The sequence below is a fragment of the Dyella sp. BiH032 genome, from assembly GCF_031954525.1.
Lineage (GTDB): Bacteria > Pseudomonadota > Gammaproteobacteria > Xanthomonadales > Rhodanobacteraceae > Dyella_D.
Window position 1 is genome coordinate 285539 of record NZ_CP134867.1, and the last position, 115343, is coordinate 400881.

A 115343-nucleotide genomic window follows, 5' to 3' on the forward strand; every position below is an offset into this window, starting at 1 on the left:
GGCTCACCGCGCCGGGCGGCCCGCGCGACTTCGCCGGCGTGATGCTTGCGCAGGAGCGCCTGGAACAGCGTGTCGCCCGCGCCTGGGCGCCGGTAGGCCATCTGCACTCGGTCGCCGACAGCGAAGCCCTGCGCGAAGCCTACGGTCCGGCCGAGGAAAAGCTCACCGAACACGCGATCGAACTGGGCCAGAACCGCGAGCTGTACCAAGTGGTGCAGGCACTGGCCGACGCGCCAGGCTTCGCCGACCTGTCGCGGGCGGAGCGCGCGCTGGTCGAGCACGCGCTGCGCGACTTCCGCCTTTCCGGCGTCGCGCTGGAAGAGCCGGCGCGCTCGCGCTACCGGGCCATCGGCGTGGAGCTGAGCAAGCTGTCGACCGAATTCTCCAACGCGGTACTCGACGCCACCGATGCGTGGCACCAGCACGTCACCGACGAGCGCGACCTGGCTGGCATCCCCGAATCCGGCCGCGCCGTGCTGCGCCAGTACGCGCGCGAGCAGAAGCTCGACGGCTACCTGGTCACGCTCAAGCAGCCCAGCGTGCAGGCCGTGCTCACCTATGCCGACAACCGCAGCCTGCGCGAGCGCGTGTACTGGGCCTACCAGACCCGCGCCTCCGACCAGGGGCCGCAGGCCGGCCAGTTCGACAATGGCCCGCGCATCGACAAGATCATGGCGCTGCGCCACGAGGCCGCCCAGCTGCTCGGCTTCGCCAATGCCGCGGAAGAATCGCTGGCGACCAAGATGGCGTCGTCGCCCACCGAAGTGATGGAGTTCCTGCATGACCTGGCCGAGCGCGCCCGCCCGGTCGCGCGCAAGGAACTGGCCACGCTGCGCGAGTTCGCCGCGAAAGAGCTGAAACTGGACAATCTCGAATCGTGGGACGTCGCGTACGCATCCGAGAAGCTGCGCCAGAAGAACTACGACCTCGACGAGGAACAGCTCAAGCCGTATTTCCCGCTGCCGTCGGTCATCGATGGCCTGTTCGGCCTGGTGAACCGGCTTTATGGCGTCACCCTCACCCCGCGCGACGGCGTCGACGTGTGGCATCCGGACGTGCGCTATTACGACATGCGCGACGCCGACGGCCGCATCTTCGCCGGCGCGTACGTCGACCTTTACGCCCGCGCCGGCAAGCGGGGCGGCGCATGGATGGACGTGTGCCGCGCGCGCTTCCGCGACGATGGCACGGCCGACGGGAGCGGCGAACAGTTGCCGGTCGCCTTCCTCACCTGCAATTTCGCGCCGCCGACCGAAGGCCGCCCCGCCCTGCTCACGCATGACGATGTGCTGACCCTGTTCCACGAATTCGGTCACGGTCTGCATCATCTGCTCACCGAGATCGCGTTGCCGTCCATTGGTGGCATCGACGGCGTCGAGTGGGATGCGGTGGAATTGCCGAGCCAGTTCATGGAGAACTTCGGCTGGAACCGCCAGGCGCTGGATCTATTCGCACGCCATTGGCAGACCGGCGAAAAGCTGCCGGAAGAACTGTTCCAGCGCATGCTGGCGGCGCGTCACTTCCATGCCGGCCTGTTCCTGGTGCGGCAGCTGGAATTCGCCATGTTCGACTTTCGCCTGCACCTGGAGTACGACCCGGCGCAGGGCGCGCGCCCGATGAAAGTGCTGGAAGAAGTGCGGCGCGAAGTGGCCGTGCTGCACCCACCGATCTGGCAGCGCTTCCCCAACAGCTTCACGCACATCTTCGCGGGCGGCTATGCGGCCGGCTACTACAGCTACCTGTGGGCGGAACTGCTGAGCGCGGACGCGTTCGGCGCGTTCGAGGAGCGCGCGAACGCGGGCGGCAGCGTGATCGACCGCGACATGGGCGACCGCTTCCGTCGCGAGGTGCTCGCGGTCGGCGCGAGCCGCCCGGCGCTGGAAAGTTTCGTCGCTTTCCGCGGCCGCAAACCCGAGCCGGAAGCCTTGCTGCGCAGCCACGGTCTGCTCTGACGTTTCGCGGGTCGTCCGTCTGCATGACGTGACGACCCGCACCCAGGTCAGCGGATTCCTACATCGAAAGGCCGGTCGCTGCAGCGACCGCCGCGGAGCGTGCGCGTGCGTGCCGCTTCCGCGCTCATTGCACACATGGCGGGTGCGATTGCACCCATGCCTCGTACCGCTGACAGCGCGTGTCGGCGTTCGCCTACGGCCTTGGCACTAAGGCTGCTAAGCAGTTGGTTTTAGCGCATTTGCCGAATGGTTTGGCGCGGCGCAGATGACTACGAATAGCCGGCCTGATCGCCCTGTCGATCAGCGACCGCGTGCGCCGCACGCGTCCTGTTACCGCCCATTCGGAGTCCTTGTGTCATGGCCAGAACCGACAACCCGACCGCCACGCTTCGTGTCGCCGCCGATTTCCTGCAGGCGAAGAGCGAAGACAAGCGTCCCGCCGTCGCCGCCTACGCCTTCAGCGACGGCGGCCGTCTGCTCGCCTATGCGCCCCTCGGCGCGCAAGGCGACACCAAACTCGAACTTCCGGCCACGCGCGCGCCGTTCGCCGCGCGCGTGCTGCTGGGGCCTGCGCCCGAGGAGAAGGAGGTTCCCGCGCTGGACGAGCTGCTGCGCCGCGGCGCCATCGAGCGGCATGTGACGCTGCGTCCGGGCGAGGCCGTGCCGGACCTGCGCATTCCCGTCTTTCCGGACATCTGGCGCTACTGGCTGCTCGGCCTGTGCCTGGTGAAGGGCACGGTGCTCAAGCGCGTCACGCGCGACGGCGTGGCCATGGACTTCCCGGTATGCCACGCCACGGTCGAGATCTACGAGGTCGATCCGCTGTGGATCCTGCTGCCGAAGTTGCCGCCGTATGTCGTGGCCCATCTGCGCGACATCCTCGCGGGCAAGATCCCGCCGCGCCCGCTGCCCGGACCTGGGCCGGTCGAAAGCACCGAATCGCACCAGGTGGACGAAGCCTCGCTGGAAGCGCTGCATGCCGCGGCCGGCAATCAGGCGCTGCGGTATGCCGCGATGAGCGGCAGCAACCAGATGTTCCAGCAAGCCCTGGTGAACCATGCCACGTTGATCCGACCGATCCTGTGCTGGCTGTATCCGCGGTTCGTGACCATGCAGCTGATCGGCACCGTTGCCACCGATGACTGCGGTCATTTTGCGCGCTTCATCTTCAAGGGCTACCGCAATCCGGACCAGCCGGACCTGTACTTCAAGGTGAAGCAGCGCATCTTCGGCTTCTTCGAAGCGACGCTCTACGCGCCCACGCCCATCGCCTGCCACACCTGGTGGGATTACCGCTGCGGCACCGAGGTCACGCTGCACGTCACCAACCCGCTGGCCATCACCTGCACGCCTTGTGCGCCGGTGATCGCGGGTGAGAATTGGGTGCTGTTCAACGCTATCGGCAACCATGCGCTCAGCGACATCCGCGGCAGCGCGTCCTCGCTTTCCGGCACGACCGACGCCAGCAACGTGGGCCTCACCGGCGGCGGCGCGCCCTGGGGCGGCGTGCTGATGCCGCGCCTGGATTTCGACAACTCGCTGCGCGACACGCTGGGCGTGAAGTACTACCGGTTGTCGTGGAAGCGCGACGGCGAGCCGGACACGCAGTACAAGCCGCTGAATGCGGCGATCAGCCGGCATTACGCGCAGATGATCGGGACCGACCTGGTCCTGACCGCTTATCCCCTCGGCCCGCAGGTCGCCGGCAGCGAGGGCAACCTGTTCGAGATTCCCCCGTCGGTGCCGCCGGCCGGCCAGTGGAGCATTGCCAACGCGGTGGAGGACACCATCAACGGCAAGTTCGACACCACCACGGCGCTCGGCGGCCTGCCGATCCTGGATGGGCTGGTGCAGATCCGGCTGGAGCTCTTCGACGCGGCAGGACATGCCGTAGACACCGCGGCGCAGCACATCGACTACTACGTGCCCTCCTCGATCGATGGCGGCGGGAACATCCACACCATCCTCGCCAAGGACCACCAGCTGGGCCTCGGCGCCGGCCTGGTGCAAGGCAGCGCGATGGTGCTGACCCTGCACGTCAATAACGAGCCGTGCAATGCGAGCATCGGTGCACCGCTGGTCGGAGGCATCGGCGCAGACGACTGCTGCGGCGTGCTGGGCTATCACAGCGACGCCGACAACGTGGTCATGCCGTACCAGGCCAGCCATCCGCATGGCTTCGCCACCTACGACTTCCTGGTGAAACGGGGCGCCCGCGACGTACTGGACGCCGGCGGTCCGGTGGGCGGCGGGAGCTTCAGCGAAACGCGCACGGTCGGTTATCTGATGACCAACAATCCGGCGCCTGGCTGCGCCGGTGGTTGCACGGTGGCGGGTTTCACCGAGGTCCTGAACGTCCGTGCCACGGCCACCAATGGCTGGGGCACGCTGACCGGCTATGACGACAGCGACGCGCGTGCGTTCGTGCTGAAACACCACTGATCCGGGCCTGTTCCGGAAGGCGAGCGGGAGGCCGGTCGCAAACCGGCCTCCCGCTCGCGCCACCGAGTGCCGAAGCGGCGGCATGCCCCTACAATGCCGCCCATGAAGATCGCCTCCTGGAACGTCAACTCGCTCAAGGTCCGCCTGCCGCAGCTCACGGAATGGGCCGCCGAGGCAAAGCCCGATGTCATCGCGCTGCAGGAAACCAAGCTCGAAGACGCCAAGTTCCCCGTCGACGAACTCGCTGCGGCCGGCTACCGGGCGGTGTACTCGGGGCAGAAGACTTACAACGGCGTGGCCATCCTTGCGCGCGAGGAACCGACCGACGTGGTCACGGATATTCCGCGGCTGGATGATCCGCAGCGGCGCATCCTCGCCGCCACGGTCGGCGGCGTGCGCGTAGTGGACCTGTACGTCGTCAACGGCAAGGCGGTGGGCGACGAGAAGTACGCCTACAAGCTCGACTGGCTGGCGAAGGTGCGCGATTTCCTCGAAGACGAACTGCGGCGCCATCCGAAGCTGGTCGTGCTGGGCGATTTCAACATCGCTCCCGACGACCGCGACGTCTACGACCCGGTGGCCTGGGGCGGCGAAGTGCTGTGTTCGCCACCCGAGCGCGAGGCGCTCAAAGCCATCACCGATCTGGGACTGCACGACAGCTTCCGCCTGTTCGAGCAGGAGGCCGGACATTTCAGTTGGTGGGACTACCGCCAGGCGGCGTTCCGGCGCAACATGGGCCTGCGCATCGACCTGATCCTGATCGGCGATGCGCTGAAATCCGCCGCCAAGGCAGCCGCCATCGATCGCACGCCACGCCGCTGGGAGCGGCCTTCGGACCACACGCCGGTGACGCTGGATCTGGACATCTGATGAATACGACGAACCCCGACTGGCCCAGCTCGCTCACCGACGAAGAGCTCGACGAACTGGACCGCTACCTGCGGGCGCACTCCGGCGATGGCGACCTGCTGCTGGATGGCGTGCACGGCATGCTTTCCGCGTTGACGGTCGGCCCCGTGAAGGTGCTGCCCGAGGAGTGGCTGCCGGAAGTGCTGCATGAGCCCTTCGCCGACGAGGACGAAGGCAACCGCGTGCTGGCGCTGCTGGCCAAGCTCAATGACTCGATCGGTGCCGAGCTGGAAGTGGACGCCTACGAGCCCATCCTCGGCGAGATCGACACCGAGACCGGCCCGGTGCTCTCGGCTGCCGGCTGGTGCGAAGGCTTCAGCCGCGCCATCGATTTGCGCGCCGGTCTGTGGGAGAAGCGCCTGGCCGATGACTCCTCGCTCATGGAACTGCTGGGGCCGATCATGGCCCTGGCGGTGGACGAGGGCATCCTCAGCGCGGAAGCCGAGTTCGAGAAGCTCAGCGACGAGGAATACGACGAATGCCTGGCCCAGTTGCCGGCGGTGCTGGTCGCCGTCGCGCAGTACTGGGAGCAGCACCCGGTGCCCCAGGAAGAGATCGATGCCCTGGCGCGGACCGGCCATGGCGGCGACGATCCCGGCCCCGCCCCGCCGCGGCACCGCAGCGGGCACTGGCTGCACTGACGGAACGCCGCGCGGACGCCGGTCCGTTCGCGGAGGAAACAATCCGTTCGCGCCGCGCCGCTTGGACACCTGTGGCCGCGCAACCATCATGGGGCGCATGCCTCTTAAGGAGCCCACCATGAGCGAACGCAGCATCCTCCGCCGCATCCGCGGCACCGATACGTCCGACGGCGCAGGCGTCCGGCTCAAGCGCATCATCGGCCAGCCCGGCCTGGACATGGTCGACCCGTTCCTGCTGCTGGACGAGTTCCGCTCCGACGCGGTCGACGACTACATCGCCGGCTTTCCCGAGCACCCGCACCGCGGTTTCGAGACGGTGACCTACATGCTCGCCGGCCACATGCGCCACGGCGACAACCATGGCAACCAGGGCGATCTGGGGCCCGGCAGCGTGCAGTGGATGACCGCCGGCCGCGGCATCCTGCACTCGGAGATGCCGCAGCAGGAGAACGGCCTGATGTGGGGCTTCCAGCTGTGGGTGAATCTTCCGGCAAAGGACAAGATGACCGCGCCGCGCTATCAGGACATCGGGCCGGAGCGCATTCCTGTGGCGCGGCCGCAGGACGGCGTGGAGGTGAAGGTGATCGCGGGTGAGCTGTTCGGCGTCGCCGGTCCGGTGGCGGGCATCGCCACGCAGCCGGTGTATCTGGACATCGCCGTGCAGCCCGGCGCGCAGCTGGACGTTCCGCTGCCGGAAGGGCACAGCGGCTTCGCTTACGTGTTCGACGGCGATGACGCCCAGGTCGCTGGCGACGTGCTGCAACGTAGCGAGTTGGCCGTGCTGTCGAAGGGCGGTTCAGTGCGCATCGGCGGCCGCGAGAAACCGGCGCGCGTGCTGGTGGTGGCCGGCAAGCCGCTGGGCGAAAGCGTGGCCAGGTATGGACCGTTCGTGATGAATACGCCTGAGGAGATTCATCAGGCGATCGCGGATTTCCGCGCTGGGAAGTTCTGACCCCGAGCCCTCTCTCACACAGGGAGAGGGCCAGTCCGCCGCCCTGGCAAAGACCCTGGGAGTTTTTGCTCGCGCCGACGCCAAGACTGCGCTCGCGGGCATCGCCTATGGACCGACGCCGACGCTCACGCTCGCTGGCAGATTCCGGATCACCAGTTCGCCGTCGCGCCATACCGTCGGCTGGCCGTTCACCAGGGCATTGCCCTTCGGCACATCGGGATAAGGCCATGGCAGCACCAGTCCGCCGGGCGGGAGCTGGACGCCCGGCTCCACCCGCAGGTCGAGCTGGCCGTCGTGCTCCCGCAACGCATAGCTCAGTTCGCCATACGGCGTGCGCAGCCGCCGGATGCCGACGCCCTCGCCCTTGAGCCACGGAACGGGAATGCCCGCCGCGAGCACCAGCGCCTGATCGCTCGGGCGTTCGTAAGCGAACAGGTCGTAGACGGAGCGCAGGTAGTCCGACGCGATCCAGGCGTGCGGCATGTCGCCGACGAAACGCGGCTTGCGCGGATCGCGGCCGACCACCTCCGCCCATTGGTTCCACGCTGCCGGGCGCCGGTCGGTGAAGAAGAACGCCAGCAGCGGGCCGATGCGCTCGCGCCAGCCCAGCCGCACGAAGCTCGCTACCGTGCGCAGTTCGTAAGGCGTGTAGTCCTCCCAGGCGCGCCGGCCGTCGCGCCGTGCGAGGAATTCCTGCCAGTAGCGCTCGAACGTGTTCGACACCAGCGCGGGCGGCAGCCACGTCTGGCCGTCGCCGGGCGAGAGCGCGATGGTGGTGGAGGTGGCGTCGAAGTCGCCCAATTCGGCGGCGCCTGGCAGATAGTCGATGTGATGCTGCCGCACCGCGCTGTCGATGGACGCCTTGATGTCGCCGCGGAACACGTCGCGCGCGTTGGCAATCTTCGACGCGGCTTCGTCATTGCCCAGGGCCTTGGCGAGCGTCACCGCGTCGTCATAACCCTTGAGCGCCCAGAAGTCGTCCCAGTACGAATGCATGGGCTTGGCCGAATAGCCCTCATGGCTGATCGATGCCGGCATCAGGCCGTACAGGGCCCGGCGTTCGGACGTCTGATGGGCGGGGCCGCGCTCGCTTTCGCGCAGCTTGTCCATGTAGGCGATCGCGCGTTCCACGGCGGGCCACTGCCGTTCCAGCGCATCGCGATCGTGCGTGTAGCGCCATAACTCGGCGATGGCGAAGATCAGTTCGCCATGACTGTCGTTCTCCGGCACCGGATCCGAGCCCCGTGCATCGACGCAGCACGGCACCTTGCCGCCGCTGAACTGGTGCGGCGCATACCAGCGCACGAAGGCGGCGGCGACGTCAGCGTGCCCGCTGCGCACGAGGCCTTCGGTCATCATGGCGCCGTCCCGGATCCAGCTGCGCGCATAAGAACGGGTGCCCGGCTGCAGGGCTGGGCCGTCGCGCGACATCAACATCTGCGCCAGTGCGCTGCGCGCGGTATCGGCGACGGCCCGCTGCGCAGCGGGTACCTGCAGCGCAACGCGGTTGAGCTTCTCGCGCCAGGTGGCGGCAACGCGATGCAGTTCATGGCCGAGCCAGGCCGGTGCATCGTGCGGCACGGTCGCGGCCTCGCCGTGCGACGGAACCATCAGTCCTAGCGTGCGGCTGCCGTGCGCAGGCAGATCGAGCGTGTAAAGCAAGGCGCCCTGCAGAAAGCCGCTGTCGCTGTGCAAGGAGGTCACCTCCGGACGCTCGCCCTGCGCGAGGCGTTCCGGCAGCGAACCGGACTCGTAGGTGCTGGCGACGAAGGCCTCGGTCTTCTGCAGCGGCACCACGCGCGCTTCACCGTTCACCCTCACCGCCTTGCCGTCCCACGCCAGGTCGTGGATGCGATGGAAACCGCCCGGCGTATTGAGGAACTGCGTCGGCGGATTCACCTGGAACGGCCGCGTCAGCAAGGCCAGCGTCACGCGTTGCGGTTGCGAAGTGCGGTTGGCGAGGGTGTAGCGCAGGAGCAGCCGCGAACGTTCCTCGTCGCCAGCGGCGAACGCGGTGATGTCGAGCGCGAGGCCCTTCGCCGCCCAGCGCACGGTGGGGATCGGCAGGTAACCCTCCAGCAGACTCTGCGAGCTGCGCACGCTGGCCCAGTCGATCACCTCGCGCCCGACGAACAGCATCGGTTCGATCGACCAGCCGCCCTTGCCTACTTCGACGGCGCCGTCTTCGGAGATCAGCGCCGAGTGGCGCGCGCCGCCGTCCACGCCTACCAGCGTCCAATAGCTCTGCTCGCCCGAGAACCCGCGCGGATACATCCCGCGCGGCGCCAGTTTCGCCTGCTCCTGGAAGAACACGTTGGGCGTTGCGCCCCAGGCCCGGTCCTTCACCTCCAGCCCAGCCAGACCATAGGCCTTGCCCGGGCCGCCCAGCAGCCGAAGCCGCAGCCAGCGCGCCTGCGCGTCCGGCAGGAACAGTGCGTCGTCGCCGCCGTTGCCGCCATCGACGTGGGCAGTCGAATGCCATTGGATGCCGTCATCCGACGTCTCCACGTCGTAGCGTGAAGCCTGCAGGCCCGGTAGCCAGCGCAGCAGCAACCCGCCGAACTCCCGCGACACGCCCAGATCCAGCGTGACCGACTGCTCGCCCGAGACGCCAGGATCGCTGCGCCATGCGCCCTTGCCTTCCGCCATACCTTGTACGTCGTCGCCCTTCAGGCTGGACGTGGCCGTGGCGCGCGGTGTCGGAAAGCCGGCCGGCTCCGGCGGCAGGCCGCGCAAGCGCAGGTTGCTGAGGCACAGCTCGCCGCGGCCGCCCTGGCCCGCGTAGACGGTGAATTCGAGCGTGGTCGTGCGCCGCAACGCGTGGTCCTTCGTGGGTCCCCAGGCGAACTCCACTTGTTTGCGGCGGAACGTAATGGTCTGCCAGTCCGCGTCCGGCTGGAATGCTTCGCGTCGGTACCACCACACGTTGTCGCCGCTGGCGTCGGCCAGCTTCACCTGCAGGTCGTTCGGCGGCATGTGGCCGCGCACGTCGAAGGACAGCGCGAAGTTGTCGGGCCAGTCCATCGGCAGTTCACGCCTGAGCGTCGCTGCGCCGGAGACGCCGCGGAAGTCGAACACGAGGCAAGCGGCCTTGCCGTCCTTGCCCTGAGCCGCTTGCAGTCGCGTGCCGATGTCGTCAGTGCCTTCGGCCTTCCACGCCGATGGGCGACTGAAATCGTCGAGCACGCGCGAAACCTCGTCCGCGTGGGCTGGCAATGCGACCAGCGGCGCGAGCGAGAACAGCATGGCGAGCAACGCGCGCTTCATCGGTCAACCTTTCACGCTGCCCAGCAGAAGGCCTTGCAGGTAGTAGCGCTGCAGCGCCAGGAACAGCACCAATACCGGCAACACCGTGACCACGGAACCGGCCATCATCAGTTCCGAGTCCTGCACGTGCTCGCGCGACAGCGAGGCCAGCGCGATCGGCAGCGTGTAATGCTCCTGCCCGGTCAGCGCGATCAACGGCCACATGAAGTCGTTCCACGCGGTGAGGAAGGTAAAGATCGCCAGCGTCACCATGATCGGCTTGAGCAGCGGGAGCACGATCTGCACGAAGATGCGCAGCTCGCCCGCGCCATCGATGCGCGCGGCTTCGAGCAAATCGTCCGGAATGCCGCGCGCGTACTGGCGCACCAGGAAGATGCCGAAGATGGTCGCCATCGCGGGCATCACCACTCCCGCGTAACTATTCACCAGGCCGAGGTACTTCAGCAGCAGGAACAGCGGCAGCATCGCCACCTGCGCTGGAACCACCAAGCCCCCGAGCAGCGCTTGGAACAGCCGCTCGCGCCCGGTGAAGCGCAACTTGGCGAAGGCGTAGCCCGCCATCAGGTTGAAGGCCAGCGACAACAGCGTGATCGCAGCGGACAGCCCCAGGCTATTGAGCAGGTAGCGCCCCATGCCGGCGCGCTCGAACAGCTCGCGATAGTTGGCGAGCGTGGCATGCGACGGCAGCAGCGGCGGCGGCAGCGAGCTGGCTTCGCCGGGCCGCATGAACGACACCGCGAGCATCCACAGCAGCGGGAACACGGCCACGGCGGTCCCGCCGATCAGCAGGCCGTTGATCAGCGCCTTGGCCAGGCGCGGGCTCATGCCGCGGCTCCCCGGCGCGCCACGCGCATCATCGCCGCCGTCACCGCGAACATGATCAGGAACAGAAGGAAGGCCACGGCGGAGGCGGAGCCGAGGTTCCACCATTTGAAGCCTTCCTCGTACATCAGGTACAGCACGCTCGTGGTGCTCTGCAGCGGGCCGCCTTCGGTCATCACGAACGGCTCGGCGAACAGCTGGAAGTAGCCGGACACGGTGAGGATGCTCACCATCAGCAGCGTGGGGCCGAGCATCGGCAGCGTGATGTGGCGGAACTGCCTCAGCGGCGAGGCGCCGTCGATGCGCGCAGCTTCGTAGAGGTCGGCGGGAATGGCCTGCAGCGCGGCCAGGAAGATGATCATGTTGTAGCCGAAGTTCTTCCACACCGCGAACAGGATGATCGTCGGCATCGCCCAGTGGGGGTCCCCCAGCCAATCCACCGGGTCGACCCCGAGCGCGCCGAGCGCGTAGTTCGCCAGCCCGTACTTCGTGTTGAACAGATAGCGCCAGATCACCGCCACCGCCACGACCGTGGTCACCACTGGCGCGAACAGCGCCGTGCGGAAGAACGGCTTGCAACGCGCCAGTGGCGAGTTGAGCAGCAGCGCGGCGCCGAGCGACGTGGCCATGGACAACGGCACGCCCACGGCCACGAAGTAAAGCGTGTGGCCAAGCGCGGACCAGAACAGCGGGCGATGCAGCAGTTCCCAGTAGTTACCCAGCGCGACGAAGCGCAGGTGGCGGATGTCCGCCAGGGCATACAGGTCGTAATCGGTCAGGCTGAGCGCCAGCGCGGCGATCACCGGCAGCAGGAAGAACAAGCCCAGCACCAGCAGGGCGGGGGCGAGGAAGAGCCAGGCGGCGCGTGGCGGATTCATGCACGGTCTCCGGCGGTCAGGGCGCGGCCTTGGTGCGGTCGAGCACCCAGCGGCGCTTTTCCAGGATCAGGTCGGCTCGGCGGTCGATCTCGGCGGCGGCCTGGTCGATGGTGAGGTCGCCATGCACCGCCTGGGCCGCGACCAGCTGCATCTCGGTGACGATACGCTCCCATTCCGGAACCGGAGGTGTCGGCCGGACCCGTTCGAGCTGCTCGCGGAAGGCGAGGGCTTTCGGATCGTCGCGCAAGGCGCCGCCCAGCCAGGAAGAGCGTCGCGGCGGCATGTCGCCGAGCAGATCGTAGAAGCGCTGCTGGATATCCGGGCGGGACAGGTACTCGATCAGCTGCCACGCCGCTTCCTTGTGCGTCGAGCGCCGGAAGATCACCAGGCTCGATCCTCCGGCGTTGGACGCGCCCGGGCCGTGTTCGCCGGGCAGCGGCGCGGTGTCCCAGTCGTCCTGTTGCGATACGGGCAGGCGTTTGCGGAACTCGCCGATGTTCCAGGGGCCGGACAGGTAGAACGCATACACGCCGCGGCCGAACTCGGTCCACGGGTTGCCTGCTTCAACATTGGTGATCGCGGGCGCCTGGCGCTGGCGAAAGGTTTCTACGTAGAACGCCAGCGCGCGCTTGAAGCCTTCGCTGCGGAAGTTGCCGTAGCGGTTGCCGTCGCGCAGCAAGGGTCCGTCCTGCTGGAGCGCGAGCACGAGCAACTGTTCGAATTCGTTGGTCGGCAGCAGAATGCCGTAAGTGCCCTGCGCAGGATGACTGAGCGCCGCGAGCATGCGGCGCCATTCGTCCCAGTCGCGCGGCGGGGCGTCGAAGCCGGCGCGCTTGAGCAGGTCGCGCCGGTAGAACAGGAGGCGCGTGTCGACGTACCACGGCACGCCGTACAGCGCCTCGCCGATGCGGTTGGTGGCCCAGACATTGGCGAAGTAGTCGTCCTGGCGGATGACTTTCGAAGACGCGACGCGAGCCTGCAGCGGTTCGAGCGCATCCAGCGCGGCCAGTTCCGGGATCCACGTGTTGCCGAGCTGCGTGAGGTCGGGCGTCGAACCGCCGGCGATCGCGGTGAGCAATTTCTGGTGCGCCGCAGTGAGCGGCAACTGCTGCACTTTCACCTGCAGGCCGGGATGTTCGCGCTCGAAATCGGGCAGCAACTTGGCGACTGCTTCGCCTTCGCGGCCGATGGTCCATAGCGTGAGCACGCGGCCGTCGTCCTTCGGCTGGCAGCCGGCGCTCGCCGCCGCGGCGATGCCGACGCAGGCCCAGGCGAGCGTATGCCGCAGCAGGCGCCGCATGGCCGCGATGCGCTGGCGCGGACCGCGGCGACTCATGGCTCGGCGCGGGCCCCGTCCAGCCAGCCACCGGTGAAGCCGGCGCGCTGCAGGCCCTTGCGGATGTAGGGGTTCTTCTTCATCACATTCCATACGAAGCCGCTGCGCCAGTTCTCGGCCATCAGCAGGATCGGGCCTTGGTCGATGCCCAGGTGCACGGTATCGACCCAGCCCAGCTCCGGCACCAGTTTGCCGGTGCGAAGATCGGTCTTGGTGTGGAAGCTCGGATTGAACGCATCGACGAAGCCGTACTTGGTGTAGATGTGCTTGCCGTACTTGCGCTTCATTTCTTCCAGCGCGGGCACCACGATTTCCGGCGCGAACGCGATGGAGCCGCCAGCCGCCGTGGGCACAATCGTGCCGTCGTCGCTGATGTAATCCAGGCCGGCGCCACGCGCCGTATAGCCTTGGAAGGTGCGCTCGGTGTCGCCGCTCTTCACCACCAGCCCGCCGGGGCCGTTGCTTGCGGTGAGGCCCCACACGTTCTCGCCGTAGCCGGTCCAGCCGCCGGGATTGGCGATGGCATACGCGCGTTGCGAGTAGGTGGCGCGGCGGCTGTTCTCGAAGTAGTCCAGGCCCTTTTCGCGGTTCCACGCATCGCGGATGCCGCGGAAGTCCACCCACACGTGGCTGTACTGGTGGCCGAACAGCGGCGCGAAGTTGAGGAACGTCTGGCCGCGGAATTCGCCCCAGGTGCGGTCATAGGTGGAGGTCCATGCTTTCCACGCGTCCTCGCCCACCGCGTGCGTGGGTGAACCCATCGCCAGGATGTAGACCAGCATGCCTTCGTTGTAACCCTGCCAGTCGTGCGGAATGAACTTGCCGCCCGGCGTCCAGCCCATGGTGATGAGCGGCTTGCGCGCCTGCACCCACGTCCAGTCGACGCGGCGGTAGATCTCGTCGGCGAGCTGGCGGATCTCGCGTTCCTGCGGCGTGTCGCGGTCGTAGTACGACTGTGCGAACAGTACGCCGCCGAGCAGCAGCGTGGTGTCTACCGTTGACAGCTCGACCCAGCGCGAGAAGCGCTTGCCGGTGTCCATGTCGAGGAAGTGATAGAAGAACCCGTGGTAGCCGGTGGCGTCGTCTTCGCTGTCGTTCTGCGGCGCATCGTGGAAGAAACGCAGCGTAGCGAGCGTGCGTTCGACCGCCTGCTCGCGCGTGATGTAGCCGCGCTCCGCGCCGACGCCGTAGGCGGTGAGGCCGAAGCCGACGGCCGCGATGCTGGCAAAGGACTTGGTCGGATAGTGATCCGGCACCAATCCGTTCTGCGGGTTTGCGCTATCCCAGAACCAGTCGAAGGTGCGGCGCTCGAGGTCGTCGACCATCGGGGGGATGCGCGCGCGCTCATGGGACTCCGATGTCTGCTTGGATGCTTGCGCCGCCATGGCGCTGGCCGTGCATGCGAACGCCAGGGAAAGCACGACGGCGAAGCGGGGCAAGATATTCATGCGCATGGTGTTGCCTTTAAGACTCATCAGGAACGGCGGCATGGACGTCCATCATGTAGCCATGTAGCCGTTGAAGAAACCGTACGACGTAAACGTTTACGTCTCTCTATCAAAAAAAGAGCCGCATGGGCTCCCGACAAACCCTGGCGCGCGGTGCTTTTCGCGCGCCAGGGTCGGCATGGTCAGAACTTGATACCGGCCGTCAGCTTCAGCGTACGCGGTACGTCGACGATGTTGCCGATGGGGTTGTAGGTCACCGGGTTGCGGCTGAGCACACCGTTGGAACCGTAGTTGGTCAGATAGTCGTCGTAGTTCTTCCAGTTGAAGACATTGAGCACATCCAGGCGCACGTAAGCGTTTACGTTGTCCCACACTTTAAAGTTCTTGGTGATCTGCAGATCCAGGTCCCGATAGCCGAACACCTTGCCGCCGACCAGAAACTTGCCGGTACCGGGTGGCACGAACGTCATCGGGGCGCAGCCGTTCGGCGAATCGACGATGCCGTAGCACGCATTGCTGGCATACGCGGTCGGCGTCGCCAGCGTGAGCTTGGCGGCGACCAGCAGGCCCCAGGGGCCATCGACGGTGCCCGTAGTGACAAGGCGGTGCTTGGCCGTGGGGCCGGCGATGAATGGATAGTCGTGGATCGACGCAAAATCGAACGCGTACTGGTCAGTCAGATCTTGCTGGTCGTGATTGAAGCGGCTCTTCGTGTAGGTGTACGCCACCGTCATGCCCCAGTGCGATTCCGGCGTGTACGGCTTCTCGGCGGAGACCAGGACCTGGGTAGTCTTCGTCTTCAGGCCGTTGTCCGCGATGATCAGGGCGCCATAACCGGGAATCGGATAACCCCACGGCTGGCTGCCGTTCTGCCAGAACGAGCCATTCGGATAGCGATTGCCGAGCTGGAAGATCAGGCCATCGAAGCTTTTGATGCTCTGTACGGTGACGTCGGTGTTCCACTCGCCGATCTTGTTGCGCATGCCCAGGCTGATCTGGTCGGAGTATGGCGTCTTGAGGTTATTGGTGATCATGTCGACCTCCTTGCCCGTGCTGGTGCCCGCGATCAGCGACTGCAGCGTGCCCAGGCCGGTCAGGTAAACCGGGTCCCACGGAATGCACGTCGGGCCAGGGGTGCAAGGATGGTTGGCGTTGATGAAGTTCAGCGTCGGCTGCGACAGCACCGACTTGGTCTGTTCCAATTGCAGGATCTGATAAAGGTCGCGGTCGTACGAACGGCCGGCGCCGCCATGGATCACATGCGCTTCATCGCCGTTGATATCGTAGGCAAAGCCGAAACGCGGCTGGAAGTTGTAGCGCGGCGGATGGCGGTTATGGCCGTTGCTGATGTAGTTGTTGATGTTGACGCCGCCCAGCGCGAGCGACTGCGCGTAAGTCTGGCCTGCCGGAGCGGACGGGTCCTGCGAATTGATGGCAGCGACGATATCCGGCGGCGTGACGTAGTCGTGGTACGAGGGCGTGACTTCGTAATCCCAGCGCACGCCGAGGTTCAGCGTGAGGTGGTCGTCGATCTTCCAGTCGTCCTGGATGTACGCGCCGATCTGGCGGTCCACCGTGCTCGCCACCGGATTCATGCCCGGCGTGGGCGATGGGAACTGCACCTTGTAGGGCACGTCCGAAGTGCCGTCCGGCGTAGTGTCGTAGAAGAACTGCGGATTGAACTCGCCCGCATCGCGCGCCGTCAGCCGCACCCACTTGATCTTGGCGCCCATCTTGATGACGTGGTCGCCATGCCATTCGATATTGTTGAAGGTGAAGTCGTCCTGCAGCGCCGGGCCCTTCTGGCCCTTGTTCTGCGAGGCAAGCGGAGATGCGGCGCCTGTGCTGAGGATTGCCTGGTTGTCCGAACCCAGCGCGGTGTAGACCGCACCGTTGCCGATGTTCGATGCCGCCGGCGTGTAGAACGCATTTTCGTACGTCGCTTGCAGGCGATTGAACCAGCTGTCGGTGCTGTGATCCCAGCGGATGACGTAGCGCTTGTCGGTGTTCTTGGTGCTATAGGACGCGGAGGCCGCCGTACCGGTGCCAATGCCACTGATCGCGGTTTCGTCGCGGTACTTGCCGCTGATCTCGATGCGGTCGCGATCGGTGGGTTCCCAATCTACCTTGGCGAAGTACAGGTCTTCTTTGAACGGCTGGTTGGCGGCGCCCAGCTGCGCGCGGGCGGATGCAGGCAGGCCGTTCACGTAGGCCGCCGGGCCGCCCGGGATCACGCTGATCGGCTGGTCGAATTCCTTGCCCTCGTACGTGGCGAAGAAGTGCGCCTTGTCCTGGATGATCGGGCCGCCCAGGGCGAAGCCGTATTCCTTGTTGTGCGAAGGGATCTTCTTGCCGCTGTCGTTTTCCGCTGGCGTGCGGGCGCGGACGGATTGATTGGTGTAGTTGCCGAACACCTCGCCGTGGAACTCGTTGGTGCCGGACTTGGTTTCGGCGGTGACCGCCGCGCTCGAGATCTGGTCGTATTCGGCCTTGTAGTTGGATGTGATGACCTTGTACTCGCTGATGGCCAGCTGCGGGAATGGGTTGCCCTGAGTGTTGGTCTGGCCGGAGATGCCGGATGGCAGGATGTAGTTCTTCTGGCCCACGCCGTCGATATAGACATTCATGGCGCCGGAGTTCTGTCCGCCGGCTTGTAGGTTGGTCTTGCCGTTCTTCACCGTGAACACCATGCCGGGCACGATGTCGGCGAACTCCAGGAAGTTGCGCGTGATCTGCGGCACGGTGGCGATCTGGTGCTGCGAGACCGAGGTGCCGACTTCGGAGGTGGTGACCTCGGCCAGTGTGGTGGCATTGACGGTGACGGCACCGAGGCTCTGCGCGTTGGCGGCGGCGGCCGGCGCAGCGGCCGGCTCGTTGAAGTTCAGCGTGCCGACCGAAGCCACGGTGAGCGTCACGGTCTTCTGGTTGCCACCGACATCAACCATGTATGTGCCCGGTTGCAGGCCGACGAGCGCATAGCTGCCGTCCTTGTCGGTGCGCGTGCGCCGCGTGGAGCCGGTGGCCACGTTCTTGGCGACGACTTCGGCATCGGCCGGACCGCGGCCGCGCAGGGTCGCGTCTGATGTCTGCGACCAAGCGATGGTTGGCATGAATGCCGCAGTAGCGACCAGACCCGCTAGGGCCAGTGAGATCTGCAGCGAAAGTGCGTGTTTGCGTGCCATGGCTGGGGCACCCTCCCTCAAGGGTTTAATGACGGCTGTGTTGTTGTCGATGCGCCGCCGGCGTGTTCCCACGCCGGCCGGCGTAGAACCGGCCTTCATGGCCGGCCCCCTGGTGTTCTGGCGACGTCAGTCCCGGGTCGCCGGTTTTTCCGTGTCGTTGCCTTTCGTACGCGCGCTGGATGCGCGCACCACCAATTCGGCCGGGATGCGCACGTGCGCACGCGGCACATCGGTTGCGCTGCCGTCGAGTTGCACGGCCAGCTGCTCCAGCGCTGCCTTGCCCAATTCGGCGATACGTACGCCGGCGGTGGTCAGGGCGGGGCTGACGTAGCGCGCCATCGGCACGTCGTCGAAGCCGGCGACGGCGATGTCTTCGGGGATGCGCAAACCCGCTTCGCGGATCGCCGCCATGCAGCCAATGGCCATCATGTCGTTGGCCGCGAACACGGCATCGGGGCGCGGCTGCATCGCGGCCAGGCGCTGGCCGGCGCGATAGCCGGAGGCTTCGTCAAATTCGCCCGGCTGCACGACCGGCTCGGCACCGGGCAGGCGTTCGGCCAGCACTTCGCGGTAGGCCCGCTCGCGCTCGGCCACGTCGTGATTGCCCGCCGGGCCTTGGATGAAAGCGACGCGGCGATAACCCGCATCGATCAGGTGTTCCACCACCATCCGTGCGCCGCCCGCGTTGTCGACGGAGAGCGCGGGATAGTCGTCGCGCTCCAGCTCGGTGTTCATCAGTACCGTCGGCAGCCCCACCGGAAGGTTCTGACGCAGGAAAGCGGCGTCTGCATGAGGGGACATGACCAGCAGGCCATCGACGCGGCCCTGCATGGCACGCAGCGCGGCGGCGGCTTCGGCGGCGCCGTCGTGCGAGCTGGAAACGAGCAGTTGCAGGCCATGTGTGCGTGCGGCGAGGTCGATGCCGCGGATCAGCTCCGAGAAAAATTCACCGTAAAGGTCCGGCAGGAGCGCGCCGATAGTGTGGGTACGGCGGGTGATCAGGCTGCGGGCCGCGCCGTGGGGGATGTAGCGCAGACGGGACGCCACCTCGCGGATGCGCTCCAGGGTCTCGGCGGTCACACCGCCATGGCCGTTGAGCGCACGGGAGACGGAAGCCACCGACACCTGGGCCTCGCGTGCCACGTCTTTGATCGTCACTCCCACGTCTGCCCGCTCCAGATGCGCTCGGAAGTTCGCTGGAACTGGAACGTAAACGTTTTCATCGACCCTTGTAAAGCTTTTGCAAATCAAGGACTTTGCTGCAACGCAAAAATTATCGGCCGTAAGGCCTAGTGATTTGTCGGGGTCACGGTAAGGGAAAGCCAGCGGTAGAAAGCCAGCGGACGGGAACGTCGCCGGCTACCGCAACGCAGCACGGGACTGCCAGGCGGATGCCATGGAACGAGGCTTGCAGCGCTCGTCCGGCGGAAATAGGAGGTTTAGGGGATTGTAAGAATCCATAAGACCGCAGTTAAATCACGGTTAATCCCCATAGGGTCCGGTGGATGTAACATGTATCTATCGAACATCTTAAATAGAGCGCATAACTCTTTGAAGTAAAAAGCTATGACTGTCTTGCTTGCGATCACATTGGTCCTGTTCGGACTCTCAGCCACCGCCATCAGGCGTGTTCCCGCCGGTCAGGTGATCAGCGTGTATCGACACGGCAAGCCGCGGCGGCTGTTGCAGGCGGGGACGCACATTCTGGTGCCGGGCCTCGATCGCATCGGCCATCGGATCGACCTGGGCGGGCAGGTGCTGCGTTTCCAGGAACCGATGCCCGACGCGCACGACGTGCGCGGCACCGTGTATTGGCAGGTATTGGAGCCCGAGCGCGCCGATGCGGTGATCGAAGAGGCGGACCAGCTGATCCGCGGCGGCGCCCTGGCGGCGTTGCGCGAGGAGCCGGCCGTGGTCGAAGCCGACCGGCGCGACCTCGGCGCGCGCCTCAAGCAGGCCATGAACAAGGCCCTGCGCGAGCGCGGGGTGATGGTGACCCGCGTGGAACTGGAAGTCGCCTGAGCCGACCATTCGCGAGGCTGCCTTAAGAGCGCCCGCGCAAAAGGGGACTTGAGACTCTTGAAACCCGCTTCGGCGGGTTTTTCTTTGGCGCGAAGCTGGCGCAATGCGAGCCGCGCCCGGATACTGCCGCCCTTTTCGCTTTTCCGGGACGATCGCCATGGCCGACCGCGCCGCCTTGCAGGCCCAACTCGAACAGGGCATCGCCGCGCTCGGCCTCCGCCTGCCTGAGGGCGCGGTGGAGCGGTTGCTGGATTACCAGGCCCTGCTGGAGCGCTGGAATGCCACCTACAACCTCACCGCCATCCGCGACCCGGCGGAGATGGTGACCCGGCATCTGCTCGATTCGCTGGCGATCCTCCCTTACGTGCGCGGGCAGACCCTCGCCGACCTGGGCACCGGGCCGGGGCTTCCCGGCATTCCCCTGGCCATCGCGGCGCCTGGGCGGCAGATCCTGCTGGTGGATTCCAACGGCAAGAAGGTCCGCTTTCTGCGCGAGGCGATCCGCGCGTTGAAACTGGAAGGCGTGCGCGCCGTGCAATCGCGGGTGGAAGAGGTGGAAGGCCAGTTCGACTGCATCACCGCCCGGGCTTTCGCCAGCCTGGCGGACATGCTGGGCTGGGGCGGCCATCTGCTCGCTCCCGGCGGGGTGTGGCTGGCGATGAAGGGCAAGCGGCCCGACGAGGAATTCCCAGGCATTCCCGCAGGTTTCGCCCTGCGCGGCACGCATGTACTCAATGTGCCCGGTTTGGACGCGGAGCGTCACCTCGTCGAACTCGGCCGGGCGTGAAGAGCGGGGCCGCCGGAGCCTGTCCGGGCCGGGTTCCGATGGTAACCTAGCGCCCTTTTCCCACGCTCACGGCATCGACGACACCATGGCACGCATCATCGCTGTCGCCAACCAGAAGGGCGGCGTCGGCAAGACCACCACCGCCGTCAATCTCGCCGCGGCGCTCGCCGCTGCGAAGCGCAAGGTGTTGCTGGTGGACCTGGACCCGCAGGGCAACGCCACCATGGCGTCCGGCGTGGACAAGCGCGTGGCCAAGCCCAACGGCTGCGAGGTGCTGCTGGACGAGGCTCCGATCGAGCGCGCCATCGTCACCACCGAGGCGCATTACGACCTGCTGCCCGGCAACGGCGACCTCACCGCCGCCGAGCTGAAGCTGATGGATGCGATCGCACGCGAGATGCGCTTGAAGGAACAGCTCGCCAAGATCGCGGACAAGTACCACACCATCCTGATCGACTGCCCGCCCACCCTGCATCTGCTCACGCTCAACGCGCTTGCCGCAGCGGACGGGCTACTGATTCCCGTGCAGTGCGAATACTTCGCGCTGGAAGGGCTTTCCAGCCTGCTCGACACCGTGAAGGCCGTACGCCAGCGGCTGAATCCCCACCTCGAAATCGAGGGGTTGCTGCGCACCATGTACGACGTGCGCAACAATCTCGGCAACGAGGTTTCCGCGCAGCTGACCACGCATTTCGGCGACAAGGTGCTGCGCTCGATCATCCCGCGCAACGTGCGCCTGGCCGAGGCCCCCAGCCACGGCCAGCCCATCCATCTCTACGACCGCAGCTCGCGCGGCGCCATCGCCTACATCGGCCTGGCGGGCGAGATCATCCGCCGCGAACGAGGGCTCGCCGCAGGCGCGGCCGACGTGGCGCCGCCGCACGACGACAGCGAAGTGGCGGTGGACGCCGCCGCCGACATTCATCAGGAGTAAGCATGGCCGCAGCGAAGAAACGAGGCCTCGGACGCGGGCTCGATGCCCTGCTCGGCGGCGGCGACGACGGTGCGCCCTCGGTGATCGAGCAGGAAGGGGAGCTGCGCACGCTGCCCATCCAGTACATCCAGCCGGGCAAATACCAGCCGCGCCGGCACTGGAACGACGAGGCGCTCGACGAGCTGGCGGCTTCGATCAAGGCTCAGGGCTTGATCCAGCCTGTGGTGGTACGTGCCCTGGGCAAGAACAGCTACGAGTTGATTGCCGGCGAACGCCGCTGGCGCGCTGCGCAGCGCGCCCAGCTCAGCGAAATGCCCGCCCTGGTCAAGGACGTTCCCGAGATCGCCGTGCCGGCGATGGCGCTGATCGAGAACATCCAGCGCCAGGACCTGACGCCACTGGAAGAGGCTGACGCGCTCAAGCGGCTGATCGACGATTTCGCGCTTACCCACCAGCAGGCCGCCGAGGCCGTCGGCCGCTCACGCGCCGCGGTGTCGAACCTGCTGCGCCTCACCGAGCTGCCGCCCTCCATCAAGAAACTGCTCGACGAAGGCAAGCTGGAGATGGGCCATGCCCGTTGCCTGCTGACGTTGCCCGAGCGGGACGCCGAGGGCCTGGCCCTCGAGGCCGCCCGCCACGGCTGGAGCGTGCGCGAGCTGGAGGAAGCCGCCCGCCGCGCCCAGACCGCGCCCAAGGGCAAGGCCAAGCACACCCCGGCGCGCGACCCGAACGTCGATGCGCTGGAGCGCGAGCTGGCCGAACGCTTCGCCACCCGCGTCGAGGTGGCCCATGGCCGCGGCGGGCGCGGCAAGCTCGTCATCCACTATCACAGCAACGACGAGCTGGAAGGCATCCTCGGCAAGATCCGCTGAGGTCGCGCGGGGCCCCGCCCCGCCCGCTCCCCAGCGGCTCGCCGGGGAATCCCCTACGCACTAGAATGCGCCCCCAAGCGCTGCGCGCCTCCCGTTCCGCAAGTAAAGGCTGCCCCTCATGCCGCAATTGTCCGTGGTCGTGCCGGTTTTCAACGAGCGCGACAACATCCCGCCGCTGCTTGCCGAGATCGCCGCCGCGCTGCGCGGCAAGGTCGAGTTCGAGATCGTCTACGTGGATGACGATTCCAGCGACGACAGCGTGGCAGTGCTGGCGGGAGAGAAGCCCAACTACCCCGAGCTGCGCATCGTGCGGCACCTGAGCCGCAGCGGGCAGAGCACCGCGGTGTGGAACGGCGTGCGCGCCGCCCGCTCGCCATGGATCGCCACGCTCGACGGCGACGGCCAGAACGACCCGGCCGACATCCCCAAGCTATTGGCCGCGCGCGACGAAGCGCCGGAAGACGTGCGCCTGCTAGCCGGCTGGCGCACCACGCGCCGCGATAGCTTCAACAAGCGCATTTCCTCCAAGATCGCCAATGCGGTGCGTTCGCGCATGCTCAGGGACGACACGCCGGACACCGGCTGCGGCCTGAAGTTGTTCGAGCGCGAGGTCTTCCTGCGCCTCCCCTATTTCGACCACATGCACCGTTATCTGCCGGCGCTGGTCAAGCGCGCGGGCTTCCAGAGCCGCAGCGTGCCGGTCGGCCACCGGCCGCGCACCGCGGGCAGTTCCAAGTACGGCATGCTCGACCGCCTTTGGGTGGGCGTCGCCGACCTGCGTGGCGTGGCCTGGCTGATGCGCCGTGCCAAGGTCACCCGCGTCGAGGAACTCTGAGCCGTCCAAGCACGGCTCCGAAACGCCGAGGCCCGGGCACCCGCCCGGGCCTTTTTCATGCCCTGCACGGCGGTTGGGCGTATGCTCGGCGGCCGGTTCCTTTGATCGCAGGCAACCGCCATGAGCATCGCCATCAAGCGCATCTACGACGCCCCCGGCAAGAACGACGGCAAGCGTGTGCTGGTGGATCGCTTATGGCCGCGCGGCCTGAAGAAGGACGAGGCCGTGCTGGACCTGTGGGCCAAGGAACTGGCGCCTTCCGCGACGCTGCGCCGCTGGTTCGGCCACGATCCTTCCCGCTGGGACACCTTTCGCCATCGCTATGCCAGCGAACTGGACGCCAAGGCCGAGCACTGGCGCGCGCTGGCGCAGGAGGGCGCGCGACATCGCGTCACGCTGCTCTACGGGGCGAAGGACGAAGAACACAATAACGCCGTCGCGCTGAAGGCCTATCTGGAAGCCTGGCTCAAGGACCACGGTCCCCATTGAAAGGGTGATGATGGTGGTGCGCCGGCTTCCAGTCGGCGAGCACCAGCCTCGCGCGTTCGCGCCCCAGTTCGATCAGCTCGCGTGCGCGATAGAACTCGTAAGCCATGGAGATATTGCGCGGCAGCTGGATCAACAGGTCCGGCGCATAGGCCGCCAGGCGCAGCCGCGCGAGATTGGCCTGCATCAGATCCATGGACTGCGCCAGCAGGTCCAGCATGCCGGGCTCGCGTGCGCGCGGCGGTTCCATCGTTTTCCCTTCCGCGGCTTTCGGTTCGCCGTGCGGCATCAGCCTGCCGATGAACTCGCCGATCCGGCGCCGGTATCTGCTATCCGCCTCAATGGCATGATCGTTGGCGATCTCCGGCTTGGCCGCCTCGATCGCGCCGTCGACGCTGATGGCGAACAGGTAATCGGCATGTTCGCGGATCAGTGGCGTCACCGGCACGGGATTGAGCAGGCCACCATCGACCAGCCGCCGGCCGTCGATGGTCTGCGGCCGGAATACCGTGGGGATGGCGATCGAGGCGCGGATCGCATCGAACAACGGTCCCCGTGTGAGCCAGACTTCGCGCTCGCGGTCGAGATCCGTGGCGACCGCCGTGTAGGCCATGGGCAGGTCCTCGATCCGCGCGTCGCCGATCAGCTCGCGTAGCGTTCCGATGATGCGCTCGCCCTTGATTAGGCCGCCGCCGGAAAAGGTCCAGTCGACCAGCCGGAGCACATCCATCTTGGCCAAGGCGGAAACCCAGTCGCGGTAGGCGCCCAGCTTGCCCATCGCATAGATGCCGCCGATCAGCGCGCCCATCGACGTGCCGGCGATGGCGACGACTTCGTAGCCCTGCCGCTCGATCTCCTCGATGGCGCCAATGTGCGCCAGCCCCTTCGCGCCGCCGGCACCGAGGGCAAGGGCGACCGTGGGCTTGCGTGCGGCCGGTGCGGCCGCCGGGTCGACCGGAAGCGAGCTGCTCATGCGGACGCGGCCCTGGCGCGCATGCCGGCGCCGCTCAGCGCGGCGCCTGCTGGTAGCCGCCCAGGGCCAGCTGCAGCTGGATCTTCATTTCCTCGCGCAGGGAGAGCGGCGCGACCACCTCGGCGTCCGGGCCGTACTTGAGCACGTCCATCAGCAGCTCCTTGGAGTTGGAATACGGCACCTGCAATTCGTAGCGCCCGTCCGGAAGCCAGATGCCTTTCTGCTGCGAGTGCCAGTGCTCGTCGGCCACCCAGCGCGCGGCGTGCTGGGAAAAGCGGATGGTGGCCCAGGCCTTGGGCTTGCCCGCGAAGATGCCGTAGCTGGAGGCCAGCATGTCGTTGAGTTCGTTCTCGGCGACATCCCGCGCCGGCGCGTCCAGCGCCTGCGGTTCCGCGATGCGGTCCACCGCGAAGCTGCGCAGCGCCTCGCGGTCGTGGTCCCACACGTCGAGATACCAGTTGTCGCGGTAATGCGTCAGGCGCTGCGGCGAGACCGTGCGCTTGCTGTCGGCGTTGGTGGTGCGCGCGCGATAGCGGAAGCGCAACTGGCGGCGTTCCAGCACGGCGCCGGCGACGATGCGGAACACCTGCTGGTCAAGCTTGCGCTCGCCCCAGGCGATGACACGGATGCGCTCGATCGGCAGGGCCTTGCCGCTGCCCTGGTCGGACAGCAGGTGCTCGATGCGCGCCTTGAACGGCGCGAGCGCGCCGGCCAGCACGCCGGGGCCGCTGCGGCCGATCAGCTCGTTCAGCGCCAGCAGCGCCGCCAGCTCGTCGGAAGTCAGCCATAGGCCGGGCAGCTCGAAGCGCTCGCCTTCTCCCGCCGCATAGCGGAAGGCCGCGTGCTCTCCGCCCGCGCTTTCGATGGGGGCGCCCAGGGCGTCGCGCAGGAAGGCCACGTCGCGATACAGCGTCGCGCGCGAGCACTCCAGCTCGTCCATCAGCCGGGGGAGCGGTACCGGATAGTGCGCCGACTTCAGCAGCCGGTGCAGGGTGAGAATACGCTCGTAACGGTCCATGGCATCCAGTGCTGCATAGCTTCGCGTAGCATGCGGATCGCCCGTGGCGGTCGCAAGTACGCAAAGTCTGGCACGCGCGGCGCCCATCGCGGCGTGAAATCCCCTAGACTCCGAAGGCTCTCTGACCGGTCCTTAGGATACAGAGCGAGCCGAGATGCCCGGCGCCCCCCCGCCCCACGATCACATCGACGTTTCCCACCCCGCCCGGAACCTGCTCGCCAGCGTCCTGCGCGTGCTGGCGAACAGCGGTTACGGCCTGTGGCTGCTGCTGGGCCTGACGCTCGCGCTCGGCGTGTATCCCGCAGGCCGGGGCGAAGCGCTGGTACCGCTCGCGCTCGGCGCCCTGCTGGTCAGCCTGAGTCCGCTGGCGGCTTCGCTACGCCTCTCGGCAGGGGACTGGCTCGGCTGGCGGTTCGGCCGCGGCAGCCGGCCGAACCGCCGGGCCATGCTCGCCATGGTGACCTACCTGCCCATGCTCGGCGTGGCCGGGCTGGTCCGCGGAGACAATCTGTTTTGGGCGACGCGGGTGTCAGCCGCAGCGCTGGCGCTGTGCAGTCTGCTGTGCCTGATCTATGCCATGCCGGGCGAAGCCGGCCGACGCGAGGGCTGGACGCGGCGGCTGGCCCGCGTCGTTTCCGCCGGATACGCGGGAGGGTTATGGCTATGGCTGTGCCTGGCCGCGCAGGAGAGCGCCCATCTGCGTGCGATCTATTCGGTGGCCTGGATCCTCGCCCTGCAGCTGCTGGCCCTGTTGTTCTGGCTGGCTTCGGGGCGAGGCCGCCCCCGGTCGCCGGGCGGCCGCCTGGTTTTCCTGGCGCTGGTGTACCTGATCCCATGCGCGATCGTGTTGCTGGCCCAGGTGAATGGCTCTCAGGAATGGCTGATCGCCCTGGCGGCTGTCAGCTGCGTGGTCGGCAAGAGCGTTGAACCGCGCCTGTGCGGCCAGGGCGTGGCGCACGGCAGCTGACGTGCTGGGCCGTGTTCACAACGAGTTCAAGCCGGCCCCTTAAGGTGCCAACATCACAATTGTTTAACGAAAACGTGGAATTCCCGATGAGAAAAGCCCTTATTACGAGCGCCTTGCTGGCCAGTTTCGCCAGCTTCACCGCCCTCGCCGACGACGTGGCCTCCCCGGCCGCCGACCCGGCCAGCAACCCCGCGACCAATGGCGGCTGGAGCGGCACCGGTGAATTTGGCTTCGCTTCCGCGCGCGGCAATTCCCGTACGGAGAACGTCAATGCGAAGCTGGGCCTGAACCAGGAGAACGAGCTGTGGAAGAACAATTTCTTCCTCAACGGCATGCGTTCGAAAGGCGAAGTGCAGGTGCAGGACTCCCAGGGCAACACCATCGATAAGTTCAGCACCACCGCCAACCGCTACGACACCGGCGCCTCCGTGGGCTACAAGCTCGATCCCCGCAGCTACATCGTCGGCGCGCTGCGCTACGAGCACGACGATTTCGGCTCGAACATCTGGCAGGGCATCGTCTCGATCGGCTACGGCTACATCGCGCTGAAGAACGATCGCACCGAACTCTCCTTCGAAGCCGGCCCCGGTTACAAGCGCTACCGCCCGGCCGACCGCACCGTGCAGGTCGATGGCGTGGACGTGAAGCAGCGCCAGGAAACGCAGAGCGAGGCGGTCGGCCGCGGCCTGGTCAACTACAAGTACCGCCTCACCGCCAATACGGCGCTGGAAGACACGCTGCTGCTCGAAGCCGGTTCGAAGAACCAGTACTACCAGAACGACATCGGCCTCTCGGTCAGCATGACCAAGAAGATGGCGCTGAAGGTCGGTTACCAGGTCCGCTACAACAGCGACGTGCAGCCGGGTACCAAGAACACCGACACGCTGATGACCACCAACTTGGTCTACAACTTCTGAGGCGTGCGCTCCGGCGCACCGCGATCACGGCCCCGCCAATGCGGGGCCGTTTCGTTTCAGTGACCGAGAAACTGCGCCGCACCCTGGTCGAACAAGGCCTTGGCGACACGCAGGCCCAGCGCTTCGGCTTCGTCGCTGCCGGCTGCCGCTTCGGCGCGCAGCAGGCGCCCGCTGGCGACGTCGCCCACCATGCCGCTCAGGTGCAGGCCGCGTTCGGTCACCACACACCAGGCTCCCACCGGCACCGTGCAGCTGCCACCGAGCGCCTGGTTCATCGCGCGCTCCGCGGTCACCGCGAGGCGTGTATGCGCGTCATCGAGCGCGGCGAGCCATTGGAGTACCGCCGGCTGGTCGCTGCGGGCTTCGATGGCGATGGCGGCCTGGCCCGGTGCCGGCAGCCAGTCCGGCGCGTCGAGCCTGCCGCGGATGCGATCGGCCAGACCCAGGCGTTCGAGGCCGGCGCAGGCGAGCAGGATCGCGTCGTAATGGCCGGCGTCCAGCTTGCCCAGGCGCGTACCGACGTTGCCCCGCAGATCGAGCAGGGTCAGGTCGGGCCGCAGCGCGCGCAGCTGTGCCTGTCGACGCAGGGACGACGTACCCACGCGCGCGCCGTGCGGCAGTGCGGCCAGGTCGGCGTAGTCGTTGCTGATGAATGCGTCCGCGGCGTCGGCGCGCGGCAACACGGCCGGAAGCGCGAAGCCGGGCTCGAGCTCGGAAGGCACATCCTTGAGCGAATGCACGGCCAGGTCGGCGCGGCCTTCCTGCATGGCTACTTCCAGTTCCTTGAGAAACAGCCCCTTGCCGCCGATCGTGGCCAGCGACTTATCGAGAATCTCGTCGCCGCGCGTGCTCATCGGCACCAGCTCGACCGTCAGGCCGGGATGCGTCGCACGCAGTTCCGCGGCCACATGCTCGGCCTGCCACAGTGCCAGGGCGCTCTTGCGGGTGGCGATGCGCAGGATGGGTGGCGTCATGACGGCTCGGATCGGCGGAAACGGGCGGCCATTGTCGCGTAAACGGCGGCGGAGGCGCAGGCGTGCCGGCCGCGCGCATCGACGCACCCGGCGCCTTCAGCTCATGCGCAGCAGCTTGCGCACCGCCGGCAGGTTGCGCCGGCTCACTTCCGGCATCAGCTCCGTGCCGCCCAGCCGGGCGAGGACTCGCCCGTCCGTGAGTGTTTTCAGGCCGAGCAGGCGTTGCGGCGGTACGAGGCAGTTGCGGTGAAGGCGGATCAGCTGGTCCGGGTAGGCCTCCTCCAGCTGGCGCAGCGACTCCTCGACCAGCAGCTGTCCGCCGCGGTGCTGCACCACCACGTACTTTTCCTCGGCCGTGAGGCAGACCACTTCGTCCAGCGCGATGCGCACCTGTTCGCCGCGCAGCCGGCCAAACAGATAGCTCGGCTCGCGCGGACTCGACGACAACCGCTGGTGCGCGCGGCGCAGGGCTTCGCGCAGGCGTTCGAGCCGGACCGGTTTGAGCAGGTAATCCACGGCGCCCAGTTCGAAAGCGTGCAGGGCGTGGTTTTCGTAGGCCGTGCAGAACACGACCTGCGGCCGTTCCTTGCCGGCCAGACGCCGCGCGAGCGCGGTGCCGTCGAGCCCGGGCATGTTGATGTCCAGCAGCAGCACGTCCGGACTGGTCTGCGCGATCGCCTCCAGCGCGGCGTCGCCGTCGCCCACGCTTCCGGCCACTTCCACGGTCTCGCCGCACTCGTCGAGCAGCGCAGCGAGGCGGGAACGGGCCAGGGGTTCGTCGTCAACGATCAATACGCGCATGCGCTTCTTCCGGAAGATGCAGGCGCACTACGAAACGCCCTTCGCGCGGCCCCGCCTGCACGTCGGCACGAGGGCCGTAGCGGTAGGCGATGCGCTGGCGCACGTTGTCCAGCCCGTGTCCATTGCCGCCGCTGGCCGGGGTCCCGGACAGCGGGTTGTCGATCTCGATCTCGATGCCGTCGGCCAGGCGCCGGCCGCGCAGGATCACTTCCCCCCCTTCGCGCAGCGGCTGGATCCCGTGACGCACGGCATTCTCCACCAGCGGCTGCAGCAGCAGGTGGGGTAGCGGAAACGCGCCAGGCAAGCTATCGAGTTCGCGCCGTACGCGCAGGCGGGGGCCGAGCCGCAGCTGTTCGATCGCGAGGTAGCGTTCGAGCAGGGCGAGTTCTTCTTCCAGCGTGCCGTCGCCCGCGTCGTGCCGGCCGAGCGCGGCGCGGAACAGTTCCGAGAGGTCTTCAACGGTGCGCTCCGCCGCGACCGGGTCGACACGGATCAACGCGGCCACCGTGTTCATGCTGTTGAACAGGAAATGCGGACGGATCCGCGCCTGCAGCGCCTCGACCTGGGCACGGGCCACCGCCGCGAGGCGCGCCTGCCATTGGGCCAGCACGTAGAAGTAACGCAGCATCGCTGCGCCGAGCAGCGCGGCGATGGTGGTGTTGTCGCGCACGAAGTCGAAAGCTTCGCCGCGGATCAGTTCCATCTGCAGCGCTTGATCCATCCACGCGGCCAGCACGCTGGTCAAGGCCACGATCGCCAGCATGATCAGCCAGATGGCCGCATACGGCAGCCGGCCTGGCAGCGCGGAAAGCGTCGGGCGCAGCTTGCACAGCGCGACCCCGATGAGCATGGCCATCCATTCGGCGAACAACATGCCGACGCTGTAGCCGCGCCAGCCCCGGCTGCTTTCCGGAGCGAGCAGCATGATCGTGACGGTGAGCGCGGCGACGACCAGCAGGGCGAACAGCACCGGTGCGCTGCAGAAATCGGGCAGCGGGCTCTGTTCGGCGGCGGAAGCGGTCGGGCGGCGCATGGGGGCACAGTATGCCCAAGAGGCCCGCGCACGATCTGCCGCGTGTCCGGCAAGAACGGAGGCGTAGCACCGGGTTTCGCCGGACGGGCGCGCCCGTCCGGCGGCTTTCCGGCGTGCTGCGGCTTACTCGGCGAAGCGCCGCCCCAGCCAGTCGCGCAGGTCCGCGATCTCTTCGGCGCACACGGAATGGGGCATGGCATAGGTGTGCCATTCCACCGGATAGCCATGCTCCTGCAGCACATCGCGCGATTGGACGCCGCGGGTCAGCGGCACGATCGGGTCGGCGGTGCCGTGACCCCAGAAGATCGGCGTGGCGGCATTGGCCGCATGGCGTTCGGCCTCGAACGAGGACTGCATCGGCAGGTAGGTGGACAGCGCCACGATGCCGCCCAGCCGGCGCGGATGGCGCAAGCCGCCGGCCAGCGCGATGGCGCCGCCCTGCGAGAAGCCCGCCAGCACGATGCGCTCGTCGGGTACGCCGCGCTCGTTCTCGCGGGCGATCAGCTTTTCCACCGCTTCGATGGATGCGCGCATGCCGGTTTCATCCTGGCGCGAGGTGAGATCGACGCCGACGATGTCATACCAGGCACGCATCGCCATACCGCCGTTCAATGTCACCGGCCGCACCGGCGCATGCGGGAACACGAAACGCAGGCCGGGCCAGTCCTGGGCCACCAGTTCCGGCACGATCGGCTCGAAATCGTGGCCATCGGCGCCCAGGCCGTGGAGCCAGATCACGCTATGGGTGAGATGAGTGGCGGTTTCGTGCTCGACGGTAGGCAGGGGCATGCTGGGGACTTGCGAATGGGGGAGGGAAAAGGCCGGCGCGCGGCCGTAAGGCCATCGAACGCACGATGCGCCCGTTCGCTTACGCGAAACGGACAGCGGATTTACTTGAGCCGCAGAGGGCGGCGACTGTCCGAGGGGGCGGTGGGGATCGGACGGAACGGCTGGCGCATGGGGCCTCCTGGCGACGCGGTCAGACTCGATCTTGCAGCCTAGTTGCGTCGGTCACTGCCGGATACAGGACCCATGGCGCTTGCAGGGACGGCCGTCTTGGTTATGCTCCGGCGTTTTTGATCGCGGAGCACTCCCCATGCGCCGAATGATGCTCGCCGGCCTGGTCGCACTCGCCACCAGCCCCACCCTCCTGGCCGACACGCCCGCCGGAGCGCTGGATCTGGAGACGATCATGGCCAGCCCCGACTGGATCGGCGCGGCCGTGGAATCGCCCTACTGGAGCGTCGATGGGCACAGCCTGTACTACTCGCTCAAGCAGGACGGCAGCAAGGTCCGCGATCGTTATCGCGTCGACGTCGCCAGCGGACGCAGCGAAAAGCTGGCGCCCGAAGCCATCGCGCTGGCCGAAGGCCCGGCCGTATTCGACCGCCGCCACCGGTTGGCCGCCTTTGTCCTGCACGGCGACGTCTTCATGATCGATCTGGGCACGTCCCGGCGCACTCAGATCACACGCACGCCGGAGACGGAAACCTCGCCGCGTTTCTCCAGCGATGGCCGCACGCTCCAGTACCGCCAGGGCAACCAGTGGTTCGCCTACGACATCGCCGCAGGCGTTTCCGCGCCGGCGGCACTGCTGAGTACCGGTAACGACCCGCAGGACAAGCAGCCCGACGCGCTGGGCCGCGACCAGCTGCGCCTGTTCAAGTCGCTGCGCACGGTCAAGGCGGAAAAGGATGCCGCTCGCGCCAATGAGGAGGCCCTGTCCGCCGCCGACCCTGCGCGCGCGCCGCGGCCGATCTGGCTGGGCGACGTGGGCGACGTGGTCGGCACCGAGCTGTCGCCCGACGGACGATGGATGGTGGTGGTCACCCAGCCGAAGGACTACAAGGCCGGCAAGGCGCCGGAGGTCACTCACTACGTGACCGAGTCCGGCTACTCCGAGCAACAACCGACGCGCGTCTACGTGGGCAGGCGCGATCCCGCGCCACAGTCGCTGCTGCTGGTCGACGTGCGCGCGCGCAAGACCTATCCGCTGGACATCGGCGTCCTGCCCGGCATCAAGGACGACCCGCTCAAGACGCTGCGCGCGAAGGCCATCGCGACGCTGGAAAAGGCGGGGCATGCCGACGACGCCAAAGCGCTCAAGGCGCCGGACCAGCGTGCCGTGCGCATCATTTCCGATGCCGACGACGGCGGTGGTGGCGGCATCGCCTGGAGTGACGATGGCGCCAATGTGGCCGTCCAGATGCGCGCGATCGACAACAAGGATCGCTGGATCGCCACCGTCGATCTCGACCGGCACGCACTGGTGAACCAGCACCGCCTCACCGACAACGCCTGGATCAACTGGAACTTCAACGATTTCGGCTGGCTCAGGGATGGCCGCACCCTCTGGTACCTCAGCGAGGAGACCGGCTGGTCGCAGCTCTACGCCATGCAGCCCGGCGGCAAGGCCCGGGCGCTCACTGCGGGGCGGTTCGAAGTCAGCCATCCGGTGCTGAGCGAGGACGGCCAGTGGTTCTACTTCCGCAGCAACCAGGCCGCGCCCTACAGCTATGACGTCTACCGCGTATCCGCGCAGGGCGGCGAGGCGACGCGGCTGACCCGGTACGAGGGCATGAACGACTTCGTGCTTTCGCCCGACGGCCGCCAGCTGGCCGTGCTGCATTCGTCACCCTACGTGTTGCCGCAGCTGGCCGTGCAGGACGCGGCCGGCGGCACGCCGCGCGAACTGACCCGGACCATGAAGCCGGCCTTCGCGCAGCGGACGTGGATCGCCCCGAAGATCGTGGCCGTACCTTCCGCGCATGGGGCGGGCACCATCTGGGCGAAGTACTACGGCCCGGCGGACGAGGTCCCCGGTTCGCGGCCCGCGGTGATCTTCGTGCACGGCGCGGGTTATCTGCAGAACGTCACGCTCGGCTGGTCCAATTACTTCCGCGAGCAGATGTTCCACAACCTGCTGGTGCAGCAGGGCTATGTGGTGCTCGACATGGACTACCGCGCCTCGGAAGGCTACGGCCGGGACTGGCGCACGGCGATCTACAGGCAGATGGGGCATCCGGAGCTGGAAGACCTGCTCGACGGCAAGGCCTGGCTGGTGCGCCAGCACAGCGTCGATCCGCGTCGTGTAGGTATTTACGGCGGCAGCTACGGCGGCTTCATGACCCTGATGGCGCTGCTGCGCGCGCCGGGAGAGTTCGCGGCCGGCTCCGCATTGCGTCCGGTGACGGACTGGACCAGCTACAACCACGAATACACGTCCAACATCCTCAACGATCCGCAACTGGACCCGGAGGCCTACCTGGCCAGTTCGCCGATCGAATACGCGGACAAGCTGCAAGACGCCCTGCTGATCCAGCATGGCTTGATCGACGACAACGTGCTGGCCGGCGATTCCATCCGGCTGTATCAGCGCTTCATCGAGCTGCACAAGAAGAACTTCTGGATGTCGCTCTATCCGATGGAGCGGCACGGCTTCGTCCAGCCGGACTCCTGGTATGACGAATACCGCCGGATCGAAGAACTTTTCGACACCTACGTCAAGCCGGCCCGGGCTCAGGAGGGCGGCTGAGCGGGCATTTAAGTGGCAGTTGGCCCGGACCCTGTTTTGAGCGTATCCCCTCACATCTTCATCACGGATTTCGCTGATAGAGTGCCGCGGTTCGCGTCAAGGACACCGACAGGAAGGCCGATATGTTGAGCGCGCGTAGTGTTGTCGGGGTGGCTCTGTGCGCCGCCCTAGCGGTTTCCACCAGCGTCATGGCCCGCCAGTTCCCGGCCACCGGCCTGGGCCAGTCCTGGCCCAACGCATCGGACGTCAGCTCCAGCCCGCGCTGGCACGTCTACGTCTTTGTGAAGGACGGCGTGCGCTACATCCAGGTCAACGATCTCAATGGTCGCGTCCGCAGCGCTTTCGCGACGGCCAACGGGCAGTTCCTGGTATTGCCGATCGGCACGGATGCGGAGCGCGCATCGGCCGGCGCGAACGCGTCGGCATTGACCACGGCCGCCACCGGCACGTCCGGGGAAACCATCTACCGTGATGGTGAGGTGCGGATCACCGCCAACTTCCTGGCCAACGGCGCCACGAGGTTCGACGCCGACTCGACCACCTGCACCGACCCGGTGGAATGCAGCACGCATATCCAGAGCCGAACCCGGTAACGCATACCCCAGACAAACAAAAAGGGCGCGTCCGTCGGCGCGCCCTTTTTTGTGTCCGTCCCTTACTCCGGGTTATGCAGGATCAGGCTGATCCGCGTGCCGTGCGCCGTCCGGCGCTCGCGCAGCTGGCCTTGGAATAGCGCGACTTGGTCGCGGATCGCTTCCAGGCCGGACCCCGCCGTGGCGAGACCCTGCATCAGCTCGCCCCAGCGCACGGTGCGAGCGGCGGAAGCATCGCGGTGACCGTCGATGCGCATCACCACCCAACGGCGGCCATCGAACGCACCGCCGCGCAGCCGCACGTGGATCCGGCCCACGTCTCGATCGCCGCACAGGCTGCCGGCGATTTCGCCGATGGTCCGGTACAACACCAGGTGGATGCCCGGCGATAGCTGGCTCAGGCCGCGTCCCTCGATGTCGCAGGTGTAGGTCACCCCGGCGGCCTCCAGCGTCCTGGCCACGGCGCCTTCGCGCAGCGCGGCCGGCAAGCCGCGCTGGCGCCAGCTCACCGGATGGAGGTTGTCGGCCAGGCGAAACAGCTGCTCCTGGTTCACCGCGGTCTGCAGCCGGTACTGCCGTTCTTCCTGGCTCGGGACGAGGAGACGCAGGCGATCCAGCATCAGATTGTTGGTCTGCTGGATGCTGCCGCGCACCTGTTCGATCGCCATCGCCGTCTGGCGCATGCGCAGTTCGCCCAGGAACAGCGTGCGCTGCGCGAGGGCCAGGGTCTGGCGCGCATCCAGGCGCTCCTGCTGGTCGCGCCGGTTGAGCACCGAGATGCGCGCGCCGAACATCATCATGGTGGAGATAGTGAAGGCGATCAGCACCTCGGCCTGCATCGTGCCGGGATCGAACGCGGCCGGCATAGTGAACACCACCGCCGTGCTCGCCATCGTCCCGCCGATCGCCACGCCGTACCAGCCATGGCGCAGCGCGAGGAACACTACCGGGATGAACATGGACATGCGCGCCACCTGGCGCGCCTGCTCGCCCATGCCACCGCCGCCGATCCACGCCAGCAGCATGAGCACCGGCAGCAGGCCCAGCGCGCTTTCGAGGAACAGGCGGCTGTCCATCAGGCGCGTCCAGCGTTCCTGCGCGGGCGTGAGCTGCCATACCTCGCGCACCATCAGCGCCAGCGGCGCCACGGTGAGCACGCCCAGGTAATTGCCCACCAGCCAGCGGCCGGCGAGCAAGGTGTAATCCAGCGGCGGATAGCCCGGCGGCTTGATCGACACCGAGACGGCGGCGAGGTTGGCGAACGTCCACACCAGCGAACAAGCCAGGGCACACAGCAGCAGCACGCTGATGCGCACATGATGGCGAGTCTGGAACAGCTGCCAGCGTTCGCGGCTTGCGTGCACGATGGGCATCGCCAGCGCGATCGGCGGCACCAGCATCACGGTGGACCACAGCCAGCCGAATTCGGGCAGGCAGCGCACCGCGGTGAAGGCGAGTGGGCCCAGTTCGCCGACGGCGAGCGCGGGCCAGTAGCGACGCGGCACCAGCAGCAGCACGGTCAGGCGATAACCCGCAAACAGGACCCAATAGGAAAACGAGACCTGCCGGAGCAACACGAATCCCAAGGCGTACAGCAGCGCTACCGCTCCATGGCGCAGCAACGGGTTCCCCACAGCTCTCGATTGCATCCCGGCTCCCCTGAGCTTGTTTGGACGACGGACCGCAGAAAACACGGGTTCCGCCACCTGTGGATACAGCAAATTGTCGAATGGGACAGCGGATGCCGTGAAACCACAGTGAAGGATTGGCAGCCCGCCGCTGCGGTTTTCGGCGCCGGCATGTCTCTCGCTCCCGATCCTGTTCCCGGCGCTCCCGACGCCTACAGCGTACTCCGCCCGATCGGTCCCGGCCGGCGGAGGGTAACGTTAACCCGCGTGTGCGCTTTCGCACCTTCTCCCCAGGCTCGCGGGCCGCAAAGCCGCTCCCTCAAGCGGACGCTAGTTTTAGCAGCCGGCCGGCTGGCGATATCGCGGAACTCGTCGCAATTGGGGAGCGCCGTGCGGACTTGATCAGGACATGGCCTTCACCAATGTGAAGCCTTCCGATCGGACGCCGGCCGCTGGCCTGTTCCGCGCGAACGGCGACGCTAAGCTACGCTCGCGGCCGGCCGGTCGCTTCGATGTGGATGCGACGCCCATGTCCGATGCACGTCATCTGCAACTGCTCATCCGCTACAGCGTCTGGGGTAACGAACAGCTATTCGATGCACTGGCGCGCCTGCCCGAGGCCGAACTGCTCGCCGACCGTGAAATCGTATTCGGCAACATTCTGCGCACCTTGAATCATGTCTACGCGATGGACCACGTCTGGCGCTGCCATCTGACCGGCGTGTCGCACGGCTTGAGTACGCGCAATCCGCCGGACTGTCCGCCGTTTGCCCAGCTGCGCGCCGCGCAGGAGGAGATGGACCGCTGGTACCTCGGCTATGTGGACGCGCTGGAGCCCTCGCGCATGGCGGAAGTGGTGGAGTTCGCGTTCATCGACGGCGACCGCGGCGCGATGACGCGCGAGGAAATCCTCCTCCACGTGGCCAACCACCGGACCTACCACCGCGGGCACGTCGCCGCGCTGATGTACCAGGTGCCGGTGTTCCCGCCGACCACCGACCTGCCCGTGTTCGTCCGGAGCCTTGGCCCGGCGGGCTGAAGCTCGTGCGACAATCCGCTACCCGGCCGATACGCCTCCGCTTTTCATGACCATTCCCAAAGACGCATTCCGGCGCTTCCAGGAAGAGCTCGCCGAACTCGAACGCAAGAAGGACGCGGACGCAGGCCAGCCCACCGGGGCCACCCGGATGGCGCGGGCGAAGGAGGAGTTCCTGGATCTGCGCAAGCGCTACGGCCTGACCGTGGCCGACGTGGTCGCGTTCTTCCCGGAAGAGGAAGGCATCGGCTATATCCAGTCGCTGATCGCTGCCAGCGAGGCCAAGCCTCGCCGGGGACGCAAGCCGAAGGCCTCCTGAGCGCGATTCAGGCGAGCACCGCCTGGGTGTCGAAGTAGCGTCCCGGGGACAGGCCGAAACTGCGCCGGAACATCGCGACGAAGGCGCTCACGCTGGCGTAGCCCAGCGCATCGGCGACGCCAGCCACGGACTCGCCGGCCGCCAGTCGTTCCAGCGCCCGGGCCAGCCGCGCCTGCTGGCGCCATTGCGCGAAGCTGCTGCCGGTCTCCTGGCGAAACAGCCGCGTGACCGTGCGGGGCGACAGGCCGGCCCAGGCGGCCCATTCCTCCAGCGTGCGCACGTCGTCGGGGTGTTCCAGCACCGCGTGCGCGATGCGCAGCAGGCGGCGGTCGTTGGGTAGGACCAGATGGAGCGGCTCTTCCGGCGCCCGCCGCATCTCGTCCATCAGCACCGCGAGCACGCGCTCCTGTTCCTCGGTGAGCGCCTCCAGGGTCGACCAAGTGGCCGCGCGCAGCACCAGCGCCCGCATCAGCTCGTTGCCGTTGAGTACGCAGCTCCGTTCCGGCAGGTCGGCGGAAGCGCACGGCGCCACGTAGACACCCCAGCCCTGAGTAGCTTCGGAGAAGCGCACCGTGTGCAGTTCGCCCGGCGGCAACCAGCCGATCCGGTGCGGCGGCAGCGTCCATGCGCCATGACTCGTGCGCACGCTGAGCAGTCCCTTTTCCAGATAGAAGAACTGCCCACGTACGTGGCTGTGCCAGTCCGATTCCACGGTGTGGAAAGCCCGGTTCTCCTCGGTGCCGTCCAGCACATAGGCGACGAGTGCAGGGCCGTCTGCACTCTCCAGCCAGCGGAAACGTTCGGGTGAGCCGTGTTGAGTCTGTCCCATGGCGATATATCGAGTGACGAGTTTTAGATATAAATTGTCCAACTGACGATATCAGGCCACCACCGCCTGCGCCTAGGCTTATGAGCCGCGCCCATCCCCCGGGCGCCTTCCGGGCAGCCACGCGCGGTCACGCCGAAGCCACCGCGGACGTCCTTACTGCATCTTTCCGAAGGAGACCGGCATGTCAGCTACCGACTCGCCGTCCACGTCCATGGACGCCGCCGAAGCCCTGACCCGTTTCGTGGTCAGCGCCCAACTGATGCTCGATCCGCTCACCCCCGAATCCGTGCGTCGCCAGGTGGAGCCCCGTCTGATCAGCGCCCTGCCGGCCTTGCAGGCACTGGGCGTCTTCGATCTTTTCGCTATCCGGGACCCGGCCCTGGCTGTCCTGGTCGTGGACGAGCTGGCCGCGCGCCGGGCCCCGCCGGTGCCCAAGCCGCGTGCCGTTGCCTGAATATTGCCAGAGCAGAATATGCGCAACACATATTTGCCTTGACAAATATTAGAGCGGCAATAGAATGCGCGTCTATGAATTCCTCCCCCACTATGCAGGAAAGCATCGGCGTCCTGCTCGCCGCGGTTCGCACCGAGATCGTCCGGGCCATGGAAGCCGAGCTGGCTGCCAAGGGGCTGGAACTTCGCTACACCCAGTTCCTGATCCTCAAGCGCCTGTCGGTGCTGGGTCCGATGACCGCCGGCGAGCTGGCGCGGGCGGTCGAGCTGGACGGCGGCGCTATGACCCGCCAGCTCGATCAGCTCGAACGCAAGGGTTACCTGCGCCGCCGGCCACATGAACAGGACCGCCGCGCGCTGCGGATCGAGCTGACCGAGCAGGGCCGGGCACTGACGCAGGAACTGATGAACTGCAACGACCGCGTGCTCAAGGCGGCCCAGCGCTCCTTGAACGAAGCCGAGCAGCAACAGTTGCGCGACTACCTCGCACGCGTGCTGCACGCATTGCGCGACCGAACCTGATCCACCACTTCACTTTCTGGAATACGACCATGCGTCTGCACACTATGGCGGCGGCGATCGGACTGACCCTGACGTTGGCCGGCTGCGTCAGCAGCGGCGGCCTGCATCCGTCCGGCACGCTGACCGAAGCAACCTCCCTCAAGAGCGAGCGCAGCCTGCAAGGCATCGAGATCTCGCCCGCGGCCTGGCCGCAGCAGGACTGGTGGACCGCCCTGGGCGACCGCCAGCTCGGCGCGCTGATCGACGAGGCGCTGCGCGACAACCCCGGTCTGGCCGCTGCGGATGCGCGTGCGCAGCAGGCCCAGGCCGCTGCCGGCGTCGCGGACGCAGCGCGCGGCCCGACGGTGAACGCGGGTGCCAGCATCGCTGGCGCCCGTCCGCCGGATGGACTGCTCGGCGAGAAGGGAAGCTTCGCCTGGGCCAAGTACGGCTATGCCAGCTTCAACTGGGGCCTGGATCCGTGGGGCGGCAAGCGTGCCGCCTGGGAAGCGGCGCTCGGTGCGGCCCGCGCGGCCGAGATCGACCGCCAGGCCGCCCGCATCGAACTGTCGACCAATGTTGCTCGCGCCTACACCCAGCTTGGCTACGCCTACGCCCAGCAGGACGTCGCCAACGCGGAGCTGGAGCGCGCCAGCCGCGCGCGCGATCTCACTCGCCAGCGCGTCAGTGCCGGTATCGACAACCAGCTCCAGCTCAAGCAGGCCGACACGGAAGTCGCCACCGCCGAACAGCAGCTGGCCGCCGCCAACCGCTCCATCGATGCGGCGCGCTCCGCGTTGTCGGTGCTGCTGGGCAAAGGACCGGATCGCGGCCTGGACATCGATCGTCCGCAGGCGTTGAAGCCTTCCGCGCTGATGGTGCCCGGCAATCTGCCGGTCGACTTGATTGGCCATCGCGCCGACCTGGTCGCCGCGCGCTGGCGCGTCGAAGCGGCGAGCAAGGACATCAAGGCCGCCAAGACCGAATTCATGCCGAACGTGAGCATCGGCGCCATGGCCGGCCTGCTCAACCTGGGCGGCGGCAACCTTTTCAGCCTGCGCAACCGCTTCTACGAGCTGGCGCCGTCGGTAAGCCTGCCCATCTTCGACGGCGGCCGCCTGCGTGCGAACCTCGCCGGCAAGGATGCGCAATACGACCTGGCCGTCGCGCAGTACAACCAGACGCTGGTCGCCGCCACCAACGAAGTGGCCGACGACTACAACGCCCTGCAGTCGGCGCAGCAGCAGATCGACGCGCAGCAGCGCGCGCTCGACGCGGCTACGCAGGCCTGGCAACTGTCCGAGCAGCGCTACAAGGCCGGCATCGGCAATTACCTCGAAGCGCTGATCGTGCGCCAGCAGCTGCTGCAGGCCCAGCAGCGCATGGCGGCACTGCAGTCGCAGCAGGTCGACCTTTCGGTGCAATTGATCCAGGCGCTCGGTGGCGGCTTCCGTCCGCAGGGCGATACGCATGCGCTGGCCGACGCGCCCGCCTCTTCTTCTTCCGTCTCCACACGTTCTCTCTGAAGGCTTTTCGCCATGTCTAGCCAAACCCCGCTCGCGGCCGACAGCGCCGCTCCCCAGCCGCCGAAGAATCGCCGCGGCTTCATGCTCCGACTGCTCGGCGTGGTGGTGATCCTCGCCGCCGCCGGCTGGACCGCGTGGTACTTCCTCGACGGCCGCTGGTACGAAGGCACCGACGACGCCTACGTCAACGGCAACGTGGTGCAGATCACCCCGCAGGTGCCGGGCACCGTGGTCACCATCGGCGCCGACGATGGCGACCTGGTGCACGCCGGCGACGTACTGGTGAAGCTCGACCCGAGCAACACCGAAGTGGCCCTGGCCGAAGCCAAGGCCAGCCTGGCCGGCACCGTCCGTCGCGTGCGCGGCCTGTACAGCAATGTATCGGGCGCACAGGCCGACGTCGCCGCGCGCAAGGTCGCGGTGGACAAGGCGCGTGCGGACTACAACCGCCGCCGCGATCTCGCCAAGTCCGGTGCGATCTCCGCCGAAGAGCTTTCGCACGCACAGGACACCCTGACCGCGGCCGAGAGCGCGTTGATCGCCTCGCAGCAGCAGTACGAGACCAGCAAGGTGCTGGTCGACGACACCGTGGTCGCCTCGCACCCGGACGTGCAGGCCGCCGCCGCCAAGCTGCGCGCCGCGTACCTGGACAACTTGCGCACCACGATCGTCGCGCCGGTCGACGGCTACGTCGCCAAGCGCTCGGTGCAGCTGGGCCAGCGCGTCGCCACCGGCGCACCGCTGATGGCCGTGGTGCCGCTGCACCAGGTGTGGATCGACGCGAACTTCAAGGAAACGCAGCTCACCCACATGCGCATCGGGCAGCCGGTGGAGATCCGCGCCGACGTCTATGGCGGCAAAGTGACCTACAAGGGCCACGTGCAGAGCCTGGGCGTGGGCACGGGCAGCGCTTTCTCGCTGCTGCCGGCGCAGAACGCCACCGGCAACTGGATCAAGATCGTGCAGCGCGTACCCGTTCGCGTGTTCTTCGACGACCTCAAGCAGCTCGACGAACACCCGCTGCGCATCGGCCTGTCCACCGACGTGGAGGTGAGCCTGCACGACCAGAGCGGCCCGATGCTGGCCAGGCAGGCCCCAAGCCAGCCGGCCTTCAATACCGACGTCTACGCCAAACAATTGGCCGCGGCGGACAGTGCCATCAGCCAGATCATCCACGCCAACATGGCCGGCCAGAAGTAAGCGGGAAGCCGCAAGCGGCGGGCCTCCGGGCTCGCCGCCTCCTTTCCCCACTCTGCCGGCGCGCACACCATGAATACTCAATTCCGTCCCCCCAACATGGCGCTGACCACGGTCGGCCTCTCGTTGGCGACTTTCATGCAGGTGCTGGACACCACCATCGCCAACGTGTCGCTGCCGACCATCGCCGGCAACCTCGGCGTGAGCGTGAACCAGAGCACCTGGGTCATCACCTCGTTCGCGGTGAGCATGGCCATCTCGTTGCCGCTTACCGGCTTTCTCACCCGCCGCTTCGGCGAGGTGAAGATGTTCATCTGGTCCACCCTGCTGTTCTCGCTCGCCTCGTTCCTGTGCGGCATCTCGCAGAGCATGGGCATGCTGATCCTGTTCCGCGCCATCCAGGGCGCGGTGGCCGGCCCGATGTATCCGGTCACGCAGGCGCTGCTTATCTCCATCTATCCACCCGCCAAGCGCGGCATGGCGCTCGCGCTGCTGGCCATGGTGACCGTGGTGGCGCCGATCGCCGGCCCGATCCTGGGCGGCTGGATCACGGACAACTACTCGTGGCCGTGGATCTTCTTCATCAACGTGCCGATCGGCGTGTTCGCCAGCATGGTCATCGGCGCGCAGATGAAGGAGCGCAAGGACGTCACCTCGCGTCCGAAGATGGACTATGTCGGGCTCATCACGCTGATCGTCGGCGTGGGCGCCCTGCAGATCGTGCTGGACAAGGGCAACGACGAAGACTGGTTCAACTCCGCCTTCATCGTGGCCACCAGCATCATCGCGGTGCTGGGCCTTGCGGTGTTCCTGATCTGGGAGCTCACCGACAAGGAGCCGATCGTCGACCTGCGCCTGTTCCGCCACCGCAATTTCCGCATGGGCACGCTCTCGCTGGTGCTGGCTTACGCGGCGTTCTTCGCGATCGGCCTGCTGGTGCCGCAGTGGATGCAGCGCAACCTCGGCTACACCTCCACCTGGGCAGGTTTCGCGAGCGCGCCGCTGGGCATCCTGCCGGTGCTGCTGACCTTCGTGGTGGGCAAGTACTCGACCAAGTTCGACCTGCGCCTGATCGCATCGCTGTCGTTCCTGGTGATGGGCGGGACGAGCTTCCTGCGCTCGGAATTCTTCCTGGACATCGACTTCATGCACATCGCCGGCGTGCAGCTGCTGCAGGGCCTGGGCGTGGCGCTGTTCTTCATGCCGGTGACCACCATCCTGCTGTCGGATCTGCAGCCGCACGAGATCGCGGCGGGCGGCGGCCTGGCGACGTTCCTGCGTACGCTGGGCGCCAGCTTCTCGGCCTCGCTGACCACCTTCATGTGGGACCACCGCGCAATCGTGCACCACGCGCACCTGACCGAGCGCATCACGCCCTACGACCCGACCGCGACCCAGGCGTTGAGCACGCTGGGCGGCGGCGATCCGCAGGCCGCGGCGGCGGTGGTGAACCAGATGATCACGCAGCAGGGCTACCAGATCTCGTTCAACGAGGTGTTCCACGTGTTGGGCTGGATCTTCGTCAGCCTTGTCGTGGTGGTCTGGATGACTCGTCCGCCATTTACCGCCAAGGCCGGTCCGGCGGCGGGCGGCGGGCATTGAGCGGGACGCAAAACGACAACGGCCCCTTGCGGGGCCGTTGCCACATTCGGCGCTGTCGCGCGTTTCAGAACTCGAAGCCCACGCCGACCAGGGCCATGGTCTCGCCGCGATTGGGGCCGTGCGTGCCGCCGTTGGAAATGTGCCGGACCTGGAAGCTGAGGTACTTGCCTTGCCAGCCCACCGTATTGACGAACTCACCCACGCTGCTCAGCGCCATCGTGCGGCCTTTCTGCACGGCGCCTTGCAGGCTGTAGAAGAAGCCGTGGTACCAGTCGCTGTCGGTGCCGTAGCGGAAGCGCGCGCCGCCAGCGACCAGCCACACATCGTCGCCGGTGTCGTAGCGGTTGCCGCTGTAGCGCTTCAGGGACCGGCCGTCGATCCAGCCGGCAGATACATCCGGCGCCCAGGTAAAGCGGGAGCTGCCGATGGGATGCTCGTCGAACACGGCTTCGACGAAGGCGGCGTTAGTGCCATGGGAGTCGGTATAGCTGCGGCCGCCCTGGACTTCGAGACGGGTTGCCGCGGTGGCGGCGGAAGTTGCGCCGGCCAGGGCCAGCGCCAGGACGCCAAGACAAAGTTTCTGGGAACGCATGGGGTGCCTTTTGGGGGACAGTTCTTTTATGAACTATATGGTTCAATAAGTGTCGTCGATCCAGGGTGAACTCGTAAATCCTACCTTCGTTCGACTCACTGTTTCCAAAAGTGCACCAATGATTTACCCGGATGGTTATTGAATCCATTCTGCAACCCGGATAAAACCTTCTCCCACCCCACCCCCACATTTTCTCCGGATCAAACGTCATGCACCCCAGTCAGAGCCAGAGCTGCACCGCCTTTGATGGCCATCGCCTGATCGCCTCGGGTTCGCTACGCGACGTGGCGCTCGCCACCAAGCACGCGATCGATGCCGGCGCCAAGGGTCCCGTGCTCGTATTCGACGACCAGACCAGCCTGCCCGTCGAGATCGATTTCCGCGGTACCCCGGAAGACGTCCTGTCCCGCCTCGGCCTCGCCGCGCCCGAAGCGGCGCCGCGCGGCCCCGGCCGGCCACGCCTCGGCGTGGTGGCACGCGAAGTTACCTTGCTGCCGCGCCATTGGGAATGGCTCGCAGCGCAACCCGGCGGCGCGTCCGCGACGCTGCGCCGCCTCGTGGAAGAAGCCCGCCGTGGCGGCGCCGACCGCGCACGCCGCTCCGGCGAAGCGCTGGACCGCTTCATGCAGGCCATGGCCGGCGACCTGCCGCACTACGAAGAGGCCTCGCGCGCCTATTGGCGCGGCGAACGGGACCATTTCGATCACCTGATCGAGGCATGGCCGGCCGATGTGCGCGATCATGCGCGCCGCCTCGCGGCGGTCGCGTGGGACGACGCCAGCGTCGTCGCCTGACCACGCGATCGTCTCCACTCCACGCTCCGGGCCTCCATGTCGCCACCCGCACGCCAGCCATCGCTCACCGAAGGGCCCATCGCCCGCACCCTGCTGCTGTTCGCGCTGCCCATCCTGGGCAGCACGGTGCTGCAGTCGCTCAACGCGTCCGTCAATGCGATGTGGATCGGTCATTTCCTGGGCGAGTCCGCGCTGAGCGCGATCAGCAACGCCAGCCTCATCGTGTTCCTGCTGCTCACCGCCGTGTTCGGGGTGAGCATGGCCAGCACCATCCTGGTCGGGCAGAGCCTGGGCGCGCGCAACATGGTGGAAGCCAAGCGCGTGGTCGGCACCGGCGTGAGCTTCTTCGTGGCGCTGTCGACGCTGGTGTCCGTGCTCGGCTTCTTCAACACCGCGTGGATGCTGGAGCAGCTGGGCACGCCGGCGGACGCGATGCCCTTCGCCGTGCCCTACCTGCGCATGGTCTTCATCGCCATGCCGTCGATGTACTTCTACAACTTCCTGATGATGACGCTGCGCGGCGCGGGCGACGCACGCACACCCTTCGTCTTCATGGGCATGTCGGTGCTGCTGGACATCGCGCTCAACCCGCTCTTCATGTTCGGGTGGGGCCCGGTGCCGGCCATGGGCACGGCCGGTTCCGGCTTTGCCACGCTGATCTCGCAGAGCGTGGCGCTGGTCGCGCTGCTGGCCACCCTGTATCGCCGCAAGCACTTCCTGCGCCTGACCGGCGACGAACTGGCTTACCTCCGGCCGGACCCGGCGATCCTGCGCGCGCTGATCTTCAAGGGCCTGCCGATGGGCCTGCAGATGATCGTTATCTCGTCCTCGGCCATGCTGATGATGCGCCTGGTCAATGGCTTCGGTTCGCAGACCACGGCCGCGTACGGCGCCGCCACTCAGCTATGGACCTACGTGCAGATGCCGGCCATGGCGATCGGCGCGGCGGTCTCGTCCATGGCGGCGCAGAACGTGGGCGCACGCCTGTGGGACCGCGTGCACCGCATCGCACGGGTGGGCGTGGCATACAACTTCCTGCTCGGCGGTTCGCTGATCGGGTTGATCTACCTGTTCAACCGCGGCGCCCTGCACCTGTTCCTGCCCGGCGACGGCGAGGCGCTGGCCCTGGCGCAGCATCTGAACATGATCGCGGTGTGGTCGTTCCTGTTCTTCGGCGTCACCTTCGTGCTGTTCGGCGTGGTGCGTTCCACCGGCGCGGTATGGCCGCCGCTGATCGTGCTGTTCATTTCCATGTGGCTGATCCGTCCGCCATTCGCTTTCGCGCTGATGCCGCGCCTCGGCGCCGACGCCATCTGGTGGAGCTTCCCGCTCGGCTCGCTGGCGTCGATGCTGATGGCGCTGGGCTATTACCGCTGGGGCGGCTGGCATCGCGCGCACATGCTCGCCGAACCCGCCGGCACGCCCGCGCCCAAGCCCGCCCAGGTGCCGCAGGCAGCCGCGGAACTGGCCGAGTAAGCGCCGGCTGCCACGCGGCTGTCATGCCGCGTGCCTAACGTGCGGCGGATGACGGGTCTCATTCCACGCAGCCGCCGGCGCGCATGAAGTCCTCGCGACGCCGTTTCCTGCTCGGTGCGGGCAGCCTGCTCGCCTATCCGCTGCTGGGCGACGCGCCACGCGCATCGCCGGCCATGTCGATGCCGGAAGGGCGCATGGCGCCGCAGCTCGCCGAACCTTCCAAGCCGCTAGTGAATCCGGCCACGCTGGCGCGCTTCGTCGATGCGCTGCCGATTCCGCCGGTGGCACGCGCGGACACGCACCGTACGCACCCGGCTTATCCCGGCCGTCAGTTGCCCTGCTATCGCATGGACATGCGCGCCTTCGCCACGCGCCTGCACCGCGACCTGCCGCCGACGACGCTCTGGGGTTACCAGGGTTCGTTCCCCGGTCCCACGCTGGAAGCCATGCGCGGCGAGCCCTTCCTGGTGGAATGGGCCAATGCCTTGCCGTCCCGTCACTTGCTGCCGGTCGACCATACGATCCACGGGGCGGAGAAGCATCAGCCGGAAGTCCGCACCATCACCCATGTGCATGGCGCGCGCGTTCCCGCGGACAGCGACGGTTGGCCGGAGGACGCCTACCCGCCCGGTCGCTCGCTGCTTTGCCACTATCCCAATGCGCAGGACGCGGCGACGCTCTGGTATCACGACCACGCCATGGGCATCACTCGCCTGAATATCTATGCGGGATTGCTCGGGGCCTATCTGTTGCGCGATCCGGAAGAACGGTCGCTCGGCCTGCCCGCGGGCGCGCTGGAGCTGCCGCTGATCCTGTGCGATCGCCTGATCGCGCGCGACGGCCAGCTCTATTACCCCGTCTCGGACGATCCCGCCGCACCGTGGGTATCGGAGGCCTACGGCAATGCCACGCTGTGCAACGGCAAGCTCTACCCGTACGTGGAGGTCGAGCCGCGCCGCTATCGCCTGCGCCTGATCAATGCCGCGAACGCGCGCCACTTCGAGCTGAGCCTCTCCAGCCGGCGGCCCTTCCTGCAGATCGGCAGCGACCAGGGCCTGCTCTCCGCGCCGCTCGAACGCATGCGCGTGGAGCTGTATCCGGCCGAGCGCGCCGATGTGCTGGTGGATTTCGCGGGATTGGACGGCCAGTCGGTCGAACTGCGCCAGCCGGGCGAGCCCATCCTGCAGTTCCGCGTGCGCAATGGCGGACGCCGCGATGCCGGGGCGCCACCCATTCCCTCGACGCTGCGCAAAGTGCCGCGCATCGATCTGGCGAATGCCGTGCGCGAACGCATTCTCACCGTCGGTGAAATGGACGATGCCAACGGCAATGCCATGATGATGACGCTGGGCGGCCATCACTGGTCCGATCCGATCACCGAGGATCCGATGCAGGACAGCACCGAGATCTGGAGCCTGGTCAACCTCACCGGCGACGCGCATCCCATCCACCTTCATCTGGTGCGCTTCCAGATCATCGAGCGCCGCCCCTTCGACCTGTTCGCCTGGAACGAGCGCAAGGAACTCAAGTACACCGGCCCCGGTCAGCCGCCGCCTCCGCACGAGGCCGGCTGGAAGGACACCGTGCGCGCGGACCCCGACATGGTCACTCGCATCATCATGCGTTTCGAGGGCGAGCCCGGCAAATACGTGTGGCATTGCCATCTGCTCGAGCATGAAGACAACGAAATGATGCGGCCTTTCAAGCTGTTGCCGCGCGCCTGAAAAACACGCATTTTTCTGCGTTGACGCAAGGACTTGCGTTGTCTTGCGGGTGTCATCTGCACGGCCTTCGCTGTCGTTTTGCTGCCAACGCACCGTCATCGGCGAGGGCCATGCTCCGCGCCGGTCGATGCGACGCAATGCGCTCGCGCCGACTGCATCAGGGGGACCACGCGATTGCAGTCATGCAAGCTGCAGGAGTCCAAGTCATGCCCATGCTTCACGGCCGTATGCGCCACTTGCCGTTGGTGTCCGCCGCGCTCGCCACTCTGTTGGCCGGCGCCGCGGGCGCGCAGACCACAGCGCCCGACCAGGACGCCACATTCCGCCACGGCGTTCCAGGCGTCGGCACCAGTCCGCGGCCCGGCGTTCCGGGCGGCATCGTCACGCTGCACCGCCCTTCGGATCCGGACGACCGCAGCGGCCGCACGCGCACGCCCATCAAGCACGTGATCCTGCTGATCGGCGAGAACCGCACGTTCGACCACGTGTACGCCACGTATACGCCGCCCAAGGGGCAGAGCATCCGCAACCTGTTGTCGGAAGGCATCGTGAATGCCGATGGCACGCCGGGCCCCCATGCCGCGCTCGCCAAGCAATGGCGCGCCACGGACACCGGCAAATTTGCTCTCGCGCCGACACGCACCGAGCCCTACGCGATGCTGCCGGCGATGAACACCGGCGGTGCGCCCACACAGCCGTACTTCGCGTCGGCTTCGCAAGCCCAGGCGGTCGAGCCTGGCCTGCCCGACGATGCCTACGGCCAGCTCGCCAACGGCGGCACGGGCCTGCCGCAACACGTGGTCGACACGCGCTTCCCCACGCAGTTGCCCAACGCGCCGGTCGATATGAGCGCGTCTCTGAGCTACGACGACTACGCCAACAGCCCGGTGCATCGTTTCTTCCAGATGTGGCAGCAGCTGGACTGCTCCACGGCCGCCGCCACGCCGGCGAATCCGAGCGGTTGCCGCAACGACCTGTTCCCCTGGGTGGAGACCAGCGTAGGCGCAGGCAGCAACGGCAAGGCCAAGCCCGTCAACTTCGACGAGCAGACTACCGGCGAAGGCTCGACCGCCATGCAGTTCCTCAACATGGCCAAGGGCGACGCGCCGTACTTTGCGGAACTGGCGCGCGACTACACGCTCAGCGACAACTTCCACCAGTCGGTGATGGGCGGCACCGGCGCCAACCACATCATGCTCGGCTACGGCAGCCTCATCTATTACGCCGACGCACAGGGTCGCCCGGTCGCGCCGCCGGCCAATCAGATCGAGAACCCCGACCCGATGCCAGGCACCGACAACTGGTACACCCAGGACGGCTACGGCGGCGGCTCCTATGTGAACTGCGCGGATGAAAGCCAGCCCGGCGTGGCCTCGGTGAAGGACTATCTGCGCAGCCTGCCGTACCGCACGTTCCGCGGTGGCGATTGCCAGCACGGCGCCTATTACCTGGTGAACAACTACAACCCCGGCTACCTCGGCGACGGCACGCCCGCGCCGCTCGGGGCCGACCAGTTCACCATCCCGCCGACGCGGCAGGAGAACCTCGCCCTGTTGCTCAGCCGCCATCACGTGAGCTGGAAGTACTACGGCGAAGGCTGGGGCGACGGCAAGGAGAACGGCGAAGCCGGCACGTTCTGCAACATCTGCGACCCTTTCCTCTACTCCACCCAGGTGATGACCGACCCCAAGCTGCGCGCCAACAACCAGGACATCAACGACCTCTACCGCGACATCCAGAACAATACGCTGCCTGCGGTGGCCATCGCCAAACCGGACGCGCTCCTGGATGGCCATCCGGCTTCCTCGAAGCTGGGTCTCTTCGAAGGCTACGTGAAGAAGATCGTGGACATGGCGAAGGCCAACCCCGAGGTGTGGAAGGACACGGCGATCGTCGTGACCTTCGATGAGGGCGGCGGCTACTGGGATTCGGGCTACATCCAGCCGATCGACTTCTTCGGCGACGGCACGCGCATCCCGATGCTGGTGATCTCGCGCTTCTCCACCGGCGGCCGCGTGGTGCACACGTACTACGACCACGTCTCCTTCGACAAATTCGTCGAGGCCAACTGGCGCCTGCATGAAACCATCTCGCCGCGCGGACGCGACAACCTGCCCAACCCGCGTACGCGCCCCGGCGATCCTTACGTACCCGTCAACGCGCCTGCGCTCGGCAACATGATGGACATGTTCGACTTCGGCAGCTTTGTGGCGCGCCATGACGAGGATGAGGACGCCGACGCCCTGCAGGACTGAGGCCCGAGCCCACCCGTCCCGTGCCATGGGGCACGGGACCGCCGTGCCGGCGTCGCAGGGAGGCGGCGCCGGCTGAGTGCCGACCTGACGGACGAACCGATGCCATTCGCTCATTTCCTGGCGCGGCTGGGCCGCGCCTTATGCGTCACCCTCCTGCTGTCGTCCTTCATCGCCCCGCATGTCCACGCCGATGCCGGGGATTTCCAGGCCATGCCGGGCCTGTGGAAGGTCGTCACGCGTACCATCGGCCCGGCCGGTCGCGAAACGGTCGCGTGGCATTGCGTGGACGAAGACGCCGATCCCTGGCAGTCGTTTGCGACGTTGTCGCCGCCGGGCAGCTCCTCATGCGAGCGCGCCGACGCGCACCGCAGCCGTACCTCGCTGACCTGGGATCTGCGCTGCGCTGCGCCCGGCGTCCTGCACGGCAGGATCGCTTTCGATTCACCGGAGCACTACGAAGGCGCGCTCGTCGTGGATGGCGGCAGACCGTCGCTCCAGGTGGAAGGCCGCCGTTACGCTGCCTGCACCAGCCCCAACGATTGAGTGAGCGTCAGGTATTGAGCAGCGTAGTGGTCGCGGACGTTCCGGCTTCGCGCTGCGCGAAGTAGTGGCGCGTCCGCCGGCTGAAGACCGCCCAGCCCGCGTAGCACAGCGGGAACGCGGGCAGGAGCAGGGACATCAAGCCGCCTTTGCCGGTGAGAAGCATGCCCAGCTGCATGAGCGCCAGCGGACCCAGCGGTAGCGCCAGCAGTGCGAAAAGCACGAAGCGCGCGCGTCGTTTCTTCCGCAAGGTGGCAAGGGCCGCCCAGCCGAGCAACAGGCCGACGACCAGCAGCCCGACCGGCGCGGCGAGCGGGATGCCCATCTTCGCCAGCGCATCGGGTTTGACCACATGCACGATCGGCAGGGCCAGCGACAGGAGCAGCAGGGCGCACGCCGCGGCGATGCTGACACCAGCCGTCCATTGCAGGCGTCCGGGCATGAGTCCCTTCGCATGGCGGGCCAGGCGATCGTGGTTCCACAGATAGATCGCCGGCGTGCTCAGCAGCGTGAGCAGCTGCGATACCAGCAGACCGCCGACGATCGCCACGCCCAGCGGCTGGCGCATCTCCGAGCCCACGCCGAAGCCGATCGCCAATGGCAGCGCCGCACCCATCGCCACCAGCGTGGTCATGGTGATCGGGCGGAAACGCACCAGGGCTGCCTCGCGGATTGCCGCGGGCGGTGCCAAGCCACGTTCCCGTTGCGCGACCAGGGCAAAGTCGACCATCAGGATGGCGTTCTTCTTCACGATGCCGATCAGCATCAGGATGGCGATGATCGCCATCAGGGTCAGCTGCATCTGCGTCACCAGCATGGCCAGGAACGCACCGGCGCCCGCCGCGGGCAGCGTGGAAAGAATGGTCAGCGGATGGCCTAGGCTCTCGTACAGAATGCCGAGCACGATGTACATGGCGAGTACCGAGGCGAGCAGCAGCACCATGCCGTTCGACTTGGCCTGTTGCAGGCGCTGGTTCTCGCCGGCGAACTCCACGCGCACGCCGGCTGGCAAGCCCACCGCGATCGCCGCCTGGTTGACCAGGGCGATGCCGCGATCCTGCTGCACCTTGTCTGCCAGGTTGTAGCGGATAGTGGACGCTTCCAGCTGGTTGTGGTGGCGGATGCGCAGCGGCGCCACGTTGGGTGCGATGTGCGCCACTGCCGACAGCGGAATCATCACGCCCTGCGTGTTGCGCACGCGGATATTGAGCAGCGCTTCCGGACTCAGCGATTCAGCCGCCGCCGAGGTCAGCACCACCCAGTACTGGTTGATGTCCGAGTAAATCACCGAGACCTGGCGCTGGCCGAACGAGTTGTAAAGGGCCGAATCGATGGTGCCCAGGCCCAGGTGCAGGCGGCCCGCCGCTTCCCGGTCGACTTTCAGCAACTGCTGCTTGCCGGTGAGGTCGAAGTTGCTGGTCACATCGCGAAGGTCCTTCAGCGTGCGCATGTAACGCACCATCTTCAGGGTCCAGGGCTGCAGGTCTTCACCGTTGGTGCCGATCAGCTGGAACTCGTACTTGCCGCCGCCGTCGCCGCTGCCGCCGCCAAGGAACTGCACCAGACTCAGGGAGACCTTCACGTCGGGCAGCACGTCGTACTGCTTGGAAAGTCGTTCCATGACCTTCTTGGCGCTCTCGTGCCGGTCGTTCGGCCCATCGCCGCGGGGCTTGAGGTCCACGAACATGCTGCCGGCGTTGCCGACGCCACCGGTGCCGTCGTTGGCACCCAGCGTGGTCAGCACGTCCAGCACCGCCGGGTCCTTCCGCATGATCTCGGCGGCCTTCTTCGCGCGCTCCGCCATCAGCGTGGGCGAGATGTTCGCGTCGGCCCGGATGTCGCCCTGGATCATGCCGATGTCTTCCTCGGGCATGAAGTTGCCGCCCGCGGTGGCCACCACGGCAGCGCCGAGCAGGAAGGTGCAGAGCAGGAGGATGGCCGGCTGCCAGCGCATCAGGCGGCGATGGCGCATCGCGAAGTCCAGCGCGCGCTCGTAGACGTGGTGGATTCGCCGGTCGAACCGTTCCAGCGCACGCTCCAGGCGCCCGGGCGGACGTGCGCCTTCCTCGTCGTGCCGCTTGAGGAAATAGCCGCACAGCGCCGGGGTCAGGGTGAGCGAAACCAGGGCGGAAATGATCACCGCCACCGCCAGCGTCACCGAGAACTCGCGCAGGAGCGCGATGATCATGTTGTTGCCGAACAGCAGGGGCGCGAACACCGCTACCAGCGACAGCGTGATGGAAATCACCGTGAAACCGATCTCGCGCACGCCGATCAGCGCCGCGGGAAGCGGCGCCTCGCCGTGCTCCATGTGGCGAACGATGTTCTCGATCACCACGATGGCGTCGTCGACCACGAAGCCGATGCATAGCACCAGCGCGACCAGCGACAAGGTATTGAGGGTGTAGCCGAGGGCCCACATGGCCACGAAGGCGCCGGCCAGCGAGAGCGGCACGCTCAGCGTCGCGATCAGGGTCGGCCGCAGCTGGCGCAGGAATACCAGCATCACCAGCACCACCATCACGATACTGATCAGCAGCGCTACCTGTACCTCGTGCAGCGCCGATTTGGTGGTCTGGGTGAGGTCGAAGATCGGCGTGATCTGTACGTCCGCCGGCATCCACTGGCGGAACTCGGGCAGGCGCTTGCGGATTTCCTCCACCGTGGCCACGGCATTGGCTTCGGCGCGCTTGCTGATCTGCATCGCCACCGTGTTCTGATCGTTGAACCAGGCCGCCTGATAGATGTCCTGCTGGCCGCTGGTGACCCTCGCCACGTCGGACAGGCGCACGGGCGTGCCGTTCTTCACCGAGATCAGCAGCTGGCCGAATTCCTCCGGCGAGTGCAGCGAGTCGTTGGCGATCAGCGTGGTCTGGGTGCGCCCGTCGCTCAGGATGCCTTGCGGCGCGGTCACGTTCGCGGCGATCAGCGCGTTGCTGACGTCGTCCGCGCTGAGCTTCTTCGCCGCCAGCGCATTGGTATCCAGCTCCACGCGCACCGCATGGGGCGTGCCGCCGAAGACCTGCACCTGCGCTACCCCGGGAATCTGCGCGACGGCCGGCTTGAGCAGCGTGTCGGTGAGGTCGTAGAGCTTGTCCGACGGCAGGCTGGTGGAGGTCAGCGAGACCAGCAGGATCGGAATCTGCGATGTGTCGAACTTGAAGTATTGGGGTGGTGAAGGCATGCCCGAGGGCAGATCGACCTGGGCTGCATTGATCGCCGCCTGCACGTCTCGCGCGGCTTTGTCGGCGGTACGCCCAAAGTTGAAGCGAACCTGCACCGTTGCCGAGCCTTCGCTGGCATTGCCGTACATCTCCTCGACCCCCGGGATCCGCCCCAGGTGCCGCTCCAGCGGAGCCAGCACGGTGTTGGCCATGGTCTGTGCGCTGGCGCCGGGCATGGAGGCCACCACGAACACGCCGGGGAACTCGAGGGACGGCAGCGCCGCGACGCCGAGCAGGCGATAGGCGAACAGGCCCGCGAGCAGCAGGCCCAGCCCGAGCAGCGACGTACCGACAGGGCGGCGAATCAGCGGCGCAAAGATATTCACTTGGCTTCCGTACCGAAAATTCGTAACGCGCGTCCGCCTGCAGGGCATCGCGGCGCGCGCTGGGGGAAACCGGCGCGCAGGGCGCCGGAGGTGGAGGCAATCATATCGGCTATATGCCCACGCCAGCCCGCCTCACGGATGTGCCTTAAGTCCGGCCCTGTCGAAAGGCACGGGGCGGCCGCCGAGGCGGCCGGAACCGTCAGGCTGTCTGACCAGTCGCCTTGAGGGCACGCTTGGCCTCGCGCCGGGCCTTGCGCGCCGCCTTCCGTTCCTTGCGGTCGTGGTTCCACAGGTAGATCGCCGGCGTACTCAGCAGCGTGAGCAGCTGCGACACCAGCAGGCCGCCCACGATCGCCACGCCCAGCGGTTGGCGCGTCTCCGCGCCGATGCCGAAGCCGATCGCCAGCGGCAGCGCGGCGCCGATCGCCACCAGGGTGGTCATGGTGATCGGGCGGAAGCGCACCAGGGCCGCCTCGCGGATCGCCTCCGGCGCCGGCAGGCCGTGCTCGCGCTGGCGCACCAGGGCGAAGTCCACCATCAGGATCGCGTTCTTCTTCACGATGCCGATCAGCATCAGGATCGCGATCACGCCGATCAGCGACATCGGCGTATGCGTCACTAGCATCGCCAGGAATGCACCGGCACCTGCGGCCGGCAGCGTGGAAAGGATCGTCAGCGGCTGACCGAGGCTCTCGTAGAGAATGCCCAGCACGATATACATCGCTAGGATCGAGCCGATCAGCAGCAGCAACGAGTTGTCCTTGCTCTCTTGCAGCTGCTGGTTCTCGCCGGTGTAGCCGATCTTCACGCCGGCCGGGAGGCGGGCGTCGGCCACGAGCTGATCGATCAGCTGCATGCCCTTGTCACGCGGGAAATTGGGCGGAAGGTTGTAGTAGATCTGCACCGCTTCCATCTGGTTGTAGTGGTTGACGATGGACGGCGTGACGTTCGGTTCGATCTTCGCCACCGCCGACAACGGCACCATGCCGCCGCGTGCGTTGCGCACGTAGGTGTTGAGCAGCGTGTCGGGCGTGAGCGTGTGTTCGGCACTCGATGTCAGCACCACCCAGTACTGGTTGATGTCCGAATAGATGATCGATACCTGGTTCTGGCCGAAGGCGTTGTACAGCGCCGCGTCGACCATGCCCATGCTCACGTTCAGGCGGCTGGCTGCCTGGCGGTCCACCCTGAGCATCTGCTGCTTATCGATGTTGTCGTAGTCGCTGCTGACGTCGCGGAACTCCGGGCGCGCCTTCATCAGCTTGGTCACCTTGTAGACCCACGGCTGCAGATCGATGGTGCTGGCGCTGACCAGCTGGAAGCTCTCGGCGCCCTGCCCGCCGCCACCGCCGCCGCCGTTGAAGAAACTCAGCGAGCTGAGCGATACCTGCACTTCCGGCAGTACCTCGTATTGCTTGCGCAGGCGCTCGACGACCTTGTCGATGTGTTCCGGGCGCTCGCCCGGGCCGTTGCCCTTCGGCTTGAGGTCGACGTACATCACCGACTGGTTGCCCACCGCACCGCCCGCGTTGTCGGCACCCAGGAAGGTGGTGACGTCGAGCACCGCCGGGTCCTTCAGCATGATTTCGGCGGCCTTCTGCGCACGCAGCGCCATCAGCGAGGGGGAGATATTGGTATCGGCGCGCACCATGGCGCGGATCAGGCCGATGTCTTCCTTCGGCATGAAGTTGAAGCCCGCCGTCTTGACCACCGCCATTGCCAGCGCCACGGTCAGCCCCAGCAGGATCAGCGGTTGCCAGCGCATCAGCCGGCGATGGTGCATCGCCCAGTCCAGCGCGCGCTCATAGACCCGCTGCATGCCGCGGTCGAAGCGTTCGACCGCGCGCTCGATCCGGCCGGGCTCGCGTGGCCCGTTATCCTGCTTGAGCATCCAGCCGCACAGCGCGGGCGTCACGGTCAGCGAGATCACCGCCGAGATGACTACCGCGGCGGTGAGCGTCACCGAGAACTCGCGCATGATCACCGTGAACTGGCTGTTGCCGAACAGCAGCGGCACGAACACCGCGACCAGCGAAAGGGTGATCGAAACCACGGTGAAGCCGATCTCGCGCACGCCCAGCAATGAAGCCGGCAAAGCCTGCTCGCCGTGTTCCATGTGCCGCACGATGTTTTCGATCACCACAATGGCATCATCGACCACGAAGCCGATGCACAGCACCAGCGCCACCAGCGACAGCGTGTTGAGGGTATAGCCGAGCGACCACATCACCACGAAGGCGCCGGCCAGCGACAGGGGCACGCTGATCATGGCGATCAGCATCGGTCGCACCCGGCGCAGGAACACCAGCATCACCACCGCCACCAGCAGGATGCTGAGCAACAGGGCGATTTCCACCTCGTGCAGGGCCGAGCGCGTGGTCTGGGTGAGATCGAAGATGGGGGTGATCTGCAGGTCCGCCGGCAGCCAGGAGCGCATTTCCGGCAACTTGGCGCGCACGGCGTCGGCGGTCGCCACCGCATTGGCCTCCGGGCGCTTGCTCACGCGGATGGTCACCGAGCGCATGCCGTTGAACCAGGCGGCCTGGTACTCGTCCTGCTGGCCGCTGTAGACCTTGGCGACATCCGACAGCCGCACCGGCGTGCCATTGCGCATGGCGATCAGCAGCTGGCCGAATTCCTTCGGGTCGTGCAACGCGTCGGTAGCGGTCACCGTCATCTGCGTCAGGCCGTCGGTCAGCGTGCCCTGCGGCGAGGTCACATTGGCCGCGCGCAGGGCATTGCGCACGTCGTTGCCCGAGAGACCCATCGCCGCCAACTGCGCGTTGTTGAGCTCGACACGCACGGCTTTCGGTCGCCCGCCCATGATCCGCACCTGGGCGACGCCCGGCACCTGCGACAGGACCGGCTTGATCAGCGTGTCGGCCATGTCGAAGAGCTTGTCCGGAGTCTGCGTGCGCGAGGTCATCGACAGCAGCAGCACCGGCATCTGCGAATTGTTGAATTTGAAGTAGCGCGGCGGGATGGTCATGCTCGACGGCAGGTCGACCTGGGCCGCATTGATCGCCGCCTGCACGTCGCGCGCCAGCTTGTCGGTGGACTTGCCCGGCTCGAATAGCAGGATTACGGAGCTCGAGCCGTCGTTGCTCTCCGAGCTCATCTCCTTGATGCCCGGGATCCTGCCCAAATGCCGCTCGAGCGGTGCGGCCACGGTGGACGCCATGGTCTGGGCGCTGGCGCCGGGTACTTCCGCATACACCGACATGCCCGGGAATTCGAGCGCGGGCAGGGCCGCCACGCCGATCAGGATGTAGGTCCAGATACCGGCCAGCGCCAATCCCAGCGCGAGCAGCGACGTGCCCACCGGGCGGCGGATCATTGGAGCGAAGATGTTCACGAGTTCCCCGGGCCGCGCCTCCTGGCGCGCTCCGGGGCGGACTGTATGCCGGGAGCCGGCATTTGGGATGTGCCTGAAGTTCGGCCCGTCCTTAGGCCTTGGGTTGGGATGAGCCGAAGGCGGATCCCAATATCGTCATTTTCGTCTGCCCGGCAGCGTCGGGGTTCGCTTGCGCTCACCCCAGCCTGCACCGCGCGGTTCAGCGTGCCGGGCTGTAGCGCACGGTCAGGTACGCCGTGCGGCCCAGCTGGTTGTAGAAGCGGACGGTCTCGTAGCGATGGTCGAACACATTGGCCACGCGCCCCTGCAAGGTCCAGCCCGGCAGGAAGTTCCAGCTGGCGCGCAGGTCCACCGTGGCATAGCCGCCCAGGCGCTGCAGGTTGGCCGCGTCGTCGTAGCGATAGCCCTGGCCATTGACCGTGCCGCCGACGCTGAAGGCGCCGAGGTCGCGGTCCAGGTCGATGCGTGCGATGCGCTCGGGGCGGCGCGCCAGCAGGTTGCCACGCTCGGCGTCGTCGCCGCGGTTCTCCGGCTGCTGGAAGGTCAGGTAGCCGCGCAGGTGCCAGCCGTCCAGGTCGGCGCCGAGCTGGCCTTCGATGCCGCGGATGCGGGCCTTGGCGACGTTGATCGGCACGAAGAAGGCGTCGTAGCCGATCAGGTCGTCGATCTTCGTCTGGTAGGCATTGACCGCCCAGTTCCACGCGCCGGGGCGCGCCGAGACGCCAATCTCCGCGGTCCGCGATTTCTCCGGCTTGAGGTCCGGGTTGGCGGTGGCGAAGCCGAATACCGGCGGGAAATACAGATCGTTGAACGTCGGCGCATGGAACGCGGTGCCATACGAGGCGGTGAGCTTCACACCGTTGTCGAAGCCGTAACCATAGGCTGCCGCGCCGGTGTTGTGATTGCCAAACTGCTGGTTGTGATCGTGGCGTGCGGAGAGCTGCAGTTCGTGCGGACCGAACTGGCCCTGGTAGAGCGCGAACACGCCGGTGTTGTCGCGCTTGGTGCGCACGTAGCCGGTGTCGCTGTCCACGTGCTCCTGCTGGTAATCCACGCCGGCACTGAGCAGCTGGCCGGGGGCGAGCGTCACCTCGTTCTGCCAGGAAGCCTGGTTGCGGCGCGAATAGAGGTTGCCTTCGCGCAGCATGTCCGCGCCCAGGTCCGCTCGATTCAGGTAGTTGTCGGCGCGGTCGAGGTTCTGGCCGGCGCTCAGGCTCATCTTCCACGCCTCCAGCACGGCGAAGCGCAGATTCACGCCGGCGACCTGCTGCGAGCGACGGGTGTAGTTCTGGAAATCGCCGTCGTACTCGATGTCGCCCTTGCTCTTGAGCAGGCTGGCCGACAGTTCGGTGCCGTTATCCCAGCGATAACCGCCGCTGAGAGCGCCGTTGTAAGTGCGGTAGCCGTCGTCATCGGGCTCGTTCGTGAAGCAGCCGCCCACGCCGGCCGCCGCCGCGCGGCAGGCATTGATGCCGCGCGTGTACTGGCCGCCTACGCTGGCGTTGAACCAGGCATGGCGCGATCCGCCGGAAAGGCCGAACTGTCCATCCGCCAGGCGATGGCTGCCCACGCCCAGGGTCACGGACGGCGTGAGGCTTTCGCCGGGCTGGCCGTGGCGGGTGAAGATCTGGATGACACCGCCGATCGCGTCGGAGCCGTACAGGCTGGAACGCGGCCCGCGCACGATCTCGATACGATCGATCTGTTCCACTGGCAGCTGCTCGAATGCCGGAATGCCCGCACCCACGGTGCCGATGCGCACGCCATCGACCAGTACCAGCGTGTGCGAGGAATTCGTTCCACGCATGAACAGCGACGTCTGCTGGCCCAGGCCGCCGGCATTGCCGAAAGCCACGCCCGGCAGGCCCGACAGCAAGTCCTGCACGGATTGCGGCTGCAGGCGTTCGATGTCGGCGCGCGTGATCACGGTGACCGGCGCAAGCGTCTCGTCGATGGGCGTGGCAGTGCGCGTGGCGGTGACCACCACGGTGGGCAGTTGGCCCGCGTCGTTCTGGTCGGCGGCGTGGGCCGCGGCCATGCAGGACAGCAGGGACATGGCCAGCAGGTGCTTCTTCATGGATCGCTTTTCCCCGGCCGCGCCACTCGCACGGCCCTAGAGTTCATAAGCCCGGCAAGACAGGGAGGAAAAGGAACGACGGCAGGCGAACGGGCGCCGACACGTGGTCCGGCTTCGCCCTCCGCGAGCCACCAGGTAGATATTCGGGCCGGTCTCCGGGCTGGCGAGTGCGCGTGGACCGCGCGATCCCCGGTGGCCTTCCCATGCCCGAAGGCACAGTGGCGCGTCACCGCGGTTGGAACGCTCGCTTACCGTTGCGGGGGCAGCGCCGGCCTTGCCTGAAGGCGCACCGGCTTCCCGTTTCATCCCTTGGCCTGACGGCGGTGGGACACCCGAACGAACGCAACTTTAACGTGGAGGGCTTTGCACTGGCAATGCGGAACGCTGCGCGGCGCGTTGATTCACGCTCGAACGGTGCGGTCTTTATGCAGTGCTGTGTAATTCCAGCGAGTCGCGCGAGGCACTTCGGGATGCCCGAGAAATGCGATGTTCGAGCGCGGGGGCATAGCTGATGGCCATCCCGGTGGAAAGTCGTGTTGCCATCGATCCTGGCCGCTTCGACATGATGGGGTTTAACGATCGCGATTTGCCGCGCGCTTACCATCCCATGGTCCGGATATACGTATCCGGGCGCGGTACTGAGTTGCCACATTCATCACAAGGAGTGTTTGCCATGAGATACCTCGCCGTTTCAGCCTCCATATGTTTCTCCGTATTGGCCAGTGCATTTTCTGGTCAGGCGTCCGCCGAGTACGACTGCAACGCCTGCATGCGGAATTATTTGAGCTGCCTTAGCCAGGGCCCGGGCAATCCGGCGCAGCAGGCTATCTGCGATCATGAATACGCGGGTTGTCTGGCCCAATGCGATGGCCTCGGCGCAGCCCAGCCGAAGAAACCTTTCAAGCATGAAGACGGCTATCAGCTGAATCGCGGCGTGGCCCAGACCATGAGCTGGGTTGATCACGGGACCTGATACATCTGTCCAGGCCATCCTCGCCGATCGAAGGCGAGGATGGTTCATCTAGACATCCCTGCCATCGCGTATGCAAAAGCAGCGGGCTTGGATGGGACATCGTCTGATCGCGAACGAAGGGTGCGGCGACATGCGGCAGCCGCTCGACATCGGCCCAAGACCGCTCGCTAGTTATCGAAAGGGTTGCGCAGTGACGCCCTGGATCGATGACCGCTCCCATGCAGAAGGGCTTCATCAAGACAGCTCGTGGCGGCTACGCCACGGTAAAGAATGAAGGCGGTCGAGCGCCGAGCATTGTTCACGGGACGGTTGAAAACGCAGGAAATAACGACATAAACAGACGTTCAGACGTCCGCTCGTAAGGTTCGTTACAGTTATTCGACAGCTTCGCGCAAGCTCCTGTTTTGCTGCCTAAGCTACTGTTTCCACAGACGATATCTGTCCGTCTTCACGTCGTAAAAAATCTGTTGACGACGCATCGGCGCGCGCTTAAGTTCGGCCGCGAATCGCTGAAACTTGCGGTAAGAGTACGGGCTTGGGGAAGCCTTCCGCGTTCTTGCGATTCGATCTTCGGCGCGCGATGCGCCTGTCGGCCTGAAGGCCTTTTTGGGGAGAACACAGATGATCAAGTTCCAGCACGCTGGTCGCGCGCCGCTGTGGCGTCGGACTGCCATCGCCGCTGCGTTGAGCATGAGCCTTGCCGGGGTGGCGATGGCTCAGTCGAACGCGTCGGGCACTATCTTCGGCCGCGCTGACGAGGCCGGTGCCACCGTCCACATCGAGAACGTCGATACGGGCCTGACCCGCGACATCGCGTTGGATTCGAGCGGCCGCTATCGCGCTGCTTCGCTGCCGGTCGGCCGCTATCGGGTGAGCCTGCAGAAGAACGGCCAGACCATCAACACGCGCGACAACGTGCAGGTGGTGGTCAGCACCGGTACCGAAATTTCTTTCAACGCAGCCACCGCGGCGACCGGCGCCAAGAATCTCGAAGGCATCCAGGTCGTGGCCAATGCGCTGCCGGCGATCGACGTGTCCTCGGTCGACTCGCGTACCGTACTGACCTCCGAGCAGCTGCAGAAGCTGCCGATCCTCAATAACGTCAATGCGGCCGCGCTGCTGGCGCCCGGCACCACCGGCGGCGACAGCCGCTACGGCAACGCCATCTCGATGGGCGGCTCCTCCGCCGCCGAGAACCAGTACTACATCAATGGTTTCCCGGTCACCAACCCGCTCACCGGCCTGGGCTTCACCAGCCTGCCGTTCGACGCGATCGACCAGGAACAGGTGTTCACCGGCGGCTACGGCGCCGAGTACGGTCGTTCCACCGGCGGCGTGGTGAACATCATCACCAAGCGCGGCACCAACACCTGGAAGGCCGGCGCTGAAGTGCTGTGGAGCCCGGCCAAGCTGGCCGCCACCCAGCGTTACATCTACTACCCCGTCGGCAGCCACCGCGTCACCGACGGCAAGGTGCTGTTCCGTCCGAACGACAAGCTGACCCAGACCCAGGTCGGCGCGTACGTCGGCGGTCCGCTGATCAAGGACAAGCTGTTCTTCTACGGCACCGGCGAGTTCATCAAGAACACCGGCCGCGTGCAGTACGGCACCAACAACGGCACCACCGGCGCCAGCACCAAGACCAAGGACGACAGCAACAAGATCACGCGTTGGATGGCCAAGGTGGACTGGAACATCACCGACAACCACATCCTGGAATTCACCGGCATTGGTGAAGATTCCATCCAGGACACGGTGATCTACAACTACAACTACAACACTGGCCTGCAGGGCACGCTCAGGGGCACGGAACACCAGAAGAACACCGGTGTAGCCAACTCCACGCCGGGCGGCCAGCTCTATGTGGGCAAGTACACTGGCTACATCACCGACAGCCTGACGATCAACGCGCTGTATGGCCGCAGCACCGCGGACCATGTCGATAGCGTGGCCGGCGCTTCCGGTGGCGTGTGCCCGAACATTACGGACAACCGCAGCAACCCCAGCCGCATCAGCTGCGCGCCGGTCGGCGGCAACCTGCTGGTGCCGGGCGCGAACGACAAGACCCACGCCTGGCGCTTCGATGTGGAATATCACCTCGGCTCGCACACGCTGCGCGGCGGTCTGGACAACCAGACACTGGAGTCCTTCTCCGGCCGTGCCACGCAGGGCGGCGCGTTGTGGACCTACTTCGATGCAACCGACGACTTCTCCACCGTGCCGGGCATGAACATCCCGCCGGGCGCGACCGAAGTCGCCCAGCGCACCATCTTCAGCGCCGCGGGCAAGGTGAAGGTGGAGCAGCAAGCGCAGTACATCGAAGACCACTGGCAGATCAATGATCGCTGGCTTGCCTACCTCGGCCTGCGTAACGAGCAGTTCAAGAACTTCAACACCGACGGCGTGGTGTTCCTGAAGCAGCGCCACCAGCTCGCTCCGCGCCTGGGTCTGACCTGGGACGTCAATGGCGATTCCAGCTTCAAGATCTACGCCAACGCTGGCCGCTACCACCTGGCCGTGCCCTCGAACGTGGCCATTCGCGGCGCCGGCCCGCAGCGCTTCGAGAATCAGTACTTCGTCTACACCGGCGTGGATCCGGTGACGAATGCGCCGATCAACCCGACGCCCATCAGCTCCGTGTTCTTCGCCAACGGCGCCAACGGCCAGGCGCCGAATCCGGTGACACTGGCCAAGAAGGGCATCAGCGCGTACTACCAGGACGAATACATCCTGGGCTTCGACAAGGAGATCGCGCCGAACTACACGGTGGGCGCCAAGGCGATCTACCGCAATCTGAAGAGCATCATCGACGACTTCTGCGATGCCCGCCCGTTCCTCGCGCATGAAGCCGCCGCCGGCACGCCGATCACCAATCCGGCCTTCACCGAGTGGGAGACCAACGGCGCGCCCTGCTTGCTGTTCAATCCGGGTCGCGGCGCGACGTTCACCATCGATCACGACGGTCTGGGCACGCTCAAGAACGTGACGCTTTCGAAGGAAGAGCTCGGCTATCCGGATCTGAAGCGCAAGTACCTCGCGTTGAACCTCTACCTCGAGCACCAGTTCGATCAGAAGTGGTACGGCAAGGTCGAGTACGTGTGGTCGCACAACTTTGGCAATTCCGAAGGCCTGCTCCTGTCTGACATCGGCCAGCAGGATCCGTCCGTGACCCAGGCCTGGGACTTCCCGGAACTGATGATCGGCTCCAGCGGCAACCTGCCGAACGATCGCCGCCACCAGTTGAAGGCCTACGGCTTCTACCAGATCACGCCGGAATGGCTGATTGGCAGCAGCCTGCTGGTCGCCTCGGGCCGCCCGAAGAACTGCCTGGGCATCCCGCCGACGGACCCCTATCAGTACGGCTCGTCGTACTTCTACTGCAAAGGCCAGGTCGCGCCACGCGGCAGCCAGGGCAATATGCCGTGGACTTACACGCTGAACCTGAGCAGCGAATGGCGGCCGGCCTGGGCCGACCACAAGCTGGCCTTCTCGATGGACATCTTCAACGTGTTCAACCAGCAGAAGGCACAGAACCGCGTGGAGACCTATCAGCTGGGCAGCGGCGCGGTCAGCGGTACCTACGGGCGCATCCTGAGCTACAGCGCGCCACGCACGGTCCGTCTGGGCGCCCGCTACGACTTCTCGCTGTAAACAAGAAACCAGCGCCGGGGCCGACCCGGCGCGATCTCCCCTATGGCCGCCGGAAGCACTCCGGCGGCATTTTTTTGCGCAAAGCTTGCGCCAAGGTGTCGTTAAGCTTGCATTCACGCTTTTTCTCGCCGGGGGAATCTGCGCATACCACTGAAAATCAACGAATTGCGCGCCCAGGGACCAAAAGCTTCGGCATAGGAAAAAGTCTTAACTTTTTGTTGACTCTCGTTCCGACCCGCCTCTAAGGTCGGCATGCGACCCGTGAGAAGTTGCGAAGTCTGCCGGACGAGGGGTCGTCCCGCGACTTTCGCAGACCCGCTTTCTAAGAGTCTGCCGCGATTTCCCACGCCGCTTTGGGGCGACGTTTTCGCCCGTCCTTTTTGGATTTCTCGGGGAGATCAGCAATGCAGACGTTCCGTCATCCACGCTATGCGGTCGCGTGCCGCCGTACCGCGCTCGCCGCCGCCCTGGCCATGGGCCTCGCCGGCACGGCCATGGCGCAGTCCAATGCATCGGGCGTGATCTTCGGCCGCACCGCCGAAGCCGGTAGCAGCATCCACATCGAAAACCTCGACACCGGCTTTGCGCGAGACATCGCGGTGGACGCCGATGGCCGCTACCGCGCCGGCTCGCTGCCGGTCGGCCGCTACAAGGTGACCTTGCAGAAGGACGGCAAGACGCTGGAAAGCCGCGACAACGTACAAGTTGCGCTGGGCTCGGGTGTGGACGTTTCATTCGCCGGCGCCGTGGCCTCTTCCGCGGGCAACGCGCAGACGCTGGAAGGCATCCAGGTCGTCGGCAACGCACTACCGGCGATCGATGTGTCCTCCGTCGACTCGCGCACCGTGCTCACCTCCGAGCAGCTGCAGAAGCTGCCGTTGGCGCGCAATGTCACCGCGGCGGCGCTGCTGGCGCCTGGCGTGGTGTCCGGCGACTCGCGCTACGGCAATGTGGCCTCCTTCGGCGGCGCGTCGGCTTCGGAAAACCAGTACTACATCAACGGCTATGCGGTGACGAACGCGCTTACCGGCCTGGGCTTCACCAGCTTGCCGTATGACGCCATCGACCAGCAGCAGATCTACACCGGCGGCTATGGCGCCGAATACGGCCGCTCCACCGGCGGCGTGATCAACGTGGTCACCAAGCGTGGCGGCAATACCTGGAAGGGTGGCGTGGGCATGTACGTCATCCCGCAGTACTTCCGCGATTCGCCGCGCAGCATCTATCGCACCAATGGCACGCTGTACCAGTACAACGGTGACAGCAAGTTCTCGTCCGTGCAGTACACCGGCTACGTGAGCGGTCCGCTGATCAAGGACAAGCTGTTCCTCTACGCTGCGGGCGACTTCACCAGTTCCAGCGGCCACAACGTGTTGCCGGTCACCACGCCGCAGCGCACGAACGAGGACAGCAAGGCCACCAAGTGGCTGGCCAAGATCGACTGGAACATCACCGACAACCACCTGCTCGAACTGACCGGCCTATCGGACAAGAACAACACGACCAAGCAGGTCTACGCGTACGACTACAACACGTTCCAGGCCACGCGCTACCTGGGTTCGGACAAGACGAAGAACTTCGACTCCGGCCCGGGTTCGCAGCCGGGCGGCGACGTGTACATCGGCAAGTACACCGGCTACATCACCGACAACCTGACGGTGAACGCGCTGTACGGCCGCAGCAAGACCGAGCACGTGCGCGATCTGTCGTATGCATCCAATCCGAACTGCCCGTGGGTGCTGGACAACCGTAACGCGCCGCCCAGCACGATCATCGGCTGCGGTCTCGTCAACGGTACCGTGCTCGGCAAGGGCGCGCAGGACAAGACGCACGGCTGGCGTCTGGACGTGGAGTACCGCCTGGGTTCGCACGATCTGCGCGCGGGCGTGGACAACCAGACGCTCGAGTCCTTCGCCGGTAACGTCTACGAAGGCGGTTATCGCTGGGTCTACCGCGACGCCGGTCCGGTCACTGGCCGTCCGGACATCGTGCCCCCGCCGGGCACCGACTACGTGGTCGAGAAGCGCTTGTTCCAGACTGGCGCAAGCGTCAAGGTGGAGCAGGAAGCGCAGTTCATCGAAGACCGCTGGCAGGCGACCGACCGCTGGCTGATCTACCTGGGCCTGCGCAATGAGCAGTTCAAGAATCTCAACGGTGCGGGCGACGTCTACGTCAAGCAGCGTCACCAGCTGGCGCCGCGCCTGGGCGTGACCTGGGACGTGTTCGGCGATTCCAGCTTCAAGGTCTACGCCAATGCGGGCCGCTACCACCTGGCGATTCCGTCGAACGTGGCGATCCGCGGCGCCTCGGCGTCGACGTACTACAGCGAGTACTACACCTACACCGGCGTGGCGCCGAACGGCGAGCCGACCGGCCTGACCCAGCTGGGCTCGCGCGGGTATCTCAATGGCGAAGACGGCACCACGCCGGATCCACGCAGCGTGGCGGCGCAGAACATCAAGGCTTACTACCAGGACGAGTACATCCTCGGTTTCGACAAGAGCCTGGGCAACGACTGGACCTTCGGCGCCAAGGCGACCTTGCGCAAGCTGAAGAGCTCGATCGACGACTTCTGCGATTCGCGTCCGTTCGAGAAGTACGCCGCGCGCAACAACATCGACATCAGCAACGCCAGCATCGCGGGTTGCTATCTGTTCAACCCCGGCCAGAGCAACACCTTCATGGTCGACGTCAACGGTCAGGGTAACTTCGTGCCATTCAGGCTGACGAAGGAGGATTTCACGTCGCCGGAGGGCGTCGCGTTCCCTGACTTGAAGCGCAAGTACTACTCGCTGGACCTCTACCTGGAACACCAGTTCAGCAACCAGTGGTACGGCCGCGTGGACTACACCTTCTCACGCAGCTACGGCAACTCGGAAGGCCAGCTCAAGTCCGACATCGGCCAGCTCGATCCGTCGGTGACGCAGGACTGGGACGCGCCGGAGATCATGCAGTTCACCAACGGCCCGCTGCCGAACGACCGCACGCATCAGCTCAAGGCGTATGGCTACTTCCAGGCCACCAACGAGTGGCTGTTCGGCGCCAACCTCGCGGTGGCGTCGGGTCGCCCGAAGAATTGCATCGGCTTCGATCCGGTCGACGCGATTCAGTACGGCGCTTCGTACTTCGAGTGCAACTTCCAGCCCAGCCCGCGCGGTTCCAAGGGCCGCCTGCCCTGGACCTGGACCATGGACCTGAACATGGAATACCGGCCGACCTGGGCCGGCGCCAACCAGCCGCTGGCGTTCACCGCCAACGTGTTCAACCTGTTCTCGAAGAAGAAGGAAGTCGCGGTGATCGAAGTGGGCGAGAGCTCGATCAGCAAGACCACCGGCCTGCCGGTGCGCAGCGTGAATTACCTGCGCCCGGTGGCGTTCCAGACGCCGCGCTACTTCCAGTTCGGCGTACGCTACGACTTCTCGATGTAAGAACGACGGGCGCCGGCAGTGGCCGGCGCCTTCTTCCGCAGTCGCCGGCCTTGCCGGCGATTTTTTTTCGCCCTGCGCCGAGAGTGCAGCGATCAGTCCGTATGCAACTCCGCCACGAAGTCGTAGATATCGCCCCGATACCACGACACCGTGAACTCCACCACGCGCCCGTCGTCGAGAAAGCTGCGGCGCTCGATGTTGAGACCGGCGCTGCCGGTGGGTACGTGCAGTAGCCGTGCCTGCTGGGCGCCTAGCGAAACCGCGCGCAGGCGCTGCAAGGCGCGGCGGGGACGGCAGCCCAGGTTTTCCAGTACTTCATAGAGCGAATCGTGCACGATCAGCGGGTCGGGCAGGATGCTGGCTGGCACTACCGAACGCTCGATCGCCAGCGGTTCTTCTCGCGCATAGCGCACGCGATGAAGGCGGGCGACCTGCACGCCGGGCGACAAATTCATCGCCATCGACTCTTCCGGCGTCACCTCGCCGATGCTGCGCTCGAAGAACTCCGAGCGCGGATTCAAGCCGCGCGCACGCAAGTCCTCGGTGAAGCTCGTGAGGCGCGACATCGGCTTGATGATGCGTTCCGCGACGAAGGTGCCGGCGCCATGGCGCTGCGTGAGAATGCCTTCCTCGACGAGCCCGGCGATGGCTTTGCGCACGGTGACGCGCGAGAGGCTGAGTGCCCGCGAAAGGTCGCGCTCGCTTGGCAGCGCCTGTCCGGGTTCAATGTCGCGGTGTTCCACCACGTTGCGGATGGCGCGGCGCAGCCGCAGGTAGGCCAGCGGCTGGTGCGTGGCGGCGTCGCGGCTGAGGCGGAAGTATTCGTTGACCAATGCGGTTTCCATGGCGGCCAACATACCAATGACCATACCAATTCCACAAGCACCGGTTAAAACAGGGCCCTGGCGGGGTTACCAGTTCGCCACCCAAAGGGCCGGGAGCGCCGTGGGACAGGCGTTCCCGCGAAGTGGTGTTGTCTGGTATTTCACTGGTACGTTAGGATGCACCGACCGGCTAGGATTCCTCCCTGGCCTCCCCTCACGCCACACCCCGAGGTGATCGAAGTGACGGTTTCTGCTCCCCTGGTCGAGCCGTTCGACCTGGTGATTTTCGGCGGCACGGGCGACCTCGCCCTGCGCAAGCTCCTGCCCGCTCTGTTCCACCGTTTTCTCGACGGCCAGATCCCGGCCAGCAGTCGCATCATCGGCATCGCCCGCGAGGCGCTGGACGACGAAGGTTATCGCGCCAGCCTGCGCACCGCGCTGATCGAGGCCCGCGGTGCCAAGGACAAGGTGGACGAATTCCTGCGCCAGGTCGGCTACCGGCCCCTGGATGCGCGCAAGGACGAAGGCTGGGACGCGTTCGCCGCGATGATGGGCGAGCAGCCGGACCACGTGCGCGTGTTCTATCTGTCGACGTCGCCGGAACTGTTCGTCGACATCTGCAACCGCCTGGGTCACTACGGCCTTAACCGCGGCAAGTCGCGCGTGGTGCTGGAAAAGCCGATCGGCCGCGACCTGGCCAGCGCCAACCAGATCAACGACGCCGTGGGCCGCGTCTTCGACGAATCGCAGACCTTCCGCATCGACCATTACCTGGGCAAGGAGACGGTGCAGAACCTGCTGGCGCTGCGCTTCGGCAATGCCTTGTTCGAGCCGCTGTGGAACGCCGGACACATCGACCACGTGCAGATTACCGTGGCCGAAACCCTGGGTGTCGGCCGCCGCGGCGCGTACTACGACCGCGCCGGCGCGCTGCGCGACATGGTGCAGAACCACATCCTGCAGCTGCTCTGCATGGTGGCGATGGAGCCGCCTGCGTCGCTGTCGCCGGACGCGGTGCGTGACGAGAAGCTCAAGGTGTTGCGCGCGCTCAGGCCGATCGACGAAGCCAATGCTGCGCAGCTGACCGTGCGCGGCCAGTATCGCGCCGGCGCCGCGGAAGGGCAGAGCGTGCCCGGCTACCAGGAAGAGCTCGACGGAAAGAAATCCAACACCGAAACCTTCGTCGCGCTGAAGACGGAGATCGAGAACTGGCGTTGGGCTGGCGTGCCGTTCTACCTGCGTACCGGCAAGCGCCTGCCTGCACGAGTGTCCGAGATCGTGGTGGCGTTCAAGTCCGTGCCGCACTCCATCTTCGATGCTTCGGCCGGCCCGCTGGTGCACAACCGCCTGGTGCTGCGCCTGCAGCCGGACGAAGGCGTGAAGCTGTGGCTGACCATCAAGCACCCCGGGCCCGGCGGCCTGCGCCTGCGTCACGTGCCGCTGGACATGACGTTCGCCGAAGCCTTCGGCGTGCAGCAGCCCGATGCGTACGAGCGCCTGCTGCTTGACGTCGTGCGAGGCAACCCCACCTTGTTCATGCGCCGCGACGAAGTGGAAGCAGCGTGGCGCTGGGCCGATCCGATCCTGGCAGCCTGGGCGTCCAGCGGCGAATCGCCGCGGCCGTACACCGCCGGCACCTGGGGGCCTAGCGCTGCCGTGGCGCTGATCGAGCGCGATGGCCGTACCTGGAACGAGGACAGCGAGTGATGTTCCGCGCGAGGCCGCGGCTGTCCGTTTCACTGCCGCGTCGCGCGCCGATCGCCATACTCGATGCCTCCGACGGCGTCTCTGCATTCTTCGCTCAACTTTCTTGCCATGCCTGACCACGTCGACGTCACCACGCACAGCTTCACCGATTGCCACGCGCTGGCGCGCGCACTGGCCGAACGCATCGCCGAGCGCCTGCGCGCCGCCATCGCCACGCGCGGCCAGGGGCTGATCGCCGTTTCCGGCGGGAGCACACCGGTGCATTTCTTCCGCCAGCTTTCCCGTGCGGAGCTGGATTGGTCGAAGGTGCAGGTCGTACTGGTCGACGAACGGTGGGTGCCGGAAATGCATGAGCGTTCCAATGCGCGCATGGTGAAGGCCGAGCTGTTGCAGCACGCCGCCTCCGCGGCGCACTTCGTACCGCTCTACGCCGACGCGCCCACGCCGGAAGCCGGCATGACCGCGGTGCGGGCGCGCGTGGCGGCCTTGCCGTATCCCTTCGATGCCGTGGTTCTGGGCATGGGAACGGATGGGCATACCGCCTCGTTCTTTCCCGGCGGCGATCGCCTCGCCGAAGCCTTGGATCTGAAAGGCACGGCGCGCGTGCTGCCGATGCGCGCCGCCGGGGCCGGGGAGCCGCGGATCACCTTCACTTTGCCCGCTCTGCTCGATACGCAGGCGCTGTACCTGCATATCGAAGGCGAGCCCAAGCGCCAGCTGTTGGCCGATGCGCGGCTCGGCCTCGGCGCGGGCAGGGATTACCCGGTACGCAGCGTGCTGACGCAGACGGACGTACCGGTCGCCGTGTACTGGTGCCCCTGAGCACCGGACGCCAGGAGCGGGAGACGGGCGGCCCTCAACGCCCGTTTCCCGCTTCTCCCCTTTTTTGCGGAATTGAAGCATGAGCATTGCATTGCACCCCGTCATCGCCGAAGTCACCGAACGCCTGCGCCAGCGCAGCCGCGACACGCGCGCCGCCTACCTGGCGCGGATCGATGCCGCCGGCGCCGCGGGCACGCACCGCGAACGTCTTTCCTGCGGAAACCTTGCCCACGGTTTCGCCGCTTGTGCTCCGCATGACAAAGCCATGCTGCGGGAAGGCCATACGCCGAACCTCGGCATCGTCACGTCCTACAACGACATGCTGTCGGCGCATCAGCCGTACGAGCGCTATCCCTCGCTGATCCGCGAGGTCGCGCGCCAGGCCGGCGTCACCGCGCAGGTCGCCGGCGGCGTACCGGCGATGTGCGACGGTGTGACCCAGGGGCGCGCCGGCATGGAGCTGTCATTGTTCTCGCGCGACCTGATCGCCATGGCCACCGCCGTGTCGCTCTCGCACGACATGTTCGATGGCGTCCTGTACCTGGGCATCTGCGACAAGATCGTTCCCGGGCTGCTGATCGGCGCGTTGAGCTTCGGCCACCTGCCCGGCATCTTCGTGCCCGGCGGCCCGATGCCCAGCGGCATCACCAACGAGCAGAAGTCCAAGGTTCGCCAGGCCTACGCCGAAGGCAAGGCCACCCGCGCCGAGCTGCTCGAGGCGGAAGCCGCGGCGTATCACGCCCCGGGCACTTGCACTTTCTACGGCACGGCCAATTCCAATCAGATGCTGATGGAGATCATGGGCCTGCATCTGCCGGGTGCGAGCTTCGTGGCACCGGACACGCCGCTGCGCGATGCGCTTACGGCGGAGGCGGTACGCCGCGTAGCCGCATTGAGCGAACACGGCGACGCGCACCTGCCGCTCGGCTACATCATCGACGAGCGCGCCATCGTCAACGGCGTGGTCGGCCTGCATGCCACCGGTGGTTCCACCAACCACCTGCTGCATCTGGTGGCGATCGCGCGCGCGGCCGGTATCCAGCTGCGCTGGGACGACTTCGACGCGCTGTCCTCCGTGGTGCCGTTGCTGGCGCGCGTATATCCCAACGGCTACGCCGACGTGAACCAGTTCCACGAAGCCGGCGGCATGGGCTTCCTCATCGACCAGCTGCTGGGCGCGGGCCTGCTGCACGGCGACGTGCGCACCGTGTTCGGCACCGGCCTGGACGGTTATGCGCAGACGCCCGTGCTGGGCGAGGACGGCACCCTGCGCTGGGAACCGGTGGCGAAGGAAAGCGGCAATCGCGGCGTGCTGCGCGGCGCGGCCGAACCGTTCCGCGCGGATGGCGGTCTGCGCATGCTGTCCGGCAATCTCGGCCGCGCGGTGATCAAGGTGTCGTCCGTGCCGGAAGATCGCCAGGTGATCGAAGCCCCGGCCGTGGTATTCCACGACCAGGACGACGTGCGCAAGGCGTTCGAGCGCGGCGAGCTGAATCGCGACTTCGTCGCCGTGGTGCGCTTCCAGGGACCCCGCGCCATGGGCATGCCGGAACTGCACAAGCTGACCCCGACGCTCGGCGTGCTGCAGGATCGCGGCTACCGCATCGCCCTGTTGACCGACGGCCGCATGTCCGGTGCGTCCGGCCGAGTGCCGGCGGCCATCCATGTGACACCCGAAGCCGAGGCGCAGGGGCCGATCGCCAAGATCCGCGACGGCGACGTCATTCGTCTCGATGCGACCAACGGCACGCTCGAGGTGCTGGTCGATGCCGCCGAATTCGCTGCGCGTGCGCCGGCCACCGCCGATCTCTCCGCGCACCACAGCGGCATGGGCCGCGAGCTGTTCGGCCTGTTCCGCCAAGCGGCAGTCGAGGCCGATCTCGGCGCCGGCGTGCTTTGACTTCTCTCCCGTACCAGGACCTTCCATGAGCAGCATCGAAACCAAGCAGCAGCAAGTCGAAGCCACCCTGCGCCTCGCGCCCGTGGTGCCGGTGGTGATCATCGACGACGCGAAAGCCGCCGTGCCGATGGCCCGTGCCCTGGTGGCCGGCGGCATTCCCGCGATCGAAGTCACGCTGCGTACGCCGGCCGCGCTGGAAGCGATCCGCGCCATCGCCGCCGAGGTGGAAGGTGCGGTTATTGGCGTAGGTACGGTGCTGACGCCGCAGGATCTGGAGAACGCGCGCCAGGCCGGCGCCCGCTTTGCCGTATCGCCGGGCGTGTCGCCGAAATTGCTGGCGGCCGCGGACGACAGCGAGCTGCCGTTGTTGCCCGGCGTGGCCACGGCCTCCGAAGCGATGAGCTTGCTGGAGCGCGGCTATCGCCACCTGAAGTTCTTCCCGGCCGTGCCGGCCGGTGGCCACAAGCTGCTGGGCGCATGGGCCAGCCCGCTGCCGCAGATTCGATTCTGCCCGACCGGCGGGATCAGCCTGGCCAGCGCGCCGGATTTCCTCTCGTTGCCGAACGTGGTCTGTGTGGGCGGATCGTGGCTGACGCCGGCCGACAAGCTGAAGGCGGGCGACTGGGCCGGCATCGAGGAACTCGCCCGCGAAGCGGCGTTGCTCAAGGCGCGCTGATCGCGATGGCCTGAGCCTACGAGGCGCACACGCCGAACAGTGTGGACAAGCGGCACAAAAAAAGCCGGCCCGGGAAACCCGGGCCGGCTTTTTCATTGCGCAAACTCAGTTGACGTTGACCGCGCTCCACGCGGAAGCCACGCCGTTGTACTGCGTGGAACCGGTACCGTAGAGATCCGCCGCCGCCTTGAGCGTGGCGGTGCGGGCGCTGGCGTAGTTGGTGTTGGATGTCATATACACCGTCAGCGCGCGATACCAGATCTTCTGCGCGGCGTCGCGGCCGATGCCGCCCGCGGCGGTGTTGCCGTTGCAGACCAGGCTGGCCGCGGAGAGATTCGCCGCCGTGCCCGCGCCGAAGCCGGCCGGCACCACCGCGCCTTCCGCCAGCAGGTAGAAGAAGTGGTTGCCCACGCCGGAGCTGTAATGCACGTTGAGCGAGCCGACCGAGCTGCTCCAGCAGTCGGCCGAGGCGCCGTCGAGGCTTGGCTTGAACATGTAGCGCAGCGCGCTGGTGCCGTTGGGATTGCTGCGGTAGAGCTTCTCGCCGATCAGGTAGTCCGGCGTGTCGGCGCTGTTATTGGCGTAGTACTCGACCATGGTGCCGAAGATGTCGGAGTTGGCTTCGTTCAAGCCGCCCGACTCGCCGGAGTAGGCCAGGCCCGCCGTCGCCTGCGTGACGCCGTGGCTCATTTCATGCCCGGCCACGTCGACGCCGACCAGCGGGAACCAGGTGGTGCCGCCGTCGCCGTACTCCATCGCGCTGCCGTTCCAGGCCGCGTTGTTGGAGGTGTAGCCGGTGCCGACGTAGATCTTCACGTGCGCATAGCTCTTCACGCCCTTGCCGTCGTTGAAGATGCCGTTACGGCCGTGCACGTTCTTGTAGTAATCCCAGGTGTTGGCCACGCCGTACGCGATGTCGGACGCCACGGTGGCACGGTCGGTCTCGGCATTGTTGCCCCACACGTTGTCGGTGTCGGTGAACAAGGTCGCGGCGGACAGGTTGCGCGAGGTGTCGTTCTTGTCCTTCGCGTCGTAGACGGCACCGTTGCCGCGGCTGGGATCGAGCAGCTGATAGCCGCCGGTGACGGAGTTCGTCACGATGCCGACGTTGCCCACCAGCAGCGACTTGCCCGTGCCATTGGCGGCCGCGGTCTGGAACAGGTTCCAGCGATCCAGCACCTTGCCGTTGGTGGCATCAACGAAATAGCGCATGTTCGCCGTACCGAAGGCATCGGACGCGCCCTGCACGTTCACTTCATAGGCCAGCACCGGTTTGTCGCCGCGCGCGTAGATCACCAGGCCGCGGCTTTCGATGCTCTCGATCTCGCCGTTGAAATCCTTGCCCGCGGCGAGCAGCGCTTCATCCGCCGAGGCGCGGGGCGACAGGCTCGGGCGTCCGCGTCCGCGCAGGGTGAGGCTGGCTTCGCGGAAGCGGCCGTTGTTGCTGTGCACGACGACGTCGCCGCCGATCACCGGCAGCCCGCGATAGCTGCGCTGCATGCGCACGTGCTCGGTGCCGTCCGGGTCGATGATCACGTCGGTGGCTTCGAACGTATCGTCGCCGTCAGCCTGCAGGGCAGTGGCTTGTTGCTTGACCAACCCTTTGGCGAGGCCGGCAGCGGCCGTGTGGTCGAACCGGGCGGCATGCGCGCCGGTAGCGGTGAAGGCGGCGGCGATCGAAAGGCTGAGCAGGTACGGCTTCAAAGACATCGCGACACTCCTTAGGCGTGGACGTAGAAGACGGCGGCAGTGCGTATGCGCGCTGCCGGTGGCGCCCCCATAACCGGACTTCCCCCTGAGGCCGGCTATCCTCCTTGCGGACCGATCGCAAGAACATAGGAATGTTTCGTAACTTCCTTCATGCAAGGCTCGCGCAAGTCGGGCCGCGCATGACGTCCGTGATGCGCCGCCAGTTCACCCGCGATCGAGCATTAACGTGAAGCGCTGCTTTGGTTTTTCGTCCGCGCCCAGCCTGCGGTAGAAGTGCGCCGCCTGCTCGTTCCACGCGGGCGTCTGCCATTGCATGGCGGAGCAGCCGCAAGAGCCTGCGAAGGCCCGCAGCGTTTCGAGCAGCCGCAACCCGACGCCGCGACCGCGCCACGCTTCGCGCACGTAGAGGCAATCCATGTGCAGGAAGGTCGCTGCTTCCAGCGTGGAGAAGTCGATCGTCGCCGTCGCGTAGGCCACGGCTTGACCGTCGATCCACGCCATCCAGGCGCGTACCGACGGAGGATCGGCGTCGAGTGCGGAGGCAAGTGCGTCCGCGCGGTCGCCAAGCGCGTGGCCGATGCGTTCGTAGGTCGCGTGTTCGACGCACAAGGGCAGCAGCGCGGCGAGGTCGCTGCCGGTGGCGCGACGGATCGCCGGCGCTGTCGTCACGCGCTGCGCTCGAGGCCGAAGCCCTCGTCGATCCAGCCCGTGAGCCCGCCGATCATTTCCTTCACCGGGCGGCCGAGCTGCGCGAGCTTCACCGCGGCTTTGTTGGCGCCATTGCAGTGCGGGCCGGCGCAATACACGACGAACAGCGTATCGGCCGGGTATTCGGCAAGCCGCTGTTCGCTGATCGTACGCGTGGGCATGTTGGTCGCGCCGGGCACGTGGCCGGCGGCATAGAGCGTGGGAATGCGTACGTCGAGGAGAACGAAGTCCTTGGTCTCATGCTGCGTGGCGTAATGGACATCCGCGCAGTCGGTCTCGAAACCCAGGCGGGCCTGGAAGTGGGCGAGCGCCTGGGCGCTCGGCGCGGCGGGAAAGCGGTGGACGACGCTGCTCATGGGGTAATGCTCCGTGGTGAAGATGGCGCCAGTGTGGGCACTGGCGGCCTTCGCCGACATTGGCAAGAATGCCAGTCACCATGAAAAATCCGCCAAAGCGCCCACGAGGGTTTTCCGGCCCGGCCAATCGGCATGTCGCCGCCCTGGTCTACGACGGCCTGTGCACGTTCGAGTACGGCATCGCCGTGGAGATGTTCGGCATCGCGCGTCCCGAGGTGGATGAGTGGTATCGCTTCGCCTCCTGTGCGGTGGATGACGGCCCGATGCGGGCAGCGGGAGGGTTGCGTGTGCAGGCCGATCGCGGGCTGGAAGGCCTGGCCCGCGCGGGCACGATCATCGTACCGGGGTGGCGCGGCGCGGACGCCCCGCCACCGCCGGCACTGCTGGACGCACTGCGCGCGGCACACCGGCGTGGCGCGCGTCTGATGTCGTTCTGTTCCGGTGTGTTCGTGCTGGCGGCGGCCGGACTGCTGGATGGACGCGCCGCGACGACGCACTGGCGCTACGTGGACGCGCTGCGCGCTCGCCATCCCCGCATCCGGCTGGCACCGGACGTGCTCTACGTGGACGAAGGCGAGGTAATGACTTCTGCCGGCAGTGCCGCCGCGATCGACCTGTCGCTGCATCTGATTCGGCGCGACTACGGGCCGCGCATCGCCAACCAGGTCGCGCGCCGTGCGGTGGTGCCGACGCATCGCGATGGTGGCCAGGCGCAGTTCATCCCCTCGCCGCTGCCCGAACAGGGCGCCGCGCTGGGCAAGCTGCTGGAATGGATGCGGCGCAACCTCGCCGAGCCGCTTCCCCTGGGCATGCTGGCCGAACGCGCACGCATGAGCGAACGTACCTTGCTGCGGCGCTTCGAAGAGGCGACGGGCCGGTCGCCGAAACAGTGGCTGGTGCACGAGCGCCTCGGTCGCGCGCGGGAACTGCTGGAAGGCAGCGATCTGGCGGTGGAGCAGATCGCCGACCAATGCGGCTTCGGCAGCGCGGATACCCTGCGCCACCACTTTCGCCGCGCCTTGAAGGTCAGTCCCGCGCGTTATCGGGAAAGGTTCGCGCACGGCGGCTGACACAGCGACGGCGCAGGTTGCACGCGCTCCGTAGTGAAGCGCGTGCGAGCCGGCTAAGCTGCGCATCGGTTCCCCTCGCGCCATCCTATGCATTTCATCGTTCTGGCCATCTGCTGCAGTGTGCTGGTTTCCGTGCTCCTGAAACTGGCGCGCCGCTATGACGTCGACGTGGGCCAGGCGGTCGCCTGGAACTACGTGGCCACCAGCGCCCTGACCGCCTGGGTCTTTCATCCATCGCTGACATCGTTGGCGGCGCCTGGCGCGCCCTGGCTCGGTTTCGTCGGCTTGGGCATGCTCTTGCCGCTGATCTTCCTGGCGCTGGGTGCGTCGGTGCGGCATGCCGGCATCGTGCGCAGCGACGCGGCGCAACGGTTGTCGCTGGTGGTCTCGTTGCTGGCGGCATTCCTGCTCTTCGGCGAATCGGCGAGCGCAGCCAAGCTGGCGGGCATCGCGCTGGGACTGGTCGCCCTCGCCTGCATGGTATGGCGCCGCGATGCGGAGACGGGCGAAGAAGGGACCGGTTGGCTCTGGCCGCTGGCGGTATTTGCCGGCTTCGCCGCCATCGACATCCTGTTCAAGCACGTCGCCCAGGCGGGCACGCCGTTCGCGGCGTCGCTGCAGGCGATGTTCGCGCTGGCGCTGGTAGTGGCGTTCGCCATCCAGCTGGCGCGGCGCCTTGCGGGCAGGACGCGTTTCACTGTGCGCAACGCAGTCGCCGGCTTGCTGCTGGGCCTGGCGAACTTCGGCAACATCGTGTTCTACGTGCGTGCGCACCAGGCACTCGCCGACCGGCCGTCGCTGGTCTTCGCGGCCATGAACCTCGGCGTGGTCGCGCTGGGCGCGCTGGTGGGCACACTGGTTTTCCGTGAGAGGCTCAGTCGCCTGAACGTGTTTGGCGTGGTTCTGGCGGCGGCAGCGATCGCGTTGGCGACGCAGGGCTGACGCCGTCGCCGGCGCGTCAGGCCGGCTCCTGCTCTGGCGATGCCTGGACCGGCAGGTCGTTGCCCGGCAAGGCCGCGTCGACGGTGACCGGCTCGCTCGCGGCAAGCAGGTCGCGGGCTTCCTGTTTCGTGCTCACCGCCGGCGGCGAGCCACGCAAGGGCAGGTTGGCGGTCTCGCGCACGAACAGCATGGTGAACAAGCCGATGGCAGCCGCGCCCATCAGGTAATAAGCGGGTACCAGCGGGTCGCCTGTGCGCTCCACCAGCCACGCCGCCACCAGTGGCGTGGTACCGCCGAACAGCGATACGGACACATTGAAGGCGATGGACAGCGCGCTGTAGCGCACCGGCGTGTAGAACAGCGCCGGCAACGTGGACGGCATGGAACTGGTGAAGCAGGCGAGCGCGACGCCCAGGGCGAACAGGCCCATGAGCACCAGTGGCGCCCGCCCGCTGCCGACCAGCAGCATGCACGGCACCGACAGCAGTAGCAGCGCAGCGCAGGCGCCCATGATCATGGGACGTCGGCCCAACCGGTCGCTGAGGTAACCACCGGCGACGTTCAGCGGCATCATCACGGCCATCACCAGCAGGATCAGCAACAGGCCCTTGGCCTCCGGATAGCCGAGCGTCACCGTGAGATAGCTCGGCATATAGGTCAGCAGCATGTAGTCGGTCACGTTGAAGACCAGCACCAGCCCTACGCATTTGAGCAATTGCCGCCAGTGCACGGCGACCAGTTCGCGCAGGCTGCCGGCGGGCTTGTTGCGCTCGCGCTGGTCCAATGCGTCGGCATAGGCCTGGAAGGCCGGGGTTTCCTCCAGCTTCAGGCGCAGATACAGGCCGACGAGGCCGAGCGGGCCGGCGATCAGGAACGGCACGCGCCATCCCCAGGACAACATCTGCGCCTCGCTGAGCGTCGCGGTGAGCACCGTGACCGCGCCGGCGCCGGCGATGTAGCCGCCGAGCGTGCCGAACTCCAGCCAGCTGCCCAGCAGGCCGCGCCGGCGGTCCGGCGCGTACTCGGCGATGAAGGTCGCCGCGCCGCCGTACTCGCCGCCGGTGGAAAAGCCCTGTACCAGGCGCGCCAGCAGGAGCAGCCCCGGCGCCCACAGGCCGATGCGCTCGTAGCTGGGAATCAGGCCGATCGAGAGCGTGCCCGCGGCCATCAGGATCATCGTCGCCGCCAGTACCTTCTGGCGGCCGTAACGGTCGCCCAGCGGGCCGAACACAACGCCGCCTATCGGCCTCACCAGAAACGCCACGGCGAACGCGGCGAAGGTGGCGAGCAACTGCGCGGTGGCGTTGCCTTCGGGAAAGAACACCTTGCCGAGCGTCACCGCCATGTAGCCGTACACGCCGAAATCGAACCACTCCATCGCGTTGCCCAGCGCCGCCGCGCCGACGGCGCGGCGCACCATGGGCTGGTCCACGATCGTGATGTCGTCCAGGCGTACCTGACGCGGGCGCTTGAACCAGCCGAAGTGGGAGCGATGAGGATGATGGAGCGGCATATGGTTCTCCCTGGGCGCGTGGACGGACGCACCGCATGGGCGATGCGCAGGGGCGGTCGCATGGCGACCCCGAATCGAAATGGAGGCGGATCCAATTAAGTGCGGCGGGGAGGCCTGCGAGGGATCCACGGGTCGACGCAGACACGTCAACGCAAGGGATGGTACCGGACGAGCGTCAAGATTTCGCAAAGCGGTGCATAGGACGGCGGCGAAATGTGTGACTCAACATGGGTCTGCGATGCGTCTCCAGTACCAGAGCCATGACTTCTGGCGTGCGAAAGATCGCGTGGCCTTTGCCTAAGCTCGGGTGTTCCGCACCACTCCCAAAGGAATCCCGATGCGCACGCTTCCGTTGGCGGCCGCCCTGGCGGCCCTCCTGTTCGCCGGCACCGCCATCGCCGACAAGCAGGACAAGAAAGACGCCGGCCAGGACAGCAAGGCCGATGCGGCGCTGGCGCAGCCGTCGTCATCGGAGACCTCCGGCTCGGTGCGCGTGGCCGGGCGGAATATCGACTACAAGGCCGTGGCCGGCACCCTGGTGCTGCACGGCAGCGGCGACAAGGAACGCGAGCCGCAGGTCAGCATGTTCTATGCGGCGTACTTCAAGAAGGGAGCCGATGCGGGCAAGCGGCCGATCACCTTCATCTACAACGGCGGCCCGGGCTCGGCCACCGTGTGGTTGCACATGGGCGCGTTCGGGCCGCGCCGCGTCGTCACCGCCGACGACAGCCACACGCCGGCCGCGCCGTACGCGCTGGTGAACAACGATGACAGCTTGCTCGACGCTTCCGACCTGGTCTTCATCGACGCACCCGGCGCCGGCTTCAGCCGCCTGATAGCCGCAGACGAGGACAAGAGCAAGCGCGAGGAGCAAATGAAGGACCGGCGCAAGGAGGTCTACAGCGTCGACGGCGATGGCCACGCCTTCGCGCAGTTCATCACGCAGTTCCTTTCCAAGTACGGCCGCTGGAATTCGCCTAAGTACCTGTTCGGCGAAAGCTACGGCACCACGCGTTCGGCCGTGCTGGCGAACATCCTGGAGAACGAGGCCAGCGTCGACCTCAACGGCGTGATCCTGCTCTCGCAGATCCTCAGCTTCGATACCAGCATCGACGGCCCGCAGTTCAATCCGGGCGTGGACCTGCCATACGTCGTTGCGCTGCCTACGTTCGCCGCAACGGCTTTCTATCACCGCCGCCTGCCGCAACAGCCGGCCGCCCTGGAACCGTTCCTGCGCGAAGTGGAGCAGTTCGCCCTTACCGACTACGCCCAGGCCCTGATGGCCGGCAGCCGCCTCGACGCCACGCACCGGCAGGCGGTCGCAGAGAAACTGCACCGGTACACCGGCCTTCCGGTGGCCTATCTGCTGAAGGCGGACCTGCGCGTCACCGGCGGCATGTTCGAGCATGAGTTGCAAGGCGATGGCGGCGTGACCACGGGTCGCCTCGACAGCCGCTTCTCCGGGCCGTCGCTGGATCCGCTGAGCAAGGACGCCGAGTACGACCCGCAGTCTTCGGCGATCAGCGCCGCCTATGTCGCCGCCTTCAACGACTACGTGCGCAAGCAGCTGAAGTACGGCGATGGCCAGCAATACCGGTTATTTGCATCGATCGACCATTGGGATTTCGCGCACAAGGCGCCGGGCGTCAGTGGCGAGGCCTTGCAGCAGTCGACCAACGTCATGACGGACTTGGCGATGGCGATGAAGACCAACCCCAATCTCCGCGTGTCCCTGCACGGCGGCTACTACGATCTGGCCACGCCCTACTTCGCCGCCGACTACGAGATGCATCACCTGCCGATCCCGGAATCGCTCCAGAAGAACATCTCGTACGACTGGTATCCCTCCGGTCACATGGTCTACGCCCACGAGGACTCGCTGAAGAAGCTGCACGACAATGTGGCGCGCTTCATCGAAGAGACCGACAACGTGAAGTGAGCGGACCGGCGCTCCGGGAAAAGGAAAGGACTGCGTCAACCGCGAATTGCTATGCTAGCCGCGCCGTCACCGCCCCCCGATTCCTATACCGGCTCCGATCATGCGCGCTCTCGTCGACAACTACCTCGCTGCCTACAACCGCATGGACGTGTCCGCCATGCTGCGGACCATGCACCGCGAGGTGGTGTTCGAGAACTACACCAAGGGCGTGCTGAGCGTGCGGACCCAGGGCGCCGACGAGCTGCGCCACCTGGCGGAGAGCTCCCTGCATCTGTTCTCGGCGCGGCGACAGCTCATCACCGCCTTCCGCGAGCACGGAGGGGACGCCGCCACGGCCGACATCCTGTTCGACGGGACCTTTGCCATCGACCTCCCTAACGGCGTCCGCGCCGGCCAGAGCATCGCGCTGACCGGACGCAGCGAGTACCGGGCTCGGGACGGCCTGTTGGTCTACATCGCCGATTTCAGCGAGTGAAGCGCATCAGGTACTTCGCGGCTCCATGACCATGGCTGCCTTTCCTTTTGATGCGGTCCTGTTCGACTGCGACGGCGTGCTGGTCGATTCCGAGCTCATCACCAACCGGGTACTGGCCGAGATGCTCGGCGAGCTGGGCTGGCCGGTCACGCCCGCGGAGTCGATGCGCATCTTTCTGGGCAAAGCGGTCCGGGACGAGGCCGCGCTGATCGAGGCGCGCACGGGCAAGCCTTTCAGCGAGGAGTGGCTGCTGGCGTTCCGCCGCCGGCGCAACCTGGCACTGGAGCAAGAGCTGGAGGCGATCCCCGGCGCACCGCTGGCCGTGCGCGAGCTGCATGCGCGGCTGGAGGGCCGCATGGCCGTCGCGTCCGGCGCGGATCTGTACAAAGTTCGGATGCAGCTGGCAAAAGTGGGCATCCTCGATTGTTTCGAAGGTCGCGTCTTCAGCGGGCAGGACCTGCCCCGCAGCAAGCCGCATCCGGACGTCTATCTCGCTGCCGCCAGCGCGTTGGGCGTGGATCCGCGCCGCTGTGCGGTGATCGAAGACACGGTCACCGGCGCCTCGGCCGGTGTCGCAGCCGGCGCCACCGTGTTCGGCTATAGCCCGCGGCAACCGGGCCACGACAGCGGAGCCGCGCTGCGCGGCGCGGGCGTGGCGCATGTTTTCTCGGACATGGCCGAACTGCCTTCCCTGCTGGCCGGTTGGGCGACGTCGTAGCAGATCAAAGGGCGCGCGCGAGCGCGCGGTCGGGCTCCGCCCGGCGCAATAGCGCATTCTTCCAGCGCTGTTGCTGCGCGCTGTCGGTGTCCACGAGCCATTGCGGCTTGTTCGCCACCAGCGCGGCCACGGCGACGCCATCCTCGTACAACACGCGCGTGCCGATAACGGCCGGCAGGCGGTTGCCGCTGAGCACGGTGCCCACCAGATTGAGCGGGTCGCAGCCGCTCAGGCAGACGAACTGGCCCTCGTTCGGCTGCTGGCGGACTTGGCGCAGCTTGCCGATCGCCTCGGGCAGCGCAAACTGTTCGCCGACCAGGCCCTCGACGAAGCGCCCGCCGCGGATCTCGCCACGCGCTTCCAGCCGGTGGTAGACGCGCAGCAGTTCACGCCAGGTGGGCAACCAGGCGGCCTCGCGCTCCAGCAGCTTCCAGAACACGACGCCGTAACGACGCAGCAGGGTGCGGGCGACATGCTCCACGGCTTCGCTGCGCGCGCTTCCGTCCTTGCCATCCAGCGACAGCGGCGGCCGCACCAGCGACCAGCGGCCTGCGTCTTCGATGCCATTGAGCATGTGGCGGCGCAGGCGCCGATGACGATGCGCATCGCGCTTGGCCGCGGGAAGCAGCAGCGCGCGCAGGCCCGCGAAACTGTCGGCCGTGACGCGGCCGGCGGCGACCAGTTCGCCCAGTGCGTCCTCCAGCTCCGTGCGCAGCAGATGCGCGACGCTCATCAGTTCGTCGAAGAACAGCGCACCGTGTTCGCGCAGCGCGTCGGCGACGGCTTGGGCACGCGAGGACAGTTGCAGTTCCTGTGGCTGGCTTGCTTCGGCGATGCCGCGCCAGATCGGCGCTTCCTTGCGGGGCAGCAGCACGATCGGCGTAGCGCGCACAGGGCTGCTGCCGCCGGTGGCGCCGCGCAGGCGGTTCCAGCCGATGCGTCCGGCGCGGCAAAGGTCATCGAGCCAGGTGATGGCGTAGTCGTCGATGCGCGCGGGCAGCAGCTCGGCTTCCCAGGCGCCGGCAGCGGCTTCGTAACCTTCCAGCTGCACGAGTGCGGCGGGAAGCGCATCGGGTCCGCTCAGGCGCGCCCCCGGCGCGGCATGCTGCCAGTCGAACAGGAAGCGCATGAAGTCGCGGCGGCTCACCGGCTCGATCTCGCGCCGCAGGCGTCCGATGGTGTAGCGGTGGATGCGCGCCAGCAGATGGCGTTCGCACCACTCCGTGTCTGTCGCTGCGGGCGTGAACTGGCCCTGCATCACGTAGCCTTCGGACTGGAGCCGGATCAGCGCGAGCTCCACGTCGGTCGGCTCGACAGCCAGCGATTCGGCCAGGCGCGTGACGGTTACCGGTCCGAGACCGACGAGGCGGCCGCGTACCAGTTCCAGCAGGGCGTCTTCGCGGGTCCAAGCCTGCGCCAGGAATTCGGCAGGCGGTTCCACGGCCGGCGTTGCGGAGGCCTCGGCATGGATCGCCCGCCATAGCGGCGACTTCTCGGCGGCGACCCACACGCGCCAGGCCGCAGGCGCTGGCAGCGCGAGCGCCGTGGCGCGGCGGTTTGCCGCCAGGGTTTGCAGCCAGCCTTCCCAACCCTCGTTGTCCGCCGCCTCTGCGGCCGTGACGAAGCCCAGCACGCTGAGCGCCTCGTGCATTTCGTCGGCGCTGCGTACCTCCGGCCAGGCTTCGCCACGCACCGCCTCGATGGCTTCGGGATCGAGCTTGCCGAGGTCGTCCGCGCTGTCGGCGTCGTTCCATCGGCGCGTCTGCACCGCCTGGGTGCGGCGCTCTTCCAGCGGGGCGTCGTCGAGATAGGCGTACGGCGCGGCGGTCAGCACCTCGGCGGCGAGCGGACTGGCGGCCGTGAGATCCCGCGCGACGACCTCGATCCGGCCGCTCTCCAATCCGCGCAGGATGTGCAGCAGGCCGTCGACGTCCATCGCCTCGCGCAGGCAATCGTAGAGCGTCTGGTCGACCAGCGGGTGCTCGGGGATCTGCCGTTCGCCGACGATGTTCTCCAGGCAGGCGACCTGGTCGGGGAACACCGTCGCGAGAAGATCCTCACTCTTCATCCGCTGGATCTGCGGCGGCACCTTGCGGCCGCCCTGGAAGCGCGGGAGCGCGAGCGACGTGGTGGCGTTCCAGCGCCAGCGCACCGGAAACAGCGGCGCGTCCAGCAGGGCCTGTACGAGCACGTGCTCGGCGGTGTTGGAATGCAAGTAGCGGGCGACCTCGATCAACGGGAAGCTGTGGCTGGTGGACAGCGACAGCACGATGGCGTCTTCGGTCGCCGCCGCCTGCAACTCGAAGTTGAACTGGCGGCAGAAGCGCTTGCGCAGCGCAAGGCCCCAGGCGCGGTTGATCCGGCTGCCCCAGGGCGTGTGGATGACCAGCTGGGTGCCGCCGGATTCGTCGAAGAAGCGCTCGAACACCAGCGTGTGCTGCGTCGGCAGGACACCGAGCGCGGCTTTCGCCTTGGCCAGGTAGTCCGCCAGCTGTTGCGCCGCGGCGTCGGGGAGGCCGAGGGTGCCTTTCAGCCAGGCGAGGGCCGCGTCGATGCCGCCTTCATCCAGTTGCGCCGCGATGTGCTCGCGCAGGCGCGACACGCCGAACGACAGCTCGGCGCTCCGTCCCGGCGCTTCGCCCAGCCAGAACGGGATGCTCGGCGGCACGCCGTGGGCGTCCTCGACGCGCAGGCGGTCGCGCTCCACGCGGATGATGCGATAGCTGGTGTTGCCGAGCTGGAAGATGTCGCCGGCGAGGCTTTCCACCGCGAAGTCCTCATGGACGCTCCCGATGACGGTGGCCTGCGGTTCCAGCACCACCAGGTAGTCGGCCGTGTCGGGAATGGCGCCGCCGGAGGTGACCGCGGTGAGTCGTGCTCCCCGCCGCGCCCGCAGCTGCTTGTGTACCGCGTCGCGGTGGACATAGGCCGCACGGGCGCCGCGGCGCATGGTGAAGCCGTCGGCGAGCATGCGCACAATGGCGTCGAACTGTTCGCGCCGCAGATCGCGGTAGGGATATGCGCGTCGCATCAGCGCGAACAGCGCATCCTCATCCCATTCCTGGCAGGCGATCTCGGCGACGATCTGCTGAGCAAGCACGTCCAGCGGCTGCGGCGGAATCACCAGCGTGTCCAGCTCGCCACGGCGTACGCAATCGAGCAGCGCGGTGCATTCGACCAGATCGTCGCGCGAAGTGGGAAACAGGCGCGCTTTCGGCGTGCCGTTCACGGCGTGGCCGGAACGGCCGGCGCGCTGCAGGAATGCGGCGATGGAGCGTGGCGAGCTGAGCTGGCAGACCAAGTCGACGTCGCCGATGTCGATGCCCAGCTCCAGCGAGGCGGTGGCCACCAGCACCTTCAGTTCGCCGCGCTTGAGGCGCTGCTCGGCATCCAGGCGCTGCTCGCGCGCAAGGCTGCCGTGGTGCGCGGCCACGGCTTCCTTGCCCATACGTTCGGACAGATGCCGCGCCACGCGTTCGGCCATGCGGCGGGTGTTGACGAAGACCAGCGTCGTGCGGTGCTGCTGGGCCAGCACAGCGAGCTGGTTGTAGACCAGTTCCCAGGCGTCATTGGACATCACCGCTTCGAGCGGTACCGGCGTGACTTCGATGGCGAGGTCGCGTTCGCGGGTGTGACCGACGTCGATGATGTTGCAGCGCTGCGTTTCCTTCTCCCCTCCGGGGGGAAGGTGGCTCGAAGGGACGGATGGGGGGCGGGTGCTCGCGGGATGGGCTCTACGCAGCGATGCCTGCTCTGAGGTTCCCGCTTCTACGCCCTGTAGATTCCCCTCGCCCCAACCCTCTCCCCGCAGGAGAGAGGGGGTGAGAGCGAGATTGTCGTTGCCTTCCCCCACCAGGAACCGCGCCACCTCCTCGATCGGCTTCTGCGTCGCGGACAGGCCGATCCGCAGCAAGCGCCGCTGGCATAGCGCTTCGAGGCGTTCCAGCGACAAGGCCAAGTGCGAGCCGCGCTTGGTCGAGGCCATCGCGTGGATCTCATCCACGATCACCGTCCGTGTCCCGCCGAGCATGTCGCGTCCGGAAGCGGAGCCCAGCAGGATGTACAGCGACTCCGGCGTGGTCACCAGGATGTGCGGCGGCTGGCGCCGCATCAGCGTGCGCTCCACCTGCGGCGTGTCGCCGGTGCGCACGGCGGTACGGATGGCTACGTCCGGCAGGCCCATCGCCGCCAGTTCGGCGCGGATGCCTTCCAGCGGGGCTTCGAGGTTGATGTGAATGTCGTTGGACAGCGCCTTGAGCGGCGACACGTAGACCACCGACGTGACATCGGGCAGGACGCCGCCCTGGGCCAGGCCTTCACGCACCAGGCCGTCGATGGCGGCCAGGAAGGCCGTCAGCGTCTTGCCCGAGCCGGTCGGGGCCGCCACCAGGGTGTGGCGGCCTTCACGAATGGACGGCCAGGCGGCCAGCTGCGCCGCGGTGGGCGCCGGGAAGGCGCGCTCGAACCACTGGCGGACGGCTGGATGAAATGCTTGCAGGGACATGGACTTGGGCTCGCTCGGAGCCGGGCGGGAGGTCCATTCTAGATGGGGGCTCGTAAGGACGCCGGCAAGGTTGTCCGGCCGGGTGCACTTCCCGCCGGTAGCACGCATGGATGACAATATTGCGTCACAGCAATGCGCCGGCGTATAGCGCGCACTGCCTACGGTTGCCAATCACTCCTGGGGATCCCCAATGTCCGTTGCCCACCCGTCGCGGTTCGCCGTGCTTGCCGTATCCATTGCCCTCGCCCTGTCGGCCGCCGCCGCGCAGGCGCAGGACGCCGACAGCCAGTCCGCCAATGGCAAGAAAAAGCCGGTCGAACTGCAGGCCGTGACCGTGACCGCCGAGAAGCGCGTCGAGAACCTGCAGAAGGTGCCGATCTCGATGACGGTGCTGCCGTCCGAGAAGCTGGAAGCCTTCGGCCAGGCCGGCGACGGCGTGCTCCAGCTCGCCTCGCGCGCGCCGAGCGTGTATGCCGAAACCTCGTACGGCCGCGAGTTCCCGCGCTTCTACATCCGCGGCCTGGGCAACAGCGACTTCGATCTCAATGCTTCGCAACCGGTGTCGATGGTGTACGACGACATCGTGCAGGAGAACCCGATCCTCAAGGGCTTCCCGCTGTTCGACCTGGAACAGGTGGAAGTGTTGCGCGGCCCGCAGGGCACGCTGTTCGGCCGCAATTCGCCCGCCGGCGTGATCAAGTTCGAGTCCCGCAAGCCGAGCCAGGAAACCAGCGGCTATGCCCGTGTCTCCTACGGCACGCTGGGCACGGCCAATGCCGAGGCGGCGCTGGGCGGCGCGCTCAGCTCGCATTGGTCCGGCCGCGTGTCGGCGCTGGCGCAGCATCGTGACGGCTGGATCGACAACGACTACACAGGCAAGAAGGATGCCCTGGGCGGCTACAACGACCGCGCCGTTCGCCTGCAGGCGCTGTACGAGAACGGCGACTTCAATGCGCTGATCAACACGCATGCGCGCTGGCTCGACGGCAGCGCCATGGTCAATCGCGCCAATGCCATCCCGCTGGGCGAAAACAGCTTCGTGCCGGGCTTCGACCGCGACAAGGTGTACCAGGACGGCCGCAACAAGCAGCATCTGTTCACCTGGGGCAGCAACCTGCACCTGAACTGGAAGCTCGGCGACTACACCTTCACCTCGATCACCGGCTTCGAGAAGGCCACCACCTACAGCCTGGGCGACGTGGATGGCGGCATTGCCATTCCGCACGATGCCAGCCAGCAGTCCGCGGTCACGCCGTTCCCGTCCGAGACCGCCGATGCGCTGCCGCATGATCGGCAGATCACCCAGGAGTTCCGCCTGGCGAGCAATCCGCAAGATCGTCTGAACTGGCAAGTGGGCACCTACTATTTCCACGAAGACATCGCGATCAATAACTACGACTACGCGACGCTCAACAATCACGCGCTCGACGGCTACGCCAAGCAGACCCAGCGCACCAATGCGTGGGCGGTGTTCGGATCGGCCGACTACCACATCACCGACGATGTCGACGTGCGCGCCGGTGCCCGCTACTCGCACGACTCGCGCACCTTCCGCGTCGACCGCCTGCTCTCGCCGATCGGCGGCGGCCCGCTGTCGCTGGGCGCCGAGCCGCACGACTCGCGCTGGAGCGGCGATGTGACCGCGACCTGGACGCTCAACCCGAACGTGAACGTGTATGCCCGCGTCGCCAACGGTTTCCGCGCGCCTAGCGTGCAGGGCCGCGTGCTGTTCGCCGACTTCATCTCGCAGGCGAAGCCGGAGACGATCACGTCGTACGAACTGGGCCTGAAGAGCACCGGCATGGACAACCGCGTGCGCTTCAATGCCGACGTCTACAGCTACACCATGCACAACCAGCAGTTGACCGCGGTGGGTGGCGACATCAACGTCACGCGCCTGCTGAACGCCAAGAAGACCGAAGGCTACGGTGCCGAGTTCGATCTGGAAGCCTACCTCACGCCGAACTTCATCGTGACCGCCGGCGGCAGCTACAACCACACGGAACTGAAGGACCCGACCCTGGCCGTGGCGCCCTGCGGTTCGGGCTGCACCGTGCTCGACCCGCTCAATGCCAGCGGCAATGCGCTGGTCAACGGCAACGTGTTGCCGAATGCGCCGAAGTGGATCGGCACCTTCACTGCGCGCTATGGCATTCCCTACGGCGACAGCGGCGAGTTCTTCGTCTACACCGATTGGAATTACCGCAGCGATGTGAATTTCTTCCTGTACGAATCGAAGGAGTTCCAGAGCAAGCCGTTCCTCGAAGGTGGCCTGCGCCTGGGCTACAACTGGGATTTCGGCAAGCGCGAGGTCGCCTTCTACGCCCGCAACGTGACCAATAAGAAGGTCATCACCGGCGCGATCGACTTCAATAACCGCACGGCGTTCGTCAACGACCCGCGCGTGGTCGGCGTGGAATTCCGCGCCGAACTGTAAGCAGTACCGCGGCGGCGCCATCCGATCGGGTGGCGCCGTTTCGTTTCCGTCCGGCGGCCATCGCCGCCCTGCCGCGAAGTCCGCCCTCTGGCCATGCAGTTTCTGCAGGGCCGTGTCACTATGCGCGCCAGTCCACCGCGAGCAGGTCGCCCGGAGGGGGTGCCGGCGGCGGATGTCGTGCGCGGGATACGTATGCGGAAAACGATGCGTTCGTTGGTGGGCGGCAAGGGACTCGCCCGGATTTGGGCCGGCGCATTTGCGTGCTGGCTGATTTCCCTGGGGCCGGTATCGGCCGCCAGCCTGGATGCGGCCCTGTTGCCGAAAATCCAGGCCGCTACGTACGAAGTGGTGGCCGCTAAGCCAGTCAACGATCCGCTCACCTACGAGAAGCCGTTGCCACTGGACCTGCTGCCTTATCAGGAGCGCACCGACAAGTACCACTCGATCGGCACGGCATTCGCCATCGGACCCAACCAATTCGTTACGGCGGGGCACGTGCTGCTGACCGGCGTGGACAGCCTGTGGGGAGCGCCTTCCCTGCGCGATGCCAACGGCAAGATTTATGTGATCGACAAGATCGAAAAGTTCGATCTACGCAAGGACTTCGTCGTCTTCACCGTCGCCGGCGCACCGGGTCAGGAAACGCTGGATTTGAATACCAAACCGGTACTCAATCAGGAAGTCTACGCGGTGGGCAACGCGCTGGGCACGGGCGTGGTGATTCGCGACGGCCTGTATACCTCCGACACGCCCGAACAGCAGGATGGCGCCTGGAAGTGGATGCGCTTTTCGGCTGCCGCCTCGCCGGGCAATAGCGGCGGACCGCTGCTGGACAAGGAGGGCAAAGTCATCGGCGTGGTGCTGATGAAATCCGCCAATGAAAACCTCAACTACGCCCTGCGGATCGGAGAAGTGCTGAATGCGCCGAAGCAGGCGGTCATCGACAAACGGGCACCGTACCGGTTCGACGTTTTCAGCACGACCCTCAGTAACAGCCTCAAGGGCCAGTTTTTGTTGCCCCTAGGCATGCCGGACTTCTTTCAGCGCTATCAGGCGATCTTCAATGGGTACGTGGATAGCCAGCTGAAGGAGATCCTCGCCACGGAGGCCGATAAGCTCTTCCCGCGAGGTGAAGGATCCAATCAGCTTCTGTACGGGGCTTCGTGGCTCAATACCCTGCCCGCACTGATCGTGCGCAACAGTGCCGGCGACTGGGGGCTGATCCAGAAGGAAGGCAACCGAATGTCGCTGGCCGCGAACGGCTACGTCCAGGCGAGCGTCTCCGGGCATAACTTCCTCATGCATTTGCGGCGGCCGGACACGGTGCCGGCTGGCAAGCTGTACGGCGATCCGGTGGTGCTGGGCGATCAGCTGTGCAAGATGGGCATCTTCACGCGTCCGGTCGGCAGCGAACAGATACGCATCACGTCACTTGGCAAGCCGGCGACCGACTCGGTGCTTGTCGATCATTCGCAGCGACGCTGGCAGCTTCGGGTGTGGACGCTACCGTTTGCCAATACCCGCATCGTCACCTATTCGCTACCCGTGCCTGACGGCTACGCGATCCTGATGCGCTTCGCCTCCGCCGATGACAGCTACGACAACATGGCCGACATGCGCGCGTTGCTGGATTACGTCTCCGTCGGCTATGAGGGCTCACTGGCACAGTGGAAGGAATACCTGCAGAACACGGCCCTGCTACCGGAAGCGATCAAGCATCTCCACATTCAGGCGGACTACCAACAGCGCTTCAGCTACAGCTCGGGCCGGTTGGCATTCTCCTTCACGCCGCAACTGCAGAAGATCGAGCCGGAAAGCACGTTGACGTTAGGTATGGGCTTTCTGCCTGATCGTGGGAAGGTCACCTGGGATGTGAACGCCATTTCGCTCAGCGCCAGCCCACAGGAATCGGATCGTCTGCACATCGAGCGCAACGTGGCCCCACCAGCGAGCCTGGACGACGACTCGAAGAGCTATTGGGAAAAGATGCTCAAGCGCAGGCACCCGTATGAGGGCACAGCTTATTCGGCGGACGGGGAAACGCGCATCGGTGCGCCGGTCAGTGCTGGTGGGGCGACGCCACCTGCTGTGATGTATTCGGCCTTCTATGCGATGTCCGGTACGCAGACGCAGGACAGCATGAAACCCAAGCTGGATCTGCTGCTAAAAGACTTCAAGGTCACCGAGCAGTAGTTTCCTCCAAGCATCCGGCCAGCGCGGCCGGATGCTGTCGCCTGTCGTCAATGCCGTCCTTCGGCAACGTCGGCGCTACGTTCTCTGGGGCTGCCTTCCGAGGATCACGGTTTCCCGCCGGACGTGCTCGCCGATGCGGGGCGCTGCAGCGACTTGATGTACTCGGCGACGTCCTCTTTCGACACCAGGCCGCGGTGTTCGCGATCGATCTTGTCGAAATGCTTGGCGACGAATGGAACGTTGCCCTTCTGCACTTCTTCCTTGCTGAGCATCCCATCGTGATTGCGGTCTGCCGCGTCGAAGTTCTTGACGGCGTTATCCAGCTTCTTGGTCAGGTAACCAAGGCCCGTCTGGGCCTGGGCGGAGCTCGCGATAGCGAACGACATGGCGAGAAATACGGCGGTAGAACGCATGGTCATGGCGAGATCCTCTTTGTAGATGCAGACGTGGTGCAGCGAATCATAGCTATGCCCGGTGTGACGATGTGCGATCACCCGCGGCAATCAGGTTGGCTCATCGCCTGGCGCTAGGTCGTGCCATGGCGGCATATACGCCTCTCCAACGGTGCAGGACGAATCTTAAAAGCATCTTTGGATGCCGATAATGGCGTGACAAATGCGGGCTTTTGTCAATTTCGGATCACGCCGCTATATGAGTCACGCATTGACTGAATCTATGCTTCGTCGCATCTACGAAGACGAAGCATATGACCATGTTGAACATCATCATTGCGGACGACCACCCGGTCGTCCGGATAGGAGCGCGCGCCACTATCGAAAACAGCGGCTTCGGCTCGGTGATCGCCGAGGCCGCGACGGTAGACGAACTGCTCGAACTCCTGGCGACGAACGAATGCGACGTTTTGATAACTGATCTCTCCATGCCAGGATCGCGGCATGCCGACGGCTATGCCATGGTCGAGCGCATCTGCCGCAACTATCCCGATCTTCCGGTGTTGGTGCTCAGCATGTCCTGCAACGTCAACATTCTTCGCATGGTGATGACTACCGGCGTTCGCGGCATGCTGGACAAAGCCGCTTCCATGGCTGAGCTGCCCCTGGCCGTTCAAACGGTCCACAAGGGCGGAACATACATATCCGCTTCGCTACGCAAGTTGACGGTCGAAGCCAGTTCGCGCAGGACCTTCGCACTCGCCTCGAAGCCGCTGTCGCCGCGCGAAGTGGAAGTGCTTCGACTTCTGGCCAAGGGGCTTCGCGTCAAGGAAATCGCGATCAAGCTCAATCGCGGCATTACCACCATCAGTAAGCAGAAAAGCGATGCGCTGCGAAAGCTGGGCATTCGCAACGATGTAGAGCTGTTCGATTTCCTCAGTCGAGAAGGCTTCTCCGGTTGACCGATCCAGGACCGTCCAAGAAAACACTGCGCGGATCGATGGGTGGCAGTTGCTCTCTTGATTGGCCTCAAGCTTGGCGATTGCGGAGAAGGCAACCTCCTGTGGGCATCTCGACGAGCAACGCCGAAACTTTTTCGTGTCATGAGCGCACGGACAGTCATGTGTCGGACGCTTCTTAAAAGAACGATACGAGCCTAGAGGTGCAGCCCTTTTTGGAGTTCTACTATGGCTGCTCTTCGAGCCGCCTACCTATGATCCATCTTCGCTCGCTTTGTCATCGAAGCGAGTGGTGTACCCGGACAGTCTGGTAATCGCGCCAACCATGGCGTGGCAAATCCACCGCCCTCCCATGTAGAGCAGGCTCGCGAACCGAAAGCGCTGGCCGTACATCGGTCGGCTTCGCACCCCGGGCATGCCAAACCCTTTTGTCACCTTCCACCCCCAAGGGTGACGAAAACCGCCGCAACGTGCGGCATTCATTAACTCAATCCCTATGTAGGAGTAATACATGAAGCACATCAAGCTTGCCGCCGCGGCTGCCTTTGTTGTCGGCCTCACTGCCGCTGGTTCCGCCTCCGCCGATAATGGCGTGATCCGTTTCACCGGTACTGTTAGCGACGCCACCTGCGTGGTGAGCGGCGGCGCCGGCACCACCGGCCAGATCGGCAACTTCACGGTGGATCTGCCGACCGTGCCGACCACGGCCCTCGCCGCTCCCGGCGACACGGCTGGCCGCAAGCCGTTCCAGATCGTGTTCAGCGACGGCAACGGCGGTGGTTGCGATCCGGCCGGCGGTACGAACGCGCATTTCCGCTACCTGGCCTCCAGCCAGCCGGTGGACGCCTCGACCGGCAACCTGATGAACACGCTGACCCAGATCGAGGGTGCGGCCGACAACGTCCAGCTGCAGCTCCTGGACAACGCCAATGCCGTCATCGACCTGCGCAACGACGCCGGCCGTGACCACGCGCTGGACGCGAATGCTCCGGTGGCCGTGACCTACGGCGTGGAATACGTGGCCACGGGCGCCTCCACCGCGGGTGGCGTGCGCAGCTTCGTGGAGTACCAGGTGACCTACAACTAATCGGCATCGACACCATGCCAAGGGCACCCGTAAGGGTGCCCTCCCTGTACATCGGAACGACCTTATGAAACTTATGAAGCGCAGAGTTTTGGCCGCCGCACTATTGGCGACAGGATGCTTTGCGGGGGCAAGCCACGCGGCCGTCATTATTCATGGCACGCGCGTGATCTATCCCTCCTCCCAGAAAGAAGTGACGGTCGACCTTGAGAACAAGGGAGAGGTGCCGGCCCTGGTACAGGTTTGGGTGGACGACGGCGACCAGGCTTCGCCCACTGATAGCAAGGCGCCTTTCATCCTGACGCCTCCGCTGAGCCGGATTGAGAAAGGTCGTGGCCAGGCCATCCGTATCATGCACGCCGGTGAGCCGCTGCCGGCCGATAAGGAGTCGTTGTTCTGGCTCAATATGCTGGACATTCCTCCGAAGGCCGCGTCGGGGACGAGCCCGACCGAAATGAGTGTCGCGGTCAAGACGCGCATCAAACTGCTGTATCGCCCGACTGGGCTGAAAGGTGAGCCAATCGAAGCGCCGAAAGCGCTGAGTTGGACGGTGGCTGGCGCAACGAGCATTCAAGTAACGAATCCCACGCCGTACTACGTCAATTTCGCCAGCGTTGGAATCAAACAAAGGAGTGGCAAGGTCATTTCGTCTATTGAGACGGGTGGCATGGTCGCGCCCGGAAAGACAGCCAACTTCACGTTCAAGGCCCCTGTGAGTGCCGACGAAACGAGCGTGGTTTTCGAGGCGATATCCGATCTCGGCGCGAAGCTCCCGCATACGCAGCCGATCGCCGCCGACCGCTAAGAGTTGCTGCATTTCCATCGTCCTCGTTGACAGCGGGGTAAGGCCTTAGCGCGCAAAAAAAAACATGTTTTCCCGGAGAAATTATTTGTGAGCCCGTCGCCCCCGATCCTAAGCAAAGAGCGCCCATACGCAAGCTTGCGCATGGCGCTGCTACCAACGTTGATTCTCGGGGCGATGACGCGCCCGGCCCACGCAGTTGAATACCTGGCAGCGCTCGACCCGGCCTCGCCGGGCGCCATCTCGTTCGACGATGGCTTCTTTCCGTCCGGCTTTGGCACGAAGGTCGATCTTTCCCGCTTCGAAAACGCCAACACGGCGCTGCCAGGGACGTACCGGGCGGACATCCGCGTCAACAAGGAATGGAAAGCCCGCGCCGACATCACGCTTTCGGACGTCCAGGGCAAAGATTCCGCGATGCCGTGTTTCGACCGGGTGTCGCTGACGGCGTACGGTATCGATGTAGGCAAGGTCGACGCTGCCGCGGCAGAACCCACTTCTTCGCTTAAGGCCTTGCCCGAAGCCGCCTTTTGCGGCGAGCTCGGTGAGTATGTACCAGGCGCCGAGGCCATCTTCGACGTCGCTTCGCAGAGCCTGGACATCACGGTTCCCCAGCTCTATGAGCTGGCGAACGCGAAAGGCTATGTCGATCCGAAGTATTGGGATGAAGGCGTCAATGCCGGCGCCATCAATTACAACGCCAATTTGTACCAGAATTCCTTCGGTGGTCGCTCGCGCCTTAGCGGATACGTAGGCGTGGACGCTACGGCGAACTTCGGTTCATGGCATCTGATTCATCGCAGCAGCTTCAACTGGTCCGAGCACAACGGGCGCGACTACAAGACGACCGCCAACTATCTCCAGCACGACGTGCCCAAGCTGATGTCGCAGGTGTACGTCGGCGACTTCTATACCACGGGTAACCTGTTCGACTCGGTGAATCTGCGCGGTGCCAGCCTGGTCTCGGACGACCGCATGCTTCCCCAATCGTTGCGCGGTTATGCGCCGGTGGTACGTGGCATTGCCGAGACGAACGCACGCGTCGTCATCAGGCAGCGTGGCGCATTGCTGCGCGAACTGACGGTCGCCCCCGGCCCCTTCGAGGTCAACGATCTCTATCCCACCGGCTACGGCGGTGATATTGAAGTCGAAGTGTTGGAGGCCGACGGCAGAAGCAAGCGTTTCAACATTCCGTTCTCCGCGACACCACAATCCCTGCGTGCGGGCCAGAGCCGATGGGAAGTGGCTGCCGGCAAGGTTATGGAGGATCGCCGCAAGAATACTCCGCTAGCGGCTCAGGGCACATACCAGCGGGGCTTGAATGACACGGTCACTGCTTACGGTGGCGTGACGCTGGCGACGGGGTACGGCGCAGCCCTGGTCGGTGGAGCACTGAATACCAAGGCGGGTGCGTTCTCGCTGGACGTCACCGGAGCAAAGGCAAAAGTGCGCGGCAAGCGCGCCCAATCCGGCGTTAGCGTACGCGTGGCGTATAGCAAGAGTATTGTGGATACGGGAACCAATTTCTCCCTCGCCGCGTACCGTTATTCGACGGAGGGATTCGTCGGCTTAAACGATCTGACGTATCTCCGCAATGCCACCAAGCTCGGCGAGGATTCGCCGCTCGCTTTCGGGCGCACACGCAGCCAGTTCACGGCTAATGTTTACCAGCAGTTGGGAAGCAAGGGCGGGCAGGTCTTCGCGAGCGCTGCCAGGCGTGACTATTGGGGCGATCAGCGTAAGCAGGTCGACTTCACCGTCGGCTACTCCAACCAATGGAAGTCCCTCAGCTACTCGCTGTCGGCACAACGCACACTCGAAACCGCCAACAATATCCGCCTGCCTGGCCAACCCGGCGGCGTCGGAGAGAACACCGGCCGCACGTCGCACCGGGACACGCGGTTCCTCGTCTCCGCGAGCTTGCCGCTTGGCAGCTCCGATCGTGCGCCTAACGTCAACGCGTGGATCGAGCGCTCAACCCTCGCACCGGCGAGCGCCCAGGTTGGCATCTCGGGCACTGCCCTCGAGGACGGCCAGCTCAACTACAACGCCAATTTTTCCCGTAGCTCCGGCAACACGTCGTTTAGCGCATCCGCGCAGTACAACGCCTCACATGGCAGCATCAATGCCGGCTATAGCCAGGGAAGAGGCTACAAACAGGTTAACGCGGGAATCACTGGCGGCTTGGTTCTGCATGGCGGTGGCCACACGTGGGCGCCGACGCTAGGCGAGACCTTGGGGCTGGTCCACGCGCCTGGCGCGGAGGGCGCGCGCGTCGGCGGAAACCGTCGCTCGCGAGTCGATTCGAATGGCTATGCCGTGGTGACTAACCTGGTTCCTTATCAGCTCAACCGGGTTTCCCTCGACCCGAAGGGAAGCTCGCTGGACGTGGAACTCCAAGAGACTTCCAAAAACATCGCTCCGCGGGCCCGCTCCGTTGTTCGCTTGGATTACAAGACCATCAGCGGAAGGACGGTGTTGGTGGACGGAACATTGCAGAGCGGCGACCCGATTCCCTTTGGCGCCGAGGTCTACGATGCAGAGGGCAATTTGGTCGGCATGGCCGGTCAAGGCGGACAGATCATCATCCGCGGTGTCGACAAGCCATCCGAGCTCACCGTCCGCTGGAGCGACAAGCCCGACGATAGCTGCAAGATCCAACTCAATGTCGGGCCAAGGGACACCAAGTCGACGAGCCTTGAGCGTCAATCGCTATCGTGCTCCGCTTCGGCGCCAGCCGTATCCAACCTTCATTAAGTGATGGAAAACGGAAGGCGGAGACGTGCGTTGCACGCCTCCGCTTCTGTCTTTTGGATTAGCTGAAAGTCACGGATATCGGTGTCGTCCTAATGGCGGCTCCTTTGAGAACCTTCCGATGGTTCGGGATGAGGAAAATCGCCAAGATTCAATTCGCTTTCGGATGTCTTCGACGGCGAGTACGACGCAAGCCATTGAGCGTCACCCACAGGCATGAGCCTCCGATTCCCCTGACCGTCCCTTTATGTCCATTCGAGCCACCAACCTTGCCAATCGCGGAACTGATTCGTTCCGTACCGACGGACGGCATGGCCACGCGAGGCGCACGGACGGTGTGGTGCGGTCGGGTGGTCGGGGCGATGCAAAGACGCATGCATCACGCGCCCTGGTCAAGGTGACACCCAAGCGCTATCTCCGTCATGCGGTGATATTCGCGCTCCTGGCCATGATGTCCGTTCAAGCAAGCGCACGTGTCGTCGTCCAAGGGACGCGATTCGTGTACCCGGCCAAGGAAAGCGAAATAAGTATCGGCCTAGTCAATGGGTCGGAACATCCCGTGTTGATGAAGGCGTGGATCGATCAAGGCGACACACAGTTGGCGCCGGAACGTTTGAAGGTTCCCTTTCTCATTACGCCGCCGTTGGTGCGTGTCGAAGGCGGCAAAGAACATCTCTTCCGCTTGCAGTTCATCGGTATCCCTGCAGAACTGCCAGCCGACCGAGAGTCGGTGTACTGGATCAACTTGCTGGAGGTTCCGCCCAAGCCGTCTGCTAGCAAGAACATCAGCGACGCAAAGAGCAAAGCGTCTATGCAGCTGGCATTCCAGTACAGATTGAAGCTCTTCTATCGGCCAGACGGCTTGAAGGGAAGCCCGGCCGACGCGGCAAAGAATCTTGTATGGACAGCAACCACGCGTGACGGAATGAAAACGTCGCTCGTAGTGAAGAACGATAGCGCCTACTACGTTTCGCTCGCGAAGATTACGTTGACGGACGGAGACAAAGGCGTCGAGGTCGCGCCAGACATGCTGCAACCGTTTTCCACAGCGACATTCGACGTCGCTGGCGGGAAAGCCGGATCAAAGGCCAAGGTCAGCTACCAGTGGATCGACGACTGGGGCGGAATCCATAGCCAAGCCGCGCAGGCGGATTGAGCGCACCGGCGAAACGCGGCGGTTAGCCGACGGGCTCTCCCACGGAGACGACGAGCCGTCCGTATGGCTGCCCATTTATCGACTAAGCAGTGGCCGTTCACGGGCGGCCAGAGGATGACTATGGACGCTTCACATGCCAGTGCAGACGCGGCGCCTACGGTCAAGGCGCGCGCGAAAGAGAAACTCCTGCGCGACCTGGGTGATGTCTTCATGGATGCGTTCAATGATCCGAAGACGGTCGAGATCATGCTCAACGCCGACGGCAGTATGTGGCAAGAGCGCCTCGGCGAGAACATGAAGAAGATCGGCGTGATGCGACCAAGCCAGGCCGAGGCGGTCATCAAGACCGTCGCAGGCTTCTACGGCAAGGAGATCACGCGCAGCAAGCCTGTCCTGGAGTCGGAGTTCCCGCTGGACGGCTCACGTTTTGCGGCCCAGTTGCCGCCCATCGTGGCTGGTCCGACGTTTGCACTCCGCAAGAAAGCCATCTCGGTTTTCACGCTCGACGATTACGTCGCCAAGGACATCATGACGCCCACGCAACGGACCTCCCTGGGCAAGGCGGTGCGCGATCACCGGAACATCCTGGTCATCGGAGGCACGGGCTCGGGCAAGACCACACTGGTCAACGCGATCATCCGCGAGATGGCCGATGCCGGCCACGACGAGCGCGTACTGATCATCGAGGACACCGGCGAGATCCAGTGCTTCGCAAAGAACTTTGTGCAGTACCGGACTTCGATGGAAATCAACATGACCCAGTTGCTGCGCACATCGCTGCGCATGCGCCCGGATCGAATCCTCGTGGGCGAGGTGCGTGGTCCGGAAGCACTTGATCTCCTGATGGCCTGGAACACAGGCCATGAGGGCGGCGCCGCTACGTTGCACGCCAACGACGCGCGCGCCGGACTGTCGCGCCTCGCGATGCTGATCAGCATGCATCCAGACGCGCCGCGCCCGATCGAACCTCTTATCGGGGAGGCCGTTCACCTTCTCGTACACATCGCGCGCACCTCGGAGGGGCGGCGAGTTCAAGAAATCCTCGAAGTCGATGGCTATGAGGATGGGCGCTACGCGCTTCGTCAGATCTAAATCCACTATCAAAGGTGAAATTCAATGAACACGTTAAACAGCTCCAGCATCATGCAAGTTCTTCGCAGCTACATGCCCTTTCTCATGATGATGGTGGTGGTCGCCGCCATGATCATGCTTCCTGACATGGCGCACGCCGCTACGGACCAGGGCGAAGGTGCTCTCCCGTTTGAGGAGCCCATGCAGAAGTTGAACAAATCGCTTAGCGGCCCGATCGCCTTCGGTCTTTCGCTCATCGGAATCATTGCTGCCGGTGCCGTTCTGATTTTCGGTGGGGAGATGAGCGGCTTCCTGCGGACTCTCGTGTTTCTTGTCCTGGTCATCGCGATCATCGTCAATGCAAAGGGCATCATCACGATGATCGCGGGTGAAGGCGCGCAGATCGCGATGTATATCGATGCCAACACGACTGGCCTAGTGTCGCGTATTCGGGATCTGGGCTGATGTCAATTCGAACAGTGCCGATTCGCCGCGCAGGCAATCGCGACAATCTGTTCATGGGCGGGGACCGAGAGCTGGTGATGCTCTCGGGACTCATCTCCGGCGCACTGGTTTTCAGTGCGCAAGAGATGAAGGCATTTGTCGTCGGCGTGGTGCTTTGGCTCGCAGCGCTGACATTGCTTCGCATCATGGCCAAGTCTGATCCGAAGATGAGGCACGTCTACCTGCGCCAGCGGCGTTACCGTCCCTATTACCCGGCCAGGTCCACGCCATTTCGCGTGAATGGCCCGGCAGAAGAGAAGCAATTCCGATGATGCCGATACTTATAACCTTTATTTTTTCCATCGCAGCACTCGGTTTGGCGATGGTGGTGCTGATGTTCGTCCGCGTCCGTTCCCTGGACACCGAGGCAAAGCTCAAGAAGCACCGATCGAAACAGCAGGGCGTAGCCGATCTTCTCAATTACGCGGCCGTAGTCGACGATGGCGTCATCGTCGGCAAGAACGGCGCTTTCATGGCGTCCTGGATATACCAAGGCGACGATATTGCCAGCAGCACGGACGAACAGCGCGAGCTGGTATCCATGCGGCTAAATCAAGCTATGGCCCGTCTTGGCAACGGTTGGATGATCCACGTAGATGCCGTTCGCCGCTACGCTACCGGATACGCCGGTGTCGGTCGCTCGGCCTTCCCGGATGCGGTCACGGCCGCGATCGACGAAGAGCGTCGCCGCCTCTTTCAGAGTCTGGGAGCGATGTACGAAGGTCACTTCGTCCTCACCCTGACCTACTACCCGCCAATGCTTGCTCAGCGCAAGTTTACGGAAATGATGTTCGATGACGACCAGCAGGTAGAGGGCCGGACCGAGAGAACGCTCAGCTCCATCGAGCATTTCAAGCGCGAAGTGGCGTCCTTCGAGTCGAGGTTGTCCACGATTTTGCGCATGACGCGGCTTCGGTCGCACGCCAGCGTGACCGAAGAAGGTGGCAAGGTCACGCACGACGATTTCCTACGTTGGCTCAACTTCTGCGTCACCGGCATTGATCATCCGATCATGCTGCCCAGCAACCCGATCTACCTCGACGCCATCATCGGCGGTCAGGAGCTCTGGAGCGGGGTGGTTCCAAAGATCGGCCGCAAGTTCGTGCAGGTGGTGGCTATCGAAGGCTTCCCGCTGGAATCCTACCCCGGCATGTTGGGCGCGTTGGCGGAACTGTCCTGCGAATACCGCTGGTCCAATCGTTTCATCTTCATGGATCCCCATGAGGCGGTGAAGGACTTGGAGAAGTTCCGCAAGAAGTGGCGCCAGAAGGTCCGCGGCTTCTTCGACCAGTTCTTCAATACCAATACCGGCGCTGTCAACCAGGACGCGCTGATGATGGTGAACGACGCCGAGGCTGCCATGGCCGAGGTCAATAGCGGCCTCGTCGCACAGGGGTACTACACCAGCGTGGTCGTGCTCATGCACGAAGATCGCGGGCAGCTGGAGGCCAATGTGCGCCAGGTGGAGAAAGCGATCAATGCCCGTGGTTTCGTCGCGCGCGTCGAAACCATTAACACCATGGATGCTTACATGGGGAGTCTCCCCGGACACGGCGTGGAGAATGTACGCCGCCCGCTGATCAATACGCTGAATCTGTCCGACCTGTTGCCCAGCAGCACGATCTGGACCGGTCAGCCCGATGCCCCGTGTCCGATGTATCCGCCGCAGGCCCCGGCGCTGATGCAATGCATGACCCAGGGTGCCACGCCGTTTCGTCTCAATCTGCACGTGAACGATCTGGGCCACACGTTCATCTTCGGCCCGACCGGTGCGGGCAAGTCCACGCATCTTGCGATTCTTGCCGCGCAGCTGCGCCGCTACAAAGACATGTCCCTGTACTGCTTTGACAAGGGCATGTCCATGTATCCGCTGGTCAAGGCCTGCGGCGGCCAGCACTTCGAGGTGGCCGGCGACGACGAGAAGCTTGCGTTCTGCCCGTTGCAGTTCCTCGACACCAAGAGCGACCGTGCCTGGGCGATGGAGTGGGTGGACGGCATGCTTGCGTTGAACGGCGTGGAAACAACCCCGGCCCAGCGCAACGAAATCGGTCACGCCATCGTCAATCTGCACGCGAGCGGCGGTCGTACGCTCTCCGAACTGGTGCTGACCATCCAGGACGAGCAGATCCGCGAGGCACTCAAGCCGTACACCACCGATGGCGCGATGGGTTATCTCCTCGATGCGTCGGAAGATGGTCTTGCGCTCTCCGATTTCACGGTCTTCGAGATCGAGAACCTGCTGAACCTCGGCGACAAGTACGTCCTTCCCGTGCTTCTGTATCTGTTCCGCCGAATCGAGCGCTCTCTCAAGGGCCAGCCCGCGGCGATCATCCTGGACGAGGCGTGGCTGATGCTCGGCCATCCCGTATTCCGGGCCAAGATTCGCGAATGGCTCAAAGTGCTTCGTAAGGCGAATTGCTTGGTGCTGATGGCGACGCAGAGCCTTTCGGACGCGGCGAATTCCGGCATCCTGGACGTGATCGTCGAATCGACCGCCACCAAGATTTTCCTGCCGAACAGTTTCGCGAGGGATGAGGATGCCTCCGCGCTGTATCGCCGCATGGGCCTAAACAAGCGCCAGATCGAGATTCTCGCGACGGCAGTGCAGAAGCGGCACTACTACTACGTTTCCGATAAGGGCCGCCGGCTGTATGACCTGGCACTTGGCCCGCTCGCCCTGGCCTTCGTTGGTTGCTCCGACAAGGAGTCCATTACGGCCATCAAGACCCTGGAAGCCCGCTACGGCGCCGGCTGGGTCGAAGAGTGGCTCCTTTCCAAGGGGCTGCGTCTCGCAGATTACGGAGTTTCCGCATGAACCTGTTCAAGAAAAAATCGCCGGCTGGGCCGGTGAACGAGGCCGCGCGCCAAGACAGCCACGCCGCGCCGAACCCCTATCTCAATGCCCAGCGCGTCTGGAACTCGCACGTGGGGAGCCTGGTGGCGTCGCGCACGATCTGGCAGCTCGTCGGCATCGTTTCTCTGCTGATCGTGCTGGCCAGCGTCGGCGGGCTTATCTACGTTGGGAGCCAGTCGAAATTCATTCCTTACGTGGTCGAAGTCGACAAGATCGGCGCCGCGGTGGCCGCTGCCCCCGTGTCGCGCGCATCGCCGGTCGACCAGCGTGTGGTTCGAGCGGCGGTGGCCGACTTCGTCGGCAATGCCCGACTGGTGACTCCGGACATCGCGTTGCAGCGCAAGGCGGTGTTCCAGGTATATGCGATGCTGGGCAAGCGTTCGCCGGCCACGAACAAGATGACGGCCTTCCTCAACGGCGATCCCGCATCCAATCCGTTCAAGCGTGCCGAAAAGGAAACGGTCAACGTCGAGATCATTTCGGTGATTCCGCAGACCGCGCATACCTGGCAGATCGATTGGAAAGAAACCGTGCGTAATCGCGGAACAGGCGCCGTAATCGGCGAACCCTACCGCATGCGGGCGCTGGTCACCACCAAGATCAACCCCGACACATCTGGCGCCAGCGAGGAGCTCATGCGCGCCAATCCCCTTGGCATCTACATCTCCGACTACGCCTGGTCGAAGCAGAACTGAAGAGTAACGTTATGAAAAAGCTATTCATTGCCATGGCGTTCGGCCTGGCTTCTCACGCGGTCGCCGCTCAGTCGGATTCCGCATTGGCCGAGCAGTTCTTCAACAAGAGCAACCCCAAGCTCACGCCTCAGGAAAAGGCCGGCATCGACCTGTCTAAGAAGTGGATCGCCGAGTCCGGTCAGGCAGTCAAGCCGGTGCCGGGTTCCGATGGCACGATTCGCTTCGTCTATGGCGCCTCGCAGCCGAGCATCGTATGCGCGGTAATGCAGGTGTGCGACGTGGAGCTGCAGCCTGGCGAACAAGTGAACTCCGTCAATCTGGGCGATTCGGTGCGTTGGCTGGTCGAGCCGGCAATCAGCGGCAGCGGCAATCGGTCCGTGCAGCACCTGATCATCAAGCCGCTTGATGTAGGTCTGGAAACGTCGCTTATCGTCACTACGGACGTACGCACCTACCACCTGCGTCTTCGTTCGCACCGCACGGACTATATGCCACGCGTCGCTTTCAGCTATCCGGAAGACGCTGCCGCCAAGTTCGCCGCCATCAAGCGTGCCGAAGAAGTGGAACGCAAAGCGAACACGATCCCGGCGACCGGTGAGTATTTGGGTAACCTCGACTTCCGCTATCGAGTCAGCGGGAAAGCATCGTGGAAGCCGGTGCGCGTTTACAACGACGGCACCAAGACGATCATCGAGATGCCCAAGAGCATGAGTGAGACCGAAGCTCCGACGCTGCTTGCGCTCCGCGAAAGCGGCTCGCCGTTCCAGAAGGACGAGCAGGTCATGATCAATTATCGCCTGCAGGGCAATCGCTACGTCGTGGACGCGTTGTTCGACAAAGCCATGCTGATCGCCGGGGTTGGCGCTTCGCAGAAGAAGATCGTCATCGAGCGGGTGAAGCCATGAACTGGCGCGCCAGCCTGATGCTGACGACCTCCCTGGCGGCACTGCTCGCCGGTTGTGCCGGTCTGCCTTCGTCGCAGACCTCGGCACCGCCAGCCGAGCTTCTCGCTGCGACCACGAAGGGCGATATCGTCGATCTGCTGGTAGAGCTGTATCCGCCGGCGCAAACGCAGCTGAGCCTCGCCAAACCACCTCACGACGCGCTGGGCCAGGCCTTGGTCACATCACTGCGCGAGCGTGGCTATGCGATCGAGGAACCCGAAGCTGTTCGTGCTGCGCGCACCATGCCACCTGGCAACGGCCTCGTGCTGGATTACCGGCTGACACTCGTGCAACACGATGCGATCTACGACCTGACTGTAACGGTGGGCAAGACCCGCCTAAGCCGTGTCTATGTGCTCGGCAGCGAGGGAAACACGCTGCTGCCGGCCGGCCATTGGGCGCGAAGGGAGTAACCCATGATAGATAGCCAATTCAAAGCTGAGAGTCAGGAGCCTTTTGGCCCGTCCTTGAAGGCACAGCGCACAGGTGTGCGACGCGTAAACAATCTCCCGCTCGTCATCGTGGGAGGCATCCTGGTGGTATTCCTCGTGCTGGTGGCCATCGTGGCCAGTGAGCGCGCGGCCGATGCCGGAGTGAAGAGCGGCCAGTCCGAAAATGTTTCCGCGGACGAGGGCTTGGCCGATCAGATCCTCAATGCAAGCGGAAACAGGACCGGTGGCCTTGTCGGCGTGGAAGCGCAGCCGGCCCCATCCTTGCCTGTGGTTCGCGTGGACAACCTGGATCTGCCCCCGCCGCCGCCCTCGCCGGCCGAAGAGAAGGAGGATCCGTTGGCGGCTCAGCTCAAGGCGGCCAGGCTGGCCATGCTGCAGCGGGCCATCATGGCGAAGACGCCAGTCAGTGGCGAAGTGAAGGTCGCAGAGAAGGAAGCGAAACAGACCGCGATGGTGCCGCCGTCGCCGCAGACCCGTGCCGACGATGACTCGAGCACGGCCCAGGAGTTGCTCAAATCGATCGGGAGCGGCACCGGTGCGGACCGATTCCGGGAGTCGATGGCGAACCTGACGGCCGGCGGAGCCGGGGCATCCGGCGCAGCCAGCACGTCTGACAGGACCTCGGCAGCCTATGCCAAGTTCGCCGGCAATGATCGGGAAGATCGCTGGCGCCTGGACTCGTCGGCCGAGGCGCCGCGTACGCCCTATGAGTTGCGTGCCGGTTTTGTCATCCCTGCCACCCTTATTTCCGGCATCAATTCCGAACTGCCGGGCCAGATCATGGCTCAGGTCAGCCAAGACGTTTACGACACAGCCACTGGCAAGCACCGCCTCATTCCTCAGGGCACTCGGCTGGTGGGCACGTACGACGCACAGGTGGCCTACGGCCAGCGCAGGGTGCTGGTTGCCTGGCAGCGCCTGGTGTTCCCGGATGGCAAAGCGATGGATATCGGTTCGATGCCTGGTGCGGATGGCACCGGTTACTCGGGCTTCAAAGATAAGGTCAATAACCACTATCTGCGTATCTTCGGCAATGCCTTGCTGATGTCCGGTGTCGTTGCAGGCATCAACAGTTCTCAGACAAATCCTGGGAACGATCCTTTCGGCACTTCCACCAATACGTTGGTGACTCAGGCGCTCGCTCAGCAGATGGGGCGCGTGGCGACCGAAATGATCCAGAAGAATCTGAATATTTCGCCGACTTTGGAAATCCGGCCGGGTTATCGGTTTAACGTAATGGTGGTCAAGGATCTGACCTTCGACAGGCCGTACCAGCCGTTCGACTACTAAGTGCGCGAGACCGCCGCCAAGGGACCTCAAGGCGGAGGAAGAATTGCGTCGCCTTGACGCAATGGCCCCATAAAGTGGGTATCACTTCGTTGGAGTAATTACATGTTAAGCAACAAAATGAAGAAGAACGCGCTGGGACTGATGGCATTCGTCAGCTTGGCGGCAGCTGGTTCGGCCTCTGCCCAGATGGTCGTCTATGACCCGGTCAACGAAACCCATCAGATTGCGCAGGAAGTCCTGATGGGCAGCCAGCTCACCGTCTCGACCGGTAATGCGATAGCCAATAAATTGAATGCGGGCTTCAACTTCGGCTCGTTGATAGTTCTTGAATTCATGAAGCACGAAATCAAGAGCATCCGGCATTCGTTGACCGAGCTCGAACCGGGCAACATGCTGGACGTCACGACGAATATTTACAACGATATCCACAATATCGATAAAAATATTACGACGATCACCGATATCACCGAGAAGAACTACGATATCGATAATGACTTCACCTGGATCACGAACAATTTCTATGGTGACGCGGTGGAGTGCCCGCCCGATGCATCGCCGGAAGAATGCAGCGTGATCATTGGCCGTGCGGACACCAATCTGGCCAAGCTGATCGACAAAGGTACCGTGGATCAGTACATGTCCAATTACAAGGATGCGCGCTACTACCAGAACTCCGTCGCCGACAAGAGCAATCTGACTAACGTTGGCTTTGCCGCCGCCGCGAACCAGAAGCTGGCCAATGATGCTCTTGCTCAGGCGTTGAGCACCCAACGCAATTCATTGATGGGGCAGTCGGCGGGCCTGACCAAGTTGATCGAAGGTGGCATGCACGCCCAGGGTCATGGCAAGCAACTGCAGTACGCCAACGCTCTCGCAGGACAGCAGGCCGTGCAGATGGCCGAAATGCGCAGCCTGATGCTGGCTTCCGAAAGTGCTCGCGCCGCTTCGGTGCAGGCAGCTGCCGACAAGGAAGCTCGCCAAGTGGCCTCCAAGCAGAGCCTTCGCCGTGGCCTGGAACAGGCCTCGGTTGCCGGCTCTGCCAGCAAGTCCGCTCCGCAGTACTGATCTCATCACGGCCCATCCGCTTTCGGGCGGATGGGCCACGAGCGCGTGGCAACCTATATCCGCCGTGGCGCCGCCTAATTCCTCCTTTCTATGCAGCCACCATTACTATGATTTCTTCGCCACGAGCCAGCTCGACTCGAAAATGGGCGGCGCCTCTCACATTGTTCCTATTGCTCTGCTTGTTTTCATTGGATGCGTTTGCGGCGCCGAGACACGGTGAACTCGTCTCGAGCTTGACCGAGATGTTCAATCGGCAGCAGGCGCCCGCCCTCATCCTTGATTCGGCCAAGCGCATGTTCTGGATGCTGGCCACCATGGGGCTGGTGTGGAACATGGGCGTGGTGCTGCTGCGACGCGGTGACTTCGGCGAGCTCTTCCTGGAGTTGATCCGATTCATCGTCTTCAGTGGCCTGTTCTATTGGCTGCTGACTGAGTCCACCTCAAAAGACGGATTCGTCTATAAGATCATCGACTCGTTCGCATTGATGGGCGAGAAAGGTAAGCCTGAAGTCCTGGCCGGGAATGGTGACAACATCATCCAGTTGGGGCTGAATGTGTTCTACAAAGTTCTCCAGGAATCCCAGAACTGGGACGACGCAGATATTCTCGTCGCCTCTGGACTCGCCATCGGCACGCTGGTGGCGCTGACGCTCCTCGCTGCGCAGCTGGCTTTGGTCATCATCATGGCCTGGATGCTCGCATACGCCGGCATCTTCCTGCTTGGACTGGGCGGTACGCGCTGGACCTCCCCGGTGGCTATCGGCTTCTACAAGAACGTCCTAGCGCTTGGCGCTTCCCTCATGTTGCTCGCCTTCCTGATCAAGTTCGGCGAGGGATTCCTCGAGCAACAGGCGGCAATGGTGCTGGCTGGCTCAGGCCAGGGCCTGGATTACGTCCCGCTTGCCGACATGCTCGTCGTTTCGTTGCTGCTGGCGGTGCTGGGCATGAAGGTGCCCGGGCTAATCTACACCACGGTGACGGGCTCACCTCTGGGGCTGCTCGGCGGTACGGCCAGCCTTGCTGGTTCGGCGTTCAGCGCCGGCGGTAGCCACGTCTACAGCACGGCGTATTCGTCGATCGCTCATTATCGCCAGGGCGGCGGCTCGCGCGGTCCGGCTCCTTCGCCGGATTTGGGCAGCGGCGGTGGTGGCAGCGTTGCCAGTGCCATCGATGCCATCCGCGGTTCCCATGCCGCAGCCTCCATGGAAGACGTGATCTTCACGCCCATGAACGCGTCGCCGCACGTGGCAGGCGCGCCGGAGGGAAGCGTATTCGGTCAGGCCCAGCATGGGGCTGCCCAGAATCAGATGCACAAGTCCCCGGTGGCCTCGGCGGTTCACCAGCATCAAGGCGAGGCGGCTCCTTGGGTTGAGCAGATCAAGCCACAAGCCCAGAGCGCCAGCCGAAACACTGCCCAAGGCACCTCGACGCAATCGGCGCAGTCCGGTGCGGTCGCTGCCGCTGCGGCACAGCGCGTTGCGGCTACGTCTTCCGAGTCGGTGACGCAGCAGGCGCGTTCCATACCGGCCACACCGGAAGAGCAATCGCTCCACGCGCAGACTTCGCAGTCGCATCAGCAAGCCTCCGCCGCTTTGGCTACTGATGGCTCCGGAGGAAAGGCGCCGTCGACGCCGCAGGCGACATCGGTTGCCATGCTTTCCTCCGGCCAGGAGGCCATGCCGACGCATGGCATGGGCACTCAGCAGAATCCACCGTTGGGTTTGCCGCACGCCAAGCCGGACATGCTGGCAGGGAACATCAAGCTCAATGCGGCGCAACAGCCCCACGTGCCGAGCGCTGGTTTCCAGCCTGAAGCGCTCAGGCAGTCGGCTCCGGCCGCTTCGCCGGGCACGCGGCGAGCCGATGGTTCGCAGCCGTCGGCCGATATGAATACGGTGTCGACCTCATCGAGTCCGAGCCTCGCTGCCAAGGGAACGCCGCCGAACATGCCTGCCACGGCCATGGGTGCCACCGCCGATGGCCGCCAGTCGCTACCCGCGCCGTCATCGAGCCCGCTGATGTCTTCGACCGTGACCGGCGCAGGTACGACCATGACCGAGCAGATGGCGAGGGTCAGCGCGAAGGTACGCCACAACATATCGGCGCGGCTGCCCGTGGAGAACAAACTGGAAGCCGGGCGATCGGCGACCGTTGGCGGCGCACCGCCGTTAGCGGCCGAAGATGAAGTGGCGGCCTTTCGTGATCGCCACTTGTCCGATTCCAGCGACGGGTGACCCGGAGCGAGCCATGCTGCCCGACCTCCCCGATCTGCCGCCGGAAAAACAGGAAATGGTGATTTGCGCCATCGGCGCAGGCCTTTCCTACGAAGTGCCGGTCAATATCGTGCTTGCGGTGGCCGAGCAGGAGGCCGGAAAACCCGGGCAGTGGGTGAAGAACACCAATGGCACCTACGATGTTGGCGCCATGCAGTTCAATACCGCGTACCTGGAAGAACTTAATCGCTATGGCATCACGGCCAAGTCGGTGGCGCAGCCCGGATGCTACCCATACCAGCTCGCGGCCTGGCGCTTGCGCGGGCATCTGAAGAATGACCAGGGTGATGTCTGGACCCGCGCGGCAAACTATCACTCCCGTACGCCACGTTACAACGCCCGATACCGAGTACAGCTGATGCGCCGCGCGCAGCGCTGGCACCAGTGGCTGGGCCATCAATTTCTCGTGCACGAAGTGGGCAAGCCCACGGTATTGCGTCGCACGGCGCAAGGCACTTGCCCTGCAAACGATCCGTTCTGTGGCGTGACTCAACGAATCCTGACCCGTTTGGAGAAATAAATATGAAGCCTGCTTCGATCGCGCTTCTCGGCTTGTTCATCGCCTCGGCCCTGTATATGAGCAGAGCCGAGGCAACGTGCACAATCGGTGCTGACACCGGTCTCACCACTGTATCGAGTCAACTCGTCGTGGACAGCGATCTCCCCGCGGGTTCGGTTATCCGCACGTTTCAATCGGGTTTTGGGGAAGGCTCCCCAGCCATCAGTTGTACTGAGGACCACACCGTTCTGGTCGATTCTAAGCTCCAAGATCACGAGGGTGTCTCGATTGCAGGCAACGTAAGAGAGCTTTACACGAGTACAGGCCAGCCCACTGGTGTTGGTTTGCGCTTCAAATTTACCGATGCGGACACTGTTCAAAGTGATGTTCCGTACGACCGCACGATCACTTTCCGGGCTACCTCCGGAACGGTGTTATGGAGGAGTGCCGTTCGAGGCGAGTACGTCAAGCTTCGCGATAATGTCGAATATGGACCGGTAGAGACCGCCGAAACTCGTTTAGCGCGTTCGCTCATCAGCGACAGGAGGGCGTTTCCGAATGGTCTCCTGCGCCGAGTAGTGATCGGCAATATCACGCTTATCAGGCCGACCTGCGCGATCGACGTTGGCTCCTTGAATCAGCAGGTGGACCTGGGCCAGCACTCGGTTTCGGATTTCGATAACCAGCAGGCCACCGGTTGGATGGATTTCAGCCTGACAATGAGCAATTGCGTCAATCCAATCGAGACGATTGCCGATATCACGTTCGGCCAATTGGGTGATGCGGATGCTGCCAATCCGGGCTTGTTCTCCATGAATCAGGGTGGTCCGGATGGGCTAGGCATCGCGATCCGAGTGGCGAATCAGAATCTGGCGATGGCTCCGGGCGAGACGCGCCAGTTCGATGTGCTCCAGACCGGCCAGTCATATGACTTCCAGGCGCGCCTTGAGCGTACGGTAGGCGAGGTCACGCCAGGCGCGGTCGATCGCTCGGTCGCGGTGCGCGTCACCTTCCGCTAGCCATGAGCAGGAGATGGCGGACAGCACTGGCGGGTATCCGGGTGCTCGGCAAGGCGGGCTTCATTTTGCTCGTCACCCTTTTCGTTCTGTTAGTCGCTGGCACCTTGGCCGGAGCCCGCTTCAACCTCACCAGAAGCCTGCCGGTCGGACTCTACTGGGCCGTCGAGCAGCCCATCGAGCGGAAGGCCTATGTGCGGTTCTGTCCTCCGCGCGAAGGCGCTTTCGCACTGGCCATGGAGCGTGGCTATCTGAGCGACTGGGGCGGCGAATGCCCGCACGGTTTTCCTTTGATCAAGCGCGTGGCCGCCATTGCCGGCGACAGCGTGGAGGCAAGCGACGCCAACGTGCGGGTCAATGGGGATCCGCTTCCGCTCAGCCGCTTCCACGATACCGACGGCCAGGGACGTCCGATGCCTCGCCCGCGCCGAGACAGGAAGCAATTGCGGGCTTCCGAGCTGTGGGTGATGTCCGATACCAACGATCGTTCGTTCGACAGCCGCTATTTCGGACCGATCGATCGTGCGTGGGTAAAGGAAGTCATCACTCCCGTGCTGACGTGGGGACCGGGTGGCATGTTGTCCGGTCGTGCTCCGCATTCATCGTAACGATGCGCCGGCGACCCGGCGCCATTCCATCGAGATCACACTTATGCGCAAGTACTTCATATTGGCCGCGCTCGCGGCATTGACGGCCGGTTGCGGCCAAAAAGAAGAATCCGCTCTCGCTGACGCGCCTACCATGCCGGCGCCCGTGGCTTCCGCCGCGAAACCCGCCGCCGATATGCCGGCGGCAGCATCGTCGGCAGCCGCGCCGGCCAACGAGTCGACCAGCGCCGCGGCGCGCAAGGGACTGGGACCGAAACACGCGTTCAACGCTGGCGTGAATACGATGATGGCCCGGGACGTCTGCAAGCTACCCGCGGGCGACGTCGCCAAGTTCACCGCCTACAGCAAGTGGCTGGTCAATGACGATCCGGAGATGGCGAAGGCTTATCTGCTGGGCGCGCGGAAAACGGCCGAGTTCTATACCGCCACGGCCAAGCAGCGCGAGCTTAAGACGCTCGAGCAGAAGGTCTGCCCTGGGGTGAAAGACATGCTTGCCATGATTTCCCGCGGCATCAAGACGACGCGTCCGCCGGTGGGGCAAGCGGCGATCACGCAGTAACGGTCGCGCCCATACGTTCGCAGCGCATCAAGAATGAGAAGTTTCTCGTATCAAGTTCTACTGGCGGCCCAGACAATACGCGCCGCCTTGCCCACAGGTGCTGGACGCCTTTCGATGGTCCGGTGTCGCGAGTCGCCGAGGTATCCGGTGGCGCGCGGAGCAATGCGAGGCGACCGTGTGGAAATCACGGGTGACGAGCCGGGCGAGAGCTCTTCTTGGTGAGGAACTCAACCTCCTTGCCGGCACTCGATGGCGCCGGCTTTTTTGTGCCGCGGCGAAGCAGGACTCCCGAGTGAGTTCAGGACTATTCTGATCGCAACGCAGGCATGCGTTTTCCTACCATTCGTGGTTGGAATCCCTCTACGCCATGCGATCGCGCCATGGCTTGATCTTTTCCTCCCGCTATATCCCAGGGCATGCCTTTCAATGCCCAGTCGCTCAATAACGGGCCATATTCCCTATGAATGCTTCTTCCCGACTTATGCCACGTCGGCGTTATCGATGGGCTGCGGCCGGTGCCGGCATGCTCCTCATGCCACTGGCCTCCCACGCGTCCGATCACGCAGGCTGGCGCGCCATGGTGCAGGCGCCGACAGACAGCGACCACGCTTCGGCCACACTTTCCGGTCCGTCGCTCTATGCCGGCATCTGGAGCCAGGGCCTGCGTTCCCCGAACGTCAATGCCGGCCCCGACGCCGTGACCATGTCGCTTCGCGGTCCGCGTGACCGCGGCGGCCTCCAGGGCGATGGACAGCGATGGCCCGCCAGTACGCCACCCACATCCGCCGCTACGATGCCTATGGACGACGCAGGCAGCCAGGCTTCGGGACTTCGGGTCACGGACGCTCCGCGCACGATTTCGCCGCTGCTCGCCTCATATATCGCCGCGCCCACTGCCCTGATGGCCTATGGCAACCAGGCCGTCGACGGCCTGCACCAGCGCCTGGGCGAGATCCGTAACGTCATGCCGACCCATGATACGGGTGGTGACGTGTTCGTTCGTTACTCCGGCGGACAACTCAACTATGTCACCGGAAACGACGCGCGCAACTTCGGTCAGCGTGCGGATACTCTGCAGCTGGGCGGCTCCATCGTTTTCTGGAACGAAGAAGGCGCCAGTTCCCGCCTCGGACTGGCGGCGGACAAAGGTACGGTTCGCATCAGTCCGAAAGCCCACGTCGGCGTGAACACCACCCATCGCGCCACCGGCTTCTCTGCCTGGTATACGCGCCAGCAGGACACCGGTGGCTATCTGGATGCCGTGCTGAGCAGCACGCGATTCAAGGGCGGGGCCGATATCGGTTCCATGCTCTCGCGCGACATCAAGGCCGACCAATGGGTGGCCTCGGTGGAAGTGGGCCAGCCCCTGATGGCCAGCGAAAGCGTGTCCGTGGAACCGCAGGCACAGCTCAAGCATCAGTCGCTGAAGATCTCGTCCATCACCGACTCCGATGGCAGCATCGTGCAAGGAGGCCATAGTCGCCAGACCACGGCGCGCATCGGCGTCCGCATCGCCAAGGTCGACAATGAGCGCTTCGTGCCTTACGTGCGCGTGGATGTGAATCGCGTGTTGAGCGGAGGATCTTCCAAGCTTTCCATCCGCAGCCCGGGCGACAGTCTCGCGAAGACGCTCCACTCCGAGCGCCCCGGCACGTCGTACGGCGTGAGCGCCGGCATGACCATCAAAGTGAATCGCGTGGTCGATTTCTACGCCGATGCCAAGGTGCAGGGGCGGATCAGCGGTCAGGGTTACGGCGGCCTATCCGCCAATGCGGGCGTGCGCGTCAGCT

The 115343-nt window shown here is 65.4% G+C and carries 87 protein-coding genes and 1 riboswitch (2 of these 88 running past the window's edge); of the genes, 61 read left to right on the forward strand and 26 right to left on the reverse strand.

Going from position 1 to position 115343, the window contains the following annotated elements; translation table 11 throughout:
* The 5 genes from RKE25_RS01205 to RKE25_RS01225 form a co-directional block, all read left to right on the forward strand.
* A protein-coding gene (locus tag RKE25_RS01205; protein ID WP_311842299.1) for a M3 family metallopeptidase crosses the window boundary here: on the forward strand, positions 1 to 1952 show its 3' portion. It extends 121 nt beyond the left edge of the window; 1952 of the gene's 2073 nt are visible here — the last part of the coding sequence; its start codon lies off the left edge, out of view; the stop codon is at positions 1950 to 1952.
* A gap of 357 nt (positions 1953 to 2309) precedes the next feature.
* A complete protein-coding gene (locus RKE25_RS01210; RefSeq protein WP_311840446.1) occupies positions 2310 to 4394 on the forward strand; it encodes a hypothetical protein in 2085 nt (694 codons plus the stop codon).
* A gap of 102 nt (positions 4395 to 4496) precedes the next feature.
* Positions 4497 to 5264 (forward strand): exodeoxyribonuclease III, encoded by a 768-nt coding sequence (xth, locus tag RKE25_RS01215; protein WP_311840447.1) that lies wholly within the window; start codon positions 4497 to 4499, stop codon positions 5262 to 5264.
* On the forward strand, positions 5264 to 5944 hold the full coding sequence (locus RKE25_RS01220; RefSeq protein ID WP_311840448.1) for a YecA family protein: 681 nt from the start codon (positions 5264 to 5266) through the stop codon (positions 5942 to 5944). The genes xth and RKE25_RS01220 overlap by 1 nt, the downstream gene beginning before the upstream one ends.
* A gap of 118 nt (positions 5945 to 6062) precedes the next feature.
* Positions 6063 to 6896 (forward strand): pirin family protein, encoded by an 834-nt coding sequence (locus RKE25_RS01225; RefSeq protein ID WP_311840449.1) that lies wholly within the window; start codon positions 6063 to 6065, stop codon positions 6894 to 6896.
* A 105-nt stretch (positions 6897 to 7001) separates the two neighbouring features.
* Here the strand turns inward: RKE25_RS01225 and RKE25_RS01230 are convergent, their stop codons facing one another.
* From RKE25_RS01230 to RKE25_RS01260, 7 genes are all read right to left on the reverse strand, one after another.
* A complete protein-coding gene (locus RKE25_RS01230; RefSeq protein ID WP_311840450.1) occupies positions 7002 to 10163 on the reverse strand; it encodes a discoidin domain-containing protein in 3162 nt (1053 codons plus the stop codon).
* Between the two features lie 3 nt (positions 10164 to 10166).
* Positions 10167 to 10988 carry a carbohydrate ABC transporter permease gene (locus RKE25_RS01235; RefSeq protein WP_311840451.1) on the reverse strand — a complete coding sequence of 274 codons (822 nt, stop codon included), beginning with the start codon at positions 10986 to 10988 and terminating at the stop codon, positions 10167 to 10169.
* On the reverse strand, positions 10985 to 11863 hold the full coding sequence (locus RKE25_RS01240; RefSeq protein ID WP_311840452.1) for a sugar ABC transporter permease: 879 nt from the start codon (positions 11861 to 11863) through the stop codon (positions 10985 to 10987). Before RKE25_RS01240 ends, RKE25_RS01235 begins: the two co-directional genes overlap by 4 nt.
* A gap of 16 nt (positions 11864 to 11879) precedes the next feature.
* Complete coding sequence (locus RKE25_RS01245) at positions 11880 to 13199, reverse strand: sugar ABC transporter substrate-binding protein (RefSeq protein WP_311840453.1); 1320 nt, start codon at positions 13197 to 13199, stop codon at positions 11880 to 11882.
* Entirely contained in the window at positions 13196 to 14647 is a 1452-nt protein-coding gene (locus tag RKE25_RS01250; RefSeq protein WP_311840454.1) for a glucoamylase family protein, read from the reverse strand. The genes RKE25_RS01245 and RKE25_RS01250 overlap by 4 nt, the downstream gene beginning before the upstream one ends.
* A 182-nt stretch (positions 14648 to 14829) precedes the next feature.
* A complete protein-coding gene (locus tag RKE25_RS01255) occupies positions 14830 to 17757 on the reverse strand; it encodes a TonB-dependent receptor (RefSeq protein WP_311840455.1) in 2928 nt (975 codons plus the stop codon).
* Positions 17758 to 17955: 198 nt separating this feature from the next.
* Positions 17956 to 18993 carry a LacI family DNA-binding transcriptional regulator gene (locus RKE25_RS01260; protein ID WP_311840456.1) on the reverse strand — a complete coding sequence of 346 codons (1038 nt, stop codon included), beginning with the start codon at positions 18991 to 18993 and terminating at the stop codon, positions 17956 to 17958.
* A 402-nt stretch (positions 18994 to 19395) separates the two neighbouring features.
* Here RKE25_RS01260 and RKE25_RS01265 point away from each other — a divergent pair, with 402 nt between their 5' ends.
* The 6 genes from RKE25_RS01265 (at position 19396) to RKE25_RS01290 (ending at position 23768) form a co-directional block, all read left to right on the forward strand.
* Positions 19396 to 19851, forward strand: a complete 456-nt coding sequence (locus RKE25_RS01265; RefSeq protein ID WP_311840457.1) for an SPFH domain-containing protein — start codon at positions 19396 to 19398, stop codon at positions 19849 to 19851.
* Between the two features lie 157 nt (positions 19852 to 20008).
* Entirely contained in the window at positions 20009 to 20638 is a 630-nt protein-coding gene (gene rsmG, locus RKE25_RS01270) for a 16S rRNA (guanine(527)-N(7))-methyltransferase RsmG (RefSeq protein WP_311840458.1), read from the forward strand.
* A gap of 85 nt (positions 20639 to 20723) precedes the next feature.
* A complete protein-coding gene (locus RKE25_RS01275) occupies positions 20724 to 21572 on the forward strand; it encodes a ParA family protein (protein ID WP_311840459.1) in 849 nt (282 codons plus the stop codon).
* A gap of 2 nt (positions 21573 to 21574) precedes the next feature.
* Positions 21575 to 22444: a ParB/RepB/Spo0J family partition protein gene (locus tag RKE25_RS01280; RefSeq protein WP_311840460.1), complete on the forward strand. Its 870-nt coding sequence runs from the start codon at positions 21575 to 21577 to the stop codon at positions 22442 to 22444.
* A 118-nt stretch (positions 22445 to 22562) separates the two neighbouring features.
* The gene (locus tag RKE25_RS01285) at positions 22563 to 23279 is read left to right on the forward strand and encodes a glycosyltransferase (protein ID WP_311840461.1); all 717 of its coding nucleotides are present in this window, start codon (positions 22563 to 22565) and stop codon (positions 23277 to 23279) included.
* A gap of 120 nt (positions 23280 to 23399) precedes the next feature.
* Complete coding sequence (locus RKE25_RS01290; RefSeq protein ID WP_311840462.1) at positions 23400 to 23768, forward strand: DUF488 family protein; 369 nt, start codon at positions 23400 to 23402, stop codon at positions 23766 to 23768.
* On the opposite strand, the gene RKE25_RS01295 is transcribed toward RKE25_RS01290, so the two are convergent.
* Together RKE25_RS01295 and RKE25_RS01300 are read right to left on the reverse strand one after the other, a co-directional pair.
* Positions 23746 to 24738, reverse strand: coding sequence for a patatin-like phospholipase family protein (locus RKE25_RS01295; RefSeq protein ID WP_311840463.1), 993 nt, complete (start codon positions 24736 to 24738; stop codon positions 23746 to 23748). The two genes, RKE25_RS01290 and RKE25_RS01295, sit on opposite strands and share 23 nt — an antisense overlap.
* Before the next feature lie 34 nt (positions 24739 to 24772).
* Positions 24773 to 25756 carry a YafY family protein gene (locus RKE25_RS01300; protein WP_311840464.1) on the reverse strand — a complete coding sequence of 328 codons (984 nt, stop codon included), beginning with the start codon at positions 25754 to 25756 and terminating at the stop codon, positions 24773 to 24775.
* 154 nt (positions 25757 to 25910) lie between these two features.
* Here RKE25_RS01300 and RKE25_RS01305 point away from each other — a divergent pair, with 154 nt between their 5' ends.
* Positions 25911 to 26723: a hypothetical protein gene (locus tag RKE25_RS01305; protein ID WP_311840465.1), complete on the forward strand. Its 813-nt coding sequence runs from the start codon at positions 25911 to 25913 to the stop codon at positions 26721 to 26723.
* An 86-nt stretch (positions 26724 to 26809) separates the two neighbouring features.
* The gene (locus tag RKE25_RS01310) at positions 26810 to 27640 is read left to right on the forward strand and encodes a DUF481 domain-containing protein (RefSeq protein ID WP_311840466.1); all 831 of its coding nucleotides are present in this window, start codon (positions 26810 to 26812) and stop codon (positions 27638 to 27640) included.
* A 56-nt stretch (positions 27641 to 27696) separates the two neighbouring features.
* On the opposite strand, the gene hemC is transcribed toward RKE25_RS01310, so the two are convergent.
* From hemC to RKE25_RS01330, 4 genes are all read right to left on the reverse strand, one after another.
* A complete protein-coding gene (gene hemC, locus RKE25_RS01315) occupies positions 27697 to 28614 on the reverse strand; it encodes a hydroxymethylbilane synthase (protein ID WP_311840467.1) in 918 nt (305 codons plus the stop codon).
* Positions 28615 to 28710: 96 nt separating this feature from the next.
* Positions 28711 to 29415 (reverse strand): LytTR family DNA-binding domain-containing protein, encoded by a 705-nt coding sequence (locus RKE25_RS01320; protein WP_311840468.1) that lies wholly within the window; start codon positions 29413 to 29415, stop codon positions 28711 to 28713.
* Positions 29396 to 30448: a histidine kinase gene (locus RKE25_RS01325; protein ID WP_311840469.1), complete on the reverse strand. Its 1053-nt coding sequence runs from the start codon at positions 30446 to 30448 to the stop codon at positions 29396 to 29398. Before RKE25_RS01325 ends, RKE25_RS01320 begins: the two co-directional genes overlap by 20 nt.
* Positions 30449 to 30571: 123 nt before the next feature.
* Positions 30572 to 31237, reverse strand: a complete 666-nt coding sequence (locus RKE25_RS01330) for a dienelactone hydrolase family protein (RefSeq protein ID WP_311840470.1) — start codon at positions 31235 to 31237, stop codon at positions 30572 to 30574.
* A 307-nt stretch (positions 31238 to 31544) separates the two neighbouring features.
* Between RKE25_RS01330 and RKE25_RS01335 the strand changes: the two genes are divergently transcribed.
* Complete coding sequence (locus tag RKE25_RS01335) at positions 31545 to 33983, forward strand: prolyl oligopeptidase family serine peptidase (RefSeq protein ID WP_311840471.1); 2439 nt, start codon at positions 31545 to 31547, stop codon at positions 33981 to 33983.
* A 188-nt stretch (positions 33984 to 34171) separates the two neighbouring features.
* Positions 34172 to 34576 carry a hypothetical protein gene (locus tag RKE25_RS01340; protein ID WP_311840472.1) on the forward strand — a complete coding sequence of 135 codons (405 nt, stop codon included), beginning with the start codon at positions 34172 to 34174 and terminating at the stop codon, positions 34574 to 34576.
* A gap of 62 nt (positions 34577 to 34638) precedes the next feature.
* Here the strand turns inward: RKE25_RS01340 and RKE25_RS01345 are convergent, their stop codons facing one another.
* Positions 34639 to 36225, reverse strand: a complete 1587-nt coding sequence (locus tag RKE25_RS01345; RefSeq protein WP_311840473.1) for an MASE1 domain-containing protein — start codon at positions 36223 to 36225, stop codon at positions 34639 to 34641.
* Between the two features lie 508 nt (positions 36226 to 36733).
* On the opposite strand from RKE25_RS01345, the gene RKE25_RS01350 reads away from it, so the two are divergent.
* Positions 36734 to 37243 (forward strand): DinB family protein, encoded by a 510-nt coding sequence (locus RKE25_RS01350; protein ID WP_311840474.1) that lies wholly within the window; start codon positions 36734 to 36736, stop codon positions 37241 to 37243.
* A gap of 46 nt (positions 37244 to 37289) precedes the next feature.
* Positions 37290 to 37559 (forward strand): 2-hydroxyacyl-CoA dehydratase, encoded by a 270-nt coding sequence (locus RKE25_RS01355; RefSeq protein WP_311840475.1) that lies wholly within the window; start codon positions 37290 to 37292, stop codon positions 37557 to 37559.
* Positions 37560 to 37566: 7 nt separating this feature from the next.
* Here RKE25_RS01355 and RKE25_RS01360 read toward each other — a convergent pair whose 3' ends face one another.
* Positions 37567 to 38388: a helix-turn-helix transcriptional regulator gene (locus RKE25_RS01360; protein WP_311840476.1), complete on the reverse strand. Its 822-nt coding sequence runs from the start codon at positions 38386 to 38388 to the stop codon at positions 37567 to 37569.
* 181 nt (positions 38389 to 38569) lie between these two features.
* Between RKE25_RS01360 and RKE25_RS01365 the strand changes: the two genes are divergently transcribed.
* The 5 genes from RKE25_RS01365 to RKE25_RS01385 all read left to right on the forward strand — a co-directional run bounded on the left by RKE25_RS01365 (position 38570) and on the right by RKE25_RS01385 (position 43667).
* Positions 38570 to 38842, forward strand: coding sequence for a hypothetical protein (locus RKE25_RS01365; protein WP_311840477.1), 273 nt, complete (start codon positions 38570 to 38572; stop codon positions 38840 to 38842).
* Between the two features lie 74 nt (positions 38843 to 38916).
* A complete protein-coding gene (locus RKE25_RS01370; RefSeq protein ID WP_311840478.1) occupies positions 38917 to 39363 on the forward strand; it encodes a MarR family transcriptional regulator in 447 nt (148 codons plus the stop codon).
* Positions 39364 to 39392: 29 nt separating this feature from the next.
* Positions 39393 to 40868, forward strand: coding sequence for an efflux transporter outer membrane subunit (locus RKE25_RS01375; protein WP_311840479.1), 1476 nt, complete (start codon positions 39393 to 39395; stop codon positions 40866 to 40868).
* A gap of 12 nt (positions 40869 to 40880) precedes the next feature.
* Positions 40881 to 42068, forward strand: a complete 1188-nt coding sequence (locus tag RKE25_RS01380) for an HlyD family efflux transporter periplasmic adaptor subunit (protein ID WP_311840480.1) — start codon at positions 40881 to 40883, stop codon at positions 42066 to 42068.
* Between the two features lie 69 nt (positions 42069 to 42137).
* Positions 42138 to 43667: a DHA2 family efflux MFS transporter permease subunit gene (locus RKE25_RS01385; protein WP_311840481.1), complete on the forward strand. Its 1530-nt coding sequence runs from the start codon at positions 42138 to 42140 to the stop codon at positions 43665 to 43667.
* 64 nt (positions 43668 to 43731) lie between these two features.
* Here the strand turns inward: RKE25_RS01385 and RKE25_RS01390 are convergent, their stop codons facing one another.
* A complete protein-coding gene (locus RKE25_RS01390) occupies positions 43732 to 44259 on the reverse strand; it encodes a lipid A 3-O-deacylase (RefSeq protein ID WP_311840482.1) in 528 nt (175 codons plus the stop codon).
* A gap of 209 nt (positions 44260 to 44468) precedes the next feature.
* On the opposite strand from RKE25_RS01390, the gene RKE25_RS01395 reads away from it, so the two are divergent.
* From RKE25_RS01395 to RKE25_RS01415, 5 genes are all read left to right on the forward strand, one after another.
* Positions 44469 to 45053 (forward strand): DUF2239 family protein, encoded by a 585-nt coding sequence (locus RKE25_RS01395; RefSeq protein WP_311840483.1) that lies wholly within the window; start codon positions 44469 to 44471, stop codon positions 45051 to 45053.
* 36 nt (positions 45054 to 45089) lie between these two features.
* Positions 45090 to 46529 carry an MATE family efflux transporter gene (locus tag RKE25_RS01400; protein ID WP_311840484.1) on the forward strand — a complete coding sequence of 480 codons (1440 nt, stop codon included), beginning with the start codon at positions 45090 to 45092 and terminating at the stop codon, positions 46527 to 46529.
* A gap of 83 nt (positions 46530 to 46612) precedes the next feature.
* A complete protein-coding gene (locus tag RKE25_RS01405; protein ID WP_311840485.1) occupies positions 46613 to 48253 on the forward strand; it encodes a multicopper oxidase domain-containing protein in 1641 nt (546 codons plus the stop codon).
* 206 nt (positions 48254 to 48459) lie between these two features.
* Positions 48460 to 50508 (forward strand): alkaline phosphatase family protein, encoded by a 2049-nt coding sequence (locus tag RKE25_RS01410; RefSeq protein WP_311840486.1) that lies wholly within the window; start codon positions 48460 to 48462, stop codon positions 50506 to 50508.
* A gap of 99 nt (positions 50509 to 50607) precedes the next feature.
* Positions 50608 to 51051: a DUF3617 family protein gene (locus tag RKE25_RS01415; RefSeq protein WP_311840487.1), complete on the forward strand. Its 444-nt coding sequence runs from the start codon at positions 50608 to 50610 to the stop codon at positions 51049 to 51051.
* A gap of 7 nt (positions 51052 to 51058) precedes the next feature.
* Here the strand turns inward: RKE25_RS01415 and RKE25_RS01420 are convergent, their stop codons facing one another.
* The 3 genes from RKE25_RS01420 to RKE25_RS01430 form a co-directional block, all read right to left on the reverse strand.
* Entirely contained in the window at positions 51059 to 54598 is a 3540-nt protein-coding gene (locus RKE25_RS01420) for an efflux RND transporter permease subunit (protein WP_311840488.1), read from the reverse strand.
* A gap of 199 nt (positions 54599 to 54797) precedes the next feature.
* Positions 54798 to 57953 carry an efflux RND transporter permease subunit gene (locus RKE25_RS01425; protein ID WP_311840489.1) on the reverse strand — a complete coding sequence of 1052 codons (3156 nt, stop codon included), beginning with the start codon at positions 57951 to 57953 and terminating at the stop codon, positions 54798 to 54800.
* Positions 57954 to 58152: 199 nt separating this feature from the next.
* Positions 58153 to 60030, reverse strand: coding sequence for a TonB-dependent receptor (locus RKE25_RS01430; RefSeq protein WP_311840490.1), 1878 nt, complete (start codon positions 60028 to 60030; stop codon positions 58153 to 58155).
* A gap of 128 nt (positions 60031 to 60158) precedes the next feature.
* Positions 60159 to 60381, reverse strand: a riboswitch (cobalamin riboswitch).
* A gap of 160 nt (positions 60382 to 60541) precedes the next feature.
* Between RKE25_RS01430 and RKE25_RS01435 the strand changes: the two genes are divergently transcribed.
* The 3 genes from RKE25_RS01435 (at position 60542) to RKE25_RS01445 (ending at position 68082) form a co-directional block, all read left to right on the forward strand.
* Positions 60542 to 61003 (forward strand): hypothetical protein, encoded by a 462-nt coding sequence (locus RKE25_RS01435; RefSeq protein WP_311840491.1) that lies wholly within the window; start codon positions 60542 to 60544, stop codon positions 61001 to 61003.
* 621 nt (positions 61004 to 61624) lie between these two features.
* Positions 61625 to 64654, forward strand: coding sequence for a TonB-dependent receptor (locus tag RKE25_RS01440; protein ID WP_311840492.1), 3030 nt, complete (start codon positions 61625 to 61627; stop codon positions 64652 to 64654).
* A gap of 404 nt (positions 64655 to 65058) precedes the next feature.
* Positions 65059 to 68082 carry a TonB-dependent receptor gene (locus RKE25_RS01445; protein ID WP_311840493.1) on the forward strand — a complete coding sequence of 1008 codons (3024 nt, stop codon included), beginning with the start codon at positions 65059 to 65061 and terminating at the stop codon, positions 68080 to 68082.
* Positions 68083 to 68174: 92 nt separating this feature from the next.
* Here RKE25_RS01445 and RKE25_RS01450 read toward each other — a convergent pair whose 3' ends face one another.
* Entirely contained in the window at positions 68175 to 68927 is a 753-nt protein-coding gene (locus RKE25_RS01450; protein ID WP_311842300.1) for a GntR family transcriptional regulator, read from the reverse strand.
* Between the two features lie 219 nt (positions 68928 to 69146).
* On the opposite strand from RKE25_RS01450, the gene zwf reads away from it, so the two are divergent.
* From zwf to RKE25_RS01470, 4 genes are all read left to right on the forward strand, one after another.
* Positions 69147 to 70613 carry a glucose-6-phosphate dehydrogenase gene (zwf, locus tag RKE25_RS01455; protein ID WP_311840494.1) on the forward strand — a complete coding sequence of 489 codons (1467 nt, stop codon included), beginning with the start codon at positions 69147 to 69149 and terminating at the stop codon, positions 70611 to 70613.
* A gap of 108 nt (positions 70614 to 70721) precedes the next feature.
* Positions 70722 to 71435, forward strand: a complete 714-nt coding sequence (pgl, locus tag RKE25_RS01460; protein ID WP_311840495.1) for a 6-phosphogluconolactonase — start codon at positions 70722 to 70724, stop codon at positions 71433 to 71435.
* A gap of 79 nt (positions 71436 to 71514) precedes the next feature.
* Positions 71515 to 73335: a phosphogluconate dehydratase gene (gene edd, locus RKE25_RS01465; RefSeq protein ID WP_311840496.1), complete on the forward strand. Its 1821-nt coding sequence runs from the start codon at positions 71515 to 71517 to the stop codon at positions 73333 to 73335.
* 25 nt (positions 73336 to 73360) lie between these two features.
* Positions 73361 to 74011, forward strand: a complete 651-nt coding sequence (locus RKE25_RS01470) for a bifunctional 4-hydroxy-2-oxoglutarate aldolase/2-dehydro-3-deoxy-phosphogluconate aldolase (RefSeq protein WP_311840497.1) — start codon at positions 73361 to 73363, stop codon at positions 74009 to 74011.
* A gap of 105 nt (positions 74012 to 74116) precedes the next feature.
* On the opposite strand, the gene RKE25_RS01475 is transcribed toward RKE25_RS01470, so the two are convergent.
* The 3 genes from RKE25_RS01475 to RKE25_RS01485 form a co-directional block, all read right to left on the reverse strand.
* Positions 74117 to 75721 (reverse strand): M4 family metallopeptidase, encoded by a 1605-nt coding sequence (locus RKE25_RS01475; protein ID WP_311840498.1) that lies wholly within the window; start codon positions 75719 to 75721, stop codon positions 74117 to 74119.
* Positions 75722 to 75925: 204 nt separating this feature from the next.
* Entirely contained in the window at positions 75926 to 76390 is a 465-nt protein-coding gene (locus RKE25_RS01480) for a GNAT family N-acetyltransferase (protein WP_311840499.1), read from the reverse strand.
* Positions 76387 to 76785 carry a rhodanese-like domain-containing protein gene (locus RKE25_RS01485; protein WP_311840500.1) on the reverse strand — a complete coding sequence of 133 codons (399 nt, stop codon included), beginning with the start codon at positions 76783 to 76785 and terminating at the stop codon, positions 76387 to 76389. The genes RKE25_RS01480 and RKE25_RS01485 overlap by 4 nt, the downstream gene beginning before the upstream one ends.
* Positions 76786 to 76865: 80 nt before the next feature.
* On the opposite strand from RKE25_RS01485, the gene ftrA reads away from it, so the two are divergent.
* On the forward strand, positions 76866 to 77855 hold the full coding sequence (gene ftrA / locus RKE25_RS01490; protein WP_311840501.1) for a transcriptional regulator FtrA: 990 nt from the start codon (positions 76866 to 76868) through the stop codon (positions 77853 to 77855).
* A gap of 87 nt (positions 77856 to 77942) precedes the next feature.
* The gene (locus RKE25_RS01495) at positions 77943 to 78797 is read left to right on the forward strand and encodes a DMT family transporter (protein WP_311840502.1); all 855 of its coding nucleotides are present in this window, start codon (positions 77943 to 77945) and stop codon (positions 78795 to 78797) included.
* A 16-nt stretch (positions 78798 to 78813) separates the two neighbouring features.
* Here the strand turns inward: RKE25_RS01495 and proP are convergent, their stop codons facing one another.
* Entirely contained in the window at positions 78814 to 80310 is a 1497-nt protein-coding gene (gene proP / locus RKE25_RS01500) for a glycine betaine/L-proline transporter ProP (protein ID WP_311840503.1), read from the reverse strand.
* Positions 80311 to 80647: 337 nt separating this feature from the next.
* Between proP and RKE25_RS01505 the strand changes: the two genes are divergently transcribed.
* The 3 genes from RKE25_RS01505 (at position 80648) to RKE25_RS01515 (ending at position 83442) form a co-directional block, all read left to right on the forward strand.
* A complete protein-coding gene (locus tag RKE25_RS01505; protein ID WP_311840504.1) occupies positions 80648 to 82249 on the forward strand; it encodes a peptidase S10 in 1602 nt (533 codons plus the stop codon).
* Between the two features lie 100 nt (positions 82250 to 82349).
* Positions 82350 to 82724 (forward strand): nuclear transport factor 2 family protein, encoded by a 375-nt coding sequence (locus RKE25_RS01510; protein ID WP_311840505.1) that lies wholly within the window; start codon positions 82350 to 82352, stop codon positions 82722 to 82724.
* A 31-nt stretch (positions 82725 to 82755) separates the two neighbouring features.
* Positions 82756 to 83442, forward strand: a complete 687-nt coding sequence (locus RKE25_RS01515; protein ID WP_311840506.1) for an HAD family phosphatase — start codon at positions 82756 to 82758, stop codon at positions 83440 to 83442.
* Positions 83443 to 83446: 4 nt separating this feature from the next.
* On the opposite strand, the gene RKE25_RS01520 is transcribed toward RKE25_RS01515, so the two are convergent.
* Entirely contained in the window at positions 83447 to 87946 is a 4500-nt protein-coding gene (locus RKE25_RS01520; protein ID WP_311840507.1) for a DEAD/DEAH box helicase, read from the reverse strand.
* 190 nt (positions 87947 to 88136) lie between these two features.
* Between RKE25_RS01520 and RKE25_RS01525 the strand changes: the two genes are divergently transcribed.
* Positions 88137 to 90383, forward strand: a complete 2247-nt coding sequence (locus RKE25_RS01525) for a TonB-dependent receptor (protein WP_311840508.1) — start codon at positions 88137 to 88139, stop codon at positions 90381 to 90383.
* Between the two features lie 204 nt (positions 90384 to 90587).
* Positions 90588 to 92576, forward strand: a complete 1989-nt coding sequence (locus RKE25_RS01530) for a trypsin-like peptidase domain-containing protein (RefSeq protein WP_311840509.1) — start codon at positions 90588 to 90590, stop codon at positions 92574 to 92576.
* Positions 92577 to 92680: 104 nt separating this feature from the next.
* Here RKE25_RS01530 and RKE25_RS01535 read toward each other — a convergent pair whose 3' ends face one another.
* Positions 92681 to 92995 carry an EF-hand domain-containing protein gene (locus tag RKE25_RS01535; protein WP_311840510.1) on the reverse strand — a complete coding sequence of 105 codons (315 nt, stop codon included), beginning with the start codon at positions 92993 to 92995 and terminating at the stop codon, positions 92681 to 92683.
* Between the two features lie 293 nt (positions 92996 to 93288).
* Here RKE25_RS01535 and RKE25_RS01540 point away from each other — a divergent pair, with 293 nt between their 5' ends.
* The 20 genes from RKE25_RS01540 to RKE25_RS01635 all read left to right on the forward strand — a co-directional run.
* The gene (locus RKE25_RS01540) at positions 93289 to 93930 is read left to right on the forward strand and encodes a response regulator transcription factor (RefSeq protein ID WP_311840511.1); all 642 of its coding nucleotides are present in this window, start codon (positions 93289 to 93291) and stop codon (positions 93928 to 93930) included.
* Between the two features lie 508 nt (positions 93931 to 94438).
* Positions 94439 to 95014, forward strand: a complete 576-nt coding sequence (locus RKE25_RS01545) for a fimbrial protein (RefSeq protein ID WP_311840512.1) — start codon at positions 94439 to 94441, stop codon at positions 95012 to 95014.
* 64 nt (positions 95015 to 95078) lie between these two features.
* A complete protein-coding gene (locus tag RKE25_RS01550) occupies positions 95079 to 95816 on the forward strand; it encodes a fimbria/pilus periplasmic chaperone (RefSeq protein ID WP_311840513.1) in 738 nt (245 codons plus the stop codon).
* Between the two features lie 141 nt (positions 95817 to 95957).
* Positions 95958 to 98570, forward strand: a complete 2613-nt coding sequence (locus RKE25_RS01555; protein ID WP_311840514.1) for a fimbria/pilus outer membrane usher protein — start codon at positions 95958 to 95960, stop codon at positions 98568 to 98570.
* A 244-nt stretch (positions 98571 to 98814) separates the two neighbouring features.
* A complete protein-coding gene (locus RKE25_RS01560) occupies positions 98815 to 99723 on the forward strand; it encodes a fimbria/pilus periplasmic chaperone (protein ID WP_311840515.1) in 909 nt (302 codons plus the stop codon).
* A gap of 114 nt (positions 99724 to 99837) precedes the next feature.
* The gene (trbB, locus tag RKE25_RS01565; RefSeq protein ID WP_311840516.1) at positions 99838 to 100815 is read left to right on the forward strand and encodes a P-type conjugative transfer ATPase TrbB; all 978 of its coding nucleotides are present in this window, start codon (positions 99838 to 99840) and stop codon (positions 100813 to 100815) included.
* Between the two features lie 24 nt (positions 100816 to 100839).
* On the forward strand, positions 100840 to 101259 hold the full coding sequence (locus tag RKE25_RS01570; RefSeq protein ID WP_311840517.1) for a TrbC/VirB2 family protein: 420 nt from the start codon (positions 100840 to 100842) through the stop codon (positions 101257 to 101259).
* Positions 101259 to 101570: a conjugal transfer protein TrbD gene (locus tag RKE25_RS01575; protein ID WP_311840518.1), complete on the forward strand. Its 312-nt coding sequence runs from the start codon at positions 101259 to 101261 to the stop codon at positions 101568 to 101570. The genes RKE25_RS01570 and RKE25_RS01575 overlap by 1 nt, the downstream gene beginning before the upstream one ends.
* On the forward strand, positions 101570 to 104113 hold the full coding sequence (locus RKE25_RS01580) for a VirB4 family type IV secretion/conjugal transfer ATPase (RefSeq protein WP_311842301.1): 2544 nt from the start codon (positions 101570 to 101572) through the stop codon (positions 104111 to 104113). The genes RKE25_RS01575 and RKE25_RS01580 overlap by 1 nt, the downstream gene beginning before the upstream one ends.
* Positions 104110 to 104847: a VirB8/TrbF family protein gene (locus RKE25_RS01585; RefSeq protein ID WP_311840519.1), complete on the forward strand. Its 738-nt coding sequence runs from the start codon at positions 104110 to 104112 to the stop codon at positions 104845 to 104847. The genes RKE25_RS01580 and RKE25_RS01585 overlap by 4 nt, the downstream gene beginning before the upstream one ends.
* A gap of 11 nt (positions 104848 to 104858) precedes the next feature.
* On the forward strand, positions 104859 to 105752 hold the full coding sequence (gene trbG / locus RKE25_RS01590) for a P-type conjugative transfer protein TrbG (protein WP_311840520.1): 894 nt from the start codon (positions 104859 to 104861) through the stop codon (positions 105750 to 105752).
* On the forward strand, positions 105749 to 106204 hold the full coding sequence (locus RKE25_RS01595) for a hypothetical protein (RefSeq protein ID WP_311840521.1): 456 nt from the start codon (positions 105749 to 105751) through the stop codon (positions 106202 to 106204). Before trbG ends, RKE25_RS01595 begins: the two co-directional genes overlap by 4 nt.
* Positions 106205 to 106207: 3 nt before the next feature.
* Positions 106208 to 107533: a TrbI/VirB10 family protein gene (locus RKE25_RS01600; RefSeq protein ID WP_311840522.1), complete on the forward strand. Its 1326-nt coding sequence runs from the start codon at positions 106208 to 106210 to the stop codon at positions 107531 to 107533.
* Positions 107534 to 107635: 102 nt separating this feature from the next.
* On the forward strand, positions 107636 to 108598 hold the full coding sequence (locus RKE25_RS01605; protein ID WP_311840523.1) for a hypothetical protein: 963 nt from the start codon (positions 107636 to 107638) through the stop codon (positions 108596 to 108598).
* Between the two features lie 242 nt (positions 108599 to 108840).
* Entirely contained in the window at positions 108841 to 110832 is a 1992-nt protein-coding gene (gene trbL / locus RKE25_RS01610; RefSeq protein ID WP_311842302.1) for a P-type conjugative transfer protein TrbL, read from the forward strand.
* 16 nt (positions 110833 to 110848) lie between these two features.
* Positions 110849 to 111391 (forward strand): conjugal transfer protein TrbN, encoded by a 543-nt coding sequence (locus RKE25_RS01615; protein ID WP_311842303.1) that lies wholly within the window; start codon positions 110849 to 110851, stop codon positions 111389 to 111391.
* A gap of 2 nt (positions 111392 to 111393) precedes the next feature.
* On the forward strand, positions 111394 to 112389 hold the full coding sequence (locus RKE25_RS01620) for a fimbrial protein (protein WP_311840524.1): 996 nt from the start codon (positions 111394 to 111396) through the stop codon (positions 112387 to 112389).
* A 2-nt stretch (positions 112390 to 112391) separates the two neighbouring features.
* Complete coding sequence (gene traF, locus RKE25_RS01625; RefSeq protein WP_311840525.1) at positions 112392 to 112994, forward strand: conjugative transfer signal peptidase TraF; 603 nt, start codon at positions 112392 to 112394, stop codon at positions 112992 to 112994.
* 61 nt (positions 112995 to 113055) lie between these two features.
* Complete coding sequence (locus tag RKE25_RS01630) at positions 113056 to 113553, forward strand: hypothetical protein (RefSeq protein ID WP_311840526.1); 498 nt, start codon at positions 113056 to 113058, stop codon at positions 113551 to 113553.
* A 532-nt stretch (positions 113554 to 114085) separates the two neighbouring features.
* Positions 114086 to 115343 carry the 5' portion of an autotransporter outer membrane beta-barrel domain-containing protein gene (locus RKE25_RS01635; RefSeq protein ID WP_311840527.1) on the forward strand. The gene runs 5 nt beyond the window's last position, so 1258 of the gene's 1263 nt are visible here — the first part of the coding sequence; its start codon is at positions 114086 to 114088; its stop codon lies beyond the right edge, outside the window.

Coding starts and splice junctions, on each gene's coding strand:
- RKE25_RS01230 (WP_311840450.1), bottom strand. CDS start 10,163: ATGAAGCGCGCGTTGCTCGCCATGCTGTTCTCGCTCGCGCCGCTGGTC.
- RKE25_RS01300 (WP_311840464.1), bottom strand. CDS start 25,756: ATGGACCGTTACGAGCGTATTCTCACCCTGCACCGGCTGCTGAAGTCG.
- hemC (WP_311840467.1), bottom strand. CDS start 28,614: ATGACGCCACCCATCCTGCGCATCGCCACCCGCAAGAGCGCCCTGGCA.
- RKE25_RS01435 (WP_311840491.1), top strand. CDS start 60,542: ATGGCCATCCCGGTGGAAAGTCGTGTTGCCATCGATCCTGGCCGCTTC.
- RKE25_RS01495 (WP_311840502.1), top strand. CDS start 77,943: ATGCATTTCATCGTTCTGGCCATCTGCTGCAGTGTGCTGGTTTCCGTG.
- RKE25_RS01365 (WP_311840477.1), top strand. CDS start 38,570: ATGTCAGCTACCGACTCGCCGTCCACGTCCATGGACGCCGCCGAAGCC.
- RKE25_RS01620 (WP_311840524.1), top strand. CDS start 111,394: ATGAAGCCTGCTTCGATCGCGCTTCTCGGCTTGTTCATCGCCTCGGCC.
- RKE25_RS01505 (WP_311840504.1), top strand. CDS start 80,648: ATGCGCACGCTTCCGTTGGCGGCCGCCCTGGCGGCCCTCCTGTTCGCC.
- RKE25_RS01375 (WP_311840479.1), top strand. CDS start 39,393: ATGCGTCTGCACACTATGGCGGCGGCGATCGGACTGACCCTGACGTTG.
- RKE25_RS01400 (WP_311840484.1), top strand. CDS start 45,090: ATGTCGCCACCCGCACGCCAGCCATCGCTCACCGAAGGGCCCATCGCC.
- RKE25_RS01580 (WP_311842301.1), top strand. CDS start 101,570: ATGCCGATACTTATAACCTTTATTTTTTCCATCGCAGCACTCGGTTTG.
- RKE25_RS01285 (WP_311840461.1), top strand. CDS start 22,563: ATGCCGCAATTGTCCGTGGTCGTGCCGGTTTTCAACGAGCGCGACAAC.
- RKE25_RS01255 (WP_311840455.1), bottom strand. CDS start 17,757: ATGCCAACCATCGCTTGGTCGCAGACATCAGACGCGACCCTGCGCGGC.
- RKE25_RS01410 (WP_311840486.1), top strand. CDS start 48,460: ATGCCCATGCTTCACGGCCGTATGCGCCACTTGCCGTTGGTGTCCGCC.
- RKE25_RS01265 (WP_311840457.1), top strand. CDS start 19,396: ATGACTGTCTTGCTTGCGATCACATTGGTCCTGTTCGGACTCTCAGCC.
- RKE25_RS01360 (WP_311840476.1), bottom strand. CDS start 38,388: ATGGGACAGACTCAACACGGCTCACCCGAACGTTTCCGCTGGCTGGAG.
- RKE25_RS01235 (WP_311840451.1), bottom strand. CDS start 10,988: ATGAGCCCGCGCCTGGCCAAGGCGCTGATCAACGGCCTGCTGATCGGC.
- RKE25_RS01295 (WP_311840463.1), bottom strand. CDS start 24,738: ATGAGCAGCTCGCTTCCGGTCGACCCGGCGGCCGCACCGGCCGCACGC.
- RKE25_RS01555 (WP_311840514.1), top strand. CDS start 95,958: ATGGCGCTGCTACCAACGTTGATTCTCGGGGCGATGACGCGCCCGGCC.
- RKE25_RS01345 (WP_311840473.1), bottom strand. CDS start 36,225: ATGCAATCGAGAGCTGTGGGGAACCCGTTGCTGCGCCATGGAGCGGTA.
- RKE25_RS01470 (WP_311840497.1), top strand. CDS start 73,361: ATGAGCAGCATCGAAACCAAGCAGCAGCAAGTCGAAGCCACCCTGCGC.
- rsmG (WP_311840458.1), top strand. CDS start 20,009: ATGGCCGACCGCGCCGCCTTGCAGGCCCAACTCGAACAGGGCATCGCC.
- RKE25_RS01475 (WP_311840498.1), bottom strand. CDS start 75,721: ATGTCTTTGAAGCCGTACCTGCTCAGCCTTTCGATCGCCGCCGCCTTC.
- RKE25_RS01250 (WP_311840454.1), bottom strand. CDS start 14,647: ATGAATATCTTGCCCCGCTTCGCCGTCGTGCTTTCCCTGGCGTTCGCA.
- RKE25_RS01520 (WP_311840507.1), bottom strand. CDS start 87,946: ATGTCCCTGCAAGCATTTCATCCAGCCGTCCGCCAGTGGTTCGAGCGC.
- RKE25_RS01540 (WP_311840511.1), top strand. CDS start 93,289: ATGTTGAACATCATCATTGCGGACGACCACCCGGTCGTCCGGATAGGA.
- RKE25_RS01220 (WP_311840448.1), top strand. CDS start 5,264: ATGAATACGACGAACCCCGACTGGCCCAGCTCGCTCACCGACGAAGAG.
- RKE25_RS01585 (WP_311840519.1), top strand. CDS start 104,110: ATGAACCTGTTCAAGAAAAAATCGCCGGCTGGGCCGGTGAACGAGGCC.
- RKE25_RS01225 (WP_311840449.1), top strand. CDS start 6,063: ATGAGCGAACGCAGCATCCTCCGCCGCATCCGCGGCACCGATACGTCC.
- RKE25_RS01530 (WP_311840509.1), top strand. CDS start 90,588: ATGCGTTCGTTGGTGGGCGGCAAGGGACTCGCCCGGATTTGGGCCGGC.
- RKE25_RS01545 (WP_311840512.1), top strand. CDS start 94,439: ATGAAGCACATCAAGCTTGCCGCCGCGGCTGCCTTTGTTGTCGGCCTC.
- RKE25_RS01290 (WP_311840462.1), top strand. CDS start 23,400: ATGAGCATCGCCATCAAGCGCATCTACGACGCCCCCGGCAAGAACGAC.
- RKE25_RS01320 (WP_311840468.1), bottom strand. CDS start 29,415: ATGCGCGTATTGATCGTTGACGACGAACCCCTGGCCCGTTCCCGCCTC.
- RKE25_RS01305 (WP_311840465.1), top strand. CDS start 25,911: ATGCCCGGCGCCCCCCCGCCCCACGATCACATCGACGTTTCCCACCCC.
- RKE25_RS01440 (WP_311840492.1), top strand. CDS start 61,625: ATGATCAAGTTCCAGCACGCTGGTCGCGCGCCGCTGTGGCGTCGGACT.
- RKE25_RS01515 (WP_311840506.1), top strand. CDS start 82,756: ATGGCTGCCTTTCCTTTTGATGCGGTCCTGTTCGACTGCGACGGCGTG.
- proP (WP_311840503.1), bottom strand. CDS start 80,310: ATGCCGCTCCATCATCCTCATCGCTCCCACTTCGGCTGGTTCAAGCGC.
- RKE25_RS01390 (WP_311840482.1), bottom strand. CDS start 44,259: ATGCGTTCCCAGAAACTTTGTCTTGGCGTCCTGGCGCTGGCCCTGGCC.
- RKE25_RS01280 (WP_311840460.1), top strand. CDS start 21,575: ATGGCCGCAGCGAAGAAACGAGGCCTCGGACGCGGGCTCGATGCCCTG.
- RKE25_RS01240 (WP_311840452.1), bottom strand. CDS start 11,863: ATGAATCCGCCACGCGCCGCCTGGCTCTTCCTCGCCCCCGCCCTGCTG.
- RKE25_RS01550 (WP_311840513.1), top strand. CDS start 95,079: ATGAAACTTATGAAGCGCAGAGTTTTGGCCGCCGCACTATTGGCGACA.
- RKE25_RS01340 (WP_311840472.1), top strand. CDS start 34,172: ATGGCCCGCCAGTTCCCGGCCACCGGCCTGGGCCAGTCCTGGCCCAAC.
- RKE25_RS01310 (WP_311840466.1), top strand. CDS start 26,810: ATGAGAAAAGCCCTTATTACGAGCGCCTTGCTGGCCAGTTTCGCCAGC.
- RKE25_RS01605 (WP_311840523.1), top strand. CDS start 107,636: ATGTTAAGCAACAAAATGAAGAAGAACGCGCTGGGACTGATGGCATTC.
- RKE25_RS01275 (WP_311840459.1), top strand. CDS start 20,724: ATGGCACGCATCATCGCTGTCGCCAACCAGAAGGGCGGCGTCGGCAAG.
- xth (WP_311840447.1), top strand. CDS start 4,497: ATGAAGATCGCCTCCTGGAACGTCAACTCGCTCAAGGTCCGCCTGCCG.
- RKE25_RS01245 (WP_311840453.1), bottom strand. CDS start 13,199: ATGAGTCGCCGCGGTCCGCGCCAGCGCATCGCGGCCATGCGGCGCCTG.
- RKE25_RS01405 (WP_311840485.1), top strand. CDS start 46,613: ATGAAGTCCTCGCGACGCCGTTTCCTGCTCGGTGCGGGCAGCCTGCTC.
- RKE25_RS01510 (WP_311840505.1), top strand. CDS start 82,350: ATGCGCGCTCTCGTCGACAACTACCTCGCTGCCTACAACCGCATGGAC.
- trbB (WP_311840516.1), top strand. CDS start 99,838: ATGACTATGGACGCTTCACATGCCAGTGCAGACGCGGCGCCTACGGTC.
- RKE25_RS01325 (WP_311840469.1), bottom strand. CDS start 30,448: ATGCGCCGCCCGACCGCTTCCGCCGCCGAACAGAGCCCGCTGCCCGAT.
- RKE25_RS01445 (WP_311840493.1), top strand. CDS start 65,059: ATGCAGACGTTCCGTCATCCACGCTATGCGGTCGCGTGCCGCCGTACC.
- RKE25_RS01575 (WP_311840518.1), top strand. CDS start 101,259: ATGTCAATTCGAACAGTGCCGATTCGCCGCGCAGGCAATCGCGACAAT.
- RKE25_RS01415 (WP_311840487.1), top strand. CDS start 50,608: ATGCCATTCGCTCATTTCCTGGCGCGGCTGGGCCGCGCCTTATGCGTC.
- RKE25_RS01380 (WP_311840480.1), top strand. CDS start 40,881: ATGTCTAGCCAAACCCCGCTCGCGGCCGACAGCGCCGCTCCCCAGCCG.
- traF (WP_311840525.1), top strand. CDS start 112,392: ATGAGCAGGAGATGGCGGACAGCACTGGCGGGTATCCGGGTGCTCGGC.
- RKE25_RS01570 (WP_311840517.1), top strand. CDS start 100,840: ATGAACACGTTAAACAGCTCCAGCATCATGCAAGTTCTTCGCAGCTAC.
- RKE25_RS01535 (WP_311840510.1), bottom strand. CDS start 92,995: ATGACCATGCGTTCTACCGCCGTATTTCTCGCCATGTCGTTCGCTATC.
- RKE25_RS01560 (WP_311840515.1), top strand. CDS start 98,815: ATGTCCATTCGAGCCACCAACCTTGCCAATCGCGGAACTGATTCGTTC.
- RKE25_RS01210 (WP_311840446.1), top strand. CDS start 2,310: ATGGCCAGAACCGACAACCCGACCGCCACGCTTCGTGTCGCCGCCGAT.
- trbG (WP_311840520.1), top strand. CDS start 104,859: ATGAAAAAGCTATTCATTGCCATGGCGTTCGGCCTGGCTTCTCACGCG.
- RKE25_RS01430 (WP_311840490.1), bottom strand. CDS start 60,030: ATGAAGAAGCACCTGCTGGCCATGTCCCTGCTGTCCTGCATGGCCGCG.
- RKE25_RS01335 (WP_311840471.1), top strand. CDS start 31,545: ATGCGCCGAATGATGCTCGCCGGCCTGGTCGCACTCGCCACCAGCCCC.
- RKE25_RS01385 (WP_311840481.1), top strand. CDS start 42,138: ATGAATACTCAATTCCGTCCCCCCAACATGGCGCTGACCACGGTCGGC.
- RKE25_RS01395 (WP_311840483.1), top strand. CDS start 44,469: ATGCACCCCAGTCAGAGCCAGAGCTGCACCGCCTTTGATGGCCATCGC.
- ftrA (WP_311840501.1), top strand. CDS start 76,866: ATGAAAAATCCGCCAAAGCGCCCACGAGGGTTTTCCGGCCCGGCCAAT.
- trbL (WP_311842302.1), top strand. CDS start 108,841: ATGTTCAATCGGCAGCAGGCGCCCGCCCTCATCCTTGATTCGGCCAAG.
- RKE25_RS01525 (WP_311840508.1), top strand. CDS start 88,137: ATGTCCGTTGCCCACCCGTCGCGGTTCGCCGTGCTTGCCGTATCCATT.
- RKE25_RS01595 (WP_311840521.1), top strand. CDS start 105,749: ATGAACTGGCGCGCCAGCCTGATGCTGACGACCTCCCTGGCGGCACTG.
- edd (WP_311840496.1), top strand. CDS start 71,515: ATGAGCATTGCATTGCACCCCGTCATCGCCGAAGTCACCGAACGCCTG.
- RKE25_RS01600 (WP_311840522.1), top strand. CDS start 106,208: ATGATAGATAGCCAATTCAAAGCTGAGAGTCAGGAGCCTTTTGGCCCG.
- pgl (WP_311840495.1), top strand. CDS start 70,722: ATGCCTGACCACGTCGACGTCACCACGCACAGCTTCACCGATTGCCAC.
- RKE25_RS01330 (WP_311840470.1), bottom strand. CDS start 31,237: ATGCCCCTGCCTACCGTCGAGCACGAAACCGCCACTCATCTCACCCAT.
- RKE25_RS01370 (WP_311840478.1), top strand. CDS start 38,917: ATGAATTCCTCCCCCACTATGCAGGAAAGCATCGGCGTCCTGCTCGCC.
- RKE25_RS01350 (WP_311840474.1), top strand. CDS start 36,734: ATGTCCGATGCACGTCATCTGCAACTGCTCATCCGCTACAGCGTCTGG.
- RKE25_RS01485 (WP_311840500.1), bottom strand. CDS start 76,785: ATGAGCAGCGTCGTCCACCGCTTTCCCGCCGCGCCGAGCGCCCAGGCG.
- RKE25_RS01450 (WP_311842300.1), bottom strand. CDS start 68,927: ATGGAAACCGCATTGGTCAACGAATACTTCCGCCTCAGCCGCGACGCC.
- RKE25_RS01355 (WP_311840475.1), top strand. CDS start 37,290: ATGACCATTCCCAAAGACGCATTCCGGCGCTTCCAGGAAGAGCTCGCC.